Annotated in this window: 108 protein-coding genes and 1 pseudogene (1 of these 109 running past the window's edge); 37 read left to right on the top strand and 72 right to left on the bottom strand. The window is 68.8% G+C overall.

Annotation, left to right across the window (positions count from 1 at the left end; translation table 11 throughout):
• Together OG306_RS29730 and OG306_RS29735 are read left to right on the top strand one after the other, a co-directional pair.
• Positions 1-445 carry the 3' portion of a DUF317 domain-containing protein gene (locus tag OG306_RS29730; protein WP_371666283.1) on the top strand. Its footprint begins 242 nt before the window's first position, so 445 of the gene's 687 nt are visible here — the last part of the coding sequence; the start codon falls outside the window, past its left edge; the stop codon is at positions 443-445.
• A 175-nt stretch (positions 446-620) separates the two neighbouring features.
• Positions 621-1694: a hypothetical protein gene (locus OG306_RS29735; RefSeq protein WP_371665787.1), complete on the top strand. Its 1074-nt coding sequence runs from the start codon at positions 621-623 to the stop codon at positions 1692-1694.
• Between the two features lie 82 nt (positions 1695-1776).
• Here the strand turns inward: OG306_RS29735 and OG306_RS29740 are convergent, their stop codons facing one another.
• On the bottom strand, positions 1777-2472 hold the full coding sequence (locus OG306_RS29740; RefSeq protein WP_371665788.1) for a hypothetical protein: 696 nt from the start codon (positions 2470-2472) through the stop codon (positions 1777-1779).
• 94 nt (positions 2473-2566) lie between these two features.
• The gene (locus OG306_RS29745; RefSeq protein WP_371665789.1) at positions 2567-3010 is read right to left on the bottom strand and encodes a hypothetical protein; all 444 of its coding nucleotides are present in this window, start codon (positions 3008-3010) and stop codon (positions 2567-2569) included.
• A 579-nt stretch (positions 3011-3589) separates the two neighbouring features.
• On the opposite strand from OG306_RS29745, the gene OG306_RS29750 reads away from it, so the two are divergent.
• Positions 3590-4081: an NUDIX hydrolase gene (locus tag OG306_RS29750; RefSeq protein WP_371665790.1), complete on the top strand. Its 492-nt coding sequence runs from the start codon at positions 3590-3592 to the stop codon at positions 4079-4081.
• Positions 4082-4125: 44 nt separating this feature from the next.
• On the top strand, positions 4126-4275 hold the full coding sequence (locus OG306_RS40950) for a hypothetical protein (RefSeq protein WP_266621925.1): 150 nt from the start codon (positions 4126-4128) through the stop codon (positions 4273-4275).
• Positions 4276-4684: 409 nt separating this feature from the next.
• Here OG306_RS40950 and OG306_RS29755 read toward each other — a convergent pair whose 3' ends face one another.
• From OG306_RS29755 to OG306_RS29790, 8 genes are all read right to left on the bottom strand, one after another.
• On the bottom strand, positions 4685-6433 hold the full coding sequence (locus OG306_RS29755; RefSeq protein WP_371665791.1) for a relaxase/mobilization nuclease domain-containing protein: 1749 nt from the start codon (positions 6431-6433) through the stop codon (positions 4685-4687).
• Positions 6430-6975 (bottom strand): plasmid mobilization protein, encoded by a 546-nt coding sequence (locus OG306_RS29760; protein WP_371665792.1) that lies wholly within the window; start codon positions 6973-6975, stop codon positions 6430-6432. The genes OG306_RS29755 and OG306_RS29760 overlap by 4 nt, the downstream gene beginning before the upstream one ends.
• Positions 6976-7103: 128 nt before the next feature.
• Positions 7104-7277 (bottom strand): hypothetical protein, encoded by a 174-nt coding sequence (locus OG306_RS29765; protein WP_371665793.1) that lies wholly within the window; start codon positions 7275-7277, stop codon positions 7104-7106.
• A 159-nt stretch (positions 7278-7436) separates the two neighbouring features.
• Complete coding sequence (locus OG306_RS29770; RefSeq protein ID WP_371665794.1) at positions 7437-7628, bottom strand: hypothetical protein; 192 nt, start codon at positions 7626-7628, stop codon at positions 7437-7439.
• Positions 7625-9529: a hypothetical protein gene (locus OG306_RS29775; RefSeq protein WP_371665795.1), complete on the bottom strand. Its 1905-nt coding sequence runs from the start codon at positions 9527-9529 to the stop codon at positions 7625-7627. The genes OG306_RS29770 and OG306_RS29775 overlap by 4 nt, the downstream gene beginning before the upstream one ends.
• A gap of 14 nt (positions 9530-9543) precedes the next feature.
• Positions 9544-10170, bottom strand: coding sequence for a WhiB family transcriptional regulator (locus OG306_RS29780; RefSeq protein WP_371665796.1), 627 nt, complete (start codon positions 10168-10170; stop codon positions 9544-9546).
• Between the two features lie 145 nt (positions 10171-10315).
• Positions 10316-11005, bottom strand: a complete 690-nt coding sequence (locus OG306_RS29785; protein WP_371665797.1) for a zinc finger domain-containing protein — start codon at positions 11003-11005, stop codon at positions 10316-10318.
• 5 nt (positions 11006-11010) lie between these two features.
• The gene (locus OG306_RS29790) at positions 11011-11937 is read right to left on the bottom strand and encodes a helix-turn-helix domain-containing protein (protein ID WP_371665798.1); all 927 of its coding nucleotides are present in this window, start codon (positions 11935-11937) and stop codon (positions 11011-11013) included.
• 1153 nt (positions 11938-13090) lie between these two features.
• Here OG306_RS29790 and OG306_RS29795 point away from each other — a divergent pair.
• From OG306_RS29795 to OG306_RS29810, 4 genes are read left to right on the top strand one after another with little or no spacing between them, the layout of a single operon-like run.
• A complete protein-coding gene (locus OG306_RS29795; RefSeq protein WP_311659085.1) occupies positions 13091-13561 on the top strand; it encodes an XRE family transcriptional regulator in 471 nt (156 codons plus the stop codon).
• A 36-nt stretch (positions 13562-13597) separates the two neighbouring features.
• On the top strand, positions 13598-14110 hold the full coding sequence (locus OG306_RS29800) for a hypothetical protein (RefSeq protein ID WP_371665799.1): 513 nt from the start codon (positions 13598-13600) through the stop codon (positions 14108-14110).
• Positions 14107-15315: an MAB_1171c family putative transporter gene (locus OG306_RS29805; protein WP_371665800.1), complete on the top strand. Its 1209-nt coding sequence runs from the start codon at positions 14107-14109 to the stop codon at positions 15313-15315. Before OG306_RS29800 ends, OG306_RS29805 begins: the two co-directional genes overlap by 4 nt.
• Complete coding sequence (locus OG306_RS29810) at positions 15312-16721, top strand: amidase family protein (RefSeq protein WP_371665801.1); 1410 nt, start codon at positions 15312-15314, stop codon at positions 16719-16721. Before OG306_RS29805 ends, OG306_RS29810 begins: the two co-directional genes overlap by 4 nt.
• Positions 16722-17575: 854 nt before the next feature.
• Here OG306_RS29810 and OG306_RS29815 read toward each other — a convergent pair.
• From OG306_RS29815 to OG306_RS29825, 3 genes are all read right to left on the bottom strand, one after another.
• Positions 17576-17899, bottom strand: coding sequence for a peptide deformylase (locus OG306_RS29815; protein ID WP_371665802.1), 324 nt, complete (start codon positions 17897-17899; stop codon positions 17576-17578).
• Between the two features lie 63 nt (positions 17900-17962).
• Entirely contained in the window at positions 17963-18190 is a 228-nt protein-coding gene (locus tag OG306_RS29820; protein WP_371665803.1) for a hypothetical protein, read from the bottom strand.
• Positions 18191-18405: 215 nt separating this feature from the next.
• A complete protein-coding gene (locus tag OG306_RS29825) occupies positions 18406-19548 on the bottom strand; it encodes a hypothetical protein (RefSeq protein WP_371665804.1) in 1143 nt (380 codons plus the stop codon).
• A 349-nt stretch (positions 19549-19897) separates the two neighbouring features.
• On the opposite strand from OG306_RS29825, the gene OG306_RS29830 reads away from it, so the two are divergent.
• The 7 genes from OG306_RS29830 to OG306_RS29860 all read left to right on the top strand — a co-directional run bounded on the left by OG306_RS29830 (position 19898) and on the right by OG306_RS29860 (position 29092).
• Complete coding sequence (locus OG306_RS29830; protein ID WP_371665805.1) at positions 19898-22519, top strand: DEAD/DEAH box helicase; 2622 nt, start codon at positions 19898-19900, stop codon at positions 22517-22519.
• Positions 22516-23145, top strand: a complete 630-nt coding sequence (locus OG306_RS29835) for a 2'-5' RNA ligase family protein (RefSeq protein WP_371665806.1) — start codon at positions 22516-22518, stop codon at positions 23143-23145. Before OG306_RS29830 ends, OG306_RS29835 begins: the two co-directional genes overlap by 4 nt.
• A gap of 128 nt (positions 23146-23273) precedes the next feature.
• Positions 23274-24011 carry a coenzyme F420-0:L-glutamate ligase gene (locus tag OG306_RS29840; protein WP_371665807.1) on the top strand — a complete coding sequence of 246 codons (738 nt, stop codon included), beginning with the start codon at positions 23274-23276 and terminating at the stop codon, positions 24009-24011.
• Positions 24008-25099, top strand: coding sequence for a shikimate dehydrogenase (locus OG306_RS29845; protein WP_371665808.1), 1092 nt, complete (start codon positions 24008-24010; stop codon positions 25097-25099). The genes OG306_RS29840 and OG306_RS29845 overlap by 4 nt, the downstream gene beginning before the upstream one ends.
• Positions 25100-25124: 25 nt before the next feature.
• Positions 25125-26228: a tyrosine-type recombinase/integrase gene (locus OG306_RS29850; protein WP_371665809.1), complete on the top strand. Its 1104-nt coding sequence runs from the start codon at positions 25125-25127 to the stop codon at positions 26226-26228.
• A gap of 18 nt (positions 26229-26246) precedes the next feature.
• Complete coding sequence (locus tag OG306_RS29855) at positions 26247-26603, top strand: helix-turn-helix domain-containing protein (RefSeq protein ID WP_371665810.1); 357 nt, start codon at positions 26247-26249, stop codon at positions 26601-26603.
• Positions 26600-29092, top strand: a complete 2493-nt coding sequence (locus OG306_RS29860; protein WP_371665811.1) for a site-specific integrase — start codon at positions 26600-26602, stop codon at positions 29090-29092. The genes OG306_RS29855 and OG306_RS29860 overlap by 4 nt, the downstream gene beginning before the upstream one ends.
• Here the strand turns inward: OG306_RS29860 and OG306_RS29865 are convergent.
• The gene (locus OG306_RS29865; RefSeq protein ID WP_371665812.1) at positions 29053-29664 is read right to left on the bottom strand and encodes a 2'-5' RNA ligase family protein; all 612 of its coding nucleotides are present in this window, start codon (positions 29662-29664) and stop codon (positions 29053-29055) included. The two genes, OG306_RS29860 and OG306_RS29865, sit on opposite strands and share 40 nt — an antisense overlap.
• Positions 29665-29881: 217 nt before the next feature.
• On the opposite strand from OG306_RS29865, the gene OG306_RS29870 reads away from it, so the two are divergent.
• The 3 genes from OG306_RS29870 (at position 29882) to OG306_RS29880 (ending at position 36740) form a co-directional block, all read left to right on the top strand.
• Positions 29882-31408, top strand: a complete 1527-nt coding sequence (locus OG306_RS29870) for an esterase/lipase family protein (protein ID WP_371665813.1) — start codon at positions 29882-29884, stop codon at positions 31406-31408.
• Between the two features lie 16 nt (positions 31409-31424).
• On the top strand, positions 31425-35783 hold the full coding sequence (locus tag OG306_RS29875) for a hypothetical protein (RefSeq protein ID WP_371665814.1): 4359 nt from the start codon (positions 31425-31427) through the stop codon (positions 35781-35783).
• A 387-nt stretch (positions 35784-36170) separates the two neighbouring features.
• On the top strand, positions 36171-36740 hold the full coding sequence (locus OG306_RS29880) for a hypothetical protein (RefSeq protein WP_371665815.1): 570 nt from the start codon (positions 36171-36173) through the stop codon (positions 36738-36740).
• A gap of 209 nt (positions 36741-36949) precedes the next feature.
• Here the strand turns inward: OG306_RS29880 and OG306_RS29885 are convergent, their stop codons facing one another.
• Positions 36950-38329 carry an IS1380 family transposase gene (locus tag OG306_RS29885; RefSeq protein WP_371665816.1) on the bottom strand — a complete coding sequence of 460 codons (1380 nt, stop codon included), beginning with the start codon at positions 38327-38329 and terminating at the stop codon, positions 36950-36952.
• A gap of 165 nt (positions 38330-38494) precedes the next feature.
• On the bottom strand, positions 38495-39010 hold the full coding sequence (locus tag OG306_RS29890) for a GNAT family N-acetyltransferase (protein ID WP_371665817.1): 516 nt from the start codon (positions 39008-39010) through the stop codon (positions 38495-38497).
• A gap of 363 nt (positions 39011-39373) precedes the next feature.
• On the opposite strand from OG306_RS29890, the gene OG306_RS29895 reads away from it, so the two are divergent.
• The 4 genes from OG306_RS29895 (at position 39374) to OG306_RS29910 (ending at position 43168) form a co-directional block, all read left to right on the top strand.
• A complete protein-coding gene (locus OG306_RS29895) occupies positions 39374-39889 on the top strand; it encodes a hypothetical protein (protein ID WP_371665818.1) in 516 nt (171 codons plus the stop codon).
• 209 nt (positions 39890-40098) lie between these two features.
• A complete protein-coding gene (locus tag OG306_RS29900; RefSeq protein WP_371665819.1) occupies positions 40099-41274 on the top strand; it encodes a tyrosine-type recombinase/integrase in 1176 nt (391 codons plus the stop codon).
• The gene (locus OG306_RS29905) at positions 41271-41609 is read left to right on the top strand and encodes a helix-turn-helix domain-containing protein (protein WP_371665820.1); all 339 of its coding nucleotides are present in this window, start codon (positions 41271-41273) and stop codon (positions 41607-41609) included. The genes OG306_RS29900 and OG306_RS29905 overlap by 4 nt, the downstream gene beginning before the upstream one ends.
• Before the next feature lie 125 nt (positions 41610-41734).
• Positions 41735-43168: a hypothetical protein gene (locus OG306_RS29910; RefSeq protein ID WP_371665821.1), complete on the top strand. Its 1434-nt coding sequence runs from the start codon at positions 41735-41737 to the stop codon at positions 43166-43168.
• Positions 43169-43421: 253 nt separating this feature from the next.
• Here OG306_RS29910 and OG306_RS29915 read toward each other — a convergent pair whose 3' ends face one another.
• Both OG306_RS29915 and OG306_RS29920 read right to left on the bottom strand, forming a co-directional pair.
• Complete coding sequence (locus tag OG306_RS29915) at positions 43422-43892, bottom strand: hypothetical protein (protein WP_371665822.1); 471 nt, start codon at positions 43890-43892, stop codon at positions 43422-43424.
• Positions 43889-46054, bottom strand: a complete 2166-nt coding sequence (locus OG306_RS29920; protein ID WP_371665823.1) for a hypothetical protein — start codon at positions 46052-46054, stop codon at positions 43889-43891. The genes OG306_RS29915 and OG306_RS29920 overlap by 4 nt, the downstream gene beginning before the upstream one ends.
• 568 nt (positions 46055-46622) lie before the next feature.
• Here OG306_RS29920 and OG306_RS29925 point away from each other — a divergent pair.
• A complete protein-coding gene (locus OG306_RS29925) occupies positions 46623-47162 on the top strand; it encodes an NUDIX domain-containing protein (RefSeq protein WP_371665824.1) in 540 nt (179 codons plus the stop codon).
• Positions 47163-47355: 193 nt separating this feature from the next.
• On the opposite strand, the gene OG306_RS29930 is transcribed toward OG306_RS29925, so the two are convergent.
• On the bottom strand, positions 47356-48477 hold the full coding sequence (locus tag OG306_RS29930; protein ID WP_371665825.1) for a hypothetical protein: 1122 nt from the start codon (positions 48475-48477) through the stop codon (positions 47356-47358).
• Positions 48478-48865: 388 nt separating this feature from the next.
• On the opposite strand from OG306_RS29930, the gene OG306_RS29935 reads away from it, so the two are divergent.
• Positions 48866-49273, top strand: a complete 408-nt coding sequence (locus tag OG306_RS29935; RefSeq protein ID WP_371665826.1) for a nucleoside 2-deoxyribosyltransferase domain-containing protein — start codon at positions 48866-48868, stop codon at positions 49271-49273.
• On the top strand, positions 49270-49695 hold the full coding sequence (locus OG306_RS29940; RefSeq protein ID WP_371665827.1) for a hypothetical protein: 426 nt from the start codon (positions 49270-49272) through the stop codon (positions 49693-49695). The genes OG306_RS29935 and OG306_RS29940 overlap by 4 nt, the downstream gene beginning before the upstream one ends.
• 207 nt (positions 49696-49902) lie before the next feature.
• Here OG306_RS29940 and OG306_RS29945 read toward each other — a convergent pair whose 3' ends face one another.
• The 20 genes and pseudogenes from OG306_RS29945 to OG306_RS30040 all read right to left on the bottom strand — a co-directional run bounded on the left by OG306_RS29945 (position 49903) and on the right by OG306_RS30040 (position 70620).
• The gene (locus OG306_RS29945) at positions 49903-50418 is read right to left on the bottom strand and encodes an AAA family ATPase (protein ID WP_371665828.1); all 516 of its coding nucleotides are present in this window, start codon (positions 50416-50418) and stop codon (positions 49903-49905) included.
• Positions 50419-50452: 34 nt separating this feature from the next.
• Positions 50453-50710 (bottom strand): annotated as a pseudogene (locus tag OG306_RS29950) (class I SAM-dependent methyltransferase); the annotation flags it as partial.
• A 50-nt stretch (positions 50711-50760) separates the two neighbouring features.
• Positions 50761-51723 (bottom strand): phytanoyl-CoA dioxygenase family protein, encoded by a 963-nt coding sequence (locus OG306_RS29955; RefSeq protein ID WP_371665829.1) that lies wholly within the window; start codon positions 51721-51723, stop codon positions 50761-50763.
• Positions 51720-53837 (bottom strand): phosphoketolase, encoded by a 2118-nt coding sequence (locus OG306_RS29960; RefSeq protein WP_371665830.1) that lies wholly within the window; start codon positions 53835-53837, stop codon positions 51720-51722. Before OG306_RS29960 ends, OG306_RS29955 begins: the two co-directional genes overlap by 4 nt.
• On the bottom strand, positions 53827-54480 hold the full coding sequence (locus OG306_RS29965; RefSeq protein ID WP_371665831.1) for an L-threonylcarbamoyladenylate synthase: 654 nt from the start codon (positions 54478-54480) through the stop codon (positions 53827-53829). The genes OG306_RS29960 and OG306_RS29965 overlap by 11 nt, the downstream gene beginning before the upstream one ends.
• A 13-nt stretch (positions 54481-54493) precedes the next feature.
• The gene (locus OG306_RS29970) at positions 54494-55252 is read right to left on the bottom strand and encodes a phytanoyl-CoA dioxygenase family protein (RefSeq protein WP_371665832.1); all 759 of its coding nucleotides are present in this window, start codon (positions 55250-55252) and stop codon (positions 54494-54496) included.
• 87 nt (positions 55253-55339) lie between these two features.
• Positions 55340-56119, bottom strand: coding sequence for a class I SAM-dependent methyltransferase (locus OG306_RS29975; protein ID WP_371665833.1), 780 nt, complete (start codon positions 56117-56119; stop codon positions 55340-55342).
• Positions 56116-56748, bottom strand: a complete 633-nt coding sequence (locus tag OG306_RS29980; protein ID WP_371665834.1) for an HAD family hydrolase — start codon at positions 56746-56748, stop codon at positions 56116-56118. The genes OG306_RS29975 and OG306_RS29980 overlap by 4 nt, the downstream gene beginning before the upstream one ends.
• A 62-nt stretch (positions 56749-56810) precedes the next feature.
• Positions 56811-57260, bottom strand: coding sequence for a hypothetical protein (locus OG306_RS29985; protein ID WP_371665835.1), 450 nt, complete (start codon positions 57258-57260; stop codon positions 56811-56813).
• Positions 57260-58312, bottom strand: coding sequence for an enolase C-terminal domain-like protein (locus OG306_RS29990; protein ID WP_371665836.1), 1053 nt, complete (start codon positions 58310-58312; stop codon positions 57260-57262). Before OG306_RS29990 ends, OG306_RS29985 begins: the two co-directional genes overlap by 1 nt.
• The gene (locus OG306_RS29995; protein ID WP_371665837.1) at positions 58299-59417 is read right to left on the bottom strand and encodes a hypothetical protein; all 1119 of its coding nucleotides are present in this window, start codon (positions 59415-59417) and stop codon (positions 58299-58301) included. Before OG306_RS29995 ends, OG306_RS29990 begins: the two co-directional genes overlap by 14 nt.
• Positions 59418-59522: 105 nt before the next feature.
• Positions 59523-60698 (bottom strand): bifunctional class I SAM-dependent methyltransferase/NUDIX hydrolase, encoded by a 1176-nt coding sequence (locus tag OG306_RS30000; protein WP_371665838.1) that lies wholly within the window; start codon positions 60696-60698, stop codon positions 59523-59525.
• A 30-nt stretch (positions 60699-60728) separates the two neighbouring features.
• Positions 60729-61637 carry an NUDIX domain-containing protein gene (locus OG306_RS30005; RefSeq protein WP_371665839.1) on the bottom strand — a complete coding sequence of 303 codons (909 nt, stop codon included), beginning with the start codon at positions 61635-61637 and terminating at the stop codon, positions 60729-60731.
• A 126-nt stretch (positions 61638-61763) separates the two neighbouring features.
• Entirely contained in the window at positions 61764-62906 is a 1143-nt protein-coding gene (locus OG306_RS30010) for a M15 family metallopeptidase (protein ID WP_371665840.1), read from the bottom strand.
• Between the two features lie 122 nt (positions 62907-63028).
• Positions 63029-64510: an NUDIX domain-containing protein gene (locus tag OG306_RS30015; protein WP_371665841.1), complete on the bottom strand. Its 1482-nt coding sequence runs from the start codon at positions 64508-64510 to the stop codon at positions 63029-63031.
• Between the two features lie 54 nt (positions 64511-64564).
• Positions 64565-65704, bottom strand: coding sequence for an NUDIX hydrolase (locus tag OG306_RS30020; protein WP_371665842.1), 1140 nt, complete (start codon positions 65702-65704; stop codon positions 64565-64567).
• 25 nt (positions 65705-65729) lie between these two features.
• Positions 65730-67718: an ABC transporter ATP-binding protein gene (locus OG306_RS30025; protein ID WP_371665843.1), complete on the bottom strand. Its 1989-nt coding sequence runs from the start codon at positions 67716-67718 to the stop codon at positions 65730-65732.
• Positions 67715-68185 carry an NUDIX domain-containing protein gene (locus tag OG306_RS30030; protein WP_371665844.1) on the bottom strand — a complete coding sequence of 157 codons (471 nt, stop codon included), beginning with the start codon at positions 68183-68185 and terminating at the stop codon, positions 67715-67717. Before OG306_RS30030 ends, OG306_RS30025 begins: the two co-directional genes overlap by 4 nt.
• Positions 68182-69057 carry a phosphotransferase enzyme family protein gene (locus OG306_RS30035; protein WP_371665845.1) on the bottom strand — a complete coding sequence of 292 codons (876 nt, stop codon included), beginning with the start codon at positions 69055-69057 and terminating at the stop codon, positions 68182-68184. Before OG306_RS30035 ends, OG306_RS30030 begins: the two co-directional genes overlap by 4 nt.
• Before the next feature lie 354 nt (positions 69058-69411).
• Entirely contained in the window at positions 69412-70620 is a 1209-nt protein-coding gene (locus OG306_RS30040; RefSeq protein ID WP_371665846.1) for a hypothetical protein, read from the bottom strand.
• A 139-nt stretch (positions 70621-70759) separates the two neighbouring features.
• On the opposite strand from OG306_RS30040, the gene OG306_RS30045 reads away from it, so the two are divergent.
• Complete coding sequence (locus OG306_RS30045; RefSeq protein WP_371665847.1) at positions 70760-71290, top strand: NUDIX domain-containing protein; 531 nt, start codon at positions 70760-70762, stop codon at positions 71288-71290.
• A 20-nt stretch (positions 71291-71310) separates the two neighbouring features.
• Here the strand turns inward: OG306_RS30045 and OG306_RS30050 are convergent, their stop codons facing one another.
• From OG306_RS30050 to OG306_RS30150, 21 genes are all read right to left on the bottom strand, one after another.
• Positions 71311-71847, bottom strand: a complete 537-nt coding sequence (locus OG306_RS30050) for an NUDIX domain-containing protein (RefSeq protein ID WP_371665848.1) — start codon at positions 71845-71847, stop codon at positions 71311-71313.
• Entirely contained in the window at positions 71844-72689 is an 846-nt protein-coding gene (locus tag OG306_RS30055; RefSeq protein WP_371665849.1) for a class I SAM-dependent methyltransferase, read from the bottom strand. Before OG306_RS30055 ends, OG306_RS30050 begins: the two co-directional genes overlap by 4 nt.
• Positions 72690-72748: 59 nt before the next feature.
• Positions 72749-73678, bottom strand: coding sequence for a DUF2797 domain-containing protein (locus tag OG306_RS30060; protein WP_371665850.1), 930 nt, complete (start codon positions 73676-73678; stop codon positions 72749-72751).
• A 36-nt stretch (positions 73679-73714) separates the two neighbouring features.
• Positions 73715-74407 (bottom strand): dTMP kinase, encoded by a 693-nt coding sequence (locus tag OG306_RS30065; protein WP_371665851.1) that lies wholly within the window; start codon positions 74405-74407, stop codon positions 73715-73717.
• Complete coding sequence (locus tag OG306_RS30070) at positions 74404-75483, bottom strand: hypothetical protein (protein ID WP_371665852.1); 1080 nt, start codon at positions 75481-75483, stop codon at positions 74404-74406. The genes OG306_RS30065 and OG306_RS30070 overlap by 4 nt, the downstream gene beginning before the upstream one ends.
• Complete coding sequence (locus OG306_RS30075; RefSeq protein WP_371665853.1) at positions 75480-76307, bottom strand: hypothetical protein; 828 nt, start codon at positions 76305-76307, stop codon at positions 75480-75482. Before OG306_RS30075 ends, OG306_RS30070 begins: the two co-directional genes overlap by 4 nt.
• A complete protein-coding gene (gene folE / locus OG306_RS30080; protein ID WP_371665854.1) occupies positions 76304-76936 on the bottom strand; it encodes a GTP cyclohydrolase I in 633 nt (210 codons plus the stop codon). The genes OG306_RS30075 and folE overlap by 4 nt, the downstream gene beginning before the upstream one ends.
• Before the next feature lie 61 nt (positions 76937-76997).
• On the bottom strand, positions 76998-77744 hold the full coding sequence (locus OG306_RS30085) for a 7-carboxy-7-deazaguanine synthase QueE (protein WP_371665855.1): 747 nt from the start codon (positions 77742-77744) through the stop codon (positions 76998-77000).
• The gene (locus OG306_RS30090; protein ID WP_371665856.1) at positions 77741-78151 is read right to left on the bottom strand and encodes a 6-pyruvoyl trahydropterin synthase family protein; all 411 of its coding nucleotides are present in this window, start codon (positions 78149-78151) and stop codon (positions 77741-77743) included. Before OG306_RS30090 ends, OG306_RS30085 begins: the two co-directional genes overlap by 4 nt.
• Before the next feature lie 59 nt (positions 78152-78210).
• Entirely contained in the window at positions 78211-78678 is a 468-nt protein-coding gene (locus tag OG306_RS30095) for a DUF6082 family protein (RefSeq protein ID WP_371665857.1), read from the bottom strand.
• A 71-nt stretch (positions 78679-78749) separates the two neighbouring features.
• Complete coding sequence (locus OG306_RS30100) at positions 78750-79325, bottom strand: DUF6624 domain-containing protein (protein WP_371665859.1); 576 nt, start codon at positions 79323-79325, stop codon at positions 78750-78752.
• Entirely contained in the window at positions 79322-79894 is a 573-nt protein-coding gene (locus OG306_RS30105) for a hypothetical protein (protein ID WP_371666284.1), read from the bottom strand. The genes OG306_RS30100 and OG306_RS30105 overlap by 4 nt, the downstream gene beginning before the upstream one ends.
• 68 nt (positions 79895-79962) lie before the next feature.
• Entirely contained in the window at positions 79963-80487 is a 525-nt protein-coding gene (locus tag OG306_RS30110) for a helix-turn-helix transcriptional regulator (protein WP_371665860.1), read from the bottom strand.
• 95 nt (positions 80488-80582) lie between these two features.
• Positions 80583-81836, bottom strand: a complete 1254-nt coding sequence (locus OG306_RS30115; RefSeq protein ID WP_371665861.1) for an acyl-CoA dehydrogenase family protein — start codon at positions 81834-81836, stop codon at positions 80583-80585.
• 86 nt (positions 81837-81922) lie between these two features.
• Complete coding sequence (locus OG306_RS30120) at positions 81923-82564, bottom strand: GAF domain-containing protein (protein ID WP_371665862.1); 642 nt, start codon at positions 82562-82564, stop codon at positions 81923-81925.
• A complete protein-coding gene (locus OG306_RS30125; RefSeq protein WP_266978679.1) occupies positions 82564-83193 on the bottom strand; it encodes a GTP-binding protein in 630 nt (209 codons plus the stop codon). Before OG306_RS30125 ends, OG306_RS30120 begins: the two co-directional genes overlap by 1 nt.
• A 52-nt stretch (positions 83194-83245) precedes the next feature.
• Positions 83246-83659 carry a DUF742 domain-containing protein gene (locus OG306_RS30130; protein WP_371665863.1) on the bottom strand — a complete coding sequence of 138 codons (414 nt, stop codon included), beginning with the start codon at positions 83657-83659 and terminating at the stop codon, positions 83246-83248.
• Complete coding sequence (locus OG306_RS30135) at positions 83656-84174, bottom strand: roadblock/LC7 domain-containing protein (protein WP_371665864.1); 519 nt, start codon at positions 84172-84174, stop codon at positions 83656-83658. The genes OG306_RS30130 and OG306_RS30135 overlap by 4 nt, the downstream gene beginning before the upstream one ends.
• A gap of 74 nt (positions 84175-84248) precedes the next feature.
• Complete coding sequence (locus OG306_RS30140; protein ID WP_371665865.1) at positions 84249-85769, bottom strand: sensor histidine kinase; 1521 nt, start codon at positions 85767-85769, stop codon at positions 84249-84251.
• Between the two features lie 28 nt (positions 85770-85797).
• Positions 85798-87699 (bottom strand): glycoside hydrolase family 15 protein, encoded by a 1902-nt coding sequence (locus tag OG306_RS30145; RefSeq protein WP_371665866.1) that lies wholly within the window; start codon positions 87697-87699, stop codon positions 85798-85800.
• Between the two features lie 233 nt (positions 87700-87932).
• The gene (locus tag OG306_RS30150) at positions 87933-88430 is read right to left on the bottom strand and encodes a DUF6415 family natural product biosynthesis protein (RefSeq protein ID WP_371665867.1); all 498 of its coding nucleotides are present in this window, start codon (positions 88428-88430) and stop codon (positions 87933-87935) included.
• Positions 88431-88619: 189 nt separating this feature from the next.
• Here OG306_RS30150 and OG306_RS30155 point away from each other — a divergent pair, with 189 nt between their 5' ends.
• The 4 genes from OG306_RS30155 (at position 88620) to OG306_RS30170 (ending at position 93699) form a co-directional block, all read left to right on the top strand.
• Positions 88620-90008 carry a Tat pathway signal protein gene (locus OG306_RS30155; RefSeq protein WP_371665868.1) on the top strand — a complete coding sequence of 463 codons (1389 nt, stop codon included), beginning with the start codon at positions 88620-88622 and terminating at the stop codon, positions 90006-90008.
• Between the two features lie 72 nt (positions 90009-90080).
• Entirely contained in the window at positions 90081-90563 is a 483-nt protein-coding gene (locus tag OG306_RS30160; RefSeq protein WP_371665869.1) for an SAM-dependent methyltransferase, read from the top strand.
• 1008 nt (positions 90564-91571) lie between these two features.
• On the top strand, positions 91572-92966 hold the full coding sequence (locus OG306_RS30165; RefSeq protein ID WP_371665870.1) for a B12-binding domain-containing radical SAM protein: 1395 nt from the start codon (positions 91572-91574) through the stop codon (positions 92964-92966).
• Between the two features lie 205 nt (positions 92967-93171).
• Positions 93172-93699, top strand: a complete 528-nt coding sequence (locus tag OG306_RS30170; RefSeq protein ID WP_250993278.1) for a ribonucleoside-diphosphate reductase — start codon at positions 93172-93174, stop codon at positions 93697-93699.
• Positions 93700-93778: 79 nt separating this feature from the next.
• On the opposite strand, the gene OG306_RS30175 is transcribed toward OG306_RS30170, so the two are convergent.
• Genes OG306_RS30175 through OG306_RS30195 form a run of 5 tightly spaced genes read right to left on the bottom strand, consistent with a single transcriptional unit; the run spans position 93779 to position 101042 of the window.
• Positions 93779-96529: an AMP-binding protein gene (locus OG306_RS30175; protein WP_371665871.1), complete on the bottom strand. Its 2751-nt coding sequence runs from the start codon at positions 96527-96529 to the stop codon at positions 93779-93781.
• Complete coding sequence (locus OG306_RS30180; protein ID WP_371665872.1) at positions 96526-97206, bottom strand: HIT family protein; 681 nt, start codon at positions 97204-97206, stop codon at positions 96526-96528. Before OG306_RS30180 ends, OG306_RS30175 begins: the two co-directional genes overlap by 4 nt.
• Positions 97193-98521 carry a class I adenylate-forming enzyme family protein gene (locus OG306_RS30185; protein ID WP_371665873.1) on the bottom strand — a complete coding sequence of 443 codons (1329 nt, stop codon included), beginning with the start codon at positions 98519-98521 and terminating at the stop codon, positions 97193-97195. The genes OG306_RS30180 and OG306_RS30185 overlap by 14 nt, the downstream gene beginning before the upstream one ends.
• Positions 98518-99606, bottom strand: coding sequence for a TauD/TfdA family dioxygenase (locus tag OG306_RS30190; protein WP_371665874.1), 1089 nt, complete (start codon positions 99604-99606; stop codon positions 98518-98520). Before OG306_RS30190 ends, OG306_RS30185 begins: the two co-directional genes overlap by 4 nt.
• Positions 99600-101042 carry an FAD-dependent protein gene (locus OG306_RS30195; protein ID WP_371665875.1) on the bottom strand — a complete coding sequence of 481 codons (1443 nt, stop codon included), beginning with the start codon at positions 101040-101042 and terminating at the stop codon, positions 99600-99602. Before OG306_RS30195 ends, OG306_RS30190 begins: the two co-directional genes overlap by 7 nt.
• Positions 101043-101457: 415 nt before the next feature.
• Between OG306_RS30195 and OG306_RS30200 the strand changes: the two genes are divergently transcribed.
• From OG306_RS30200 to OG306_RS30220, 5 genes are read left to right on the top strand one after another with little or no spacing between them, the layout of a single operon-like run.
• Complete coding sequence (locus OG306_RS30200) at positions 101458-101913, top strand: ATP-binding protein (protein WP_371665876.1); 456 nt, start codon at positions 101458-101460, stop codon at positions 101911-101913.
• Positions 101910-102992, top strand: a complete 1083-nt coding sequence (locus tag OG306_RS30205; RefSeq protein ID WP_250993271.1) for an aldo/keto reductase — start codon at positions 101910-101912, stop codon at positions 102990-102992. The genes OG306_RS30200 and OG306_RS30205 overlap by 4 nt, the downstream gene beginning before the upstream one ends.
• A complete protein-coding gene (locus OG306_RS30210) occupies positions 102989-103627 on the top strand; it encodes a nucleoside monophosphate kinase (RefSeq protein WP_371665877.1) in 639 nt (212 codons plus the stop codon). The genes OG306_RS30205 and OG306_RS30210 overlap by 4 nt, the downstream gene beginning before the upstream one ends.
• A gap of 40 nt (positions 103628-103667) precedes the next feature.
• A complete protein-coding gene (locus OG306_RS30215; RefSeq protein ID WP_371665878.1) occupies positions 103668-104504 on the top strand; it encodes a hypothetical protein in 837 nt (278 codons plus the stop codon).
• Entirely contained in the window at positions 104494-105705 is a 1212-nt protein-coding gene (locus OG306_RS30220; RefSeq protein WP_371665879.1) for a chorismate-binding protein, read from the top strand. The genes OG306_RS30215 and OG306_RS30220 overlap by 11 nt, the downstream gene beginning before the upstream one ends.
• A 66-nt stretch (positions 105706-105771) precedes the next feature.
• Here the strand turns inward: OG306_RS30220 and OG306_RS30225 are convergent, their stop codons facing one another.
• The 7 genes from OG306_RS30225 to OG306_RS30255 all read right to left on the bottom strand — a co-directional run bounded on the left by OG306_RS30225 (position 105772) and on the right by OG306_RS30255 (position 112578).
• Entirely contained in the window at positions 105772-106494 is a 723-nt protein-coding gene (locus OG306_RS30225; protein ID WP_371665880.1) for a 2'-5' RNA ligase family protein, read from the bottom strand.
• A gap of 34 nt (positions 106495-106528) precedes the next feature.
• A complete protein-coding gene (locus OG306_RS30230) occupies positions 106529-107854 on the bottom strand; it encodes a hypothetical protein (RefSeq protein WP_371665881.1) in 1326 nt (441 codons plus the stop codon).
• A gap of 117 nt (positions 107855-107971) precedes the next feature.
• On the bottom strand, positions 107972-108448 hold the full coding sequence (locus tag OG306_RS30235) for a GNAT family N-acetyltransferase (protein WP_371665882.1): 477 nt from the start codon (positions 108446-108448) through the stop codon (positions 107972-107974).
• Complete coding sequence (locus OG306_RS30240) at positions 108445-109740, bottom strand: XRE family transcriptional regulator (protein ID WP_371665883.1); 1296 nt, start codon at positions 109738-109740, stop codon at positions 108445-108447. The genes OG306_RS30235 and OG306_RS30240 overlap by 4 nt, the downstream gene beginning before the upstream one ends.
• A gap of 13 nt (positions 109741-109753) precedes the next feature.
• Positions 109754-110236: a PPC domain-containing DNA-binding protein gene (locus OG306_RS30245; RefSeq protein WP_371665884.1), complete on the bottom strand. Its 483-nt coding sequence runs from the start codon at positions 110234-110236 to the stop codon at positions 109754-109756.
• Positions 110237-110263: 27 nt separating this feature from the next.
• Positions 110264-111247, bottom strand: a complete 984-nt coding sequence (locus tag OG306_RS30250) for an asparaginase (RefSeq protein WP_371665885.1) — start codon at positions 111245-111247, stop codon at positions 110264-110266.
• Between the two features lie 32 nt (positions 111248-111279).
• On the bottom strand, positions 111280-112578 hold the full coding sequence (locus OG306_RS30255; RefSeq protein ID WP_371665886.1) for a transcriptional regulator, XRE family protein: 1299 nt from the start codon (positions 112576-112578) through the stop codon (positions 111280-111282).
• Positions 112579-113041: 463 nt separating this feature from the next.
• Here OG306_RS30255 and OG306_RS30260 point away from each other — a divergent pair, with 463 nt between their 5' ends.
• Both OG306_RS30260 and OG306_RS30265 read left to right on the top strand, forming a co-directional pair.
• Complete coding sequence (locus OG306_RS30260) at positions 113042-113920, top strand: helix-turn-helix domain-containing protein (RefSeq protein ID WP_371665887.1); 879 nt, start codon at positions 113042-113044, stop codon at positions 113918-113920.
• Positions 113917-114177, top strand: a complete 261-nt coding sequence (locus OG306_RS30265) for a DUF397 domain-containing protein (protein ID WP_371665888.1) — start codon at positions 113917-113919, stop codon at positions 114175-114177. Before OG306_RS30260 ends, OG306_RS30265 begins: the two co-directional genes overlap by 4 nt.
• The last annotated feature ends 1166 nt before the right edge of the window (positions 114178-115343 follow it).

Raw genomic sequence — 115343 nt, forward strand, 5'->3', positions numbered from 1 at the left:
CGAGTGGAACGCCTACTTCACTGCCGGCGTCCCGCACGAGGCCCTCGCCGACCTCCTGCTCGCACTCGACGCCTGCGCCACACCCGATGCCGGGTTCGAGGGCGCCGAGTCGGTGCTCACCGCGCTCGGCGCGCGGGGCTGGCTGCGCGACATGGACCGCCCCCGCACGACCGCGACGGACCCCGGCTTCTCCGCCAGCGTCTCGCTCGAGATGCTTCCGCCGCTCATCCACGACGCCGACCCCCGGGACGACCTTCTGGGGTGGCAGGCATGGGCGGAACCCGTGCTGGGAGCGCCGTACCTGTGGTGTGCGAGCTTCAGTGCGAGCGCCCCGCACGAGCTGGTCGCAGCCTTCGCCTCCTCGCTCGCGGCACCCGGCCCGGTGCCGCGCCGGAGGCTGCCCGAAGGCGCGGAGGACCGCCTCACGGTCGTCCACCGCAGCTGACGACGATCGCGGGCGGTCGAAGAACGTTGGTTACACGGGGTGATGCCCGCCCCTCCAGGCCCGGTGGTTCCACTCTCCCCTCGGGGGGTGGAACCACCGGGCCTTCGCCGTACCCGTGTCGGGGAGGCGGCAGCGCCGTGAATCCAGGGTCCGGGCCCTGAATAGGATCGCTCCCGTGGCAGTCAAACTGATAGGCAAAGGACCACTGCGCGGCTACCTCCTGGAGGAGGTGCTGGCCTGGTTGCTGCGATCCAGCGGCTTCGAGGTGCTCACGGCCGACGACGATAAGGACAAAGAGCCTTGGAAGGTCCTTAAAGAGGACAAGAATGGCTTGCTGGTCCGTGGGCGTGGGGCGTGGCATCAGGTCGACGCGCTCGGGCAGTTCCGGTACGTCCCGCCGTTCTCGCTGCCTGTCCGCCTGTTCGTCGAGGCGAAGTATCTGACCTCGACGCGCGTAGGTCTGCCGACCGTGCGCAACGGTCACGGCGTGATTCACGACGTGAACGAAGGCGAGACCACTACGCTCACCGCTGCGGGTACGGGCCGGCCGAGGACGCGGTACCGCTACAACTACGCGATCTTCTCCACGTCGGGCTTCAGCAAGGAAGCCCAGGACTACGCGCTGGCCCATCAGATATCCCTGATCGACCTCTCCGCTCCGGACTTCGCCGTACTGCGGGACCTTGTCCGGATCGCGGCCGACACGATTCATGCAGCGCTCGAAGCCGCGCCCGCGGGCGAGAGGCCGAAGGTGCACCAGATACGCGCGTACCTTCGTGGCCCACTGCTGGATATGTACGCCGAGGACGCATACCTGCCCGATCAATTCCGCGAGCCGCTCGATGAACTCGCCCAGGCGCTGCACAGCCGGTCCACGTTGGGTCTTGTGCTGGCCTTTCCCGCAGCACCGTTCGTTCTGGGGCTGGCGTCGAATGACCTGTACGGGTTCGTGAATTACGCGAGAGAACACCCCACGCACGCCGTGCGCGTGCGGCGACTGCCTCAGTCGGCTTCGCATCCCGTCTGGGAACTGCGCTCGGCCGAGCACCCGGACGTATACGCGTTGAGGTTCAGCCTGCCGGAACGGGTGGAATCCTGGATCGTCGAACAGGACGAAGGAATGCCCTCACGAACCCGGTATGTGAAAAGAAGCATGCTCTCGACCATGACCCTGTACTGGATGGACGGGGAGCACGCGCAGACATTCCAACTGCGCTACGAGCCCGGCGAACTGCGCCTGGCGGGCTGATCGGCTCATAAGCCGAAACCCCGGTGTCCGGGCCTGTCGGACGGACAGGCCCGGACACCGGGGTTTCGGACGGTGGAGCGGGTCAGTGTGCGGTGCGGGCCTTGGCGAGGGCCTTGTCCAGGTGGGCGTCCACGAGGCCCGGCGAGCCGGAGACGATCACCAGGACGTTGCCGGAGCGGATCGCCGTCTGCTTGACGACGCTGCGCTGCCCGCCGGCGGAGTAGGTGAGCAGCTGGCTCCACTGCTCGTCGCCGAGGTCCGGCGCGGCCGTCTTCTGCGTGCCCATGTCGATGACGGTGCTGCCCGACGCCACCTGGTAGGACGGGCAGGAGACCATCGCGTTGAAGACCTTCCCGATCCCGTTGGACAGCTTCGTCGCGCTGTCGCTGTACAGCTCCTCGCTCACCTCGGAGTTGGTGCTGCCGGCGTAGGTGAAGGACGCCTTCGCCGTGCGGGTGAAGTCGAGGGTGGCCCCGGTGGCCGCGTCGCTGCCGAGCTTCTCCAGCGCCGGGCAGCCGATGACGGTGACGTCGTCGTGCTGGTCAGCGGCCTGGGGCTTGCGGGTGTAGCCCTCGCCCAGGTCGCTCTCGTTCAGCAGCCGCTCGTTCAGCTTGGCCGACGAGAGCGGCGCGGACGCGGAGGCGCTGTTACCACCCCGATGTGCGGGTGCAGAGGACGCTGCCGAGGTGTCGGCGGGCTCGGTACTGCGGGAGCAGCCCGTCAGGGCGAGGACGGTGAGGGCGCTCAGAGCGAGGGCGGTCGTGGTGGAACGGCGCATGCGAAAACCCCTTGTGATGCGAGATGGACGGTCTGACCAGGTCGGCCCTCCGGGTGCCGACGAACGCAGGGGTGGGGGAAGGGGTTTCGCGACTTCAGTGGCCGAGGTGGCGCAGACCTTCGTCGAGGGTGGGGTGGAAGTGGTCGACCGGACCGGAGTTGCGGTTGTACCAGGCGGTGTCCAGGCGGGACTCCTCGGCCTCGTGGCCGGCCTCGCAGCGCAGCCACACCGAGTCGTCACGCATGTTGAAGACGATCCAGTTCCGGTACGCGCCGCAGTAGCACTGGTGGACTTCGCCGTCGATGACGAGTGGCAGGTCCCAGCGCATCATGAACCCCGAGACGTCCTGGCGGGACGGCGCCCGGAAGTCCGCCGGCAGGAAGTCGGGCACCACCGTGGACTCCGGCGCGGCAGGTGCCGGCGCTGCGTGGGGGCCGGGGCAGTCCGGCAGCGGCAGCTCGGTGTGCATCGCCAGCACTGCCTGGCCGGCCCGCTGGGCTTCACGGAATTCTCGGTCCGCACGGTTGCGTCGGAACATGCCGTCTCCATCTCTCTCGTCTCGCCTGCACGAGGAGAGTGCCGCAATCCACTGACCTGCTGCAACTCTAGAAATATTGAATGCGGATGACTTGCCGGAGGGCTTCGGAACGGCACCTGCGGGCGGTGCGTGGGTGTCCCGTCCTTCGTCATCTTGTCGCTGTCCCGGGTGAAGTTGTTCAGTTCGCTGGTCGTCCCGGGGCAGGTTGTTCCTCGCCGCGTACGCACCGGGGCAAGTGTCCCATGGTGTCTTGTCGCTCGCTGTTGTCTGTCCCGTTTCGTATTCGCTCTCAGGGGCGGTTTGAACGCTGATCCGGTGCTGGCTGACGGGCTGTGTGGCTCTCTGGTGATCAGGGTTAGTACGTTCGCTCTGGTGAGGGGGTCGGGTGACTGCCGATGCGTTCGCCGATGTCGGGCACGGCGCAACCGGAGGGCGAACTGAACACGGCAGCCGCAGCTCGTGATCATCCGGCTGCGGTGACCTCGTCTCAGCGGGAGTGAGGGAGCGTTCGGGAACCTCGTGGTCAAGAAGCTCAGGGGTGGGCGACATGCCTGATCAGCGGGTCCATATCATGGCGTGATGGCAACACCAGATTTCATCCTCGCGCTGCGCAAGAAGATCGGAAGCGATCCGCTGTGGCTGTCGGGCGTGACCGCGGTCGTCATGAGTGAGGATCGGGTCCTTTTGGCGAAGCGCGCAGACAACGGCACGTGGACGCCGGTGACTGGGATCATCGATCCGGGGGAGCAGCCGGCGGATGCCGCAGCCCGGGAGGTGCTTGAGGAGACCGGCATTGTGGCAGTTCCGGAGCGGCTGGCGATGGTTCACGTCACGGATCCTGTCGTCTATGACAACGGGGATCAGACGCAGTATCTCGACCTGGTGTTCCGCTTTGCCTGGCAGTCCGGCCTTCCGCGTCCCGCCGACGGTGAGAACACAGCTGTCGATTGGTTCCCGCTGGACGACTTGCCTCCGATGTCAGATGACATGTGCAAGCGGATCGCGGCTGCCGTGTCCAGTGAGCAGGCAGCCCAGTACGTTGTCTCCCCGCGGTTGGCTGGCGATGCCTGAGTAGTTGCCCGAGGCTGTGTTTGGGCGCATTTAGGCTTTGGGCCATGAGTTCGGATGCTGCGGAGAAGCTGCTTGCTGATGTGTGCGGGACGCTGGCTCGTGCCGGCTTCGATGTGGCGTCGGTTGGCGTTGAGCGCAGCACTGGCCTGCGGGACACAACGGAGTCCGCCGATAACGAATGCTGGGACGGCTGATCGCACATCGCCCTCGGCGACAACGCCGTATGGGATTCAGCGAGCTGACGCGATCACCACATTTTATCTATCCCCTGTTCGCCGAGGTGCGTAGCGAGAAGGTCGAATGGGACGGGACAGTGGGCCGCCTGTTTTCATTCCAGATCGATTGCGGCACGTGCCGTTTTTGGTTGACGGGCGTTGCCCAGCGCATGCGAAGTACAGGTTCTTCAACGTTCCCGACGCAGCTGAACGGCGCGTACTGGCTGGCCGGTGATGGAGCGCGACCGGCTGCCGGTGCTCCGGCACCCGCGAGCCGCAGCCTGAACTGCGGGATCGCCGGGTGCCGGAGGCGCGCACCATCATGCTGTGCATCGCAGGCGCCACCGTGGTCATCGCGGTGTGTGCCTCGGTGCTGTAAGCGTGGCCCTCAGCGCCGGGGTTCTCTCGTGCCGCTCCGCTTGGCCGAAGCGTTCTGTGACGGCGGCGTCGACTTCCTCCGCGTCTGTCCCTTCGATGCGGCCTTTGCCGTACCGCTCTCCGGCACAGCCGAGGCGTCCGCAGGCAGATCCGCCATCCGCCGTAGCCGCCATACCAGCACGTCACTGATCGATTCTGCGGTCTCCAGCTCGCGCCGCTCCACTGCTTCCGCCAGGAGCGCGGTGGGGTCGTGGCCGGCGTTCTCGACGTCGACGAGGGTGGCGGCCAGGGCGTACCAGCCGGGCTCGGCGAGGACCTGCCCGGCCAGGTCGGGCACCGCCTGTCGGAGATAGGCGGCCTGCTTGCGCTGGAGAGGCTGGGACAGGCGACGACCGCGCTGGTGCATCACGCCGAGGTGCAGCGGCGCGGCGGCCTGGTAGGCGGCACGCAGGTGGTCGGCGGCCTGACGGGCAGCAGCGGCCTGCTGGGCGTGCTCCTTCTTCCCGTGCCAGTGGGCAGCGGCGCTGACCAGGAAGAACGCCATGTCGATGAGCATGGCGGTGGTGGCACCGTCCTCCCCGCGGCCGAGGGCGGGACCGCCGTAGACGAGATCGCGGGCAGCCTGACGAAGGGCACGGTCGTGGCCTCGCTCGGCCTGGACGTGGGAGCGGGTCGCCCGCTCGAACGCCCAGGCGGCATCCCGCAGTTCACGGCGGGTGTGCGCGGCCGAGGTCTTGGCGAGCGCGTCGAGGACCTCGCCGGCTGCAGCGAGGTGCGCGGCGATCTGCCCGTCGTCGCCCTGGTCGAGGATCAGCACGGCCTGCCAGACCGCTGTCGTCGCCTGCCGCCGAGCGGCCGACGGGCTGATACGGGGCGAGCCGGAGGAGCGGTCAGTGGTGGCGTCGCTGCGGTGACCGGAGGCGTCGGCAGCCCACCGCTTGCGGATACGGGGCAGGGAGAGGTCGGGCGCGAGGGTGGAGCCGGAATAGTAGATCGGCTCCTGGTCCTCGTTGCGGTCGTCCGGCAACGCGACCTTGTAGCCGAGCAGGTCGCCGGAGGGTGCGGTGCGCTGGCGGATCAGGAGGCCGGCGGCTGCCAGGCGGTCGAAGAACTCCTCCTCGCTGGCGACTCCGGCTGCGGCGCGGCGCACGGTCTCGCGCAGCTCCTCGCGTGGGGTGCGTTCCTTGCCCTGGCGGTCCGCCTTGTGGCGTTCGGCGCTGGTGGGGCGCTTGGCGGCGGTTCCGTCGCCGACGTTCAACCGGCGTAGCCCGTAGTCGATTTCGACCTTTCGGGCTTCGGTCTGGGAGCGGGCACCGTCCTGGCGGATGCGGGCCTGGCGGCCGTCCTCGCGTACGACGGTGGCGACGATGTGGATGTGATCGTCGGCGTGGCGGACGGCCGCCCAGCGGCAGGCGGCGTCGTCGCCCTCGGGGGCGATGCCGGTGGCGGCGACCATGCGGCGGGCGATGTCGGCCCACTGCTCGTCGGTGAGGATCGGATCCTCGGGCGCGGCGCGTACGGACAGGTGCCATACGTACTCGGCGGGCCTGGCACTCTCGGGCAGCGCCATGACGGGCTGGTCGAGCAGGCGCTGCAGGTCGCCGTACGTGGCCTTCGGATCGCGGCCGGGGTCGGGTGCCTGGCTGTCCCACGCGGCGACGAGGTGCGGATCGATGTGCTCCTCGGCCCTGCCGGGACCGTACAGGTAGGCCACCAGGCCACGGGTGTCATCGCCCATGTCGTGAACTTTGGGAATCATGCAGCCGGGCGCTCGCTGTCCAGGTAGTGCTGGGTGAAGGTGTCCACGCGTCGAGCGGCACGGTGTACGGCGGAGAGGACCGCTTCGGCGTGCGGGGCGTCACCGCCTGAATTGAGCGTTTTGGCAACCTGGTTGACGTTGTTGCCGATCTGCCCGAGGTGGCGCCGGAGGCTGAACAGCTCGGCGAGCATTTCGCGTTCGCCGGCGATCTCGGCTGCCGTGCGCGTCAGATCGCGCGCGGCGCTGAGGGCTGCGTGGGCGAGGAAGCCGGACGGCGTCATGGCGCACGCGGCTGCGGCGTCGAGGACGGACTGCTTCTCGTCGTCGTTGAAGCGGCTGGTGATCAGGTGCTTGCGCTTGCTCGACTTGGTCTTCGGCGTGCGGTTGCGCGCGGGCGGCTGGCTCGACGGCGCGCTCGCGTGGTACGTGCAGTGCGGGTTGTGGCACGGGTGGGTGGCTGTCTGCTCCTCCTGGGGATGCCGGCCGCCCTCGGTCGCATCCCCTCGGTCCGGCGCCCCCCGGCGCTGGACCGCCTCCGCCACCCCCGGGGCGGAGGACGCGAGAGTAGTACTCCCAACGGGAGTACTACTCTCGCACCAACTTGCTCGCGGTGAGGTCGAGTTGCTTTCCGGCTCACCGTGCGCGTGAGTGGGGGGTGTCGTCGGGTTCGTCATCGGGTGCGGTTCCTCGTGGTGCGGATGCGGTGCTGGATCTCGGCGGCGAGTTCGACCATGGCGGCCGGGCCGTCGAGGAGGCGGACAGGGGACTCGGGGTGGTCCTGGGTGAGCCACTGGCCGTTGGGGGCCAGCACGGCTGCGTGCAGGAGCTGGTGCCGTACGAGCACTTCCGCCCAGGCGCCGGCCTCGGCGGTCGACGGGGTGCGCGTACGCGGATTGCGGGCAGGAATGGCGGTCCCTCCATCACAGGGGGCGGGTGGCCCGACCGAGGCCGGGTCACCCGGCGGAATACGGAGGCAGGCGCGTGACCTGCTTCTTTGCAGGTGTCAGCCGCACTCGGGACAGCGGTCGAGGTGCCGGTTCAAGACCCGCGCCATGTTCCGCTTCACCGAGAAGGCGTTCTTCGCGCTCGTCTTCGCCGACGTCGATCCCTGGTGACGCTCGGAGTGACCGCGCAGGAACCGGATGTCCTGCTCAAAGCCGGACTTGATGGTGGCGAACCGATGGCAGGTCTTCATCGGGCCGTGCTCCTTGTCGTGGTGGTGGCCGCCTCGTCCCGCAGCCGCTGCAGGACTGGCGTCAGGCGGTCGTTCCGGCCGCCCTGGATGTTCTGGGCGCGGAGGATCTCCCGCAGCTGGGGACGGGTGACCGACGCGTTGCCGTCCCGTTCCAGCAGCGCGGGCACGTGCGGGCGAACCCGCTCGACCATCTGCTCGACGGTCAGCCGGGGCCCGTTCCGCGGGCGCTTGGCCTTCCCAGCTCCCGGACGGTTTCGGGAGCCCTTCTGCGGCTGTTTGCGCCGCAGGGGGACGGTGTGGGGACGGTCCCCGTCGGGCTCGGTCCCCGTTTCGGTGTCGGGGTGTTCCCGGTCCCCGGTGTCGTTGGGGACGGTGTGGGGACGGTCCCCGTTAGGCTCGGTCCCCGTTTCGGTGTCGGGGTGTTCCCGGTCCCCGGTGTCGTTGGGGACGGTGTGGGGACGGTCCCCGTTAGGCTCGGTCCCCGTTTCGGTGTCGGGGTGTTCCCGGTCCCCGGTGTCGTTGGGGACGGTGTGGGGACGGTCCCCGTTAGGCTCGGTCCCCGTTTCGGTGTCGGGGTGCTTCCGGCCCTCGTCGTCATTGGGGACGGCCGCCGGGGACGGGCCACCGCCCCTCTGCGCTGCGACTTCGTGGACGTTTCCGCCCGCGCCATGGTCACCCTCACCGGTCCCCGGGATCACGACGGGGCCCTCCGCCTTCGCCTCTTCACCCTGGCCGGGCAGACGCGAGTCGCGCTCACCGATGCGGTCCCCGTTGTCGTTGGGGACGGTGTGGGGACGGTCCCCGTTGGGCTCGGTCCCCGTTTCGGTGTTGGGGTGTTCCCGGTCCCCGTTGTGGTTGGGGACGGTGTGGGGACCGTCCCCCACGGGCTCGGCCGCTGTCCCCGTCTCGGCCGCGTCCCCGACAGTGCGGTCCCCGATCGAGGCCGCGATTCGGGGACCGGCCTCGGGGACCGTCCCCGTCGGGCTCACGTGTTCCTCGGCGGGCATCCGAGTCCCCGGGGCCGCAGCGAGAGGGGGCCGGTCCCCAGGGTGGTCGTCCTGCTCCCACGAGGGCTGAGTCCAAGGGGACGGCAGGGCGACAGAGGCGAGGGCCGCGGCATGCCGGCGAGCGGCCAGCTGCTCCAGAAGCGCACGACGCTGGTCAGGATCGGTGCCGACCCCGGATCGTGAGAGGGCCGTTTCGAGCCGCCGTTCGATCCGGCGCCCGTGACGATTCGTGCGATCCTTCTCCGGCATCTTGGCCAGCCGGGACGCGAGGGCTCCTGCCCGCTTCGTAGCGCGCTCCCTGGTGATCTGGGCGGCATCGCGGTTCCGCGTGGCGACACCCAGGCGGGAGAGGAGACGTTCCCGCACTTCGCGCCCAAGCGTCGCCAGCAGCCCCTGCGAGGAGGCGTCCGGCTTGTGCAGTCGCAGCTCGATACCCATGGCCAGATGCCAGAGCATGGCAGCCATGACCGGACCGACGATCGCTCGCACGGTGCCGCCGACCGGCCCTGATTCGGCGTACGCCGGGATGATCTGCACCCCGGTGAGCACCCAGACCAGGATGCCCGGAACGCCAGGTGCGCCTTGATTGCGCAGGTTCTGGCGGGCCAGCAGAGCGTTCGCGAACAGGGCCAGCTCGGCCGTGGAGAAGAAGGCAGCCCGTTGCACCGTGTCGGTCATGCCGAGGTAGTCAGCGGCGAAGAACCAGCTGGTCTCCGCGCTGTATGCCGTGCAGCCCAGCGCCGCGAGGGCAGCGACCCAGACCGTGGGGGTGCCGGCGCGTGGGGCGCCTGACTGTGTCCGGTTGCGTCGGATCGACCATCCGGCCAGCACCAGGGTGAGCAACCCGACAGCCGCGACCGCGTAGACGGGATCAATACCGAGGGGCAGAGACATGGCGACGGGGTGAGTCATGCGGCCTTTCGGAGAGCAGCGATCAGGGAGTGGGTCTGAACCTGGCGGGGCACCTGCACCGGCGAGGTGGCGTCCTCGTCCTCGGCCGTTTCGTCGTCGGCCGGTTCTGTCTCGTCGTCCTGGTCCCAGTAGCGGTCACGGTCGGCGACAGCGTGGGCGGCGTTGCGCATCAGGTCACGCGCCCAGTCCAGGTCGAGCCGCAGTGTGAAGGCGAGGCGCTCGGGGTTCCAGCCGCGGGCGTACGCGTGGCGGGTGACGGCCTCGCGTTCGGCGTCGCTGAGGTGGATGTCGCGCCCTTCGAAGGCCGCCTTGACGCGGCTGTAGTCCAGGCGCTTGTTGACCTTGGCGTGCCAGGGGCGGCGCTCGTCCTCGGTGAGGCCGCCCCACATGCCGTGCCTGATCTCGTTGTCGAGGGCGTAGTCGAAGCACGCCTTCTTCACGGGGCACTGGCCGCAGATCGACTTGGCCTCGCCGATGGCCGTGCGGTCGCGGGCCGCGTGGAAGAACAGCGCGTCGATGACCTTGGGCGGCATGTTGTGGCACAGGCCCCGGGCCTGCCAGCTGTGGTCGGCGATGCCACGGATGGTCGGGGCCGGGGAGTCGTTGGTGGTGATGTGGCGCAAGGCAGTCTCCGGAAGTCGCCTCGGGGGGTGCGGGTCGTCGGCACCGAAGGTGGGTGGGGTGCGGCGGGGCGCTGCGAGGCGGGCGCGGGGTACGGCGTGGTGCCGTACCGGAGGCGGAACGTTTCTTTGGAGCAGCGGGCTGCGGTCAGGCGGCAGTCGCCGGGGCCTGGGCAGCCAGGGCGCGATCGACGCGACTGGGGTGGGCGGTGGCGAGCGGTGCATTGCCCCGGGCAGCGCCGTCGAGGGTGATGCGCCGGCGGCGGCAGGGCTCACCCTCGACGGCGTGGCACCACTCGCACGGCACGCTGAGCACGTCGGGGCCTCCGGCGGCGATGGCGGCTTCACGGGCGGCGCGGGCCGGGCGATAGGGGGCCAGTTCGGCGCGGACGGCGGCCGGGATGTAGGAGCCGACGGCGGCCAGCTGGTCCTTCAGCCCCGGCCGGTGCCGCCCGGCGATGAGTTCGCGGTGCGCCGAGGGGGCGGCCTGCCCCGTAGCCACGGCATCCCGCGCCGCCAGCAGCTCCGCCCGCCAGGCGTGCGGATTGTCCGGGTCGGCCAACGGGGTCGGGTCGGTGTGCCGGGCCAGACGTTCGCGGCGGTGTGCCTGCCATTCGCGGGCTACATCGGCCGGCAGGATCGGATACGGCGAGCTGACAATTCGCTTGCGGACGGCCTCGCGGATGTCCCAGCCCTGAGCGGTGGTCATCGGGACGTCGCCAAGCAGCTCGTGCCACATGCCGAGCTGGTCGCGGGCCTCGCCCGCGTCGGTGCGGATCGTGCGCGGGTCCAGGCGGCCGACGTAGGTGAGTACGGCAGCAACTTCACGTTGATTCAAGGCAGTTACTCCGTTCCAGTCGGTTCGTCGACGGCGGCGAGCAGGGCGGCCATGTGCGCCTCGGCGCGGGTCATGCCGGCCTGCGGCGCGGAAGAGCCGCCGGGCAGGGCGTAGAGGTTCGGGCGCTGGGGTGTGGGGCTGTGCTCGCGGGCGACCCAGGACTGCCAGTCGGAAGCCCAGGCGACGGCGGAGCGAGCGCTCCAGGCGGCTCGGTGGTGTCGCCACTTCGCGTCGGCGGCCTGGAGGCCCTGCTCGCCAAGGCGTGCGAGGTGTCCCTGCTGCTGGGCCCAGGACAGGCTTGCGTCGTCGACCTGCCAGTCCGCGGCGGAGGTGAGACCGGCAGCACTGCTGCTGCTGTACCTACGGTTCACCTTCGGTTCACTACTACAGTTCTGGGGGTCAGTTTCTGACCCGGAGGGGGGTCGTTTTCTGACCCGGGGAGGGGTCAGATTCTGACGAGGGGGTGCAGATTTCGACCCGGTCAGATTCTGACGAGGGGGGCCCGATTCAGACCCTGCCTTGCGGCAGATGCGGTGCTTGCGCAGCCGCTCCTCGTCCAGGTCGTCCAGGTCGGGAGCGGGGTCGGTGTCCGCCAGCGGTTCGACGTCCTCGACGCGCAGCTCAGCGTCGACCTCCTGGGCAGCCGCCACCTTCGCGAGCCAGGCAGCGGGGCGCGGCATGCGGTACACCGTGCTGTGCTGGGGGCCCTCGAAGTCGGCACATATCTCCAGGTCGCCGCCCGCGATCAGTGAGGTCAGGGCGCCGCGCACGGCGTTACGGCTGGCGTGCGTCCGCTCCATCAGCTCGGTGAGGCCCGCATAGGCGACGCACTGCTCGTCGGGGATCCGGTCGGCGATCGACAGGAGGACCAAGCGGGCCGTGCCACGGCTGGCACTGCTCTCCCAGGCCCACTTACGTGCCTGCCCGCTCATCGGGACACCGCCTTCACGAGGCGCGTGAGCATGGGTGTCGACGACGCGGGAGACAGGTGAGCGGGGGCGGCTGCCGCGCAGGCCGGGAGCACCGGCCTTTTGCGCAGGGCAGGCGGCATGTAAGACTCTCCTCCGTAGTGAAAGCCGCGCCGGGGTGCCCGTAGGAAAGGTCCGGTGCGGTAAAGGTGGGTAATCTCCGCCCTTGCCGGGGCGGGAGTGCCGTCAGGCGGCCGGCGTCCGGGAGTTAGTGGCTCCATGGGCGCCGTCGCTGTTTTCGGGGCTATGCAGCCCTGCTGGATCGCGCGTTCCGCATATGGCTCCTTATGCCGTCTTCTGCTGGGCGGGGTGCCCGGCGGGGGACGACGAACATATGCAGGCTGTGGCGCAAGATCCAGACCTTGCTAAAGGACTCTCTACAAGTCGTGTGGGAGGGCGTCGGCACCTGCGCCTGCGGGTGGGCCGGCCGGCCGGGACGCGGACAGCGCCATGATTGCCGCGACGGACTCGGAGATGAGCATCGCAGCGCCCCGTCGCGTCTCATGCGACCACGGTTTGTTGGACCAACCAGCCAAGGCTCACCGGGGCGTCATCGGTGATCCTTTGCCCGATTCGCCGGGATAGATCGCTCCGGCGGCCGGAGGCTCAGGAGATGCGCTGGTGGCTGCCCGGGCACATGCGCACGAACCCGCGACACGGGCCAGGCTCGGCCCTTAACCCCTGTACTGGTAGCGGAGAGTCACCGTGTGATCGGTGGTCGATGTCGCGCGTAGGGCTCGGTACGGGCCGCCCCCTGGCGTCGAGGAGCACCGTTGCCGCGGTTGCCCCGAACGTCGAGAGCGCGCCATTGTGTCCGAATTGCGGCGGGCGCCTGATACCTTCCGCGACAGAAAGACGATGTGGGTGAGGCGTTTCCACGGTCACCTCCGCGCTTTCCGGTCGAAGATCAAATCCTGGTGTGCCAGACGTGACGTATGTCGCTAGGGAAATGTGGCTCGCGCCACGTCGCCCGGAGCATTCCTGCCGGTAGAAACGGACAGGCCGACCCGAAATGGGCGGTGCGTGCCACGCGGAAACGTGCTGGTGAGGAAGAACTTTCCATACGCGGGATCGCGCCGTCAACTGGTGTTTATGGCGAGGTAGTGTGGTGGGTGAAGTGACGACGAAGTCCACCCAGAAAAGGATCATGGAAGAGTCGACCGAAGGCCAGGTGACCCCCCAGGGGCTCATGGACCGCCTAAACCGCCTGTTCGATACGGTGCACCCGCCCGATCGCGGCCCCTTCAGCAACGCCGAAGTGGCCGAGCTGATGGAAAAGCGAGGGCTGGGCAAGCTGTCCGCGCAGTACCTGTGGCTCCTGCGGACCGGGCAGCGCGATAACCCGACGAAGCGTCATCTCGAAGCGCTCGCAGGGTTTTTCGGGGTGGATCCCGCTTATTGGTTCGATGATGCCGTCGCCGAAAAGACAGTGCAGGAGCTGGAGTTGCTCGCACTGCTTCGTGACGCGAAGATCAAGAACGTTCTTCTTCGCCTATCCGACGTCTCCGCGGACGGAAAGGACGCCGTCCTGGGGATCGTCGAGAGCGTACGAAAATCCGAGGGGTTGCCACCCTCAACTGGCGCGTGAATCGGCCTTAGTTCAGTAAGTGATCAAGGAAAATCAATGTGGTCTGTACGCAGGCTGCGCCGGCCTGACCTCTTGGCCGAGCTGCGGCTCCCGCACGTCACCAATATCCGCGATCTCAGCGACGAGGTCTCACGCCGCACGGGACGGAATGTGGTCCTAGAGCCCCGTGAGCAGGCACCCTCCGTGTGCGGAGCATGCGCCGTCACGGAGAGTGCCTTCTACGTGTACTACGACCCGCGGACCAGCTGTCTGCACCAGGACCACATCATCGCCCACGAGTTCAGCCACCTGCTGCTCGGCCATCACAGAAACCGCCCGGCGTCCGCGCTCTCCTCGACGATCTTCACCAGCGTCGGTTCGGCCACCGTGGAGATGATGTTGGGGCGCACGAAGTACGACGAGGACGAGGAGCGGGACACCGAGCTTCTCGCCTCGCTGCTCCAGCGCCGGATCATCGACCGGTGGCTGCGCAGCGACGAGTCCTCCGGGGACGAAGTCCAGGACCGGGTCACGCACACGCTCCTGCGCCGACGGGAGGCCCGGCCGTGAAGGACTTGCTCCATCCGATCAGCCTCGTTGTCGCCACGCTCGGCTTCCTCTGCCTCCTGAGGGACGTGCCGACCCGCCGCCGTGATCCCGCCTCCACCGCGCTGGCCGCCGTCTTCCTGCTGTCAGGGCTGTCGTTCCTGTTCTCCATCACACCGATGTGGAACTACCTCGACCGCGTGCTCGGCACCGTCAACCTTTCCGTACCCCTCGCGCAGGGGTGCGTAGTCGCGCTCCTCGCCTGTCAGCAGGTGGTTCTCACCTACTGGGGGTCTCCGCCCGAAGTCGCCCGCCGGCGCAGTCGCCGGTGGCTCGGGGCCGGCTTCGCTGTGATCGCCGGGCTGCTGGTGCTGTTCGCTCTGCTGACGCCCAGCGCGCCGCGTCCGATCGACTTCACGCTGTACTACGCGCACGACGACTGGTACGCCGCGTACCTCACCCTGTACGTCACGGCCTACACCATCGGAGAACTGTTCCTCGCCCGCGCCTGCTGGCGCCTGGCCCGCCGAAGCACCCGCGGGTCCGTCCGCTATGGCCTGCGCATCGTCGCCCTCGGCGCTACCGTCACCCTCGGATACAGCGCGGTCCGCATCGGCAACGTGATCGCCGGCGCCTTCGACGCCTCCCTCGCAGATTGGGAGGGCTTCGCATGGACCTGTGGCGATGTCGGCGCCATGCTCACGCTCATCGGCTGGATCGTGCCCACCATCAGCGACCAGGCCCAGAGCGTCCAGTACCGGATCAAGCAGTACCGCAGCTACTACGGCCTGCGCCCCCTTTGGCTGGCGTTCTACAGCGAAGCGCCCGAGATCGAGCTGCCGATCGACCGAGTCGGCCCAGCCCAGAGGCGTCGCTTCCGCCGCATCGCGATCCGGCTCTACCGCCGAGCAGTCGAAATTCATGACGGCCGGTTCGTGATCCGCCAGTACCTCGATGCCACGGTCCGCGAGACCAGCGAAGCCCACCACCAGGCCCGAGGGCTTCACGGCCAGGAGCTATCTGCAGCTGTCACAGCTGACCAGATCATCGCCGGAATCGCCGCCCGGGCCGAAGGCGCCCGCCCGGCGCCCGACCAGCTCACCGAATTCGCCGACTCGGAACGCGAAACCAGCCGACCCATGGACGACATCGAGGCCCTCCTCGACGTCGCTCGCCACCTGCCCCGCCAGCCCGCACGAGCCCCCCACCTTGAGCGAGTCTCCGCATGACGACCGACCTCACCCACCAGCCCGCCCACATCCAGCTCCAGGCCCTGGACCGCCGCGAGATCTCCAGCCGCGAGCTGCTCGACCTCCACCTCGCCCGGATCGACGCCAGCCACGTGAACGCGGTCGTCACCCGTGACGACGGCGCGGCCCGGACCGCCGCACGAGCAGCGGACGAACGCCGCGCCCGCAACGAAAGTAGGGGAACCTTCGACGGCCTTCCCCTCACGATCAAGGACAGTTTCGAGACGGCCGGCCTGCGCACCACCAGCGGCGCCGAGGACCTGGCGGGTCACGTACCCGCACGGGACGCCGATGCGGTCGCCCGACTACGCCATCAAGGCGCCGTGATCATGGGTAAGACGAATACGCCGGCGTACTGCCAGGACCTGCACACCGACAACAGCCTGTTCGGCCGAACGCTCAACCCCCACGATCCTGAACGCACCGCCGGCGGCTCCTCCGGCGGCCCCGCCGCCGCAGTCGCCGCCCACCTGACTCCCGCCGACCTCGGCAGCGACCTCGCCGGCTCACTTAGGCTTCCGGCCCACTACTGCGGCGTCTACGGCCTGCGCCCCACGCATGGACTCGTCCCGGCTCGCGGCCACATCCCCCGCCCGCCGGGATGGATCACCAGCAGCGACATGGTCACCCCGGGCCCCCTGGCACGCCACCCCCGCGACCTCGGCCTGCTCCTCGACGCGCTGACGACACCGTCACCCGCCGAGAACAGCCCCTGGCTCGTGAAGCTGCCCACGGCGCGCCGAGATGTCGGCCAGCTCCGTGTAGCGGTGTGGGCCGAGGACGCGAGCTGCCCCGTCGACCGTGAAACTGCCGATGCTCTCGCCGCCGTCGAGCAGGCACTGGCCGCCTCGGGCATGAACGTCGGCCGCACCGCAGGACCGGTCGGCTTCGCTGGCTCTCTCCGCCTTTTCGAGCAGCTCCTCCACGCCACCGCGACGGCCGCCACCGACGATGAGACTGGCGCGGCTGAACTCGCGGCGGCGCGTGACCTGCAGGAAGATGACGCGAGCCCACGGGCCATCTTCCTCCGCCACCGGACACAGCCACATCGCTCCTGGCTCCGCGCTAACGAGGAGCGCCTCCGGCTTCGAGAAACGTGGCAGCGGTTCTTCGCCGACACCGAGCACGATGTACTCATCACCCCCGCTGCTCCCACTGCGGCGATCCCGGCCGGCACTCGCGCTCTCACGGTCGACGGTGTCGAGCGGAGCTTCTTCGACCAGACCGGCTGGGCCAACCTCACCAGCCACGTTGGTCTGCCCAGTCTGGTCATGCCTGTTGCGCGAAACGCGGACGGCCTCCCGATCGGCGTGCAGCTCGTGGGACCGACCTACTCGGACCGGAGCTTGCTCGCTATGGCCGAATTCCTGGCGTCGCTTCTCTGAGGGATGGCCGAGGGAATCAGTCTTTGACGCCGTTGGCCAGCGGTACGCGGATCGGCCAACGGAGGTGCAGCACGAGTTGCGCGCACACCGCTGCGACGACTGACGCTTCCCCATCGAAGCAGGTGTGCTCGGGGTAGTCGACCGCCCGGAGGTTCCACGGTCAGGGCTCGGCGTCTCACCGCAAACGACTCGTTAGCTAGGCCGCTGTCTGCTGAACGAATAGCCCCGGCACGTTGACGTAGTCGCTGGGTTCGCGTACATCGATCGGCATCGTGAGCCCGAGCAGCGGCGCCAAGTCTGCGAGGCGGGCATACGTGATCCCAGGGCGTGCACGTAGATCAGTTGAACCGTCCCCTCCTTGGCGACTGAGCTTCGACGACCGATGTCGATCGGAGCTCGATCGACGGGGATGCCCTTTGCCGGTGTCCGAGCTGCTGAACCGACCCCCGACTTCGGATCGGGCGGCTTTACCGGCAGGACGAACGTGCGGTGGGGGATCCGTGCCAAAGGGGTAATGAGATGATCTTGCTCGATGAGTGATGAGCAGAATTCTGGTGTGCGGTGGGGCAGGGTGGCCCGGCTGCTTGAGCGTCGGCGGGAAGTTCGGCTCCAGCGGGGATCCAGCCTGTTGTCGCGGGACAGGGCAGCGGATCGAACCACTGAAGATCTACGCGGCGTGGGCCGGCGAGAACAGCCGTCGGCCCGCCGGAGGCTGTCCCTGGATGAGGCTGCCGAACGCGCCGCCGACTACTTGGAAGGCCGGTAGGACACCCCCCTTGTTCTTCGCAGGACGGGGGATGAACGGTCCCCTGCTCAAGCAGAGGACTTTGCGGAAGCGGTCAGGAGTCGTAAGGCTAGGCACGGCCACTTTGTGGGTAATCCCCGACAGGAATGGGCTCGACACCCGGACGCATCCGCGACGTGTAGAGCAGACCGTCGAGGTGGTCGACCTCATGAGCGACGAGGCGCGCGAGACCGCGCTCGTAAGCGGTGGTGACCGTGGTGTCGTCGAGAGTGGTGGTCTGAACCGTGAACACCAGCGGGCGGGGGGCCATGTCGCGGACATCGAAGAGGGACAGGCACCCTCGTACCCGGGGGCGCCGTACTGGACGACGCCGATCTCGCGCATCCGCTGGCTGGGCTGTACCACGCTCACCTGGCTTCTTCTTGGTTCGCATCTTATTGGGTCCTGGCGGCGCGCAGCGTCATTCGCGACGGTAGCGGCGTGCGGGGTAGTCGGGTCAGCCTCCGAGCGGGATTTCAGCGATGGTCTCCCAGGACATACGCCAGCCGCCGGTATCAGCCGCGGTGTCGTAACGGACATTGAGCAGGTGGAGGGTGTCGACGTGCAGGGGTGCCCGGCGCGGGGTGAGGGCGCGCAGCGCACTGTTGAGCCGGTCGGAGTTCGCCGTGTCGTATAACGGTAGCGTCGGATATTGGATCTCTCGGAATGCCCGAAGGTTTGCCATAGTTCGTCCTTCCAGTCATCCGTGCTTGCCGAGTGTCGGCAGTCCGCCCGAGACCGTTCGGATACTGCGGCCGCGCCGACTCGCCCGCTTGCCCAGCAGCAGTTGACGGGCCATCGCGCTCCACTGCGCTGCCTCGTCTTGGTTCCCTACGGCTCTCTGTTCCCGGCCGGCCGCGAGCATGGCCGCACGTGCAGGGCCGGGCCTCCGGGGCGGGGTCAGAAGAACGTCATCAGTTCGACGCGCTTGTCCTTCGGGTTGAATCGGAGTCCGATCGTGAAGGTCCGGTACCTACCGTCCTCCATCTCGACGTCGACCAGCGCTGTGTAGAGCAGGTTCCCGTACGTGTCGAGGCGCAGGTTGTACAGATGCCCCTGTGCCACCAGCTTGCTGACCGCGACATCCAACGCGGGCTGCTTCAGGTGGAGCAGGCCGGCCTGCTCCATGGAGTCCCGGTGCTTGCCGTCCTGGAGGTACCCGTACCGGCCTGGGGTCATCCAGATGTCGGGGGACTCCAGGTGCGCGGCGTCAGGGCTGAGCGTGGCGAGCGCCGAGCGGTTGTCCTCGCGGTTCTGGCCGGTGAGGTGGCTGTTGATGCGGTAGCCGAGGAATGGCAGGAACAGCGTGTCGATCACTGCTGTGGGCGTGAAGCCGAGTGCTTCAAACGGCAGCCCCGCGCCGTTTGGCTCGGCACCACTTTCGCACACACCTTCCAGGATCATGTCGCCCACGCGAAGGCCCGAGTTCATCAGGGACAGACCCAGGTGCTCCTTAAGGGCGCTGCGGTCGGTGCAGTCGGCGTGCCCGATATAAGCGGGGTGCTCAGCAGCGCTGGCGGTGAGCGTGTTGGCCTGCTCTTCGGAGAGGTTCGTGACGTATACGCAGTACACCTGAGAGGGGTGGATGACTGTGAACGGCTGGTGGTAGACGACGCTCTCATCCATGGCCGCCTGTACCTCGTCGGCGCAGTCGTGGAGGATGTCGCCGCGCAGGATCGAATTGACCGGGACGCCCTTCCTCGGCCGTGGCAGACCGGCTATCCACGCCTCCGCCACGTCTATGCCGTAGAAGCCGTTGGAGCTCAGGGAGGCCACCGCGGAGTCGAAGAGGAGAGCGATCTCCCTGCGGCGGTGGTCCGGCATCAGCGCCTTGGCGAGGCTGCTGTAGGCAATGTCCAACTCGGCGAGGGTCCGGGTGACCCGGAGGTGATCGGCGCGCATCATCCGGTGGAACGCCTCGTCGGTCAGGTTAAAGGTGTCCCGCATCGCAGCGAGGAGGAGGTTGTTGTGGGTCGTGACCAAGTGGATGTTGAACGGTCCGGCCAGCAGCTCTTCCCACGTCGTCGGGCTGTCGGCGGCCATGCCTGCCTCCTAGTATCGGGGTCACCGCATGATGGGCGAATCACGAGGCTATGCGGCCCGGTACACGCGCAGCTCCTGATTTTCGGCGGGCTTCGTGTATAGCCAGCCAAACCCCCGGCCGCCGGATCCCACCAGCCGTAGCGGGCGATGGTCTTGGTCGTAGTTCCGGCAGCGCGAACACTCGTGCCCTCTGCACGGCCCCATTCGCCAGCACCTCGCCGGTACTGGCCTCAATTTGGCTCATGTTGGACTGAAGAGGGTGCACCTGCCCGTGTGCCGCGAGACAATCGAACTCCCCTGGCCGCAGGCGTGGTCTGCCGTTCAGGCCCACTTACCAAGCGGAGATTTCGTGGCATTTCAGCGCCGGAGCGGCAGCGGCCCAATCAACCAAGCTGATGACCCCGAGCAGTTGTATCGGCTGCTAGCCCGGTCGAACAACGGACCGGATTCGGTCTGGGGCCACCAGTCGAAGGTCCTGGAGAGGTGGCACGCCGAGCACTACTCCGATGCTGATGTGGCAATTGAGCTTCCAACAGGCGCGGGGAAGACCCTGGTCGGAGGGTTGATCGGCGAGTTCCTCCGGCGCAGCGAGGGAAGCCGGGTCGCCTACCTTTGCCCCACCAAGCAACTTGCCCGGCAGACAGCCAGCAGGCTCGCTGACTACGGGATCCCGCAGGTTCTGCTCACCGGCCGGGTTCCGACTTGGAATCAGGCCGACCGGGCCCAGTTCGACTCCGGTCGTGCTGTCGCGGTCAGCGTCTACAGCCACGTCTTCAACTCCAACCCAGCGTTGGCGGGTGCCGACTTGTTGGTCCTGGATGATGCCCATGCTGCGGAGGGTTACGTTGCTGGGCCGTGGAGTCTGGAGATCTCCCGTTCGCATCACGAGAGCGCCTACAACGACGTGCTGTCGGCACTCTCGTCAGCGCTGGACCCTTTGGTCTACAAGCGGCTGGTTACCCCCACCCCGGATGGCCAGTACCTGTCCAGCGTCTACCTTGCCTCGCCGCTCGGCGTTGCCGCCCAGTCCGCCGAACTCGAAACGGCGTTGAGCAACGCCGTCGCAATGGGAAAGGTCAGCGAGGACGCCACTCATGCATGGCGGTTCATCGAGGGCAGGGCGGCCAGGTGCATGGTCTACATCTCGTACAACCACATCCTGATCCGACCATTGATTTCGCCCACCTTCCAGCACCCCGCGTTCAGCGAACCCAGCCGAAGGCTCTACATGAGCGCGACTCTGGGCGCCGGCGGTGAGCTGGAGCGCAGCTTCGGCCGACGGAAGATCAAGCGGATTCCCGTCCCGGCAGGGTGGGACAAGGAAGGTACTGGCCGTCGGTTCTTCGCCTTCCCTGAACTGGCCGAAGACCTTGCCGCAGACAACCAGAAGCTCGCCCCCTTCGTCGCTGGCGTCATCGCCAAAGCTGGCCGGGCCGTCGTCTTGACGCCGGACAGCCGCACCGCCAACACCTTCCGGAGCCACTTCCTACCAGCCGGCTACCCCACCCTCACCGCCAAAGAGGTCGAGGACGACCTCAGCCGGTTCACCTCCCAACCGGCCGCCGCCCTCGTACTGAACAACCGCTACGACGGCATTGACCTCCCCGATGGTCAATGCCGTCTGGTGGTCCTGGTCGGGTTGCCCGCGAAGGGAGATCTCCAAGAGCGTTTTCTCCATGGCTCTTTGGGTGCCGTGGAAGTCCTTCAAGAACGAATGCGAGCCCGGATCCAGCAGGGCAGCGGTCGAGCAACGCGGAACCTTCGTGACCACGCCGCCGTGCTGGTACTGGGCAGGGATCTGACCTCGTACCTGACACGCCGTGAGACTCAGGCGGTCATGCACCCCGAGATCCATGCAGAACTCGAATTCGGCGTCGATACCAGTCTGGGCTTCTCCTCGACCGCAATGCTGGAGAATCTCGATGTTTTCACCGAGCATGCGGAAGCGTGGGCAGCCGTGGACGACGACATCGTCGCTGCTCGCGAAACTTACAGTCGCGCCGAAGCTCCCGGTGTAGCTGACCTGCAGCGGGCTGTGCGACACGAGGTCGTTGCCGCCGAAGCCATCTGGTCCGGCGATCAGCACTTCGCACTCGATGCCATCAGGAGCGTCCTGGACAAGCTCCGCGGCGACCGCACGCCCAAGCGGTACGGGGCCCTGTGGAGCTACCTGGGGTTCAGCATCGCTCGTCAGCTCGCGGACAAGACCGGCGATCCCAGCCTCCGGGAAACGGCGGACATCTACTATCGGGAGACCTGGAAGAACAGCCAGGGCACTACCTGGCTGTCACACCTTGCGGCCCCGGCCGAGCGCGATGCCGCACCCCAGCCACCCGAACTCGCCCTCACCGATGAAGTCGCAATGCGTAATATCCTTGCGGCCACGGATCTGGCTCGCGTCGAAGCCTTCGAGGCCCTTCTCAGTGCGCGGGCCGGGCTGGAAGGCGCCGAATACACAGCGTACGAAGCAGGACTTGTTCACCTCGGCAGGCTCGCCGGCGCGCAGCCCAGCTACGGAAACGAAGGCGATGAAGGCGACGCCCTCCCGGATGCTGTGTGGATCTTCAACGAAGCCCAGTGGGTTGTATGGGAGGCGAAGAGCCAGGCGAAGGACACTGGGCAGATTGGTGCCGATCAGGTCCGGCAAACCGGTGCGCATCTGCGGACAGCAGAGAAAGACCAGGAGCAGGCTGCCCCAGGCGACTCGGTGTGTCTACTCGCATCGCCCAAGAGCAAGGTGCATTCGAGCGCCCACGCGGTCGCCGAGGAGAACGTCTACTGGGTTCGCCCGCCCGAAGTCCTTGACCTTTTCGACCGCCTATCTCGTGCCTGGCAGACAGCCCGAGCACGAGGACTGGCGACGCTATCAGTTCCCGAGCTGGCATCAATTTTCAAGGCGGAGCAGGCCCTACCTTCCCAGTGGCTGTCTGCGCTGAGAAGTCGCCCGCTTTGGAAGGACCCCGCGTCATGAAACCGTTCGTGTTGCAGCATGCACAGGATGTGTGGCCCGAGGGTGAGACCTTGCTCCACGTCTACATCTGCCCTCGGGAAGAAGACCGTGAGCTGACTGCGCTCGTCACACGCGCGCACGACGCGCTGAAGGACTTCCCGATCACACCGGTTGCGCCGCCCTGGCTGCACATCACCGTCGACCAGATAACCGACCGTGTGGGAGCAGCGATCACTCCGGCCGAACGCGACGCCCTCGTAGCGGAGCTGGGCAAGCGCCTCGCGGACGTCGAGCCGTTCGACATCATGATCGGATCGCTTGAGTCGTACGAGACCGGAGTGATCGCCGACGTCCATCCCGACGAGCCCCTCAACGACCTCCACACCACCGTCCGCGCCGCGATCCAGACGGTCCGCGGGCCCGACGCGACGGGCTACCCCGCCAAGGTCCCGCACCTCACTCTCGGATACGCGGCCGAGGAATGCGACTCCGACCAGGTCCAGAGGAAGCTGCGCAACGGAGTACGCCCGGGGCACGCCCCGATGGGGGTGGACGCCGTTCACCTCGTGGACGTCACCGCGGACGCACAGGCCAAGACGATCACGTGGGACCACGTCGCGACGATCCCGCTCGGTGCGGGCAGCTGAGGATCGCCGCTCAGTCCGCCGAGCGCGAGCGAACGGACCGGGCGGCGACGTCGGCCGCGTACGCTAGCCGCCGCCCACACCCGGCTGTTCGGTGTCCTGACCGCCCACTCCACCCGGAGCCGCATCTCATGAGCACCACCGGCGCCTTCCGCGCGTTCGCCCTGGAGCCTTTCCCCACCGTCACCCGCGGCGATGATCTTTCTGGCCTGATTACGGATGTCCTGTCCGCTCAGGCCACGGATTTGCAGGACGGCGATGTGATCGTTGTCGCCTCGAAGGTCGTCTCGATCGCCGAGGGGCGGTTTGTCGATCTCGCGGGTGTGACGCCCAGCCCGGCTGCCCTCGACCTGTCCGCGCGCACCGGTAAACCGGCCGAGATCGTGGAACTGATCCTCGGAGAATCCAGCGCCCACTTCGTGGCCGGCGAGCGCGGGCCGATCATCGCCCGGCACCACCTCGGATATCAGCTGACGTCGGCCGGCATCGACCGCGCCGGGCCCGACGGCGCGTGGTTGCTGCCCAAGGACCCCGACGCATCTGCCCGCGCGCTGCGCGACGCAATCACCGCATTCAGCGGCGCCACCGTCGCCGTGGTGATCGCCGACTCCGACGGACGCGCAGACCGGCGGGGCGCCACCGTCATCAGCATCGGGGCCGCGGGCATCGCACCGCTGCGTGTCACCGAGCACGCCGAGCCCGGCGGGAAGACGAAGCGGCAGGAGGAGACCCTGACTGACCTGGTGGCCGCGGCAGCCGGCCTGATCCTCGGACAGCGAGGCCGCGGCGCCCCCGTCGCCGTGCTGCGGGGCATCGCCTACGAGCACAGCGACGAAGGAGTGGCCGCGATGCTCCACCAAGCGCCGTGACACGGCTCGCCCTACTCGGGTCCCCCGTCGACGGCGCGCTGTCGCCTGTTCTGCACCGGGCGGCCTACGCGGCGATCGGCTTGCCCTGGACGTACCACGCGATCGAATGCCAACCACAGGATCTGCCGCACTTCCTGGGCACCTTCGACGGCAGTTGGCGCGGCTTCTCGCTGACCATGCCGCTCAAGCAGACCGTTGTCCCGCTCCTGGACGAGGTGTCGGACACGGTCACGCGGATCGGCGCGGCGAACACCATCGTCGTGACACCCAGCGGCCGACTCCTCGGGGAAAATACCGACCTCTACGGCGTGATGCAGGCCCTGCGCGAGGCAGACGTGACCACCGCCACCACCGTCACCGTGCTCGGTGCGGGGGCGACGGCCAGCACAGCGCTCGCTGCCGGACGCGAACTGGGCTGCGATCAGGCAGTCGTGATCGCCCGTGACACAGGCAGGGCCAGTTTCCTGCTCCGGCCGACGGCCGAACGAATCGGCATCAGGATCAGCATCAAGCCGTGGACAGCCGTCGACCATCACCTGGCCGTCGACCTCGTCGTATCCGCTCTGCCACCCCATGCTGCGGATGCCCTCGCCTCGCTGTGGACACCAGGCACCGGCACCCTCATGGACGTCGTATACCGTCCCTGGCCCAGCCGTTTCGCGCACGCCGCCCAAGAAGCCGGGCGGCGCGTAGTGGGAGGGCTGCCGATGCTCGTACACCAAGCCGCACGACAAGTCGTCCTCCCAGACGGGATACTCCCCAGCGCCGGTCACCGAGATGCTGCTGGCTGGTCAGTCCGAGATCCGCCAAGTCGCGTGAGGACTGGCCACGCCATCCCCAAAGAAGAGCCAAGCGTGCCGGCTCGGCCCATGACGGTTCGTTCGGACTCAACAAGTGGGCGCCGTGCTATCCGAGCTATTCGGGAAGTTCCGATCCCCGACTGCACCATTAAAGCCTCGGGAATTGCATCAGATGGGCGCGTTCGCGCTGGTCGCCTGATCGGCGAGCCTTTCGATCCTACCCACAGAGGCGTCGCAACACGCTGCTCTACCTGCCTACTTGGCGAGCCGATCCCTTCTGATGCATGATTTATGCGTCAGAAGGGATCGGTTCATGGTGCGTCAGCCGAGGGTGGAGTTGGCGGGATCGGCCAACTTGGAACTCGTCTCGGGCGTGGTTCATCTCCGTCCCGAGGACGCGGTGTGGGAGGCGATGCTAAGCGGCTGGAGGTCGCAGCAACAGGCCCGCAATCTGAGGAGGGGAACGTACGGGCCTCGCGAGATGCAGGTCCGCGCCTTCCACGTCTACACGAACGAGTACCCGTGGCTCTGGACCCCGGCCCACATGGACGAGTGGTCGGCAACCCTGACCACAGAGAAGGGGCTCGCTCCTTCGACGGTCCGCGGCTACCAGGGCACGTTGCGGCTGTTCTCCGAGTACATCATCGACCCGCGGTACAGCTGGGCGCTGGTCTGCGAGGAGAGGTTCGGGACTCACCCCGTGGCGATCTGCCACGAGTGGAACACCATCCCCCACCTCCAGGGCTACGAGGGCGATCCCGAGGCCCGGCCGTTCACCCGGACCGAGCTCCAGCGGTTCCTCAACTTCACGGACGACCAGGTCGAACGGGCGCTCCGCAGCGGACGTAAGGGCGCGCTGGCCGCCTACCGGGACGCCACGCTGTTCAAGGTCATCTACGGGTGGGGGCTGCGCCGGACCGAGGCGTCGAAGCTGGATACGGTGGACTTCGGCAGGAACCCCAAGGCCCCGCAGTTCGGCCGATACGGGACGCTCAACGTCCGCTACGGCAAGGCCAAGAAGGGCCAGCCCCCGCGGCGGCGGAACGTCCTGACGGTGATGGCCTGGGCCGCCGAGGCAGTCCAGGACTACGCCGAGAACGTCCGGCCGCTGTTCGGATTCCCCGACCACCCGGCCCTGTGGATCACCGAGCGCGGGGGCCGGCTGCGGCCCGGCTCGATCAACGACCGGTTCGAGGAGTACCGCGATGCACTGAAGCTCCCGAAGGAGCTCACTCCCCACTCCCTGCGGCACTCGTACGTCACGCACCTGACGGAGGACGGGGTCGACCGGCGCTTCATCCAGCAGCAGGTGGGCCACGAGTGCGACAGTTCCCTGGCGATCTACACCCACGTCAGCGACGACTTCATGAACACTTCCCTGCAGAAGGCACTGGCTCCGGCGTTCGCCGGGGTGTGACGAGGAGAGGGAAACGACGTGGCGACCGCCAAGCTCGACTACCAGTGGCACCTGCGCAAGGTCATGGCCGACCGCGGGATGTTCTCGACCACCGACCTCATGGAGCCGTTGGAGGAACGCGGGATCAAACTCTCCTCCAGCCAGGTCTACCGCCTGGTCGTGGAGCGGCCCGAGCGGCTGAGCCTGAAGATCCTCATGGCCCTGCTCGACCTCTTGGACTGCCGCATGGAAGACCTGATCGAACCCGTCAGCGTCGCGGGCGCCAAGAGCCGGCCGAAGAAGGCCGCGGCCAGCGGCGGTTCGACCGAGTCCCTGTCATCCGGACTGGGCAGCCTGCGGCCCAAGCGGGCCAGGATCGCCGGAGGGGACACGTGAGCACCGCCGCCGCGCACGACCAGGACGCGGAAGCACCGCCCGAACCGCTCGACGAACTCGTCGACGTCCTGTGCCGGGTGGAGACCTCACTCCCGCGCACCGTCGTCCGCGCGGTGACGGCCGCAGTCGTCCAGCAACGTGCCCGGCAACGACGGCTCGCCGCCGAACTGGCCGCGGCTCCTGATGTGCTGAGTACCGGGAAGTCGCCTGCCCCGATCATCGTCGGCAAACTGCTGCTCGCCCTGAAAGAAGCCGGCGCCCAGCAGCTCGCCGCACCGGTGTGCCGACGGTGCGGGCGCCCATGCCTTGCTCTCGCCTTCGCCAGGCGCGAGTGGGGGTGCCGCGCGTGCGTGGGCACCCAGACCGCGCACGCGGCGTGCACCGGATGCGGCCAGGAACACCAGGTCCGCGGGCGTGACCTCCTGACCCGCCCGTACTGCGGCCGCTGCTACGCCCCGGACGACGTGACGACGCCGCTAGTGGAGGCTGTCGCAGGGATCGACCCGTCGGTGGATCCCGAGACGGTCGCCGCCGCGCTGGAGCGGGCCGACAAGCGCACCTCCGGACGCCGCCAGATCGCCGCCGCCGTCATCGCGCGCCCCGAACTGCTCACCGGCGAAGGCGCCTCGGCGCCAGTACCGGGAGTCCTGCGCTTCATCGAGGAACTGCACGCGGCGGGCGTCCGGGCCGTGGTGGTGCCCCCGTGCCCCGCCTGTGGCCGGCACAATCCGCTGAGGAGACCCCTCGGCGCCGTACGGGTGTGCGGCCACTGCGCCGCGAAGGCCCACAGCTCCCTCTGCTCGCGCTGCGGGAGGACGAAGCCGATCAGCCATCGCGACGAGCACGGTGCGGCGCTCTGCGAGCCGTGCTGGTCGAGCGACCCGCGCAACCGGCAGGTCTGCACCGGGTGCGGCAACCTGCGCCGCGTGTACGGGCGCACCGAGGCCGGCCCGGTCTGCCTGCAGTGCCGCCCCCGGCTTGAACGCACCTGCTCCATCTGCGGGCGCACCGGCCGGGGGACCGTCTCCCGGGCCACCGGAAAACACCTGTGCGACCTGTGCAAAGGCCACTGGATCGTCTGCTCGGGATGCGGCGGCAGCGGCCTCGTCCGCGGCGGGACGCTCCAGGACCCGCTGTGCGCCCGCTGCGTCAACCCCGACCCGGCCTTCTGGAAACGCTGCAGGGTCTGCGACACCACGTGGCAGCTCACCACCGCGCCCTGCACCCGGTGCAGCCTCGACGCCCGCCTGCGCGAGGTCTTCACGGCCGCCGACGGCAGCACGGCACCCGAGCTGGACCGCCTTCGCGAACGGCTCGTCCAGGTCGACCATCCGAACTACGCGATCACCTGGCTGCGCAAGGCGAACGTCCAGTCCACCATCACCGCGTTGGTGCGCGAGCACCCGAAGATCACCCATGCCGCGCTCGACGCCATGCCGCCGAGCAAGACGCTCGACCACTTCCGCTCCATGCTGATCTCCACCGGAGCCCTGGAGTTCCGCGACGAAGGCTTGGTGCGGCTCGAACGGGAAGTGGACGAGACGATCACCCGGTACTCTCCGGGCGAGCACCAGCGCGCCCTGCGCGGCTTCATCGACTGGCATCTGCTGCGGCGGCTGCGCGGACGGCTGGAGGACAAGCCCGCCAGCCCCCAGCAGCTGCGCAACGTCAAGAGCCACCTGGTGGCAGCCGTCGCCTTCCTGCGCTGGTTGGAAGGCTGCGGCACGACGCTGAGCCGATGCGCGCAGGCCGACGTCGAGAAGTACCTGAACACCAAGCCCGCGTACGCGAAGCAGTGCTCTGCCTTCGTCCGGTGGGCCGTGCGGCACCGGTACGCCAAGAGCAGCATCAAAGCGCCGGCAACCCGGTGGACGGGCCCGGCCGGACCGCACGACGAGGACGGACGCTGGGCCCTCGCCCGCCGTCTCCTGCACGATGAGACGCTCCCCACCGCTGACCGCGTCGCCGGGCTCCTCGTGCTGCTGTACGCCCAGAGCGCCAGCAGCATCCACCGGCTGACTACCGATCACGTCACCCAGGACGGCGACCGCGTCCTGCTGCACCTCGGCCCCCGGCCCATCCAACTGCCCGCGCCCCTGGACGCCCTCGTGCGCGACCTCGTCGCCTCCCGCAGCGCCAGCACCCTGATCCGGACCGAGAGCCACTGGCTCTTCCCCGGCCGCAGCGCGGGCCAGCCCCTCCACGAGAGCCTGCTGCAGCGGCGGATGAACGCGATCGGCGTCAAGGCCCGGCAGGGCCGGAGCACCGCGCTGTTCGCCCTCACCCAGCAGGTGCCCGCCGGCCTCCTGTCCAAGATGCTCGGGGTGCACATCAGCGTGGCCGTGGCCTGGCAGCGCGCGAGCGGCGGCGACTGGATGGGGTACGCCGCCGATGTCGCCGCCCGAACCGCCATCCGCGCCGGCTCCCAGGCACCAGACCCCTCGGACGCTCAGCCGAGCCGGACTTCGTCGACGACGTCCCAGGTGTAGTAGCCCAGGTCAGGGTGCTGGTACTGGTTGACGAGGTGCACCCGGTCGATCGTGACGTCCACGCGCGGCGGCCGCAGCGCCCGCAGCGCACGGTTCAGGTCCCGGTCGGGGAAGTCCGCACGGGCGTACGCCAGGGAAGCGTGCGCCCTGTACTTGGCTTCCTTCCTCCGCAGGGAGATGCCCGGCGCCCTCTCGGCCGCGGCCCGGACCCGGTCGTTGAGCGCGGCCATCCCGTCTTCCGGGTAGACCGCGACCGTCACCGCGGTGACACCGGGCCACACCGGCCCGAGCTGGACCCGGAAGGGCTGCATGCCGACCAGTTCGTCACGCAGAGCGCCGCGGAGCTGATCCAACTGCCCGGCGTCGAGGGCGTGGTGGATGCCCTGGACGGTGGAGTGCAGCCACCGCTCCGGGATCACCCCGAGCTGCTCGCCGTACTGGGAGAGCAGTTCGGCGTGGGCCCGTGCGTAGGCGCGGAACTCCTCGTACTCGCTCAGCAGGACGAGGACATGCGGAAACGGACCGCCACCCTTCCAGACCTTGCTGGGAACGAAGAAGTTCTCCAACGCCATCCTCCCGAACTCAACTCCCACTGGCCGTAGTTCGGCAGACTACCGGCCGAAGCCGGCAACCACCGGCGGTTCCCGGACGCACCCCGGTCGTACGAACCTGGTCCGGTCGACAGGCCGGAGAGGGCGCCGCCACTGGAAGCGTGGTCGGCCCGCAGTCCTCGGTTTTCTCGGTGAAGTCCGTGTGAGCGGCAGGTACGCTCCCCTATCGTCGGGTGGCATGAGAACTGTAGGTGAGAACGGGTTCGGGTATGCGGCGCCGTACACAGGTGTAGGGACACCGCCGGTACGCGATGACCGGACATCGGACGCCTGCATCGTGGTTCCCGGCATCATGGGCAGCGTTCTGAACGACGCCGCCACGAGCCGCCCGCTGTGGGGGGTGGACCGGGCCATGCTCACCAACCCGAGAGCCGGTTACGGGCTTTTCCGCAGCCTGCACGCGGACGAGTCGGAGCAGGCCGCCGACGCCGACACCTTCCGGCGGGCGCCGCTGACCCGGATCCGCGCGACCGCGCTGGTGTCCAAGCCGTGGTGGCTGCCTATCCTCGAAGGTCTTGAGCCCTACACCGACCTGGTCAAGGCCCTGCGGAGGGTCACCCCAGCGAAGGACGCGGTGGAGGCGTTCCCGTACGACTGGCGGCTGTCCGTCGACTACAACGGTGCGGCGCTGGCCTCCTATGCCCGTGCACACCTGTCCAAGTGGCGGGAGCGGGCGGCGGCGCTGCCCGGGGCGGATGGCCGGCAGCCGCGGTTGCTGTTCGTCGCGCACTCGATGGGCGGGCTGGTGGTGCAGGCCGCGCTGGAGCAGGACCCCGAACTCGCCGCCGACACCCGGACGGTGATCACGGTCGGGACGCCGTTCCTCGGCTCGGCAAGCGCCGTCCTCACGCTCAACCTCCTGCACGCCGAGGCCAGGCCGAAGTGGCTCCAGCAGCGAGTGCAGGCAATGGCGGCAACGCTGCCGGGCGTCCACGACCTGCTGCCCGGCTACCGGTGCCTGGACCGCGGTCTGGAAGCCGACCGCCTCACCCCCGCCGATGTCGCCCGGTTCGGCGGCGACGCCCACCTGGCCGCGCGCTCCCTCGACGCGCACACCCGCCGCTGGGAACGCCAGTTCGTGATGCCGGGGCACCGGGCGATCGTCGGCGAGGCCCAGGCGACCGTGCAGACCCTGCAGGAGCAGCGCGCCGACCGCTCCCTCGTCGCAGCCCGCTACTACTCCTTCGACGTCGACGAGGATGGCGAACTCGCCCGGGACCCGGCCACCGGAATCCCCACGCGTCGTGACAAGCGCGGCGACGGCACCGTTCACCTTCCCTCCGCCCAGGTCGGCACCGAGGCGATCACCTACATCTTCGGTCAGCACGGAACGCTGACGTGCCACGACGACGTCCTGCGGCAGGTGGTCAACATCGCCCTGGAACGCCGCCCCGGTCCCCGTCTGGCCGGTGAGAGCAAGGGCCCGGGCCTCGAAGTCCCACGCCTCGGTGGGGTGTTCGGCGAACCGCTCGCCCTCCACGCCACCGGCCTCGACAGCCCAGCGGGCGTGACGCTGAACATCACCAGCGCCACCACCGGCCGCCCGGGACACCCCCTCACCCTGCGCCGCGACCCCGACCGCACGGACGGAGCCCTCACCGCCCGGTTCACCGCCGACGCACCCGACCTGTACCGGGTGGTCCTGGATACCGGCGGCCACGTGCCGATCTCCCAATTCGTCCTCGTCACCGAGCCCGACGCCTGAACCTGGCAGCCCGCCCATGACCACAACCGGCACGCCGCACACCCCCGCCCACCACCCGGAACCCGCCGGCACCGGCCTGGCCGCGGACGGGCCGCCCTCGTCCAACGACCTGCTCGAAGAGTTCTCGACTACGGGAGGCACGGTCGAGCTGTTCCCGGTGAACTTCACCGCCTACCGGCACAACCCCGACCTGGAGACCGACGAGCACGTCCGGAAGATTGCGCACCTGCTCGCCCCCTACGGCCTCCACGTCAACCGGTGGACCACACCCGGGGACCAACGCGACCGGCAGGCGGTCGAGGAGCGCCTCGGCACCTGGAAGCGGCCCGATGGCGAATACGGCAATACGGTCCTCTACTGGGTCGGCCACGGGAGCGCCGAGAACCTCGCCCACCACCGCACCCCCGCACCCATCGACGACGGCATCACCCCGTACGAAGTCGCCCGTGCGATCGCCAGCCGCCAGCTCCACCCCGACGCCGAGGACAGCTGGGCGATCGTCGTCCTCGACGCCTGCTTCTCCCATCGCTTCGCCCAGAAAGTCCAACGCGAACTCCTCGACGAATACGGCGATGCCAAGCGCTACCTATTGCTGTCCACCGCCGCCAGAGGCCACGCCGAACTCGGCACCTTCGCGCAGGCTCTCGACCGGGTCCTGAACATCACCTTCCGCGGGCGGTCCACCATCCATCTCGCCGAGCTCGGTTTCGAGCTGGGCGAAGACCTCGGCGGCTTTCGCAATGACACCGCCGAACGCCGCAACCAACTTACCCGCACTCTTCCCGACGTCGCCTCTGCCGTCTCTGCGCCGCTCGACCAACTCGCTGAAATCCAGTCCGTTATCGACCAGTTGTCCGTCGACGAGCGGCGCCACTTCGTGCCCAAGGCTTCCGGCGCCGAGTTCGGCGAGCTCGCATGGTACTTCCACGGCCGCACCGCGCAGCGCGACCGCATCCTGAACTGGCTCACCACCACCACTCAGGGAGCCCTGGTGGTCACCGGCCCCGCTGGCGCCGGCAAGTCCGCACTTCTCGGGCACATCCTGCTGCACACCCGCACCGAGCTGCGCGACATCCTCGTCCGCTACGGCCACCTGAGCCCACTCCCACCCAGCACACCGCGTCCGGACAACCCTTTCGACCTTGTCGCCCACCTATCGGGCGTTACCCTCAACCGCTCCCTCCAGCTAGTCGCTGAGGCCGCCGACCTGTCCGACCTCGCCCACGAGGCCACCCAGGGACGGCCTTCATCCGGCCTCGCCGACCGACTGATCACCGAACTGCGTACTCGGCAGACCCGGTTGACGCTGCTATTCGATGCCCTCGACGAAGCCGAACAACCCCTCGTCATTGCCGATACCCTCCTACGCCCCCTGGCCTCGCTGCCGACCGTTCGCCTCGTCATCGGGACCCGGCGCTCCACCCGGGAGAGACCAGACCAGCCTGCACTCGCCCACACCGACCTCCTCGACACCCTCCAGCCCCGACGCCAACCCACAGGAGGTAAACCGACTTTCCGCCTGGAATTGGTCGAGGTGGACCATGACCAGGAAGCCCTCGCCGGATACCTGCAGGCCAAGCTGACCTCCGCGAAGGACCGGGGTGCCCTGAACGCCGACGACACCGACATCACCGCCCTCATCCGACGTCTGGTCACCGACTACCCACAGAGTGGCGTCGCGCCTCAGCAGTTCCTCTACGCCCGCCTCGCCGCCCACGAACTTCTCAATGACCCCCATCTGGTCACTGACCCCTCGCCGTTGATCGGCCGTACTCATCGCCAGCTCTTCACCCGCGCCCTCGAACGCCTCCACCGCACCAACCCCCACTACACCCCTCTCCTTCAAGCCCTCGGCCTTGCACAGGGCAGGGGCCTACCAGATCAGGGCGGCATCTGGGCCACTGTCGCAGACGCCCTCGAATCCGCCCACACGGGAACCAGGGACAGCATCCCTAACCTGTTGCATGACGCAGCCCCCTATCTCGCCCTAGACCAGGAGCACGGGCAGAGCGTCTACCGACTAGCCCACCGCACCTTCACCGAACACTTCATTAGCGCCTCCGACACCATCCCAGCGCACGCTGCCATCACCACCGCACTGATCCACCGCGCCACCCTGGTCCTGGAGCCGCCGAACACCCATGACAGCTCCACTACCCGAGGAGCCCCACCAACCGTCAATCCCTATATCCGCCACCATCTCGCTGCCCACGCCCGCCTCGGCCACAGCGCTGGAGCCTTCGATGTCCTAGGCGAGAACCCCAGCGTCCTAGACGCCCTCGATCTCGGCAGCATCACCACTGCGGTCCTCGGGTACGGCCTGCCCTCAGACCTACCAGCAGCCATCGCTGGGGTTGTTCTCCTTCAGCACCACGCCCGAGACACCACACTCGATCAGCAGGATGACGCTGCCGTCACCGCTTGGCGCCGATGGTTCCGAAGGCTCGGAACCACCTACGTCCAAGGCACCCCACCCCCGACCGAGCCGCAACCCCACGGGCCCGGAACAGCACCCCCCGACCTAATCGCAGGATTCGTCCGGCGACACCCGCTCCACCTTCAACTGGCTGGTCACACGGGTCGGGTGCGGGCGGTGGCAGCCTTCACCACACCCGATGAAATTCTTTGCCTGGCCACCGCTGGCGACGACGGGACAGTGCGAATCTGGAACCCCATCACCGGAAGCCAACTCGGCGAACCACTCACCGGTCACACGGGTCGAGTGCGGGCGGTGGCAGCCTTCACCACACCCGATGGCACTCCTCACCTGGCCACCGCTGGCGACGACGGGACAGTGCGAATCTGGAACCCCATCACCGGAAGCCAACTCGGCGAACCACTCACCGGTCACACGGGTCGAGTGCGGGCGGTGGCAGCCTTCACCACACCCGATGAAATTCTTTGCCTGGCCACCGCTGGCGACGACGGGACAGTGCGAATCTGGAACCCCATCACCGGAAGCCAACTCGGCGAACCACTCACCGGTCACACGGGTCGAGTGCGGGCGGTGGCAGCCTTCACCACACCCGATGGCACTCCTCACCTGGCCACCGCTGGCGACGACGGAAGGACCCGGATCTGGAACCCCATCACCAGAAGTCAGACGGCTCAGCTCATCGGGCACACAGGCCGGGTGAACGCGGTGGCGGCCTTCACCGCGCCTGACGGCTCTCCCCGCCTGGCCACCGCCAGCAATGACAGGACGATTCGGATCTGGAACCCCATCGCCGGAACCCGGCTCGGCGAACCTCTCACTGGTCACACCGGCCGAGTGAGCGCGATGACGATCTTCACCGCGCCTGATGAAACTCCTCGCCTGATCACCGCCAGCCACAACGGGGAGGTGCGGCTCTGGCGCCCGGCCGCTGGAAGCCGACGCGGTGAGCCTCTCACCAGCCACCCCGGCCGGGTGAACGCGGTGGCGGTCTTCACTGCGCCTGACGGCACTCCTCGCCTGGCCACCGCTGGCGACAACGGGACGGTGCGAATCTGGGATCCGGCGGCTGGAAGCCAACTTGGCGAGCCTCTCACCGGTCACCTCGGTTGGGTGGACGAGGTGGTGGTCTTCGCCGCACCCGACGGTACTCCTCGCGTGGCCACCACTGACCGCAACGGGGAGGTTTGGATCTGGGATCCGGCCGCTGGAAGCCAACTTGGCGAGCCTCTCACCGGTCACCCCGGCCGGGTAGACAAGGTGGTGGGCTTCACCGCACCCGACGGCACCCACCGCCTGGTCACCACTGACCGCAATGGGGGGGTTTGGATCCGGGATCCGGCCGCTGGGGGCCAGCCGACTCAGCTCATCGGTCACACGGGCTGGGTGGAAGAGGTGGTGGTCTTCGCCGCATCCGACGGTACTCCCCGTCTGGTCACCGCTGACTGGTACGGGAGTATTCGGATCTGGGATCCGGCCACTGGGGGTCAGACGGCCCAGCTCACCGGTCACACGGGCCGGGTGAGCGTGATGGCGGTCTTTGCCGCGCCCGACGGTACTCCCCGTCTGGTCACTGCCAGCGGCAATGGGGAGGTTTGGATCTGGGATCCGGCCACTGGGGGCCAGACGGCCCAGCTCACCGGTCACACGGGCCGGGTGAGGGCAATGGCGGTCTTCGCCGCACCTGACGGTACCCACCGCCTTGCCATTGCTAGCGACGACGGGACAGTGCGGATCTGGAACCCCGCCAACGGCGCAGAGACCGTACTGCCTTTGGCTGCACCGGCTCACTCACTAGCAGGGGGCTACGGCCTGTTCGTCGCGGGCACCGCAGGGGGCTTCCTCTGCTTCGATCTTTCCACTGTGTGCTCCCGGCCGACGGATATCGGCTCCCCGGGCACTTCAATGGTCAGCCCCTCATCGGGCACGCCGGCGCGGTGAACGTGTTGGCGGTGTTCGCCGCACTGAACGGCTCCCCTGCCTCGCCATCGCCGGCGACGACCGGATTGTGCGGATCTGGAATCCCGCCATGGGGAGCACTCACACGCTGCCTGTGGCAGACCAGGTCTACGGGCTGGCGGAGCGCAGTGGGCTGCTTTTCGGTCGTGTCGAGCGATGAACCTTCACGATCGAACTTCGGTTCAATCCGGAGGACCTACCCCCATCCTCGCGGGCTTGCCAGACAGAACCGCTCGCGCAAAGCCTTCACCGCGCTGCGGCTACCGCCAACTTAGCGAGGCTCATGTACAGCTCCAACAACAGGAACATCTGCTACCCGAGCTATTCAGCGGGTTTCGATACCCGACTGCGCCATTACGGTCCCCGTCCGTGCACGACGCCGAATTCAACCGCCAGTTGCGGAAGATCAGACCGGAGCGCGTTGAGATCACCATCAGCCGTCTCCTGGCTGTCTACATGTACCAGGACCTCGACCTCGGCTATTACACGTGGACGCCGATCGCTGAAATCCCGCTCGGTGTCGCCGAGGCCGATGCTGCGGCGCCTGAGGTGGTGTGCGGGAAGGCGCGGACCACGGCGACGTACGGTGCCACGCCCCCGTGGGGAGACTCCGACGCGGAATGTGAGATCGCGGTCGGACGGCTGATTGCGCAACCGCCCGTGTCCGAGTCGCAGATCCGGCACGAGTCGTTCGTGAGTGCCGCGCTCGACGACAGCACCTTCTTCGAAGACGGCGAGCCTCCCATGCCTGTGTGGCCAGATCCGGTCACGGTTGCCTGCGAGCGCCCTTCCGGCGGCGGCGTGTGCGGCTCCACCAGGCTCCGGGTGCGTGGCTCGTGGAACAGTCCGGCCGTGATCATCTGCGAGCGCGGGCATAGCTGGCTGGACACGGTCGAGATGATGCGCGAAGTGATCGTCGCCGCCGAACCGGCGCAGTGACCGGTACGGCGGCGACGCCCAGATATCGAGGTCTAGCCTCGATCGTTCATGAGTCCTCGTCGGTTCGCTGACGGGGACTCTGTGCTTGCGAGGTGCGGAATTTCGTGGGCTGGGGCAGGTTGGCGGCCCGGCTATCGCGTCGGGTGGGCGCCGGGGTTCCACGGCTCCGGGATGTTGCTGTGGCTCGTCGGGACGGTCGGAGTTGCTGGTCAGCCTGGGTTCGGCAGGGCTGCAAGTCGCTGGATCGCGCGGGTGATCACATCCGTCCAGGGCCATCGGGCGGTGAAGCGGAGCCAGCGGCGGCGGCCGGTGGTGACCAGCTGGGCGGCGGCAGAGAACAGCCGCAGGCGAAGCCGTTTGGGCTCCCAGCGGCGGGTTTCTGCAGTCAGGGCGAGCATCGGCATCCAGGCGAGGAGGTCGAGTGCGATCTGGACGATCTCCAGCCAGATCCGGTTCTGTGCGGTGTCGTGCAGGGGCAGGTTGCGCAGGCCGGTGTCGCGGGCGTTTCGGATGCGGTCCTCGCAGCGGGCCCGGCGGCGGTGACGTAGTTCCAGGTTGGCGAGCTGGCCGCCTTGGGTATTGGTCGCGAAACAGGTGAGCCGTAGTCCATCGAGGTCGGTGAATCGCAACTGGGCTCCGGGGTGCGGTCGTTCTTTGCGGACGATTAGCCGCATGCCCTTGGGCCACATGCTCAGGTCGGGGATGTCGGTGATCTCTGCGAGCCAGGCGCCGGGCCGCTCGGTGCCGTCGGCGTCGTAGGCCGGCGTCCATGCCTTCTTCGGAATCTTCAGGACGGCCTGGTGGATGGCGTCGGTGATGGTCATTCCGACGGAATACGACAGCCACCGGCCCCGGCGGGAGAGCCAGTCGAGGAAGGCATGGGTCCCGCCGGCGGAGTCGGTGCGGATCAGCGTCTTCCGGCCCCGCCGCAGGTGCTTGGGGACTTGGGCCAGGGCGAGTTGGGCTGTTTCGATGTGATCGCTCGCGGTGTTGGAGCCGGCGTTGCCGGGCCGCAGCAGCGCGGCCACCGGCTCTCCGGAACCGGCCTGGCCGTGGTCAACAAACGCGACGAGCGGATGATGGCCGAAGGTCTTCTTCCAGGTCGCGGTGGCATCCTGCTTCTCGGAGTGCGCAAGGACGAGCACGCCGTCGATGTCCACGATCACGTGACCGTCGGCGGCCGGACTTCTCACCCCGGCCAGTTCCCAGACCTGCGACCGTACTTCGGCCCGCGCCGACCGGATCGCGGTGAGTGCCTTCGGTCCGGCTGCGGCGAGGGAGCCGATGAGCCGGGAGACCGTGGGGTCGGATGCCACCGGGCCGAACACGTCGGGCTCGGTCCGCAGCATGGCGACATCGGCGAGGCAATCCCCGCCCAGAGCCGTCGCGAGCGCGACATCCAGCAGGACTTTGCCAGGGTCGTGCACCGTCCGCGGCTTGCGCCACGGCGCCAGTGCCGTCGATATCGCGGTGTCCAGGCCGCACTTGCGGACCGTCTCGACCAGCAGCACCGCCCCGGCCTGCGAAACCGTCCCGCTGCCACCGCCCTCGACGCGGACACGCGGGTACAACCCGATACGCTTGCTCACCTGGAGAGTGCTTCTTTCCGTGCAGCCAACAGGACCCTAGACAAGTCCCATCGTTGCAGGTCAGGAGCACTCTCCGCTTATTTGATCAAGCATCGGACAACCCACGTCGTGAAAGCCCGAGGCTAGACAAGCGCTATCGCCCCAGGTCAGAGGCACTCTCCTGAGTCAAGGAATGCTCAGTGTTGTGGGGCAGGTCCGGACGTTCAGAACCATTGTGTCCGAGTTGCCGTTGCGCCCGACCCGGGTGAAGCCGAGGGCAGTGTAGAGGTGCATAGCAGGGTTGCCGTCCTCGACGCTGAGGCTGAGCCGAGCGACCGGGGCCAGTCCCCCTGCGGCGGCCTGGATCAGCGCCTCCATCAGGGCCCGACCGTGCCCGCGGCCGCGGTGTTCGGGCAATAGGCCGAGGGTCAGCTCAGGGACGTCCGGTGCAACGAAGCCGTATCCGGGCTCACTCTCGGGGAGGCGCCGCGCCCAGACCGCGCCCATCGGTTCGCCGGCGTCGGTCTCTGCGATGACCCCGAAGTCGTCCCTGCGGGGCCAGCCGACGAGGTAGCGCGCGGCGTGCGGCTCAGCGGCGAGCTGCTCGGCAGTGAACCGCTGCTCGCCGCTCCAGTTGTATGCCTCGAGCAGGATGCGCCAGAGGAAGTCGGCGTCGCGGGCGATGGCAGGGCGGACAGACATCAACGGCCTTCGGGTCGGGAGCGGTGCGGGCCGACGATAGGTCGCCATCTGTAGATCGGCAAGGAGATTCGTCGCGGGACGCCTGTCCCACCGGTCGGCCCCCCGGAGGGTTACCGGGAATCTCCGGGGCTGACGTCCAGCCGACGATCACCCGCTACTTGTCTTCACCTCGGGAGTGAAGTCCTCTTACTGACCATCAGAACCCCGGAATGCCCTATCGCCCCAGGTCAAAAGCACTCCTGGACATGTTGGTCACGCTCAGGTGCTCTGGCTCATGAAAGCGCGAGGCTAGGACCAGGCTTGTGGCGCGCTGAGGCGTCAGGTAGACAGGCGGTCAGGCCGTGAAGAACAAAGGGGGGGGAAATGTCGGATTGGTTCGGCTTGGAGGCGCGGCAGACTCTGAAGGAGCGGCGGCAGAAGGAGGAGCGCCTGGCGTGGTCTGCGCTGTGGGATGTGGCCACTCGCACGCCGTTTCTCCGCAAGGTTGACGTGGTCGACGAGGACTCCTACTGCTACACCGCGGAGGTGCTGGTCGACAGCGGCCCGATCATCAATTCCCTCGATGCACTGGCCTACGCCGTCGTCGACCCGAACGCGGCCTTCTTCCTCCCACTGGTCGAAGCGGCAAGGGAGGTCAGGGTCCTCGCGGACATGTTCCCGGCCTGGACCGACCACTGCGACGCGCGCTTTCCCGCACCCGCAGGGCAGTCCGACGACACGCCCATGAAGTACATCAACGGCCGAGCCATGCGTGCGTGGTCCCGGGCCGACGAAGCCGAAGCCGCGGTGGAACGAGCGCAACAAGCATTGGACCGGCTGTACCCCGCCCTCATCGACTTCTACGGCTACGACGTCGTCAACGGGCGATGGGCCGCCTGATGCGCTACGTCGAAGCACCTGATGAGTACGAGGGGCACGGCGGCCCGTGCGTGTTCCTTACTAGAGTACGCGTGGGTTCCTGATGGGGGCCGTACGCCTACCACAACTGTCTGAGCTGGTCGGGGCTTTGCGCCCCGCGTCACCCGCTCGTGGGGGATTCTGTCGCTAACTCCTGGAATCCAGGAGTTAGCCGCGTAACTTGCTTGTTCGTGGCCGATTCCCGAACTCCCACGCTCCACCCAGTCCCCGCGCCCGCCGTCCGCGAGCCGGGGCTCGCGGACGTGGTGACGCTGCAGCGCCGGCGCCAGGCTGAGGCGCACCTGGAGGATGAGGAGGGCTTCTTCCTCGACACGCTCGCCGAGTACCGGTGGGCGCGGGACGCGGCAGGGCTGGCCCCGAGCACCCTCGACCAGCTGATCAAGCCGGTTATTGAGCTGTGCGACTACTACTCGCTGGCGCCGTGGCGGATCACGCCACGCCACTTGGACAGCTACTTCGCCGGCCCTGGGAAGCGAGCCCGGGGCACCATACGGCAGAAGATCACGCGGATCGACGCGTACTTCGCCTTCCTGGAGCAGCGGTACGCGGGCGAGATCTCCCGCGCTTTCGGGGCGACGGTAGAGTCGCCGGTCGATCCGTTCAATCGCCCCAGGCACCGTGGCGACTTCGGGCTACGCATCCCTCCCTCGGCACAGGCCATGACGGACTTCTTCCGGCGGTGGCGGACGTCGTTGCCCGAGGCCCGGAAGTACGCGGTCGCCGCCCGCGACTACGTCATGAGCAAGATTGCCTACCTGTCTGGGGCGCGGGCGTCCGAACTGTGCCCGGTCCGGCTCAACGAGGTCTTCTGGCACCACGGTCAGTGGGGCCGGTTCCTCGTCCACGGAAAGGGTGCCCACGGCTCGGGCCCCCGGGACCGGGAGGCGTACCTCTTCGCCGAGGGCCGCGAATTGCTGTGGTGGTACGTCGAGGAGATCCGGGGCCTGTTCCTCGACGATCCGGAACATCCGCAGGCCCCGTTGTGGCCATCGGAGCGGCTCCCCGTGGCAGCAGTGAAGCTGGGCGTGGATGCCCCGTGCAACCCGGTCACGCCATCCACGCTCCGGGCGGTACTGAAGACCGCGAGCGGGCTCTACCTCCAAGGCCCGGTCACGCACCTCTTTCCACACCTCGTACGGCACGCGTGCGCCACGCACAACTACGAGCGCGGAATGACGTTGTGGGAGGTACAGCGATTACTCGGACACGAGTGGAGCAGCACCACGGTCCGGTACATCGGCACCGCGCATTCCGATCCCGAAATCGCGGGCCCAGAGCGAATCTACACCGCGGCTGCCACCCGGGCCGCCCAGCGTTTGACCACCAGCACGGGGAGTCTTCGATGAAATGGAACCTGCGGTGGGTTGCGGCTCAACGGGACATCTGGCGGCCGGTCCAGCTCCAGCGGGCCTTCGCCGAGGTCGGCTTCACGCCTTCGCTGAGTAAGGTCGCCGCGCTGTGGGGAGGTACCCCGGTCAGTGTTCGGCTCGATGATCTCGACAAGATCTGCGCCGCGCTGAACTGCACCGTGGACGAGCTCCTCCAGCCGGAGCCGATTGCCGCCGCCGTGCCCGAGCAGCAAGCCCTTCGCGCGGTCGGTGACGATGCGCCGGTTGCAGAAGCGCCGCGGCCCATGCCCCGGTCGACACGCTCCTCCGGCCGGCTGCTTCCACCCAACTGATGGCCGTGGGCGAGCCACAGAGCTGCCGTGGATGCGGTACATGGTGGGGCAACACCGTCTGTCCGGCATGTATCCGATGGGAGGCCAAGTACCCCCTCGGACTGTGCACGAAGTGCCGCCGCGTCGTGCCTGTTCAGCAGGGCCTTTGCCGGGGCTGTCGGGTCCACATTCATCACCACGGACCCGACGCGCCGATCCAGCTGTGGTTCGGCGGTGTCCTCGCCCTGGGCGTCGGCGGCGCATCCCGCGCGCTCGGTTACACCCCGCAGGGCCGGCCGGGCCGGAGGCGGGCCCAGCAGGCCGCCCGCCCGAAACCTCAGCCGGTCTCTGAGCACCTCGCCTTCCCAGGCCAGCTTCCGCTGTTCGACGTCGAGCGTGACTGGAGCCGCATCTCGATTGACGGGCCCGAGCTGCCTTCGCTGACACCGGAGGCCGCCAGCGTCCTGGAACAGCTGACGCAGTACGCCAGAAGGCACTCGTGGATCGAGTCGACCGAGAAGCAAGTCGGCCGAACCTTACGGGTGTTGGTGTCCTGGCTCGGGGCCGCAGCCCCGATCGACGAGCGCGATGTTGGCGCTCTCACCCGAGATACGTCGTGTTCCTGCGGCCCACGCACCGCCGCCTTCCTCGACTCGTGCGGCCTGCTCGTTCCGCTTCCTGCCCCTGTCGTTGGTCCGCACGAGGCCGCCGTCCGGCGCCTGGTCAGCGAGGCTCCGGACGACTTCCGCAGCGACGTCGACCGCTGGGTGGCCGTCCTCAGAGGTGAAGGACGATTGGAGCACCGGGCCTTGAACTGGTCCACGATCCGCAAGTATGTCGGCTACCTCGCCCCCGTACTGACCCGGTGGACAGGCGATTACACGAGTCTGCGCGAGGTGACGAAGGCCACGATCACGACTGCCTTGAAGGACGTGACCGGCACCACGGCACAGGACCGGCACGTCGCCCTGCGCAGCCTGTTCAGCGCACTCCTCCAGGAACGGCTCATCTTCCGTGATCCAACCCGCGGCATCAGCATGCCCGGACATCAGCGCCCGCCGGCCTCACTTCCTACCGGTCTGCTGTCCCGGATCTTTGAGCGGGCCGAGGATCGCCTCACGCGCGTGATCATCGTGCTGATCTCCGTACATGCGATGACGCCCACAGCAGTTCGGATGCTGGAGCTGAACCGCGTGGACATGTCGAAGGCCCGCATCGACCGAGGCGGCTTCCCTCGCAGCTACATCTATATGGATGAACTGACCCACCGCGTGCTCAGCGACTGGTTGAGCGAGCGGCACGAACGGTGGCCGCGGACCCAGAATCCGTACCTCATGGTCAGCAACCGCTCTGCGGCTGACTACCGGAGGCCACCGATCACGGAGACGCACCTGCATCGCCTCCTCCAGCGGCTTGGCGGAGTACACGCCACCCAGCTCCGCATCGACCGGGTCCTCGACGAAGCCCACGAGTCCGCCGACCCGGTGCGGATCATGAGACTGTTCGGCCTGTCCTCCACCACGGCCATGAACTACGTCGCCACCGCGCATCCGGCGGAAGGCGCAAGTATCCGGAAGTAGGCAGTCGTCAGGACCGTGGGTGCGCGGCCAAGAGCAGCCTGGCGATCGAGCCGGCCTCAGTGATGCGACCCGAACGAACTGCGTCCAGGGCCTCGCTCAGCTTCCACCAGTGCACCGTCATGTCGATCTCGGTGTCGTCCCGGAGAGCAGCCGTGCCGGACCGCAGATCGGTGGCGAGGAAGGGATGCGGCCAGGTACGACCAGGCGCCCCGGACCTGGGATGTGCCAGGCCCGGGGCGCAGCCCGTCGACGCTCAGGTCGCGCCGTCCCACAGCGCTGACGGATCCACTCCGATGTCGACGCCGGGGTGGGCGTGGCCGTCCAACGGGCTGAGGATCCGGGCCGTCCAGCCTTCGGCACTGCGAGCTGGCTCTACGGTCGCATCTGCCCGCAGTGGCAGCACCGTCAACAGCGCCCATGACTGTGCCCGGGCCCGGCCCTCGCGCGGGTGGCGGTAGTGCTCAGCCAGCCGGTCGGCCACCGCCGTAGTTCCGGCGCGGTGGACGCTGCCCACGTAGCGGCACGCGATGCGGGCGTCCCAGGCGACGTAGACGGCTGACCGTGCGGTGATCCGGTTGCGGACGACTTCGGGACGGGCACGGCACGTGAGCGCGCTCAGCGCCCGCCGGTCCCCTTCGCCAACACTGAGGATGGGCCTCAGGAGCCGAAGGGCCGGCAGCAGGCTCACGAACGCGGCCTTCGGGATTATCGGCCCGCCGCTCATGCCTCGTCGTCCTCGTCCTCGTCGAGATCGGTGATCAGGCCGTCCGTGCGGATCGGGCCGTAGCGTGCCAGGAAGGTGTCGACCTTCTGCAGCCGCTCGCGCAGCGCATCGACAGTCTCTGGACTGCCGAGGACTTCGCGGCCGCGGTGCTGTGTCATACGGACCAGGCCCCGAATGGCTTTGAGGGCGTCTGTGACCGCGGCGTCCAGGCGGCGGCGCAGCCGGACATCCTCCGCCAGCTCACTGTCGTCTGCCCCTCCGGTGCCGCCCTGGGCGCCGCGCAGGCGGGCCTTGTTCTCCTCGATGGCCGCTTCGGCGGCCGCGGGGTCGCCGGCGTAGACGAGATCCCACTCGTATTCGATGGTCTCCTGGGCGCCAGCTTTGTCGATGACCGGGTCGCCCTCGGTGACCTGGCGGCCGTTGTACTCGCGAGCTTGGGTGTGGAACTGCTTCGGCCGTACGGTGTCATCGGCGGCGACGTGCGCGCGGGCGATGGAGTGCAGCATCCGCAGCCCGCCCTGAGTCTTCGACAGCAGGGTCAGCAGCTGCACCGGACCGACGCGGTACGGGGTGGAACTGCTAGCGCGGGTGATGCCCTCCTTGGAGCCGCGCTCGCGGGTGCTGTAGCCGTCGAGGATGGCCGCGGTGCCGCCGAGTACCGTGAGTTCGGCGATGGCGAGTTCGTCGCCGTCCAGGGCACGGTGCAGGACCTCGTCGAGGACGTCGTGTGCGCTGTCGCCCTGGGTGAGCTGCCAGGGGGCCTTCCACACCCAGTCGGTGATGGTGCCACCGTCGCTGAAGGTCCGCATGGCCTGCTCGATGGTCTCGGAGCTGCGGTAGGCGGACAGGGCCAGGGGAGCGAGGTGGCCGCCGATGCGCTTACGGTCGGCCTTGCCCATACCGAATTCCTGCTTGATTAGGTCGTTCAGCCTCCACGCGTGCGGTGCTGCCAGCACGGTGTGCTGGTGCACCGCCGAGGACCACAGGCGGTGGGCGGGCAGCTTCAGGTGGTCTTGCAGGGCCTGGACTCCGAGAGAACTGCCCAGGATGCGCCTGGTCTGCTGCGTCACCCATCCCTCGCGGGCAGCGTGGCGATATACGCGATGCATGCCCTGGGCGCTCTGTGCGCCGCCGGCCCACGCCCGCACGTGCACGTGGAGGTTGGCGAGGATTTCGTCGCGGGCCGCGACCAGGTCCTCCAGCGGCTTGCCGTCCTCGCTCCAGGCACCGACGATGACGGTGGCGGGGAAGGTGAGACTGTGACCCTCGCGTTGAGTCGCCTCCGTGATGTGCGGCTCGGCGAGGCCGCGGCGGACGCGGTTGGCCATCTCACTCACGGTGCGGCGAGCCGCTCGGTCGTCCGCGGTGCGGTGGCCGCCGGGCCGGTTGAGCGGCCCGATCACGGTGGCGACGCACGCGGCGGCGGCCGCGTCGAGGTCGCCGCCGGTACGGGCGAGCCAGAGGCTCACCAGGCGGCTGTTGCCGTCACCGGTGACGAGGAAGGTGTCTATGCTGTCGTCGGCATAGCAAACCCGGACGATGAACAGCGTCATCGGCTCCTTGACGCCCTGCTGCAGGACGCTGTCGGTGTAGTCGTTCTCGCCGCCTTCCGCTTCGAAGGTCTGGCGCATGCTCTCCTTGACCGCATCGGCCAGCGCGTGGCGGTCTTTCAGCCGTACGCTCAGGATCGGCAGCGGCTGGCCGCTGCCCTCGTCGATGAGCGTCTCGTACTCGGTCGGCGGGGATTCGGGCTGGGCGATGTCCATGGCGGTGCGCTGCAGGTGGCCCCAGCGCTGGTTGAGCACAAAGTCGGGCAGGACACCCATGTCGAGGTAGCGCCGGTGGATGGGGACGGCGGTCAGTTCACCGCCGGCAACGGGCTTGCTGGCCAGAAGGTTGACGATGTCGTCGCCCGCCTTTTGCTCCTCGGCGAACGCCCGCAGGTGCGGTGGATCGACGGAGCCGGAGGTGACGACACTGGCCGCGTCGTTGTCCAGCAGCCTGCTCTTCGGGTTGGCGACCAGCGCCCTGCGTACGGGCGGCAGGCTTTTGAGCGGCAGCGGGTCCGGGACCGGGTTGGGGCGGCGCAGCAGTGGCGGTAGGTTCTCGTTGTCGGTGTCCTCCGGCTCCATGGCGGGGACGGCGACGTCGGGCGTACTCATCAGATCAACTCGCCTCTCTCGGTGGAGCGGCGCGCTACGGACCGATCGGGCCCGGTCCCTGACATCGTGCCGGGGATCCACTGCGCGCCGCCGGAGAGGCGGCGAGCGCCGTCACAGTCCCTCACCGGCTCTGGGGTCCGGGCTGTCCTGTGCCGACCGGCGTTCCACGGTTCCAGGCGGGCTGCTGGTCGGTCGGATCTGTTTCATCCGAGGGTCCCGTTGTCGGGTGCCAGCCGCCCTTCACCCCCCACTTCTGCTGCTGGGGAATGCGGTTGCGTGTAGCCGAAGCGGTGCGCGGTCTACAGGGCATCGCACCCATAGACACTCTCAGAGTAACTCACGTCACTGACAGTGGAGTTCGACTCTGCTTAGGCACAACGCAGGCGTAGCACCTGACTGTTCGGCCCCTTACGTTTGTAGAGGAGGCGGACCACTTCTGCGACCCATTGAGCGACGGCATCGAGGTGTCCGCCTGCGGGTAGAAGGCCGAGCCGCGCTACCTCTTGACAGGGAAACTCGTCCACCTGAATCCAAGGGGGTGGGCCGCAGCCACGACCGAGGAGTAGCCATGGCCGATTGGGTACAGCTTTCGAGCGAGGTGGTCCATGAGGGCCCGTTCCTGACACTCCACCGTGACAAGGTGGTCAAACCGGACGGGGTCGGCACTGGCTTTTACGAGCACATCTGCGTTGACGACACGGTCCGCGTCGTCGCGCTCGACGACCACGGGCAGGTCGCGATCGTTGAGGACGACTTCTACCTCCAGCGCCGCAGAGTCCAGCACCTGCCGGGCGGCGGCAGCGCAGGCGAGGAGCCGCAGCAGGCAGCCCGCCGGGAGCTGGAGGAGGAGGCCGGCATCCTCGCAGGTAGCCTGCACCCGCTGGGTGTAATCGACCCCCTGCCAGCCACCACGAGCGCCCGGACACACCTCTTCCTCGCCACTGACCTGCGCCCTGGGCAACTGCACCGAGACGCCACCGAGATCGGGATGACGGTGGCGTGGATCCCCCTGGCCGACGCCGTGGACGCCGTACGATCCGGGCGAATAACCGAGGCCGGTAGCGTGACCGCACTCCTCCTTGCCCATGCCCTGAACACCCAGCGGTGAACTGCTCCAGGGCGAACCACTGCCGCCCGGAGTAGTCAGTCCGCGTCCAGCACCGCCCAGTACGGGCCCCTGAAGGGAGGTCGACAGGGAATGCTTGCACGTGACCGGCTCCATGTCCTGGTTCTCGTACGCGACAACTGCTACGTGAACCACCAGACACGGAGTTTGCACTAAGAACTCCTAACGGAATGCGTCAAAAATCGAAGTCTGGAGAGGAAGCAACACGGCTGGCCCTGAGTACCTGGGCAAGGGTCGAAAGCGCTTCGAATATCCCAAGGACCTCGCTGAGGAATTCGAGATACGTCATCCCGGAGGGGCTCTCATCGCTGACGATGCGGCCTGTCTGGAGGTCGTGATGTGCTGTCGCGTGGCCAATCGTGTTTCGGCGGCGATTATTGAGCAAGCTCTCGAATGACTCCCATCCCGGCACTTGTGCCACATATGCAATCTTGTAGGCATTGGATAGTTTGTCGAACTTATCGAGGTTCTTAGGGCGCTGCTTCTCGGGTACGCGGTCGGGGTGGACGTTGCCGAAGTCTTCAGGGTTGCCGCGCTTCACCGAGTTCTGGGCTGCGACGAGCGGCCACAGACACTTGCAGGCGAGCTCAAATCCGTGCTGGTAGAGGTCCCTCACCAGCGAGAACTCGTCGCGGTACAGCACTAGTTCGTCGAAGGAACCCTTGTCGCCCGGCCCGAAGAATCTTCCGAGGAGCCCCATCTCCCAGGACTCGTGATGCTCTACGAAACGGTTCAGCTCGGTGAAGACATCTCGCTCCAGACTCGCCGAGGACTGTCCTCGACGCCGAAAGGTCAGGAGGTGATCCCTGTGTCGTTCGATCGCTGCCGAGTGCTTCCGCGAGAATCGGCCGATCACGTTCGCGCTGGTGGTCCCCGTGGTCCCCGTGATCACCGTCGTCGCTGTTCCCATGACCTGGTAAGCGATAGTCGTTCGCTCGTGGCTCGTGCTCGGTTGCCGTTTAAGCTCAAGCTGCTGCTGTGCGATGCGAGCGAACATATCGGTATTGCCCTGGAGGTAGTACTGAAACAGCATGCGGACCGTGGGCCACATGACTTGGCCCGCCTCGAGCGCCGCACGCCGTTCGGACTCGAACTCCATAAAGGCGTCGTCGCCGAGGGCCTGGAGGAGCGTCATCGTTGGGAAGGACCCGTTCGGGGTGAACGAGTCGGCGTCGTAGCGCGACGGCACAAACGGATTGATAGTCACGACGCGTGTATCAGGAGGTTCTGACGCGGAGCCGCTCAGCACCTCGCACTCGATGTCGACACGGTGGTTCTGGAGCTCAGTGCCCGACATCGAGCCTCGGATCGACAGTCCGCAATGCGGGCACGGCAGATAGAAGCGCGTTCTGCGGGTCGCTTCCACGCCCAGCCGGGTAACGAATGCTTCGCCACATCCGTGGCACTTGAGGTGGTAGCGGGAGATCACGGGACCAAGCTACTCCGTATCGATCGAGGCGATGTGGATCATGGCTTCGGAGCTGGCGGTGAGGGTCTTGTAGTGCAGCACCTCGGTCGCCCTTCGTGTCCACCCCATCGTCCACCCTTCCCCAGTACCTGGCGCTGATCGCGGAGATCCACGCTAAGCACGTTCGGCCGAACTCGCATGCCCTTACCCTGAATCCATGCCGCCGACATGCGAGTTCCCACCTCTACAAGTCTCGGATTCTCGGAACCTACGCGCTTTGGCCGGCGGCATCTCCGACTGCCCCGACTGGCAGAAGACCGCGACAGCCGCACTCGACGACCTCGACGTCACGGTGTTCAACCCACGCCGCAGCAACTTCCCGCTGCACGACCCGAACGCGGAAGCGGCCCAAGTTGCCTGGGAGTACCGGCATCTGCGCCGCGCCGACCTCGTCATGTTCTGGTTCCCTGACTCGCCCACCAACCACCAGCCGATCGCCCTGTACGAGCTGGGAACGTTTGTCGGCCAGCGCAGGGCGTCATTGGTCGTCGGGACTGACCCCGGCTACGTCCGCCGCACGAATGTGGTGACGCAGCTCTCCCTTGCCTGCCCGGAGCTTCAGGTCCACACCACCTTGGCGGACACGATCGAAGCGAGCCGCACGACCATACGGGCTTCACGATGATCGCGGGCTGGGCCCTTCTCGGGTTCCTCGTCGCCGCAGTCATCGCGGCCGTCGGACGGGGCTTCGTACGCGCGGCTCGGGTATCGATCAGGCAGGACCTGGTGTCGCTGGGCGAGATGCAACAGCTCGCCGGCGCGCTAGCGAAGTTGACCACTGCTGCCTACGCCTTCGCGTCGCCACTCCTCAAGGAGCGGACATCTTGGATCGGCTGGCTGTGGTGGCGCACCCGGATCGGGCCGGACGGGAAGACCGAGCGGGACATGGGCTGGGCCTTGACGTATCGACGGGCAAGGAAAGCTGCTGGGGCAACTCTCGACTGGCGACTGCTCAGCGGAAGCGAGCTTGTTGTCGTCCCCCGGGACGCCCGGCTGCCGGCAACGGCCGAGCAAGAGCCGAACGACACCCCCACACAGACGCGTTGAATCATCGGACGCCGGGCGCCCTCAGCTGGCCCACAGCGTTGCGGAGCCCGGCACTCACCTCCCGGCCGGCCGAGTACCAGAGAAGGGGAAGCGGCCAGCATCAACAGCCCTCGGTGGTCCAGCGTGGTGCCCTGGGTGCACCTGCCCGCTTGCATGAGTGCAGGTAAAGCGCGAGGGTAAGGTCCTGGGCTACCCGAATTGTGGCCGTCATTGGACCATGGAGCGGATGCTCTCTGTGTCACCGTTGTAAGTGATGGCGCCTTCGTCGTCGGCAGGCGGTTCGAACCGAGCGAAAAAGTCATCCAAGGCTTCGGGCGTCACGGTCAAGGCATTTGCGTCCTCGCGCTGGTTGCGTGCGGCGAGGCGACGCAGTAGCTCCTCCTTGAACGCAGGAAGGTAGACCAGCAGCGGACGTCCGCCAGCTGCCCGGACCGTGTTCTTCCATTCGTCGCGATCCGAACGACGCCACAGGCCATGGTCGAGGACGATGGACTGGCCGGCCTGGAGGTGTTCCACGAGCTGCGCGCGCACGGCGTCGACGGCGGGCACTTCCCGCTCGAAGTATTCGTGCTCGGGGTAGTCGATGCCGTAGCGACCGTGGAGGCGGTGGACCTCCTCGTCCACGCTGATGCGGACCAAGCCGCGGGCGGCCAGGGCCTGGGCGAGGTTCGTCTTGCCGGAGCCAGTGATCCCGATGAGCAGGATGGCGGTCGGCTCGTTCACGGTGTTGTGCTCCCTCGTGGTGCTCACGCTTGGGTTATTTTTTGGCGACCACGTACACGCTGCCCCACTGTCGCTTCGGATTGGCCATCGTGGCGTCGAAGTCCCACGGTTCTACAGTCCGGAACCCGGCCTCGGTGAATAGCTGTATCAGCTTCTCTTCGTCGTAAGCCCACAGGTGGGACGTGTAGTTGGGGGCGTCGTCCTGGTCGCGGAAGGCGTAGTTGATCAGATCGAGGAAGGTGTTGATGTCGCCGAGGCAGTCCCGCTTGGAGTACCACCGTTCCACCATCTCGGTGGCCAGCTCGGGGTTGGCGCCGAGGCCGGCGCTTGGTCCTTTGCGGCTCAAGGTCTGGGAACGGGTACTCCGGTGAGGTGTTGGACGTGGTGCTGGAGCGAGGTCGCCAGTTCCGGGTGGCCGCCACGGTGGACGACTTGCAGGAGCTGGCCCACGGCAATGAGTTCGCCGACTCGACCCTCGGCGGTCTCCCACCAGGAGCGGATGGGGGCTGCTCCGCTGCCTTTGGCGAGGGATCCGTCCGGGTGGCGGTCGGGCAGGCCGAGGAGCTGCTGCTCGATGGGGGTGAGGGCGGGGTCCTTCTGGAGATGGGTGGCGGGGTCGTCGACGGGGTGGAGCCAGCGGTATCCGTACTGGAGCATGAGGGCGATGCGGGGGCGGCCGGAGAGGTTGATGCCTCCGGTGTGCCAGGTCCGGTTCTCGAAGAGGACTGCGTCGGTTCCGGTGATGTCGGGGGTGACGGCGCCGGCTGGGTCGATGGCGTCGGCGGGGACGACGGGTTCTTCGGTGAGGCGGTGGCTGCCGGGGAGGAACATGGTCAGCCCGCAGTCGGGGGTGACGGGGGTGAGGTAGTGGGCGGCCTTGATCGCCATCCGGGGGGTGTTCTGGAAGCCGAGGTCGGCGGTGACGCCGTACATGTCGCGGTGCCAGCCGTGGCGTTCGGGGATGCGGATGGTGCGGGGCGGGCCGCTGGGCAGGGCTATGAGGTGGGCGGAGAGCAGGTGGATGTTCGGGCTGAGAAGCCCGACGACGGTGGGCAGGACGGACGGGTTGGCGAGGAGCGGGAGGAAGGTGCGGTCGAGGTTGAGGCATCCGCGGAATCCATCCTTGCCGTCGCCTCCTCGGTCGCGGCCCTGGGTGATGTCGCTGGCCAGAAGCTTCTCGGCGGCGGTCAGGAGCCGGTCGCGCAGGTCCGGGGTGATCGCGTCACGGATGATCGCGTACCCGTCGTGTTCGAAGGCGTCGATGGTGCCGGCGTCGGGGGCGGCGGGCGGGAGCGGGGCGCTCATGCGGGTATCTCCTTCGGGGTGTCGGTGAGGGTGGTGGCGAGCTTCCACAGGTCGGCGTCGTTGAGGCCGCAGAGTCGGCGGAGGTGTTCCTGGGAGACAGGGCGGCCGGCGTCGCGGTAGCCGAGGACGGTGAGCCGGGGTCCGGGGTGGCGGCGGCCGAGGAGGGCATGGATGTCGGCCGGGTGCCCGCTGGTGGCAAGGACGATCGGCGCCCGGGTGCCGAAGTGGCGGGCGAACGCGTCCGGGGCGAGGGCGAGGGGGCGGGTGCCGTCCTCGGCGAGGGCCGTGAGGTCGTGGACGTGGACGTACCGCAGGCGCAGGCCGGGGTGTTCGGCGCGCAGCCGCCGGGCGAGGGTGGTCAGGGCTTCGGCGGGCAGGTCGCTGGCGGAGCCGAGGATCAGGTCGGGTTCGCCGGGGCCGGGGTGGGTCAGATGGGGCCAGATCGCGATGCCGTGCCGCAGTTCCTCGTCGAGGGTCTCCAGTGGGTGCTGGACGGCCGTGTGCTTGCCGGCGACGACGATCGTGCATCGGTCGAGTTTGCGCAGGGCGAAGGTGAGGGCGGCGGCGGTGCGCGCGGGGTCGGCGGGGGTGAGGACGTGGAGCGTGGGGTCGCCGCTGGCCAGAAGTGCGGAGGTGAGGCTGGGGTTTTGGTGGGTGAAGGTGTTGTGCCAGCCCAGGCTGGTCAGGAGGTAGACCAGGCTGGGCAGCGGGGCGAGCCCGGCGTGCCGACGTACCGCCCTGTGCTTGAGCTGCTGCTGGATGAGGCTTAGGGTGATCGGCGCGAACGCCTCGTAGGTGGCGACGAGCGCGTGCCGGCCGGTCTCCGTGTAGCCCTGGGCCCAGGCGTGGCACAGTTCCTCGCTGAGCACTTCCACCGCCCACGGCGCCGGGCGTCCGTGCTCGTCGGTGAGGTCGAGGCGGTTGGAGGCCAGCTCGTCGGGGCTGAACACGCGGAACGGTCCTTGCTCGGCGCGAGCCCGCAGGACCTCGGGGACCACCTGCGCGAACGGGCGCCCGGCGGCGTGGTTGGCGACCTGGGCGGAGACGGCGACGCAGCCGCGCGGCGCGGGGAGGCCGTCGGGCTCAGGCCGGGGCAGCGGGAGCGCGGGCAGCAGGTGCGGCCGGGGCCGGCCGCTGGAGGTGAGGAGCTGGGCGGGTTGGTAGGAGGCCAGCCAGTCGGCGAGCGCGTCGAACTCGGCGGGCACACCGGCCGGGTCGCGCAGCGGCGTTTTGTGGACCGCCGGGGTGCTGGCGAGGCAGGCGGGGGCGCCATGGCCTTTGTCCAGGGTGAGCACTAGGACGCTGGAGGGCCCTGGAATGCCCAGGGGCTGGGCGGCGCCGAGCGCTTCGGCCACCGCCTGGCGGAGTTGGCCGATGTCGAGTCCGTTGCTGTACACGGGCCGGTGGCCAAGGCCGGTGAAGTACGCGGTGAGTTCGGTGCGGCTCAGGGTGGACAGCACGCTCGGCCCGCCCATGCGCATTCCGTTGAGCAGGACAACGGGAAAGACGGTGCCGTGGTCGCCCGTGCCATGCAGGGCGCGGGTGGCGAGCCAGGAGGCGGCGGTCGTCCCGGTCTCGCACTCGCCGTCGCCGATCAGGACCACGGTCAGCCGGTGGGGCGCGTCGAGGACGGTGCCCTGTCCGATCGCGAGGGCGGGGCCGAGCTGGCCTCCGGTGTGCAGGTGGCCGGGGATCATCGGGGTGATCTCCCCGCCGATGTCGGCCCGGGGGAAGTCGGCGACGAGTTTGCGCAGTCCGGTCGCGTCTTGGCGCAGGGCGGGGTGAGCTTGGCCGAGTCGGCCGGTGAGGTAGGCGTGGGCGAGGGCGGAGGGGCCGGCGTGACCGGCGCCGTGCAGGACGTGCAGCTCGTACCCGTCGGGCACGGCCGCCTGGAGCGGGCCCAGGGCGGCGAGCATCCGGTTGACGGGCGGGCACACCCCCCAGTGGCCGGCCGGTCGCTTCTTGACGTCGGCCGGGAGCAGGGGGCGGGCCAGGAGCGGGTTGTCTCGCAGGTAGAGCTGGGCGAGACAGAGGTAGTCGAGCGCGTCGGCGACGGCGGCCACCGAGACGTCGGGCACCAGGCGGTTCGTGCGGCGGGCGAGGTCAGCCCACATGCGGTCCTCCTGCTGGGGCGAGGGCGGCTTCGACGGCGCGGGCGTGGACGGTGCCCTCTCGCTCGAGGCGTGCGGCGGCGCCTGCGGGGCAGTCGACGATGGTCATGTGCCGGCCGTGCGGGCAGATCCCGCCGTCGACGACCGCGGCGATACCGGCCCCCGTGGTCCGGTCGAAGTCGACGACCTGGTCGGCGGTGAGGGCCGGGTGGTCCGTGTCACCGGCGGCGGGGGTGGAGATGCTGCACACGGCGGCGGCCAGCGGCTCGCCGGCCAGGGCGACCAGATGTCCCAGGATCCCGTCGGGGCATCCGACGAGCGCCGGGGAGCCGACAGCCGCGACGGGCTGTACTCCCGGCTTCCACGGAAGGCGCAGCGCGAGGTCCCCCGGCCATAGGCCGCCGGTCAGCAGGCGGGCGTCGTTGCTCAGGTCGAACAGGGCCTCGGACGAGGCCGGGGAGTCGAGCAGGAACAGCAGCGGCTTGGTGCCAGGGCGCTGCTTGGACCGGGAGACCGCGCTCGTTGCCGCAGGGTCGGCGGCGCGGACGCACAGCATGTACCAGCGGGGGGTGGGTACGGCGACCATGTGCCCGGCGGCCAGGAGCCGGGCTGCATTGGGGAGCTGGGCGGGGGTGAGGACGTCCACGGTGCTCTCCTTCTCACGCGGTGCCGGGGCGGTCGAGGGCGGCGAGCGCCGGGTATTCCAGCCACGGGTCCGACAGGGCGCGCAGGGCGAGGTCGGGGTGCTGAGCGTGGCTGACGCGGAAGTACACCATCACCCTGGGCGTGCTGCTGGTGTTGATACCGACCCGGTGCGGGACGAGGTGGTGCATCACGATCACGTCGCCGGGCTCGGCGGTGAGGGCGGTGCCGTCCTGGGCGTCGATGTCGTCGGGGGTCTGGGCCGACTGTCCCAGGGTCCAGTCCGTGGCGAAGTAACGGGCCATCCGGTGGTGACCTCCGGGCACGTAGTGCAGAGCGCCGGCGTCCGCAGTGACGCTGCCGTCCAGGACGACGCCGACGATGAAGGTGAACGTGCGCAGGTCGCGGGGATCCAGGTGGGGGCAGGAGACGCCGTCGACGTGCATTGTCTTTACCGGTTGCTGTGCGCCGTCCGGCAGTCGGATCTGAATCTGCGCCCGGGTGACCGGGGCGGGTGTCGCGGGGCGCAGCAGATCTACGGCCAGCTCGGCGAGGCCGCTTCGCTGGTAGAGGGCGAGGAGGTCGGGGTGTTCTTCCAGATCAGGGGCGAAGCTGCGTTCGGTGTAGGCGGTGAGTCGTGCGGGGTCGTACGCCTCGGTCAGCCAGCCGCCGACGAGGTCACGGGCTCGGGACAGCACGGCGCCGTCAACCAGGCCGCGGCGTATGAGGACGGCGTCGTCGACGAACCGGCGCCGCTCGTCATCGGTCCATGTCATGGATCGGGGCACGGTGATTCTCCTTCCGGAAGGACGGGGCAGGGCCGGGGCGGGAAGGGGTCCGCCCCGGTGGTGACGGAGATGGGATCAGCCGCGTCGGCCGAGGACGATCTGGAAGGAGGCGTGCTCGACCAGGCCGCCGGCGGCGGTGTGCTCGTCGAGCAGGGCGCGGGCGCGGTGCTCGAAGTCGTCGACCCGCTCGCCGAACAGCGGCCTGGCGGCGAAGGACGTCGAGTACAGGTAGCCGATCACCGTCTCGGTGGTCCACTCCCGCTCGACGGCGATGGTGTGCTCCTCCACCTGGCCGAACGCGGACTCGGCGATGATCTCGCGGTAGGGCCGGTTGTGCGCCGCGTACTTCTTGCCCACCCCGGCCCGCCGCTCCTCTCCCAGGTACTTCTGGATCAGGGCCCGCAGGGCATTGGTCCACTCGGTGTGCGCGGTCCACAGGCTGCCGTCGCCCATGACCGCGACGGTCGCGTCCGGCGCGGTCATGTTCTCCAGACGCGTCAGCACCACGTCCTGCTGCATCCAGTGGAAGGCGCGGCAGACCGTGACGAGATCGGCTCGGTAGGAGGCGGGCGGGGTGAATTCCTCGGCCGATGAGTTGTGCATGCGGGCGGTGACCGGCAGCGCGGCCAGCGCCTTGTCGGCCTCGGCGAGCATGCCGGCGTCCTGCTCGACGACGTCGATCTCCGTCATCCTCTCGGCCAGGGCCAGGGGGACCTGCCCGGTGCCGGACCCGAGGTCGAGCAGGGCCCGGTGCTCCTTGCCGGCCACCCGCTGTGCGAGCAGCTCGACGGCTTCCTGCGGGATGCCGGGCCGGTAGGCGGCGTAGAACGGGGCGGTGGTGTCGAACTGGCTCACGGGATGGTGCTCCTGATCGTGTGGGTTGACGGAAGGGCGGTCTGCTCGATGTGCTCGACCGCACGGTTGAGGTCCGGGACGACCGTGACCCGGCCGGGGTGCTCGGCCAGCAGCCGGAGTGCCTCGGCCGACGGAGCGCGAGGCGTGATCCACAGGGCGTGGGCTCCAGCGGCGAGGGCGCCGCGTACGTCGTAGTCGAGGCTGTCGCCGACGTGCAGCATCTCCGCGGGCTCTCGGCCGTGCAGCCGGGCGACAGTCTCCACGGCCCGAGCGTCGGGTTTGGCGAACCCCAGCTGCCACGAGGGGTGATGAGCCCGAAGGTAGGGGGCGAGGAGGGCGGCGACGTCGGTCTCCTGCTCGTCCCAGTGGCTCACGTTCGACAGGGTGACCACCGGCACGACCCTCGCGATCCGGGCCACCGCCTCCACTGCGCCGGACCACAGCGCGAAGCCGGGGGGACGGTGGTCGTGGGGGAATGCGGACGGCGCGATCCCCAGCGCGGCACACACCGCCTGCGGAGTTGTCGCATCATGGCGCGGGTCCAGGGTGTGCAGGAGCTGCTGAGCGATCTGCTTCGCCTGTCGGGCCGGGAGCGGGGACAGCTCCACCAGCTGCTGTGTCAGCGTCATCCCGGATGGCTCTCCCAGCGTGTATCCGACATCGAGGCTCACCATCCGCACCGCAGCCGCGTTCACGACGGACCTGCCAGAGCCGCGATGATCATGCTGATCCGTTCGGTGCGCACGGGACCGGGGCCGGCTTCGCTGAGGAAGGTCAGCAGGTGTCGGGCTTCGGCCGGCGACCAGCCGCTGGTGTCGACACCAGCCTCGGTGGCGGCTTGGGCGAGGTCGTCGGGGATCGTCGGCGGGCGGGCGCCGTGCGGAATCAGCAGGGTGCCGCTCCACTCCTCGCCGGCCTGCACCTGGGGCAGGACGGATACGAGGGGCGCGAGGACGGTGACGTCGTCGAACGTGAGGATCCGGACCGGGAGTTCGGGCAGGTGTACTGGCCGATCGAGGCGAAGGGTCGTGGACAAGAAGGTGTCGTGCCCGGTCAGCGGCTCGCCCACGACGAACAGCACGGTCCCTTCGCGGCGCTGCAGGCGGCCGTGGACCGCTAATTCGCCCGTGTGCCTGGGCATTACCGACGCACCCCCATCCCGAGACCGGGCCGATCGGGAAGCGCGACATGCCCGCCGTCCGGCCGGAGCGTGCCGCGCAGCGCCCGTTGCCTGCGGGGCTCCCACACCACCTGGTACTCCACCGCGCTCGCCACGTCCGGGAAGGCGGCGGCCAGATGGACGGCAGGCAGGAACGCCCGGCCGTGCAGGTGGACCGGGACGTTCGCTTCCTGGGCGGCGTTCAGCCAGGTGCGCGCTTCGGTGATCCCTCCGCACCACACCGCGTCGAACGTGAACGCCTCCGGCCGGCAGTGCTCCAACAGGGCCCTGACGTCCTCCGCATGGGACAGCCGCTCGCCGAACGCGACCCGGAGACCTCGCGTGTGCCGGCGCAGCTGTCGGTACGCGGTCTGGTCGGTTCGCGGGAGCGGGTCTTCCACCCAGCGCACCGTCTGCGGAGTGAGGAGCGGCGCGACCTCCATGGTCCGCAGGTGGCCCCAGGTGCCCAGGGCGTCCACCGCCACTCTGTGCCCCGCCCACGTCGCCGCACGTTCGGCCAGCAGCACCATCTCGGCAGTCTCGGCACCGCCGCGTAAGGCCCACTTGGTGAAGGCGAACCCCTCGCCGGCAGTCGCCTTGACGGACTCGGCGGCCGAGTTGGCGGCCAGGTCCAAGGAGAGCCACGAGGCGTAGACCGGCACCCGTGGTGTGGGCCTGTCGCTTAACAGGGCCGCGACCGGGACGTCGGCGAGGCGGCCGTGCAGATCCCACACCGCGCAGTCCAGCGCCCCGACCGCCCACCGGCCGAGTCCTGCCGCGTGCGGGCCGAGTTCGGCCAGCAGTCTGCGCAGCAGTCCCGTGTGGTCGGTCACCGGGTGCCCCAGCGCGCTCTGGCCGAGCCGGGTGGCGACGAGCGCGGCGGGCAACTCGTCGACCGGGGCGAACACCCCGTTCACTCCGCCGGCCTCGACCACGACCGCGAACCGGCTGTCGCCCGCCTCCCACGGACCGGCAACGCCCTCGTCCAGGCGCTCGACCCGCACCCGGTCGATGACCGCGTCAGCGGGGTCCATCGACGAGGTCCTCTCCCGCGAAGGTGAAGTACCACAGCGGCCGGTAGCACTCCCAGCCCACCGGCCGCAGCCCGGTCGGCGCCATGGCCCGCTCGATCACCGTGCGCGCCTGCAGGTAGTACTCCAGGCTCTCCGCGCCCGGCGTCCGCATCCCTTGCATGATCAGGTTGTGTGCCTGGAAGACCTGGATGTTCGGGAACGCGGTGACCTCGTCCACCAGCTCGTTCACACCGCGCGCGAGGTCGCCCATCGGGTCTAGGCCCACGATGTACGTGTACGAGGTGTCCAGCCCTGCATTACGCGCCCGTGCCAGCAGGTCCGGCATCTGCTCCGGCCGAAGGTCGGCCTTGGTGGCCTTCATGAGGGCCTCGCGCCGGGTGAAGTGCTCGGCCGTCAGCCTGAGCACGAACGGCGACACCTGCGACGCAACGGTCTCGAACGCCTCGTCGGTGCGCAGCACGGAGGTGAGGAAGCCGATCCGGGCCGTGACGCCGGCACGCTCCAGGGCGGGGCGCAGGGCGGTCAGGTGCGCGACGGCAGCGCCCTCGCGCTCGAAACAGCCGGTGGAGACGGTGACTTCCTCCAACTCGGCCAGGTTGCGGCGGGGGTGCTGCTCGCCGAGGGCCCGCAGCAGAGCATCGAGCCCCTGGTCCTCCTGCATCCTCGGATCGGCGGCGGCCTCCAGGGTGTTCGGGCACCAGCCGCACCCGACGCACCGGCTGCGGGCATTGGGGTTGAGGGTCGCGGCCCGGCCATCGTTGCGGAAGTACCCTCCGACGGACTCGTCGGCGTCGATGCGCTCGACGTGCGCGACCACCGAGCCGTTCAGCGACAGCTCGTCGCCACGGAGCCGGAACGGGCTGGCCGGCTGGTTCAGCGGGACGATGATCTGCCAGGCAGTGTCGGGACGGCGAACGAGGCGGAGGTTGACCCGGGCCCGGTGACGGTCGTGGTCGGAAGTGATCCCGTACAGATTGACGGCGATCAGCAGCACGTCCTCGACAGGGACTCCGTGGCGTAGGGCGACCTGCTCCAGATCATGCAGTCGCTCGGTGCCGACAGCGCCGTCTGAGGTTATGGACCGGCGCATGGAGAGATGCGGCATGAAGAACTCCAGCTTGGTGAGGAGCGGTGTGTGTTACTACCGGGGGTGCGGCACCTACGTCGTGTCGCGGGAGGGCATCGGTGGCGGCTGTCGTGCCAGCGCGGTCTACGTGGCTGGGGCGAAGGCAGTGAAGTGCGCCGGCGGGTGGTCGACGGGCAGGTCGGGCCGCCAGGATGTGAGGATCTGGGCGCTGCATACGAACAGGCCGTCGGGGAGCTGATCGAGCGGGTACCACGCCCAGTCGCCGACGCTCTCGTCTGGCTGCGTGGTCGGCTCCCCTTGCCAGGCATGGACGAGCGCGCCGACGGTGACCCGCAGGACACCTTCGACGTGATCAACGAGCGTGCCCAGCAGTTCCACGTCGTCGGTCCGAGCGACCAGACCGGTCTCCTCGGCGAGTTCTCGGACGACCGCGTCCTCGAAGGATTCCCCGACGGCCTCCACGCTGCCACCGGGCAGTTCGAGGGTGCCGCGGCGGTGTCGGCCCAGCAGGATGCCCTGCTCGCTGAGCAGGATCGCGCCGACGCCGACTGCCGCGTGGGCGGCCGGGGCTCGGGTGCTGCGTGGCCGGCTGGAGACGCGCGCCGACCGGTCGGGAAGGCGCCGGGCGCGGATGAGCTGCTGGATGACCGTGGCGTTCTCGTCGGGGTGCGGGAACAGATCGATGGCTTCGACGCGGAATCCGTACTCGGTGAGCAGGTCCTCCCACAGCTGCGGTGCCAGAACCCACATCTGCGTCGGCAGCGGCGAGTCGTCGCGCAGCAGGATCATCTGCTCGCGCGGCGCCACTGCCGTGGACGGACCGCGGCCGTGCAGGTCGGTGTGCAGGAGCGAGAGGATCAGCGGGGCGCCGGGACGCAGGCCATCGCGCAATGCAGGCAGAGAGCGGTGCGGGTCGATGAAGGCGAGCGTCCCGATCGCGTACGCGGCGTCGAACGGCTCGGCTCCGGCCAGGTACTCGGTCACGTCTACCTGGACGAACTCCACGCCGTCCACGTCCGCGTGGGTGCTGATGGCGCGTTCGTGCTGGGTCGGGGACAGGTCGATGCCGGTGACGCGCGCTCCGCGTGTCTGGGCGAGGTGGACGGCGTGGTGGCCAGCCCCGGAGCCGATGTCCAGGACGCGGCGGCCGGTGACGTCGCCGAGGACTTCTGCTCCCGGTCCGATCCCTTCCCAGGGCGTCCAGCCGAGCCGCTCGGGGACGGGCGGGGTGTAGGCGCGAGCGAGTTGGCGCTGGCCGTAGATCTGCCAGGCCCGGGTGTTGGTGTCCTCGGCGGGCACGGTTGCCTCCTGGTGGGCGCGTGTTCAGGGTCAGGTGTGGGTGATCAGGTAGGCGGGGCCCTCGCCGCGTCGGGCTCGCTCGATGGCGTCGAGGCGGGCGAAGGCTCCCGGTGCCATGAGCTCCTGCCAGGTTGCGAGGTCGTGGACGGCCCACATGTCGTGTTCCGCGGGGTCGAGGCGGATCCGGCCGAGCTGGTCGGCGGTCAGCTGGCCTCCGTCGAAGATGAGCCCCACCTTGTTCAGCGGCTGGCGCGGTCCGGCGTGGAGGAAGTGCGTCAGGAGCAGAGTCGGCGGGTTGAGGCCGAGGTCGAGGCCGGTCTCCTCGACCGCCTCCCTCTGGGCGGTCTGCAGCGGGTCCTCGCCCGGGGCGTCCAAGTTGCCGCCCGGAAACTGCCAGAGTCTCGAACCGTAGACCGAGCGGAGCTGGACCGGCCGGTCGTGCTCGTCGCGGATGTACAGGCAGCCGTACACCGTGTGGTGGGGGACGGTCTGCGCGTACTGCATGGGCGTCATGGGCATGGGGCGTCCGGGTCGGGCTGGGCGGTGGTCGAACGCGAGGGCGAGAACGCCGAGCACCTCCTTGGCCGGCGGGTAGATGCTGCGGATGTCGGCGAGCAGCTCGCCGGGCGGTGCGTCTGGATCGATGCGCGCGGTGTCCTCCGAACTGAGCAGGTCCTCGAAGGAGGGGTACGGGGTGATCCGCTGCACGATGACGTCGAGTTCCCGCCCGGTCTCCCGGTCGTGGAAGACAATCGTGTCGCCGGCGGCGACGACGCGCTTCTGCGGGGTGGCCATTCTCATTTCGATCGTCATCGTCTTGCGCCCTGCTTCCACTTGGCGGTAGTACCGCCCGAGCAGGTGCATGTGGTGTTCGTGCGGTTTGTCTCCGGCCGCCGGGCTCGGGACGGCTGGGATCGCCTGCTGGGTGTCGTCAGGCATACGTGCCTCCGTTCGATGCGTTCCGACCGTTGCGGCCCGGGAGCGCAACCGGGTCAGGGTGCGGTGACCGTGCTCCTGTGTTGCCAGATCGGTGTGGCCGCGAGGAAGTGGCCGAAGATGCCGGCGTTAGGACAGTTCGATCGGTCCGTAGCGGGCGTGCGGCTCCTGCCGCATCAGTGCGTCGTATCGGTCCGCCGCCGAGAAGTGCCAGAACTCCGTTCCATAGTTGGTGAAACCCGCGTTCTCCATGGCGCTGAGCAGCAGCGTTCGGTGGTGGCGCGCGTGATCGCTGAGGTTCAGGGCGTGCGTGAAGCAGGCCCCGTCGCTCTCCTCGGGGGAGGCATTGACGCGGGTGCCGAGGTCGAGTTCGTGGCCGTCCTGGTCGACGAGGGTGACGTCCACGGCCGCGCCCGCGGAGTGCGGCGCGATCTCCGGTGGTGACACATACCGGCTGGCAGCCTGGTACAGCTGCTCGGCCGTCCACCCGGGGTGAGCGGCGGCCAGCCCGTCCCGGTACTCGGTGAAGTAGCGCTGCTGCAGGGCCAACGGCCGGTAGCCCTCGACGAACAACAGATCGGTGCCGGCGGGCAGAAGCGAACGGGCGTGTTCCATCTGGGCCAGGACACCCTCGCGGACGTGGGCGAACGCGCCCAGCGGATCTTGCTTGCGGGGATCGACGCGGAAGCTGTGGTCACGCACGTCCACGAGCGGCTCCCCGCACTCGCGCACCGGGATCGCGGCGACCCGCGGATCGGACATCAACACCAGAGGGTTCATCGAGTCTCCCTGTGACGGCTTGCCCTGCGGTGGCGGGATGGGGGAGGCAGAGGCCAGATCGATTTCGTCCAGGATTCGCGCGATGGTGTCCTGCAGCGTGCTGTCGGCCGGGATCCCGGTCTCCAGGCCACCAGGCAGCAGATCCAGCTCGCGGAACCACGAGGTGAGGTGGCTGTCGGTGACTTGCTCCAGGTACACGGCATCCGCCTTCGACGCGTGCCGGACAAGCGTCGTTTCCAGAGGTACGTCCAGGTAGTAGCAGCTGGAGACGCCGCGATGGTCCCGTACCAAAGACGTGATCATGTGGCCATAGCGCTCGGAGTGCAGGATCCCTTCGAGCACCACGTGGAACCCGGCGTTCAGCGCTTCGCGTGCGATCCTGCCCAGCAGGGCGATGTTTGCGCCGCGCGCGGTGTCGTGTTCCCTGAGCACGTTGCGGCGGATCACGTCCTGGCCCACGATCGCGATTCCGCGGCCGTGGTGATCTCGCACGCCCTGGGCCACGCTTGACTTGCCTGACGCTGAGTTGCCGCGAATCACCACGAGGCGGGTGTCCTCGCGGCCAGCCGCAGTCGCGGTGGACAGACGACGGTGTGCGCCGCTCGGTACGCTGGTCATACGGGCCAGCCCGTCTCGCTGTACAGCTCCCCGTTCTGAATCTTCTCGATGGCCGCCCGGGTGTAGGGGACGAGGTCGTCGGGGAGCGCGGACGGATCCCAGAATTTCCACTGGGTGCACTTGTCCGGCTCGCGCAGTTCCGGCTCGCCGCTCCAGACGCGGGCGCGGAAGAACAGGCCCATGCGAGGCCGGTCCCCGGCATGGTCTATGTGGTGGACGACGTGGACGAGTTCGACGTCCTGGCGCTCGATGTGAAGGCTGGCCTCCTCCCGCGCCTCCCTGATCAGGCAGGTGATGGCGTTCTCCTGCTCGCAGTGGCCGGCCAAGGCGTGCCAGGTGGAGGGCGCGAACGCGGAGTCGGGGTGGCGCAGCCCGAGCAGCACCGTCCCGTCGGGCCGCTCCAGATAGAGGTGGACCCCGATGACGTTGAGGACCGTGCCGTGCGGAGAAGCTCGGCGCTCCTCCTGCGGTGCGAGCCGGCTCCGGGGCGCGGTGTTGGCCGGGAGACTGGCGGCGTGGCGCCGTACGAGGTCGCTGGTGGTGTCTGCGATATGTAGTCGGTGGAGGTCGTCGGGGGTGAACCAGGCCAGCATCACCCCTTCCGTCAGGTGGAGTTCGCGGGGATCGCCGTTCCAGCGGCCGGCATGGATGGCGATGGGCACGGTCGCGCCGTCATCGTTGGAGGCGTACTCGGTGGCGAACGGAGTCAGGCCGTCGATGTCCAGGCCGGCTTCCTCGGCCAGTTCGCGCCGCACGGTGTCCTCCAGCGTGGCGTCCTGGGGCTCTCGGCCGCCGCCCAGCAGGGACCACATGCCCGGCTCCCAGATCAGGCCGGGGAAGTAGTCGCGTAGGTGGAGCAGGTACTCGCCGCGATCGTTGTAGATCAGGGCCGAGGCATTGGCCGCCTCCGGTTCAACCTGGAGCGGGAGCTTGAGCAGCTTCTCGCGCAGGGTCGGGGAGGACACCCGGTCCGCGGAACGCCACTCGATGCCGCCCACCTCTTCCTCCTGCAGCACCACCGGCACTTCGTCCGCGGTGTGCAGACGGAAGAGGAACCGCAGGTCGAAGTGGACGTGTCCGGGTTCGCCTTTGCTCGGGCGGGCGTCCATGTCGTGGATGTCGATGTCCAGCGGCACAGTTTCGTAGCCGGGCCACGGCGTGACGGTCTGGGGTGGGATCCCGGTCTCCTCGTGCAGCTCCCGCAGCGCCGCTGCTGGCAGGGACTCGTCGGAGGGCTCCGCGTGTCCGCCCGGGGGGAGGACCTTCCCGCTCGCCAGGTGCAGTACGTGCAGGACGTGGCCGAGCGGGTCGACGACGATCGCGGCGCAGGTGACGTGGCCGGTGAAGGTGGAACGGCTGGCGATGTCGGTGGGGTCGTCGAGGGCGCCGAGGAGGGCGCCGAGCTGATCGCGCTCGTAAGGGTGGCGAGCGAGGTAGGTATCGACGGTGGTGCGGATGTGGTCGTGCGACAACGGCATGGGCTACCTCAGAGGTACGTGGCGCGGGACGAGTCGAGGCGGGTGGTCGTTTGGTCAGCTCAGCCGCATCCCCTCCGAGGGGATCTCCTCGATGGCAGCGGCGCGAGCAGCGGGCAGGCCCCACCGCTCGCGTGCCGTCTCCACCGCGAGCTGTGCTTGTCGCGCTCCGGGCGGGCCCCAGCCGAGCAGGGCGGCTGCCTGGGAGGGGGTGGCGAGCAGCCGGGCGAAGGGGCGGCCGGTGGCGGGGTCGACGGCCGCCGGCCCGATGGCGGTTACCCGGGCGGCGAGGCGGAGGCGGGCGTTGGGCCCCACCCCGCCGTAGACCTCGCCGGTCTCGTCCAGCACCCACCCCAGTCGCACCGGTTCGGTCAGTGTGAGTTGGGCTTCCTCGGCGGCTTCCCGATGGAGGGTGTCCTCGGGGGTGGCGTCGGCCTTCTCGACGGTGCCGCCGGGCAGCATGGGCAGTGAGCCCCGCGGACCGGGGTCGGCAACGAGCACTACCCTGCCGTCAGGGACGAAGCACCACGCCCAGGCTTGCTGCACGGGGAGCTGACCGGGCACGGGGGTCCGGTTCAGAGGGCTGTCCCACATGGGGCGGTAGCGGACGTGGACGTCATGGCTGTCGAGCGCTGGTACGTCGAGGATGTGCTGCCCGTCGGCGAGGTGGGCGGTGGCGGTGTTTCCGAGCCGGGACCGGTAGGCGGCGAGCATGATCTGGCCGTCTACGGGGAGTAGACGTTGCACCGCATCCCTGGTCTCCAAGAAGGCGAACTCGGAAAGTTCCTTGGGGGGCAGACGAATCGCCTGGACCTCGTCGGGAGTGAGGGTGCCGCCGTCGAAGATGTAGCGGATCTCTCCGGGACAGGGCATGCCGGGCTTGATGTCGGGGTGGTGCGGTGAAAGGGAGTGGATGGCGAGAACGTCCTGCAGGGCCAGGTCCCGGAGGCCCAGTTCCTCGGCGATCTCGCGCCGGCAGGCGTTCAAGGGGTGCTCGCCGGGTTCGGCGGCGCCACCGGGCAGCAGCCACCGGTCGTCCTCGCGGTAGGTGGGTTTCACCAGCAGGACTCGGCCGACCTGGTCGGTGACGATCGCGGCGGCGCTGAGCCACACCGCGTGGCGGGACGCGGCGTACTGCGCGTCCGAGAGGGCAGCCTTCGGCGGGACGTGATCAGAAGGGGAGACGGGAGATGTCACGGGCTCTGCCTTTCGGTGGGGCGGGTCATGCCTGGTCTGTGACGCTGGGTGAAGCAGGCATAGGGATGTGCGGGGTCGGGGCGTACTGGGCGGCCTGTGTGTCGAACATGGCTGCATATCGGCCACGTGCGGCGATGAGGTCGTCGTGTGTGCCGTGTTCGGCGAGGCGCCCTTGGTTGAGGACGTAGATGTGGTCGGCGTGGCGGACGCCGGACATCCGGTGGGTGACCAGGACGACGGCCCGGTGCGGGGCGGCGAGGCGGCGGATGCGGTCGAAGGCAGCGATCTCGGCTTCGGGGTCCAGGGCGGAGGTTGGCTCGTCAACGATGAGGACGCTGTCCGCCTGCGATGTTGAGCTGCGCCAGTGGGTGCGGGCCAGGCCGACCTTCTGCCATTCGCCGCCGGAGAGTTCGATGGCTCCGCGGAACATGCGGCCGAGCATGCTTTCCAGGCCGTTGGGGAGTTTGGCGGTGACGGATCCGGCGCCGGCGTAGTCGACCGACGTCTGCAGGTCATGCATGGAGGCGACGTGCCCGGGGCGGCCGATGCGGATGTTCATCGCGGCGGTCACGGGCCACCGTTGGAAGTCCTGAGTGAGAAGCGAGACGCGGTCGAAGACCTGGGAGCGTTCCAGCCCGGAGACGTCGAAGTCGCCCCACCTCACCGATCCGGCGTGAGGGAGGAGCAGACCGGAGAGGATCTTCATCAAGGTGCTCTTGCCGGAGCCGTTTTCGCCCACCACGGCGATGACCGACCCCATGGGGAAGGTGAGCGTCACGTCGTCCAGGGCCGGTGCGTCGCGGTCGGGATACTGGTAGGTGACGTGCTCCAGGGAGACCTGCTTGACTTGGGCGGGGACGGGACTGCCGGTCTGCGGGATGGCGCGTTGAGCGGCCTCGATCAGGAACTGTCCGTGATCGCGGACGTAGAGGGACTCCTCGTGCAGCTGGTTGATATTCATCACCAGTGCGCCCAGGCTCGCCGAGCCGGTCCGTACCGCGAACACGGCGGTGCCGGCGACGGCAAGGCTCATGTGTCCGGCCATGATCAGCCAGATCATGGTGCTGTAGGTGGCGGCCATCGCCAGCCCGGACAGCGCTGAGGCCACCCATTCGGTGACGGCTTTGCTGGAGGCCAGCCGCTCCTGCTCCGATTCCGCGCTCGCGGCCATGCGCCGGTACCGCTCCAGGAGGAAGGGGCCGACGGCGTGGATTCGCACTTCTTGCGCGGCGGTGCGCTCGGTGAGGAGGTTGCCGATGAGGCGGCTGGCCCGCAGGTGCTCGATCCAGCTCATCACGGAGACGTAGCGTTCCTGTGCCACTCGCATGGCGCCCCACCCGCGGGGGGCTGCGATAACTAGCAGCATCGGCAGCAGGGTGGGGTTCAGGACGGTGAGGACGCCCGCTGTGGCGATCAGTGAGATGGTGCTGTTCAGCGCGGAGACGCAGGCGCCGATCATGCGGCGGGCAGAGGCGGGCCCGTACTGGGCGATGTCGATCAGGCGGCGGAAGTCCGGATCGTCGATGGCTTCGAGTTCGACCGAGGTTGCGGCGGCCAGGTACTGCGTCGTGGCGATCCGCTCCACAACCGGTTCGAGGCGTCCCGCTCGGGATGTCGACCAGCCGGCCAGAGCGGAGTTCACGACGGCGACGCCGGCGGCGGCAAGCAGCCCCGGCAGGAGGGCGTGCAGCCGGTCGACCGTGTCACCGGCCCCCAGCAGCGCGTGCATGACCGCGTTGATGGCGAGCAGGCCGACCGCGGCGGCGATGCCCTGGCCGAGTTCGCTGACCGCCACGGCCACGAGCGCCCGGCGATCCGCACTCCAGGCCATCCGCAGGGTGGCGCTGACGAGTCCGGGCATCTGGCGCAGCGCCGAGCGCATGGTCAAGTCCAAGCGAGCATGCTCGTGTTGGGACCAGCCCATGTCGTAGCGCAGGGGCCCGCCGAAGAGTTCTCGCTCTGCGTCGGAGACCTGTGGCTCCGCCACGCGGACCTTGCCGAAGAATCGCTTCACTCGCTGTCTCCCTGTGTCGGCCAGTTCAGAGCCCGGTAGGAGGGGCCGTGGGTGAGCATGTGGAAGATGGCGGTGGTGTACGGGTGGCAGTCCGGCGGGGGCTTCTCCAACGACACCCAGAACAAGCCCTCGTGCTTGTGCGGCTCGGCGTTGTGCGGTTCGCCCGCCCACGACTGGGCGACGAAGACCGCGGTGATCCGGTCCGGGCCGTCGCCGGGGTCGTGGTGGTGAATGAGGCCGCAGAACTCCTGTTGCTCGGCGCTGACGCGGACCCCCGTTTCTTCTTCTGCTTCGCGCCGCGCGGCGTGGTCGAGGGTTTCGCCCGCTTGCAGGTGGCCACCCACGACGCTGAGTTGACCCGGTGCGAGGACCGCGTCAGGTCTGCGACGTACGCACAGGGCGGCGCCGTGCGTGCGGAGCAGGATCTGGGCCACGTCGGCGATCAGCAGGTGAGGAGCGTCGCTCACAGAGTGCCCCCCTGTACCAGGCGCTCGACGGTGCGCCGGCCGCGCGCGGTCACGAGCGGGTCGCCGTGCCGAGGGCCGTAGGCGAGAGCGCTGGCGGCGTCAGCTGCTGCGAACGCTGTCAGCGCGTATCTCTCTGCCTCGGACAGAGGCCGGCTGTATCCCTCGAACAGGGCGGTCCGCAGTTCGGGATGATCTGGCCACAGCGAGGTGGCGAGTTTGACGAAGTCGGTGACGCGGGGGCCCGGTTCGCTGCGCTCGAAGTCGATCAATACGCAGCGCCGGCCGTTCCAGAGCAGGTTGCGTTCCCAGAAGTCCCCGTGTCGCCACCCGGCCGGTAGCGGTCCGCACCCGGGCAGCCCTGTCACCAGGCGCCGCAGAACGTCGTCTTCCGTAGCGGACAGGTGTTCGCGGGCCTCGGCGAGGTGCTTGTCCAGGCCGGTCACCGTGTTCTCGATGACTGCGCTGGCTTCCGGCTGGCTGAGGGGGCCGGTCATCGCGTCGTGGAAGCGGCGCAAGAGCTGGCCGGCTTGCCGGTGGGCCGTGCGGCGGCGCGCGGGTGACGCCTCTTCCTTCAGCGGCTCGCCGTCCACGGCGGTCAGGATCAGGGCGAGCAGCTGTGCGGAGCTGTCGCGCAGTACTGGGGCGTTGCCGTAACCGAGGTGAGGAACGGCCTCCCGGTAGGCGCGGGTCTCGCGCGTGTAGAGGATCGGCTTGGGCGCCACCTTCACATAGTGGGCGCCCGCGGGGCCGGTCACCCTCCACACCTGGGAGTTGTCGCGGTCGTGCGAGGAGTCCCGCACATCGTCCAGCGGGCCCAGCACGCTCTCCACCCAGGCGTGGAGGGGCGAGGGAAGGCGAGTGGAGTCCGTCATGCCTGGTACCTCGTATCCGGTCGTGAACCGTCTGCGAGCAGGGCGCCTCGGCCGGAGGTGAGGTGAAGGCTGGCACCCGAGGAGGCGGCGGTGTTTTCGAACGCAGGATGAACGAGCGCAGGGTGGCGTACGGGATGCATAGGGGCTCCTCGGGGTGAGATGCGGACAGGTGATCGGGTAACGGTGGGTGTGCTGTCGCCGTAACGGGTGGAGGCGGGCGAAATCTAGAACCTGATTTCGAATACCGGGCCCTCTCCTTGTGTGGTCGGGTGGGGCGGGTTGTGATGCTGTGTTCGATCACTCATGTGGGTCGGGGTACTTCCTGCGGGGGATTGCCGGAGGCCGCCTGGTCGGTCATGGCGTGGCGAGGTCCGGGCGGAGGGTGATGGCGTCGCGAAGGAAGCTGCGCTTGGAGTAGAAGGTGTGCTCGGCCGCCCAGCCGTGACTTGCGAGGTACTCGCAGAGCCAGCTGTCGATTCGCTGCATCTCGGTGAGGACCTCGTCCGTGTCGTGGTGGAGGATGCTGCGCGAGCGGAGGTACTCCAGCTCGCATTGGGAGAGCACGACGTCGGGGGCTGCCAGGAGGGCGCAGCGGTCGAGGAAGATGCCGTAGACGTGTCCGGTGCGCATTGACTCGCACTGGATGTCGTAGCGGATGCGCTGGAAGGGCGGCATGGCCCGGACCTGGAGGCCCAGGTCTTCGCGCAGGAACGTCTCGAAGCGGTCGGGCGTGATGTCGAGGCCGGGGGTGAGTTCTTCGCGGCGGGCGAAGGTGTCCTCGGTGAACCACTTGCGCTTGAGCACGTGCCCGGCGGTGACGGTGGGGATGAAGGAGGCGTAGCCGATCTCGGGCTCGGGGCCGGTGACGTCGAACAGGTGGTTCTCGGTGTGGTGGATCTGGAACTCTTCCCGGTACTCAGGGCGGCAGCCGTCCAGCTTGCCGTCGCGCAGCGCCTTGAGTAGTTCCATGGACGTGGCCCAGATGTCCGGTGCAGGGTCGAGGGTGTACTTGAACTCCAGCTCGGTGCCGGCGAAATGCTTGTGGAAGTACCGCAGGTGGTTGTTGAGCGCCATGCTCGACTTGGTGTGCGCCGTCAGCACGGGCTCGAGCCAGTGCAGTTCCCCGACCGGGCCGTGGCCGACTGGTTCGGGGGTGGTGCGGACGAAGCAGGCGTCCTCGGGGTGGAAGCGGATCTGCGCGTAGGCGTGGTAGCCGCCGCCGGGGTGTTCGGCCAGGTAGCACAGCGGCACCAGGCCGGGTGCGGCCTCGGTGCCGACCAGGGCGCGCAGGGCGGGGCCGGCGATGGCGTCGGGGAACAGGTCGCCGCCGTCGATACTGGCCGCCCCGAGGTGGATGCCGCCGGCGTGCAGTGCTTCGGCCGGGCAGGTCCCCAAGGCGTCCCAGCGGACGATCACGGTAGTGGCCGGTCGGCACTTCTCCTGTGGTGGCACCCGTACGAGCACGATCGGCTCGTCCGGTCGCCGTGGAGCGGTGCGGTTGAGGAGGTGGATGCCGCCGAGGACGACCCAGGCTCGCCGGTCCGATGGCTGGTCATCGTGCACGCTGGTCTCCTTCGTGTGAAGCGGGCGCCACGGTTGATCGCCCTGCAGCCGAAGGGCCACCGGGCCGGCCGGTCATCGCTGGATGGCTGCCTTCTCGTCGCTGCGACGTCCGGCCGGTTCGTCGGCCTAAGGTGTGCGGGTGAGTCAAGGTGAAGTCGGTCAGGTGATCTTGGACGAGGCTGTTGCGGATGCCCGCCTCGCGGCTTGGGAGTTCGACGGTGCGCGGGCCTGGCTGGAGGAAGCCCGCCGGGATCCGATGGAGCCGCTGGCGGCCGAGGTGTGGGTCACCGACCCTGCTTTCGAGCACGTCCTGCTGGTCAAGCACCGCGTGCGCGGATGGGTGCCGCCCGGCGGCAAGGTGGAGCCGGGGGAGACGCCGCGTGCGGCGGCGGTACGAGAGCTGCTGGAGGAAACCGGCCTGCGCAGCGAACTGCTGCCCGAGCCCGCAGCCGTGGCGGTGCGTTCCTACCGGGCCGACTGGTCTGCGACTCTGGGCCTGTCCTATGCCGCAGTCGCCGGGCGCGACGTACCGCTCGCCGGGGAGCAGAACCAGCCGGCGGCATGGTTCCGTCTGGATGCAGACTGGGACAGCGTCTTCCCCGAGGACCGCGAGCGGATCCGTGCGCACGCTCGCCGCCTTGCGGCCGGCAGGGCGGTCGGCTCCCGCTGAAGTAGGCCCCTGGTCGCCGTTCACAGGACGGCCTCGATCCGGTTGAGGTCGGCCGAGGGCAGAGTGACGAGCTCCAGGTCGTGCAGGAAGCGGCACCAGACCGGCTCCAGCCCGGGTTCGCGCTCGAACTCTCCATGGCTCAACGCACCGTTGGCATACGCGGCGGTGCGCAACGCGTGCTGCTGCAACTGGTTGGGGTGGATCCACCGAGGCGCGCGGACCTCCCGTGCCGAGGGGCGCAGCGGTCCGGAAACCTTGGCCTCGAAGATCCACCATTGGTGGCCGACCGGGCCGCTGGGCGTGCGTCGGCAGCTGTTGGGCCGCCACCGTTCCAGCAGCAGGTGCAGGTGGGTGACGGTGAGACCGACCTCCTCGGTGACCTCGTCGCGGGCTGCTTGCTCGGGGCCGCCATGCTGGTCGACGTGGCCGGCGACCGGGGCGATTCCGGCCGGAGGAGTCGCCCGCTCGAACACCAGCAGGCCGCTCGGCGAAGAGATCAGTACCCCGACGCTTGCGTGGTCACAGAGGCGGACCCTGTTGCCGGGCGCCGGGGTCATGCAACGGCCTTTGGCCTTTGGGCGACGACGACGAGCCAGCTCGTCACGGTCGGGGCGTCGGGGGTGGTCATGGCGTAGGCGGCATCGAGTATCTGCATCCGTTGGGCGTGCGTGAAGCCGCCCTCGGGCCGTGCGAAAAGGGGGATGGACAGCCACGCCTTCTTCTCGGCCATGGTGCTGCGCTGGGCGGTGACCTCGGTGCCGACGACCGTCAGACCCGCCGCGGTCAGCTGCTCGGTGACTGTCTCCAGCGGCAGTTTCGGTGGCCTGTCCGCGTCGCGTGGCGGTGGGATGTATCCGTCGGTTTCGGCGGCGACTTGGCGGATGAGGGTGTTGAGGGAGGGCCCGGTGCGGGTGGAGAGTTCGTCGGGGTGCCGGACGCCGGCGAAGCCGCCGCCGATGTTGAAGACGAAGTGCCCGCCTGGGCGCAGGATGCGGGCCACGGCCGCGAACACCGCGGCGGTGTCGGTCTTCCAGATCGCGGAGTTGCACACCACGGCGTCGGCGCTGCTGGCGTGGAGGTGGTCGGCGAGCTGTTCGGCTGGGGAAGTGACCCAGGTCAGGCGGGCGTCGGTCAGGATACGGCGGCCGACACGCTGCATCGCGGCGGCGTTGTCGACGGAGACGACCCGGGCACGGGCCGGGATCAGGTCGAGCATCGCGCGGGCGGTCGCGCCGGCGCCGCCGCAGAGGTCGACCACCAGGCTGGCGTCGGCCAGATGGCCTCGGCGGGCGAGGTCGCGACTGGTCACGTCGTACATGGGGTGGTCGCGGGTGAAGGCATTGTATGCCTCGGCGTTGGTGTCCTCGTCCCAGCCGAGGATGGCGTCCTGGGGTGCCATGTTGCTGTGGCCTCGCTTCTCAGGGCGGCCCGGCAGTGCAGGCCGGGGATTCGGGCAGGTCAGAAGAGCGTGGACTGTACGGCGGTGGGCGGTGAGGAGAACTGGGCGCCGAGGACGATGCGCCGGCCCTTGAGGGTGCCGAGGTCGAGCAGGTAGGGCAGTTGTTCACCGTCGCCGTCGAGGGTGGCGAGGATTTGGGAGCCGAGGCAGGAGAGCACCGTCAGCCCGTGCTCACCGGAGCGCGGATCGTGCGGGTACAAGGCGCGCCCGGTCTCCGGCGTCCGCAGCAGGTCGCCTTCGCCGGGCGGTGTCCACGGCTCCGGCACAGCCGGGACGTTCAGGCCGTTCAGGGCCTCGGTGGCGCGGTCGAGATGGTGCTGATGGGCGGCGCGGGCCGGGGCGAGGTCGCGCATCTCGGCCAGGGCCGTCAGCTTGGCCGCGGCGCGCACGCTCTGCGTCAAACTGAGGTGGCGGGTGAGGGCATCCTCCAGGAACCGCACGGCGCGGCCGTCAGCACTCCGGCCGAGATAGGTGGCGATCAGGGCACCCTGCTCGTCGAGGCGGGAGCGCTTACGGGGTTCGGCCGCGGTGCCGATCTTGGTGGTGCCGTCGGCGAACGTCGCCAGGTACAGCCAGTGCGGCTGGGCCATGTACGCCGCCAGGGAGTCGGGAACGTGCCCGCCGGAGTGGAACCGGTGGGCGAATCGGAAGTCGTCCCGGCCGGTGCAGGCCGCGCACTGTCCGCCGGTCTCGGCCGGGGCCCGGTCAGGGCAGGCGACGGCCTCGACGCGGACGCGGTCGGCGAACCGGTACCGGCCGGTGCACCACCGGCCGGTGCCGCTCACCTGGTAACCCAGGCGCCTGCCCGTGACCGGGGCATAGACAAGCGGTCCGCCGGTCACGGGGACGAGCAGAAGACGGGGGCCTCCACTCGCCCAGGTGACGCCGTGGCAGACGTATGTCCCGCTGGCGGGCAGGGCCTGGTCCATAGTGCGTTCCTTGTCGATCGGGAAGGGAGGGCCGGGTCAGACGGTCAGGTGCAGACGGTCGGCCAGGGCAGCGGCGGCGGCCTTGAAGACTTGGTCGCGGTCCAACGGAGCGACGTCCAACATCAACCAGGCACCCTCCGTCGCCTGATCGCGCATCTGGTCCAGGACGGTGTCCTGGTAGCGGACGAAGTCCTCGTCACCGCCGCCGGCGTGGCCGGCCTCCAGGGATGTGAACGAGCCCTTGCGGACGAGAGCCTCGCGGGCACCGATGTTCAGGAAGAACACCAGGCCCGGCTTCGACAGATGCGCGAAGACCTGCTCGCACAGGCGGGAGGAGACCTCGGGGTTGACCGCGTACCGGGCGAGGATCTTGTGGTGCGCGTTGTCGAGGATCACGTGGGTGCCCGCGGCGAGGGCCGGCTGGATGACGAGGCGGTCCTGCAGGGTGTACCAGGAGGCCAGGGCCAGCAGCCAGTAGTGGTCGCCGCATGCTTGGGCGACGCGTGCGTCGCGCCGGTAGACCAGCTCGTTGAGGCGGTCGAGGTAGGCGGACAGCTCCGGGTCCTGGGGGACGACGACGCTGTGCTTGCCGATGAGAACTGCCGTGTGGCCAGCGTCGTTCAGGGCCTGGTGCAGGCGGGCGGCGAGGGTGGATTTCCCGGCCCCGTCACCGCCGACGAAGGTGATCAGCTTCCCGGCTTCGGTAGTGGTCGGCGCGCTCGCCGTCATCGGGACACTCCCAGGGTGTGGGCCGCGCCGGCGGTAAGGCGGCCGGTGATGATGGTGCGGATGCGGTCCACCAGCACGGCCCGCTGGCGCAGGACGTCGCCGTGCCGCTCATTGGACAGGTCAGCGGGATAGTGGGTGGCGAGGTTGTTGGAAATGACGTGGAGGTAGCCGAATCTGATCCCCGCCTGGCGCGCCGCCGCCCCCATGGGACCGATCTCCGGGTCGACGAAGGCGTACGAGGCGGTGTGCTGGTTAAGCCAGTCGCGGTTCTCCAGCAGGATCGACGGGGAGGAAACGTGCAGGCCGCTGCGCACCCCGTCGTGGGCGGCGGCGTAGTCGCCGAAGAAGTCGTCCCAGGTCACCATCTCCCCGCGTACCAGGCTGGTGTTGCCGGTCGCCAGCCAGGCGTTCGGTTCGACGCCGGGGGCCAGCGATCCGACCTTGCCGACGTAGACGACGTCGCCTGCGCCGAGTTCGGCCAGGCGCGCGACGACGCGTCCCGCTACGTCTCCCCAGATGCTGTGGAGGAACCCGAGGTAGACCACGCGACGGCCCGCGACCTCGGTGCGCTGCCAGGCGTAGCCGGGCCCGCGGGTCCACACTCCGTTCGCCGGAGCGAGGTACTGAAGGCCCCAGCCGACGATCACCAGGTCGCCGTCCAGCTCCAGGTCGAGCGCGTTGAGCGCCGTTCGGCACTCCTCCTGCTCGGGCGGCTGATAGGTGACGGTGCCGGCCGGGCGGCCGGTCATGGCCAGGTACGTGGCGATGATCAGGGCGTAGTGCTGGACGTAGTCGGCACCGGGGAACGCCTTGACGACGAGGTCACGGCCGTGGACCTCTGCGGTGGGCCGCTCGATGTTGAACAGCTTCCCGGTCTTCTCGTACCGGGAGACCACCGCCGCGCGGTCATAGCCGCCGACGACGCGGATGCTGTCCCAGCCCTGGTCCTGGATGAGGTGGTGGACCTTGATCTCCAGGTAGCGCAGCAGCCTCGCCTGGGTCATGGTGTGCCCGGCCGGGTCGATCGGGGCGGCGCGCAGGAGCCCAGGGGCGGGGTCGGCCAGTAACGGGGTCATCGGTGCTCCTCGGCGATCGTGACGGTGCTGCCGGCCGCCGAGCGGACGACGCAGATGTTCTTCCGGATGAGGTCGAACCGGTCCACGGGGATCGGACCGAGCTTCTCGATCCGGGGAGTGGAGGGCTTCTCGTACGGCCCTTCGGGCCGCAGGGCGAAGCCCATCGCGCCGAGGATGACCGGGGCCGCGCCGTCCACGGAGGAGATCCACTCGTGCTCGCGCTGCTCGATCAGCTCCAGGTGCCCGGTCCGGCCCAGACCGAGCAGCCGGTAGACGAGAAGATCGTCAACCAGGCCGTGCTCCTGCAGGTAGGCGGTGGCCAACCAGCGGGTGCGGCACAACTGCTCGTCGGGATCCGGTCGACGCGAGGCCGGCAGGGCAATGGCACCGGCCCAGTCGCTGGTCACGAAGGCGTCGTAGGTGCGCAGCCACTCGTCATCGTCCGCGGCATGCAGCACCGCGCACAGCCGGAATGCGTCACCGGACAGCTCCCGGATCTCTCTCGCGGCCTTCTCGCTCGCCTTCAGGGTCGCGGCCCCGTCCCGCATGACGTCCGGCAGGATGATCTCCCTCGCGGACACCGCCAGCGCGGCTTCGACAAGGCTTTCCGCCGGCAGGGCGTAGCCGAGGTCGAAGAGCCCGTTGTCGACGATGATCTCGGCTCCGCGCTCGGCCTCGCGAGCGAAGAAGGCCCGGTAGGTCTCGTCGGACAGCACGTGCTGGGCACCCACGTGATGGACGCGGGCCGGCTCCTGGGCGACGAAGTGCTCCAGGTAGGGAGGTGGAGCGATGACGGAGAAGTCGATGCCCTCGGTGGTGATCACGGCGCACCCCACAGCCCGGTGGTGAGGGTGAGGAACTGCTGGGAAAGGACGGGGTCGGTGCCGAAGCGCCCGCCCGAGTACACCGTGGTGGTGCGGGCCTCCTCCATCCGGACGCCCCGCATGCTCATGCACAAGTGCACACCGCGCACCGCGACGGCGACGTTCTCGTGTCCGATCACGCCGCCCAGGTATTCGGCGACCTGGCGGGTGAAGCGTTCCTGAACCTGCAGTCGGCCGGCGAAGTGCTGGGCGATCCGCCCGAACTTCGACAGGCCCACCACCTCGCCGTCCGGCACGTATCCAGCCGTGACCTGCAAGTTCATGGGCAGCATGTGGTGCTCGCAGAGCGACCACACACTCATGCCGCCCACGATGACCAGCTGACCACCCAGCTTGGACTCGGTGAAGCAGGTGGCCGTTGCGGCGCTGTCCGAGGACAGGAAGGCGTTCCACCATGCCGCGACGCGGTCCGGGGTTCCGGCCAGTCCCTCGCGGGCGGGGTCCTCGCCCAGCTCGACCAGGAGCTGGTGGATCAGACCGGCGACCCGGCCGGTGTCGATGACCGCAGCGGGCTGCCCGGGGATGGCGGCGGTCGGCGCCGCTGCCGGGCTGGCGATAGAGGTCGTCATGGGCGTCTCTCGTTTCCGGGGACTGGGGAACGAACGGATGGTGGCGTGGCCGCGCGTGCGGTCAGCGGCCCCGGGTGTCCGCGAAGGCCAACACGTGGAGCCGGGTGGTGAAGTGCCAGTGCCGGGCCGCGACCGCGTCGGCGAGGACCCGGGTGGTCGCGGTGATCGCCTCGGGGGTGGTGCCCTCCGGCATCACCCACACCGGCGCGAGCCGGTGGGCGTCGGCCAGCTCGGCGATCCGGTCGAGGTCGGCCATCGTGGAAGCGACGAACTTGAACGCCGCCCGTCTGGAGGCCACGAACGCCTCCAGCGCGGCTGGCACGATGCTCTTGGCCTCGGTCACACCGAAGCTGGCGAGCTTGGGCGAGACGTTGAACCGAACTCCGTCGGCAACCAGTTCAAGAGCGGGCGCGAGGGTGCCGTTCGTCTCGAACTCGATCCGCTTGCCCGCGGCTATCAGCCCCAGGACGAGAGGCACCAGCCGCGTCTGCTGAATCAGCGGCTCGCCGCCGGTGATCACGACCAGCTCGACCGGCGACGACGCGGTCCAGGCCACCAGGTCCGCAACGGTCCTCTTCGTTGACTCTTTGCGCGGATCGAACTGCGACCAGTCCCAGGTGTACTTCGTGTCGCATTTCGTGCAGGTGAGGTTGCACCGGGACAGGCGGATGAACAGCGCCGGGTGCCCGCAACTCGGGCCCTCGCCTTGGAAGGTCGGCACCTCGACGCCGAAACATTCCGCGACGATCAGGCGGGATCCGCCTTTGTCAGCCGTCGGTTCGAGGCTGATCGGCTCGGATGCGGTCATTGCCCCTCCACGTCGAAGCGGGCCCAGCTGCCCTGGGTCTCTCTGACCAAAACGGCGACCAGGCGGCCAGGGATGGCGGGCTGAAGGTTCTGGATGAAGAAGCCAGCCAGGAACTGGGCCAGGCGCTCCGAGGTCGGCTCGAACGGAAGAATCTCGTGGAGGTTGCGATGATCGAGTTCGTTGTTCAGGAATTCCTTGAACGGGCCGAGTGCCCCGAAGTCCGTGACGAAGCCGGGCCCCTCCAGCGAGGGGGCGGTGACGATGACCTCGACCTCGTAGCTGTGCCCGTGCTGGCGGGAGCACTTGTGCTCGTCCGGCAGCCCGGGAAGCCGGTGGCCAGCCTCGAAGCCGAACCTCTTACCGATGGTGAAATCGCCAGACGGTAGCGGAACAGAACTGAAGTCCATCAGATTCCTTTGCGAGTTGAGGGCGAGACTGCCTCGGGCTCGATGAGGGAGCCTCTTCTTCAAGCAGCTGCCGGGTGTTCGTGCAAGTGGGCTTGCGCGGCCTGGTCCAACATCCGGGTGAAGTGTTCGGCCCGCTTGTCTCCTTCGGCCTCCTGGGCGCGGAGGTCGCCGAAGTGCTTCCAGTACCGGCGGCTGACTTCGCTTTTCATGATCCACGCGGCGAAGAAGGGCAGGCGCCCCTTCGGGACGAAGCCGAGGCGGTCGCGCAGGCTGAACATGCAGAGGAGCCGGTTGGTCGACATGAGCCGCATGTACTCCTCGGTCTCCATGCCCTCGGGCTTCCAGATCTCGGCAAGGTCAGGACTGGTGGACATCTGCGACAGCCAGTCGATCTGGTTGCCCGCGAGGAGTGCCTCGTTCCGTTCGGCCTGGTGCCGCGCGTCCTGCCGGAGCCGGGCAGTTCCGACCACGGCGATCGCGAGGGAGACTGCGGCGCCGGCAGCGAGAACGGCGGTGGTGAGCTTCATACCTCAACGGTCCTTTTCAGGTAGGGATCGGTGGGTTGGTCGGATCGGTGGAGTGGGCGGGGCTTGCTGGGTCATGCGACCTCCGCGAGCACGATGGTCGAGGGGTCGCCGGCCTGGTGATCCTGGGCGAGCCGGCGACGCACCGTCTCCAGGGCCCCGGCGAGCGGTGACAGTCCGACGGAGCCTCTTCGCTGGTCCAAGGAGTCGGGCGCGCGCACCGGACACAGCTCAACTCCTGTTGGGGTGAGGAGCTGTTGAGTTCCGAACTCCTGGAGGCGACCGCTGTTAACCAGGGTCCGGTCGTAGAGGTGAGCCCAGTGCTGGACGGGCGCGTCGCCGTTCTGGACTGCGCGTTCCAGCAGGGTGGTGGCCGCCCGCTGGAAGTCGGCGTCGCCGTCGGCGTGAAGAGCCAGGCTCCATGCGGCGCGCGCCGCGTCGGGACCGACGAGGCGGTGGCCGGGCCAGTCGTGCTCGGCCAAGACGCGGCGCAGCACCTTGGTGTCGGCGTGGTCGGCGTGACGGTCCTGGCCGAGCTGCACTGCGTCGAGCTGATTGCGCACGCGCTTGGCCCGGCGCGCTGCAGACTGCGCTGCGCGGGCGATGAGTTCGCGGGCGAGGTCCGGTCGCAGCGTTTCGGCGGCCGTCACGCGATGCTCCGGCTGTCTGTGGACGACTGCGGTTCGTGGACCCAGCAGGCGATGAGAGCGCCCAGTCCAGAACGCTGCTCGGCGATGAGTTCGAGGCGGGCGACGCGCTCCTCATGCTGTCCAGAACCCGATCCTCGGACGTCCCAGCCCATGTCTGTGAGCCGGCGAAGGAAGGGGGCTATCGGATCAACGTCGAGGGGATGGCGGGCCAGGGCCTCGGCGCGCACCAGCGGCAGGTCGAGGCGGGCGGCGAAGTCGGAGGCCCACAGGGTGATCAGCTGGATGGTGTCGTCGGACCGGTCGGGCAGGGTGTGGACGCAGCTCAGGAAGAGGCATGCCCCCTGCCCCCATCCGAGGCCGGGGGCGCGCTGCGGGATCATGCAGGCCAGCAGCAGCCCGTCCTCGAAGAGTCCGGCCGGCTGCGCCTGCGAGTCACGGAACAGGGCGGGGATATCGGCTCGGGCGGGTACCGGCAGGCCGCGCATGGTGAGCCAGCGCTGACGGTCCTGGACGAGCGCGACGGCCTCGTCTCGCTCGGCGTCCGTGCCCAGAGTCTGCATCTCGTACACGGTTGCTGGCGCCCGCTCGTGCGGGGGCGCGGGAGAGGGCTCGGTGACCGGCGCGGCGGGCGATGTATTCACTGAGCCGCTCCGTTCTCCACCGTGCCGGCCGGCCTGGTGCCCAGCAGGCCCCACGCGTGGGCCAGGACGACGAGCTGGGTGACGTCGGCGGCCTCGGTCCCGTCGAGCAGCGCGTCGAGTGCGGATCCGAGATCGGCCGGGGCGATCTTGGCGGCGAGAGCGGCGTCGCGGGGGGTGTTGTGCTCAGCGACCGCCTTCAGCAGCAGCTGCTCCTCTGCGTCGAGCTCCGGCGCCGGCCGCTCCGTCGTGGGCGGGGCGACCTGCTCAGCAGCAAGCAGCAAATGTACGAGCACCTGCGGCTTGCAGCGGGGCGGGCAATGGACGCTCACCCGGATGTCGCGGAGGTACTGACGGACCGTGTGGGGTGACAGCCCGGTCCTCGTGACGATGTCTTGGGAGGTGAGGCCCTCCACGAGATGCTGGGCGACGATCTGGTGGGTCGGCTTCAGCGGTGTGATCGGTGCGCTGGGCGTCATGGACGGGAACACGGCTATCTCTTTCTCGGCTGGCTTGGCGGTCACCGGAAGGGGTGTCGCCGGTCCCCGCGGGGGACGGGGGCCGGCGACACGGACCCGTGCGAGGCGGTCGGGATTCACGGGGTGCCGCGCACGGGGGTTCATGCGGCGGTGGGGTCGGGCTGCGCCCAGGCGGTTTCGGCGGCGAGGCGTTCGGACCACTGGATGGGGTCGTCGTCGAAGGCGGCGTCGGCGAGGCGTATTCGCTGGACTTCGCCGGTCCCGGCCGGTGGGTAGGTGTGCTGGATGTCGCGCCACAGGCGCTGGAGGACGTAGTCGCGGTCGAGGGCCTGGGCGCCGTGCAGTTCCATGGCGTCCTGGGCTGAGGTCATGGCCCACTGGTGGCCCAGGTACTTGGCGTTGATCAGGTCGCCGTCGCAGGACAGGCCCTGGTCGAGGAGGTGCACGGACTGGTAGGCCAGGATTCGTCCGGCGCGCAGGCGGGCTTCCATGTCACCGACGCGGTCCCGCAGAACCGGCAGATCGGACAGGGCGCCCCGGTAGCGGGTGCGTGCCTGGAGGCGAGCGGTCGTGGTGGCGACGATTGCCTCGTGGATCCCGAGGCTGACCGCGGCCAGGTTGGGGCGGCCGTACAGGATGCTGCTGCTCTGCGCCACGCTGAGCCCCTGGCCGATCTCTCCGATCACGTTTTCTGCGGGGACACGGACGTGGTCGAGGTCGAGTCGGCCGGCGGAGAAGCCGTGCAGGCCGAGACCGGAGCGGTGGTCGGCGATGGAGAGCCCGTGGCGGTCGGACTCGACCATGAACGCGGTCAGCGCCTGCGAGGTACGAGCGCCCGCCTCGGCGGTGCGGGCGAGCACGAGGTGGGCTCCCGCGAGGTGACTGTTGCCGATGTGGGCCTTGCTGCCGGTGATCACCCACTGGTTGCCGGCGCGTTCGGCGGTGGTCTCGATCCCGCCGATGTGCCCGCCGGCGGTCGGTTCGGTCACCGCGATCGACAAGAGAAGCGAACCGTCCGCCACCTGCGGCAGCCAGCGGCCCTTCTGCTCGTAGGTGGCGAAGTGCAGCAGGGCGCCGACGGGGATCTGGGTGGCTTGCAGGATGGCCGCGGCGGCGGCCGAGACGCGGGCGATGCGGTGGATGAGGACCGTCTTGGCGACATGGCCGGCGCCCAGACCGCCGAAGGCGGCCGGGACGGTGACGGCGAACCAGCCCCGCGCGGCCATCAGGTCGGCGACCTTGCGCTCCACCCTGCCCGGGGCGGCTTCCATCCGCGCGACGCGCGGCGCGACGTGCTCGGCCGCGAAGGCGTCCGCCTCGTTCCACAGCAGGTCGTGGCGGGCGGTGAGATAGGGCCGCAGCGCCGGAGGCGGTGTGGCGGGTGTGGCTGGCATGCTCGTCTCCCTCTCCCTGGTTGAAGTTCGCGCGGTGGAGCGGCCGGGGAGCGCTAGCGGCTCCGGGGCGGGGCGGTGGAGCGGGCCTAGCGGACGGGCGCGGAGGTGATGCTGCCCATCACCTCCGCGCCAGAGTTGATGGTGATGTCCCTGATCCGTTCGGCTTCGCTCAGGGGCCGCTTCTCGGGGTCAATGACGCAGACCGTGCCCAGGACCACGCCGCTCTCGTGGATGAGCGGGGCGCCGAAGTAGGAGCGGATCCCGACCGCGTCGACCACGTGGTTGCCGCTGAAGCGGGGGCTGGCGTGCACGTCATGCAGCGGGAGGGCCTTTTTGCGCTTCACGACCTCCGGGCACCAGCCGTGGTCGTGACTCATGGTGCGGCCGACGATGACGTACCCGCTGTCCGCCGGCGGCTGGTGCAGTCCGACGAAGGTCTGCTCTACCAGGAACAGATTGACGAACCCGTACAGAAACCCGGCCTTCTCAGCCATGTCGCGGGCCAGCTCGTCGAAGTCCTCGCTGGCAGCGGGGGACACGCCCAGGCGCTCCAGCAGCGCGTACCGCTGCGCCAGTTCGGTCGTCTGCTGGGTGTGCGGGCCGGTGACGGCGGCGCCTGCCGGGATGGAAAGCCCGTGGGCGCCGTCGCGCATGCCGCGTTGCGGTAAGGCCAGCGCGGGTGGGGTGGCCTGCGGCACGAAGTGGGAGTTGTTGGGCTGATATGACATCAGGCGTCCTGGAGAGTTGTGGTGGATGCGGGGTGAACGGGGCCTTCCGATGCGTGCTCCACGGCGTAGCCGACGAGGGTCAGCAGGACGCCGGCGACGTGGTTCGGATTGCGGGCGTCCCACGAGGTCGCCCGTGCTCCCGCTGCCCAGCCGGTCGGGACGTCGGTGACCACCGGTACAGAGGCGGGCAGGTCCAGGGCGGCGCGGACCTGGTCGGGGTGGTAGAGGTGTGCTCCGTCGAAGTGGTTCACGGCTACGACGAAGGGCAGACCGATGTCTTCGAAGAAGCTGACCGGGGTGAAGCTGTTTTCCAGGCGGCGGGTGTCGACCAGGACGACCGCGCCGACGGCTCCGCGGGAGAGGTCGTACCAGAGGTCGACGAACCGGTCCTGGCCGGGCGTGCCGAACAGGAACAGTTCCAGAGGTTTGGGCGCGTCGGGGAGGCTGAGGCGCCCGAAGTCGAAGGCGACCGTGGTGGTCTGCTTGGCCTCGACACCCTCCAGGCTGTCCACGTCCGCGCTCGCCTCGGTCAGGTACTCCTCCGTGCTCAACGGCGTGATCTCGCTGACCGCGCCCACGGCGGTGGTCTTGCCGGCGCCGAAGCCGCCGGCGATCACGATCTTCAGCACGGTCGGTGCACCAGCATGCGAGTGCGACGAAGTCCGCAGTCCCACAGCCGGGTCACCCGGCCTGGCGGTAGGGGATGGCATCGGGAAACTTTCTTTTCAGGGCCACCGAGAGGGCGGCCAACAGGTGGGTGGTGGGGCGTTCGTCCGCGTCGGTGTCGGCGGCGGCATAGGCATCTGTGACGGAAACGACCAGGGCGTGGGCATCCAGGAGGTCTGAGACGAGGATCTTGGCGGCGGTGATGGGGCGGCCGAGCCGTCCCGCAAGCTCGGTCACCGAACGCCGGTGCTCCCGGCACAGCGCGAGGATCTCTTCGCATTCCTCGGCCTGGCCCGGGCCAGGCCGTCCGGGGCCGAGGTCCAGCACGGTGTCCAGCCCGAGCAGGTGCCGGGGCTTGGTGCGCCCGCGCGTCAGCGTGTAGGTCCGCACGAACGTCGAATCCTCGGCCGCGTCGCCGTGGGTGCTCACCGGACCTCATCACCCGTGCCGACTCGTACGGGGATCTGCATGTAAGGGGCGAACTTCTGGATCAGGCGTCCCGTTTCGAATCCGATGGGGCCGGCGTCGGCGTCCGGGGCGGCGATGACGGTGAGGACGGTGTCCACCACGCCGCGGTCGTTGCTGGGATGGTCTTCGAAGGCCGCGCTGCGACCGGCGCTCTGGACGAAGAACAGGCAGTCGTCGCGCTCGATGATGACCTGCCTGGCCGGCCGCTTCTGGTGGCTGGGGCCGGTGGTGTTCGACGCGAGGGAGGCCACCCCGCTGAGCGCGGCCGACAGTTCGTCCGCCCAGTCCTTGTCGACTTCGCTGTCCAGCAGCCGCAGCCCGTCCCGCGACAGCAGGACGGCGTGCAAGACGCCCGGAACATCGGCGACGAACTGCCGTAGCAGCCAGGCCATGTCGTCACGCTGATGGCTCGCCGTCGCCTCGGAGGCGGGCGTCACGCCGCTCGTCACGTCATTCATCTCAGGGTGGGTGCTCATGGGGATCGCTCCAGAAGGGGGAAGGGCCGGTGGATTCGTCCGGGCGGCCGGGAACGCGGAGGGGCGGGCGCTGGTCAGGGTCTGGGCTGCTCTGCCGAAGCGGGAAGAGAACCGGCGGCCCCACCGGCCTTGACGCCGGTGCGGAAGGCGGATGCGAGCCCAGGCGTCGCTGCCGCCGCAGGGGCTTGCTCCCGCTCACGCGGTGGAGGGAACGAACCGGCCTGCCGCGTACGCCGGGGAAGGTCGGGTGCGGGTGCAGCGTGTCCCGCCTCGTCGGCTCCTGGCGTGCCCCCGGCGATCGGGTGGCTGACCTGGCCTGCCGAGGGGTCGGCCGTCGCTGCGGCAGCTTGCCGTTGTGGGGGTGTGGCAGGGCGTGCTTCCCGGCGGCGAGTGCCCACGCCACCGACAGGGGGAATCGTCACGAGGAGCCGTGCTGGAATGACGACCAGGGCCGTGGTGCCGCCCGTTACGTTCTCCTGCAGGAGAACGGACAGGCCGTGCGACTGAGCGATCTTCGCGGCGACCAGCAAGCCGAGCTGCCCGGCTCGTACCTGGCCGCTGACGTCGACCTCGTCGGGAGCCTTCAGCAGACGGTTCATCTGGGCTCGGATCTGCGGATGCATGGAGATGGCACGGTCCTCGACCTCGACCGCCAGCCCGTTAGGCACCCGCTGCGCCCGCACTGTCACTTTCGTCGCCGGGTCGGAGCACTCGCACGCGTTCTCGATTAGCTCGGCCAGCAGGTGGGTCAGGTCCGGACCCACGTGTCCGGGAAGACCCAGCTCACCGCCCACGGAACCGGCCGCCACCACCACGCGCGGGTACTGCACCACCTCGGACATCGCACCGCGCAGCGTGGTCGTGACAGGGACCGGCTGGCGCGCACTGCGCAGGGACTGCCCGCCCAGCACCGCCGTGCTCTCCACCTGACGGCGCATTCGCGTCACCAGGTGATCGATCTCGAAGATCTTCGTCAGCAGCTCCGGGTCGTCGGTCAGCATTTCCAGCTGGCTGAGTGCCGCCAGCGCTTTCCCGACCAGGGCATGTTCCCGCCTGGCCAGGCGGCGCAGCACTTCCAGTAGGACGACGGACTGGGACTCGTCGTGCACGCGTATCAGCGAGGCGACGGCCTGCACCTGGAGTGCACTCAACGCCTTGTCGATCTCCGCGGTCGCACTGGCCGGCTGCGGCATCTGCATGTCCGGCAGCGGCGGCCGTGCCCCTCGGCACAGCTCGTCCGCCGACCACTGCACCGACTTCTCGACGGCCGCGGCAACCCCTACGACCGCGGTCAGTTCCGCTGTCCGACGTTCCTCTGCGGCTGCCTGCACGGTGCCCGCGGCCGTTCGCACGCCTCGGGCCGCCACCAGCGCGACGCCGGTCAGTCCGCAGACCAGGCCGGCCAGGAGCCAGCCGAGAGCAACCGCGGCCGTCGACCAGGCGGTGAAGACGGCGCCCAGCAGAGCTGCGAGAAGCAGCAGGGGCGGCACCACGGCACGACGAACGCAGTGCACAGTGAAGGCATCGGTCCGTGGGGGCCGCCGTCGGCGGTGGCCGGTCGCGGCCGGCCGTGTCGGGTACGCGCTGTCAAGCATGGGATTCCTCGTCAGTGGGGTGGGGCGGCTAGGCGTGCTGCGACGTCAGGTCCTTGCAGGTCTGTCGCGGCCTGCGCTTCTGTGACCCGGGCGCAGGAACGCAGGCCGCGCCTCGGTGGGGGGAGGACCGCGTGGACAGCTGATGAAGGAGCCGGGCGCTCTGGATCAGGCCCATGTGGCTGAATGCCTGCGGGAAGTTCCCGAGCTGACGCTGCTGGACGGGGTCGTACTCCTCGGCGAGGAGGCCCAGGTCGTTGCGCAGCGCGAGCAGGCGCTCGAACAGGGTGTGGGCCTCATCCAGGCGGCCGGTCAAGGCCAGGGCATCCACGAGCCAGAAGGAGCAGAGGATGAACGTGCCCTCATCGCCCTTCAGACCATCCACCCCGGCGTGGTCGCCGACCGTCGGGTACCGGCGCACGAGCCCGTCCGGCGTGGCCAGCTCCCGGCGCACCGCGTCCACGGTGCCGATGACGCGCGGGTCGTCGGGCGGAAGGAAGCCGACGCGGGGGATCAGCAGCGTGGCGGCGTCCAGTTCCGTCGAGCCGTAGGACTGGGTGAAGGTGTTGCGTACCGGGTCGAACCCCTGAGTGCAGACTTCACGGTGGATCGTCTCGCGCAGCTCGACAAGGGAGTCCAAATTCATGTCGAGGGCGCCGGCCTCTACCAGGCGGATGGTGCGGTCGATAGCCACCCAGGCCATCACCTTGGAGTGCACGAAGTGCCGACGTACCCCGCGGATCTCCCAGATCCCCTCGTCGGGCTCCTGCCAGCGCTCGACCAGGTGCTCGATGAGCCGCCGGTGCAGAACCGCGGTGTCGGCGCAGTGCGCGACACCGCTCTGATGCGCGAGATACAGGGTCTCGATCACCTCGCCGTACACATCGAGCTGCAGTTGGTCCGCCGCCCCGTTCCCGACCCGCACCGGGGTTGATTCCTCGTAGCCCGGAAGCCAAGGCAGCTCCCGCTCCCGCAGATCACGCTCCCCGGTGATCCCGTACATGATCTGCAGGTTCTCCGGATCGCCGGCCACCGCCCGCAACAGCCATCGCCGCCATGCCTGCGCCTCCTGCCGGTACCCGGTCCCCAGCAGCGCCGCCAGGGTTGTGGAGGCGTCACGCAGCCAGGTGAAGCGGTAGTCCCAGTTCCGTCCGCCACCGATCTCCTCGGGCAGCGACGTGGTGGGCGCCGCGACGACCCCTCCGCTCGGCCCGTAGGTCATCGCCTTCAGCGCGATCAGGGACCGAACCACGGGCTCGCGGTAGGGCCCGTCGTAGGTGCATTCCTGCATCCAGCCCTGCCAGAAGGTGAGCGTCTCGGCGAGCGCGGCCTCCGGGTCGGGAATCTCAGGCGCGGCTGCGTGGGACGGGCACCAACTGAGCACGAAAGCCGCGCTCTGCCCGGCGGCGACGGTGAAGGCACTGACGATGACGCCGTCCTTCTCCACCTGCTGGACGCAGGTGTCGAGCCACAGAGCGTCCGCGCCGGCCTCCGCGACCATGCGGCCCCCGACCTCGTGGATCCACGGGCTGACGCTGCCGTATCCCGGCCGAGGCCGCATGGCCGAGACCATCGGCACCTCGCCGGCCAGACCCTCAACGATCCGGACCACCTGCGGTGCCTCGTCGCGCGGCGGCATGAAGTCGAGTACGCGGACCGAGCCGGTCGGGGTGCGCCACACCGATTCGAGGACGAGCGAGTCGCCGCAGTACCGGCGTTCGGCGACTGCTCCGGAGCCGGATCGGCCAGCAGGCGAGGCCGGACGGATCTGCCAGGTGCCGTGTTTCTGGGTGCCGAGCAGGCCGGCGAAGACGGCCGGCGAATCGAAGCGGGGCAGGCACAGCCAGTCGATCGAGCCGTCGTCGCAGACGTGGGCACTGGTCTGCATGTCGCCGATCAGGCCGTACTGCTCGATACGCGGAAGGCGCTTCATCGTGTGGGTCTCCGTTGGCCCCGCGAATCCGGGGATGGCTTTGGGGCCGCCGAAACGGCCGGGAAATGTAGGTGAGGAGGGACTCAGTGGTTACCGGTGCGAGGGAAATGCGTTCTGTCCCGGTGCGGAGTCCTCGTCCTGTGGAGCTGCGCGGCCGGTTGCTCGTCCACCGCGGAGAAGCAGCCACGCCATCGGGCCGAGAATCAGCGCGATCAGAACTGCCCCGGTGACGGTCATGCCCGGGGCACCGACGCGGCCAGAACCAAGCAGGCGAAGGCAACGGCGAAGACCGAGCCGCGCAGCACGTTGATCTGCGGCTTCCACCAACGCCATCTCCGCGTCGGCTTCGCGGGGGCAACACCGTGAGCTTGCACGGTCGCGACAAATGCCTGAGTTGCCTCGGCCAGCTTGACCAGATGCACCCTGCTGGGCATGTAGCCGTCGGGGACGCCCGCCGCAGCGAGCTGCTGCGCGCCGCGCAGCGCGGGCGCTCCTGGCGGTACCACGACCGCAAGTTGGCTGATGTGACCGCGAAGGCGCCGCGCGAGTTCCTCCACGTCGCCCGCGCTCCCCGGCAGCGGCGACTCCTCGTCCAGCACGAGCGCCACCGTCTCCGCCGCGGCCACCGCTTGATCGCGCTGCACATCGGCCGACTCCATGGTGATGCGGCCCAGCCTGCCTCGGCCAGCGCGGTGCCAGGGTTTCCGATGTAGGACCAGCGAGGGACGCATGACGCAACTCCTGTTTGGATCAGGCCAAGTTGAGTGAGGTTCGCCGTGGAAAGCCGACGACTGTCGTGCAAAGTGAGTGATCCGGCCGCTACGTTGAGCGAACCGTGAATCCCCACCGAGGGGTATGCCTGCACGGCCGTCAAGGCCGTCAAAGGCGTCAAAGATCATTTTGGAACCGAGGGGCAGTCCATGGGCCGTGAGCGAAACGTCGCCCTCGCCGCACTCCTGCGGGAAGCAGGCTGGTCCCAGCCCCAAGCAGCCGCCGCGGTCGCCCGAGTGGCCGCGGAGAGCGGCGTACGGGAGCTGGAGGCCATCTCCCGTTCGCACATCGCCATGTGGGTCCAGGGCACGAAGCCCAGCAAAAAAGCGCGGCATATCCTGCGCGAGACGCTGTCCCGCAGGCTCCGCCGCCCCCTCACCCTGGCAGACCTCGGGCTGGAAGAAGAGCCGACAGGCACGACCGACAGCGGTTCCGACTGGAGCGTCGACCCTCTGACCGTGCTGGCCGAGCTGGGAAGCGACGATTTGGACATGCACCGACGCAAGCTGCTGGCGACCGCCGCGTACTCCGCCGCCGGCCTCGCCCTGCCCACCGCCTCGTGGTGGGCAGCCGCCCCTGCCGCAGCAGCCAGGCGCACGGCCGTCTCCCCCCGGCTGGCGGCCCAGGCCGACATCGACGACGTCCGCGACCTCACAAACTTCTACTCCGCGCGCGACCAGCAGCGCGGCGGAGCCTCCGGGCGCTCGGCCCTGGCCGGCCACCTTCGCGACGAAGCTGTCCCCCTGCTCGGCAGCCGATTTCGCACGGAACGGCACCGCCGGGACACCTACTCCGCCGTCGCGGAGATGACCTACCTCGCTGGCTGGATGGCCTTCGACGCCTCCGAGCACCGCACGGCCCAGCGATACCTCACTCTTGCCACCCGCATCGCGGCAGAAGCCGGGGACGGACCACTCGCTGGCCACATCCTGCGCGCCCTCGCACACCAAGCAGTGGACCTCGGGCACCTCCCCAGAGCACGCGCTCTGGCCGACGCCTCCATGTCCCGCGACCGCTACGGCCAGGCCAGCCACCGCGAGAAGGCCCTGCTTGCGATCGTTCACGCCAGAGCGCTCGCGGCCGACGGAGACCGGCCCGGTACCCTCGCGGCCATCAGCCGCGCGGAGCGGGACCTCGCCCGCGCCGACGACGACGATGCGCCGGGCCGCGTGGACTTCTTCCAGGAAGCCTCCCTCGCCCACGAGACTGCCTGTGCCCTGCGCGACATGGGCCAGCCGCTCGACGCGGAGATCCACTTCCAGCGCAGTGTTGCCACCCGCCGCCGGCAGCAATACGCCCGCACCCACAGCGTGACCCTTGGCTACCTCGGCGCCGTCCAGGTCCAGCAAGGACGCCTCGATGAGGCGTGCGCTACCTGGGGCCAGGCGCTCGATGCGATGGCCGGCGTCCAGTCTGGCCGCGCCCGTGATGTCATCGTGCGGATGCAGAGCGACCTCTCGCCCGTCCGGCAACGCGGAGGACGTCACGTGGCCGAATTGGACCGCCGGGCACGGGAGATGCTGCGCGCCATAGGCTGACTGCAGAGCAGGCCCGTCGCTTCGCGTGACGGCTACCGAATACGCAACTTTGAGGGAGAGGAACGAGCCCCGATGGCGACGTACGAGGTCGAATCGATCGCAACGGTGGTCGGGGGCCACACCCGCGTTCAGGACGACTACCAGGGCGGGGTCGAATCTGTCATCCGGCTCAACGACGCGTACCCCCTCGAAACGTTGCAGGGCATCGAGGAGTTCTCCCACTTGACGGTGACGTGGCGCTTCCACCTGGCGCGGCCGGAAGACGTCCAGCTGCACGCGCGTAGCCCCCGAGGGAACCCGAGGTGGCCGGCGACCGGTACGTTCGTCCACCGCAACCATCGGCGGCCCAACCAACTGGCGACCAGCTACCCGCGGTTGCTGAAAGTGGAGGGCCGGGATCTTCTGGTGACGGATCTTGACGCCGTCGACGGGACGCCCATCATCGACCTGGCGCCGTACTTCGAGGAGATGGGGCCTCGAAGCGACGTCCGTCAGCCAGCTTGGCCGGTCGAGATGCTTGCTACGTACTGGCTGGACGCTTCGGGGCGTCCGTAGCTCGGCTTCCCGTAATTCCTCGACGGCGCTGCTCGCAGCGGCAGTCATCAGGGCCTGCCCGCGGGGATTCGGAACGTGTACCACGTTGTCCGGCCGTCCTTGCTGGCGCCCCAGTCTTCTGAGAGGGCCTTTACGAGACCCAGGCCCAGCCCCGACGTGGCGTCCGCACTGGCCGAACGCATTGGTCGCCGGCACTGAGCTGCCGTCGATCACCTCGACGCGAATCTCGGTTTCGCGGCACCGGACGCGCAGTGAGACGTCTCCCGCGCCGTGAGTAACACCGTTAGTGACCAGCTCTGAAATGCAGAGCACCACGCTTTCCGTCAAAGGATCGGCGACCTCACATAGCCGTAGGAAGATGCTGCTGGTGTGACGGGAGCGGCCGACGCTGATCGGTTCCGGGGTGAAGCACGACTCGAAGGCGGCGTACGCGGGGCGCGGTACCGATCTCGTCGTGACGGATGCGACGGCTGTTGCGACGGTCACCGTGTTCCAGCCGTCGTGGCCGCCCAGCCCCTTCGCCGGGGCGTTCGGGTGCAGAGTGGGCGGGAGCCGCCAGAGCGCGTCGGGGCCATGCAGCACAGGGAGTCGGCCCTGCTCAGCGACGGTGCCGGTGATGCGCGGGAGCGTCTGTGTCGTCATGGCCAACAGGTCCGGATCTCTCATTGGTCGGGGCGTCGTAGTGATGCAGCAGCGGCGACGGATTACGCGTTGTCGCCGTCATCAGCGTTTCGCCTGGCGCGTGGCGTCGGTACGCCATTCGTCTGCCACTTCACTGCCACTTGCGGCGGGCCGTAGTCGCTTTGGGTCGGTCTCGAATGGATTGAGCAGTCGGGGTGCTGAAGCCCGAAAGCACTCGCTCCGGTCTCGGTCTCCGGTCCGGCGGGGAAGTGGCAGTGGAGTGGCAAGCCCGTGGCGTACCGACGCCATCGCGGCGGCGCGAGGCTGGGCCGTGGCCGCTGTCGTGCGGCTGCGACTGCTATCTACGGCCTGGGAGTGTGACCTTCAGTGGGGAAGATCGTCTTGTTCGCCGGCGTGGACCCGCTAGCCACCGGCGAGTCCGACTACCCTTGGCATCCGCTATCCGTGCTGACGGTCGGCACCGCCTTGCGGGCCGCGGGGCACGAACCGGCAATCATCGACTGCCAGATCGAACCGGACTGGCGCAAGAAGCTGGCGGACGAGGCCAAGGACGCCCTCTACGTCGGGGTTTCGTGCATGACGGGCCCGAGCATCGGCAACGTGCTGGACGCGATTGGCACTGTGCGCGAGCACGCGCCGGGCGTACCTGTGGTGTGGGGCGGCTACCACGCCTCGCTCGCCTACCGGGGGATCCTGCGGGAACGGTGGGTGGACGTGGTCGTCCTCGGACCGGGCGAAGCCGCGGCCGTGGCGCTGGCCGAGCTGGCCGAGCGGGAAGGCGGTCTCGCCAATTCCGATTCGCTCGCGGCCATCCCGAATCTGGCCTACCGGGACGGAAGGCGCGAGATCTCACTGCGCGGTGCGGTGGCGGACCGGATCCTGGAAACCCCGTACGGCGCGCTGGCGGACATGAGCAGCGTTCCGCCCCTGGACTACACCCTGATCCCTGTCACCGCGTACTACACCGACAGGGTCCGGGATCTGAGCTACCTCACGTCCTGGGGCTGTCCGCATCCCTGCGGGTTCTGCAGCGAGCCGAAGACCAGCCTGCGCCGCTGGAAAGGGCTGCCACCGAAGCGAGTCGTCGACGAGGTCGAGGCGCTGTGGAGGACCTACGCGCCGGACCAGATCAGCCTGATGGACCCGAACTTCTCGACCAACACCCAGCGGGTGATCGGCATCGTCGAGGAGATGGAGCGGCGCGGCCTGTGCATCCAGTTACGGGCAAACATGCGGGCCAAGGACATCGTGAATCTCGCCGGGCACATCGACCTCGAACGGCTCCGGAAGGTCGGCTTCAGTGCGATCTTCGTCGGCTGCGAATCAGGGTCCGACCGGATGCTGGAGTTGATGACGAAGAACGCGACGGTCCAGCACACGATCGACGGCTGCCGGATGCTGTCGGCGGCCGGCATCGTCCAGCTCACCAGCTGGATCCACGACCTTCCACAGGAGACCGACGAGGACAGCGACCTCACGTTCGGTCTCGTCAAGGACCTTGCCCAGCTCCCGCACAACGAGCAGAAGCATCACTTCTTCACGCCGTTCCCGGCCACCGACATGTACGAGGCGCTCTTCGGCGCCAGCGAGGACGACGGGCGCAGCCAGCGCGACTGGGCCCGCAGTGACACCTACTCCGGGAGCGCGATCTGGTCGGGCCGGCCCGACTTCCGCCGCCGGGTGCTGGGGCGGCTCCTGGAGCTCCGGGAGCAACACCCCGACGTCCTCGTCCGGTCCCTTCCCCGCCTCATGGAGGTCTGAGCAGCCCGGCAGCGGAACAACCGTGCTGGGGGCGCGCGTTCGGCGCGCCGCGATTGGTGCCGACCGCTCCTCACCTCTACGGTAGGAATCCCACATCTTGTGGTCATCGAACGTCAGATGCCCATAGGTTGTGGGCGTCAGCCCTGTTATGCCCTTTTCGACCACCCAGAGGACACATTCGATGGCGGACCGAACCGTTGACGGCATGGCGCGTACGCAGAGGAGCGGGGAGCACCCCCTTGGACAGGTACCCCCGCGGTCCCCGAGGCGTCTGAAGTCGACGACACGGTCGTTCAACGTCGGCGAGGGGAAGGGCTACCTCACGGTCGCCTGCACCGAGGACGGCCGGCCTGCCGCGGTCACGATCTTCATGGCCAAGCAGGGTTCGACCATGGCGGGTCTGATGGACGGCTTCAGCACGACCATCACCCAGGGCCTGCGGCACCAGGTCCCGCTGGAGGTGTTCGTCCGCGAGTACGTCAGCATGCGCTTCGAGCCCGCGGGCCTGACCAACGACCCCGAGATCAAGCAGGCCACGTCCGTCCTGGACTACGTCGGCCGGCGCCTGGCGCTCGACTACCTGCCCTACGACACCCGGGTGGAGTTCGGCGTGCTGACGGCCGACGAACGCGCGGCAAAGGAACTCCAGGACAGCGTGGGCGACGCGGCGTGGACCGACATGATCGGCCTGGCGATGTCCGCGCCGACCGTCACGAGCCCCCGCCGAGGCTGAGGACGCGACAAGGAGGGGCCGACCCGCGATGCGTTCGCGGGTCGGCCCCTTCGCCTGTGCCAGGCCGTGTGGACCGCGATCAGTCGCCCGTCCACGTGAGCGCGGTCTCGATCGCGGCGTCCACGTCGGGCACGAGGGTGACTTCGGGGAGCATGTCGAAGGAACAGCTCGGCTCCCCCACGTAGATGACCGGGATGCCGGCGGCCAGCGCGCATCCGATTTCCACGCTCAGCCCCGCGCTGCGTCTGCTGAACCCCATGGCGATCAGCACCTTGGAGCGGCGGACGTCGTCCAGGCACAACCGGGCGGCGAGCCGGTTGAGCGCTATCCCCGCATCGAACTGGCAGCTGGGCCGGGTGAGCGGGTCGAGGTCGAGCCACCGCGAGGTGGAGTGCAGCGGCGCGGGCAGGCTGTCGCGGAGCCGGCGGATCTGGTTGCGGTGGCGGAGCGTGGCCGCGAGGTACACCGGGACGGCCTCGGGCGGGACGGGCTCGCTGTGCAGGATCCGGTTCGGGTCCGCGGTGCGCAGGCGGGCTGGACCCGGCCGGGGTGAGAAGCGGTTGCCCGCGGTGGTCCGTCCGGCCCCATAGGGCGTGATCGGACTGTAGGCGTGGCCGAGGTCCTCGTGCAGCAGGGGCATCCCGATGAGTCTGCGCCGTTCGTCGACCTTCCCGTAGATGCCGTCGAGCGGGTAGAGGAAGCGGGGTTTCTCGTCGCGGACGAGCACGAAGGTGCCGTAGCGCTGGGGTTGTCCGTGCAAGGACTGGACACGGTCGTCCAGCAGCGCCAGGTGTCGGCCGTCGATGAGCCGTGTGGTGACGTTGCGGGTCGCTTCGTAGAGGAGTTCGTCTCTGCGGTCGCCCGCGAGATCCGCGTGCTGCATCAGCAGCCAGACCGCGTCCACGGCGGCGGGATCGTTCCGGTCGAGCCTCGGCCAGTGATGCTGGGCGACCGCGTCGATCACTTCTGCGGTGGCGTCGGCGGACGCCTCCAGGTAGAGCGCCAGGTCCTCGGTGGCGTTGGCCAGCTCGGGGGCCAGGGCCGGCAGGAGGGTGAGCGGCTGGGGCCACTCGGGGTAACCGAGGGCTTTTCCGATCTTGTCGTCCAGGGCCGGGTCGACGAACAGGGAGGCCAGAGCACTCTCCAGGAGGAGTTGCTCTCGCTCGGCGACCTGGGTGAGGTGCTGCCAGATACCGGGACTGGTGGCAGGGGCTCGGGGGGCGATGACGAGTTCCTCGCTGACAGGAGCGGCAGCACGTCGTGCCTGCTCAAGGTGGGTACGGGCGGCGGTGGTGTCCAGCTTGCCCGCCTCGGTGCGCGGGATGGCGGCGACCCGCACGATCGTGCGCGGAACCTTGAAGTCCGCGAGCTGGCCGCGGGCGTAGCGGCGTACGCCTTCCACCTCGCCACCGACCGCCAGGTGGAGGAGCGCGCCCAGGGTGTGGCCGCGTACAGGGTGAACCAGCGGTATGACGGCGGCGTCCTGGACGTCGGAGTGGGCTAGCAGCACGCGGGTGATCTCGGGAAGGTAGACCTTCTCCCCGCCGAGGTTGACGCACTCGCTGTCCCTGCCGAGCAGGACGATTCGGCGTTCCGCGACCAGACGGGCGTGGTCTCCGGAGAGCAGGTACGTCGTGCGGTCGCTGACGCGAAAGCGCTTCGCCGGAAGGCCGCCGGTGGGGTGGATGCCGAGGGGGTGGGGCGCGGCGACGGCCAGGAGGCCGTCTTGGCCGACGGACGCGGGAGTCCCGTCGGTCCGCAGTACGACGGCATGGGCGCCGAGATCGAAGGTCCCGGTGGCCGGCACGAAGTCGGCTGTGGCAATGGAGAAGCCGATGCCGGTGGCTTCGGTGGCGCCGAGCGTCTCGATGAGCCGTGCGTGGGGCAGGGCGTCGAGGAGACTGCGCTTGACCTGCTGGCTCCACGCGGCACCGGATGAGGTGATGGTGGTCAGGTGCGAGAGGTCCCAGCGGCCGGGCCGGCGGTGCAGGGCGGTGGCGAGGGGGCGGGCGAGGGGGTCGCCCACGATGGCGAGGGTGTCGGCGCGGTGCTGGGCGACGGTGTCCCAGATGGCGGAGGGGCCGGGCTCGGGGACGGTGATCACCGTGCCTCCGGCGCACAGCGCGCCCAGGGCGCGAGTCTGCCCTGAGCCGTGCATGAGCGGGCTCGCCACGACCAGTCGGGCATCCGCGACGGCGATCGGGCCCGCGGTCTCCATGCTGCTGCGGCGCAGCCACGGATTGTGGGCGTTGAGATGACGGGCAAGATCACCCACCCGCCAGCAGATCGCGGCGGGTCCGCCGGTGGTGCCGCCGGTGCACTTGATGAAGATGTCGTCCGGGGAGGACGCCCAGGGATCGTCCGAGCCGGCGGACCCCTGGGCGCTCAGGATCCGATCCAGCGATTGCGTCCAGGCGGGCAGGTCCTGCGGGCCCGTGGCGATCCACGTCCGGCATCCGGGTAGTCCGGCGCGGGCGGCAGACATCTCGGTGAGCTGTTCGGGTGCCAGGAAGACGGCGCTCGGCGTGAGCAAGGTGAAAATGCCGTCGAGTTCGCGGGCCCGGTAGCGGTAGTTGATGTTGGCGGGTACGACGCCGATGCGCAGGCAGGCGGCGAGGCAGACAAGATGCTCCGGCCGGTTGGGCAGTGCCAGAGCGGCGATGTCCCCGCGGCCGAGGCCCCGGCTGCGGAGATGCGCGGCCAACGTGGCGGCCTGGGCGTCAAACTGCTGCCAGGTCACCGTGCTGCCGCCGTGGATGAGGGCGGGGCGCTCCGGATGGTCTGCGGCGATACGCCGCCACAGACTCGCGAAGTCGAGACCGGCGCTCACCTGGGTGTCCCGGCCCGGGACGCTGTTGCCCGGCGGGCCGCCGGCCTGACGGTGGTGAGGTCGTCGACGGTGGCGCGCATCAGTTCGGGGAACGGGTGGGCCTGCCAGTCCCATGCCGCGTCCTCGATCTGCGGATCGAGCCGGGCCACGACCTCCCGCAGCCGGATCCGGGGAAAGGCATCGTTGGGAACGGGGTGGCACGTCAGGGCGCCGGTCTGGTCCCGCACGGTGATGTAGGAGGTGTCCGGGCCGCGGGGGACCTGGGCGTAGCTGGCGATCTCGTATCCCGGGGCCCGCGCGGCGAGCCATTCGCCGAGGTCGGCGGTGCTGGGCAGCATGTGCAGATGGCCATGGCAGATGCGCCGCCCGGCGGGGAGGTTGAGGCCGTACTCGAAGGTGAGGATCGGGCGCCGGTAGACCTGGTGCAGCTGGTCGGCGAGGTCGTGGGCCATGCCCTCCACCCCCGCCAGTTCGTCGTCGTTCAGCTGTCCGAGCGAGAGGACGTGGGTGGTGGGCACCACGAGCAGGTAGCCGGGGACGAAGGCGCCGATGGTCGGCACCGCCGCGGCGTACTCGCTCGCTGCGACGACGCGTTGCTGACCGGCATGGAGATGGCGTTGCAGAGTGCAGTCGTCGACGTCCGGGTTGATGGCCTGGCACAGGTCACAGTCGGGCATGTCCTTCTCGCAGGGTCGTGTGATCGGGAGCTGTGGTCCGGCGCAGCTCGATGGCGTGGGGCCGCTGAGGCGGTGTCAGCCGCTGGGCACACCAGGTGCGCAGGACCGATGGGGTGAGGGCCGGGTCCTCGGTGTGGACGACGGCGGACAGCACGGATCCGAACCGGGTGTGAGGGCTGATGCGGATTTCGCAAGCCTGTACGGCGGGGTGGGCGGACAGGGTGTCGTGGGTCTCGGCCACGGCGACCTTGACGCCCGCCACGATGGCGCGGCCGGGGACGGCCACGTCGGTGACCTCGATGCGGTCGGTGTCGCCGATGCGCCTGCCGAGGTCGCCGACGCTCTGCCATTGCGGCCGGCCGGCGCACAGCTGGTCGGTGCGGTGGGAGATGAGTGCGGCCCGGCTGCGGCCCTCGATGGTTCCCTGGGTGCCGGCCGCTACGGGCCAGCGGCTGGGGTCGACGATCCGTAGCTCGGTATCGGGCAGCGGAGTTCCGCCGGGGCCGCGAGAGGTGTAGGGGTTGAAGGTCCCGTCGTACAGGGTGGTCCCGTAGTACTCCGCGAGGCGCTCGGGCCCCAGGACATCGGCCAGTTGCTGGCGCAGCGGGGGCGGGCACGGGGCCGAGGAATGCAGGAGCAGGCGCAGCGAGGAGCAGGCGCTGCGGAGTTCTCGGCGCGGGCGTGCGTCCCAGACCTGCTGGATCTGCGTCGGCACCAGGAACGCCCAGTCCGGCTTGTGGCCGTGGACGCTCTCCAGCCACTGTTCGGCCTCGAAGCGGGGGGCGAGGATGATGCAGCCGCCGAGGAGGAGCTGGCGCAGTGCGAACTCGAACGGCCCGTTCAGGTGCATGGGGGCGGCGAAGAGAGCGCGTCCGCCGGGCCGCATGCCCAGAGCGCGGGCCTTGCGTGGGGCGGCAGGTGACTCGCCGTGCGTCAGGACCGGAACCTGCTGGTGGCTCGATACGGCCAGGACCGCCTTCCACGGGCGGCAGCCAGCTCTCCTTGCCGCCTGCACGTCGCGCAGTGCCTCTCTTTCGGGGATGCGGGCGGGCAGTACCAACGGTGTGCGGCCCACCATGAGGGCGGCGCACACCTGGATGAAGAACGCGGCACTGGGTGCGGCGCGCAGTACCGCGACGCCCGCGTCGTGATCGGGATGGGCTTCCAGGTCCTGGGCCTGACGGGCGGCGGCCAGGTAGAGGGAGCGGAAGCTCGTCGTGCCGTGGCGGTCGATCACGGCGGGGTGGTCGGGCCGCTGGCGGGCGGTGCGGTGGAGTTTGCCGACGATGTCCGCGTGCCACGGTTGCACGGTCATGCGGCGGGGGCCGGCTCGGGAGCGGTCGGCGGCTTCCAGGAGGTGGCGAGCTGCTGTTGCTGGTCGTCGGTGAGCCATCCGAAGCGGAGGTACTCGTCGGCCTCTGCGGCCCGGCGGCCGCGGTAGTGGGGGAAGGTGACCCACGACCGGAGAAGGTGACGGGGCTCGGCGGGGGGCTGCGGGTCGCGGTAGGCGGTGCGGGAGTGGAGCACGGTGTGGTTGTTGACCAGTTGGAGGTCTCCCGCGCGCAGTTCCATGTCGACGCTGTTCTCGTCGGCGATCTCTTCCAGCAGGTCGAAGGCGGCCATCGCATCCCTCGGGAGCGGGACCTCCGTGACGGCGGGGGTCTCCAGCAGCGTGTGCCGGACGTAGCGGGTGGAGAAGCGGCCTCGGTGGAGGGAGAAGACCGGCGATATGAAGGTGGGGGGCAGGCCGGGCACGTTGCCGCCGGCCATGTGGAAGTGGAACGGCTGGTACAGTTCGGCGGTCCACGTCGGGGAAGCGTTCAGCATCTGGTTGTGGACCGTGGCGGCCGAGGCGAGACGGGAGAGCCCTCCGGTCTCGGACGCGGTCAGGCACAGCAGGGCTGCGGCATCGGCACCGTCGGTGTGGAACCACAGGCGGTCGGCGGTCTGATGGCCGCGCACGGTTGCGTCGCCCAGCACGCGACCGGTCGCGCGGACGTGCCGGATGAGCTGTCCGTCCCGGCTCTGGGTGGCGATGGGGCCCAGGTAGGTGGCTAGTCCGCGCAGGAGCAGCGCGTTCTGGTGTTCGTCGAGCCGGTCGACGGGCAGCCCGCGCAGCACGGCGAAGCCGCGGCCGTCGGACACCTCGCTGGAGATCGCTTCCAGGATCGAGCCGACGTGGCCCAGCGGGAAGTCCCCGCGGTTGATGTAGCGGCCGGTGAACATGTCCTGGCCGGTGAGCCGGTTCTGCGCGACGGTGAGCGCGTCGATGATCTCGATGGTCTCCTCGCGCGCGAGCGTGTATGTCCAGGCTTCGGGCGAGAAGGTACTTCGGTCCCACAGCGGGGCCTCGTCGGAGGTCAGCCACTTCGGGCAGGGTGTGCGGGCGGAGGTCAGCATGCTGGAGTCCTTGGGAGGCGGGGCCGGGGGAGCCAGGCGTTGACGCTGCGGCGGGCGGTGATCGCGTCACCAGCGAGCCAGCCGGAGTCGGCGGCGCCGATGATCCCGCCGGTGAGCCCGGGGCCGTCACCGACCAGGTAGAGACCGGGATGGCCGGGGGCCTGCATGTCGTCGCCGACCTCGAAGCGGTCGGCCCAGCGCTCGACGGCCGGCCCGTACAGCATGTTGCGGGGGTTCAGGACCTGCGGGCACAGCCGGGCAAGGCGATGAAGGTAGTCGCGCAGCAGGACGACGATCGGCTGGGGGAAGAGCGCGGCGAGGTTCCCGGGGACGGCATCGGGGATGCTGGGGACGAACCCGTACGCAGCGTCGGGGACGGTTCCGGTGGTGGGGACGCCGGCCAGGAAGTCGCCGAGTGTCTGGGCCATTACCCGGCCTCCGTTGGCGCGGTTCATCCGGGTGACGAGGTCGCGCACGAACTCCGCGCTCAACGGGAACGCGTCTCCGGCGGTGGCCAGCACCGCGGTGTTGCTGCGGTTGTGCCCATGGTCGCTGGTGGAGTGTCCGCCGACCAGGGTGAGGTCTTGGTACTGAGCCGGGACGACGTCCCCGCCGAAGCAGACGCAGTGCGTGCGGACTTCGGCCCCGGCGCCGGGCTTCCAGATGACCTTGGGGTCGGTGGCGACCTTCAGCAGCAGATCCAGGAACTCGCGCGGTCCTTCCAGACGGAAGCCGAGTTTGGGCTGGGCGCTCTTCCGGGGCAGTCCCAGTGTGGTCCCGAGCGCGCGCAGCCAGGCCGCACCGATCTTCCCCGGTGCGAGCACCACGTTGTCCGCGTACAGCGGCATCGGCTCTGTCCAGCCGTTGCCGGTGACCCAGACCTCCCAGCGGTGGCTGGCGGCGGGTGAGGGCCGAACCTCGGTGCAGCGGATTCCGCAGAGCACGGGAGCGACAGCTTCGACCTGCCGGCGCAGGGCGGACGTCATGCGCATGAGCTGGTCGCTGCCGATGTGGCGGACGGGGTAGTGCAAGTACTCGAGGTCCTCGGCTGCGGCCAGTTCGGCCAGTTCGGCGGCCTTGGCGTCGTCGGCACCGTGCAGCGGGGCGTCCTCGCCGGCGCGGAAGAGCTCGTCGATGGCGTACTGCCGTGCTTCGACCTCGTGAGGGGGGAAGCGGTGGGAGATGGTGGAGCCGATGCGGTGCGACAGGCACAGTTTGCCGTCGCTGAACATTCCGGCGCCGCCGAACCCCGAGGTGATGGTGCGCTTCTCGTCCTCGCCCAGCTCGCGGGCCCGGATGCGCCCGTCGATGTCGTCGCCCTGGTCCAGGACGACGACGCCACCAGCCGTGGCTCCCGCGCGGATCGCGGCGAGCAGCCCCGCCGGGCCGGCACCGATGACAAGGGTGCCGCACTGGGTGGGGGGCCTCCGCGACACGGGCGTGGAAGGTAAGGACACGGCAGCCTCCGGCTGAGGAACGGATCGGTGCGCGGTCCGTCCGGCCGGACGCCCGCTGAATGCCGCCCTCGAGAACTGCTCGTACGTCAGCTCCCCGAGGGCCGCTGGCATCTACGTTCGCCCGATCTGTATGGCGTCGGTACGCCATTCGTCTGCCACTTCTCTGCCACTTGGCGGCGAGCACAGCACTCCCACCCATCCCGGCAAAGCACATGATTCTTCTCAAATGAGCCGCATCCACTGCTCTTGTCACGGAACGAAATGGCAGTGGAGTGGCAACCCAATGGCGTACCGACGCCATTGGGATTCCCGCACCGTGGAAGTGGGCCTTCACCGGGCCCTCCGCTGACGGGCTCTGCCCTCCGGCGGTCACCGCACGTGCACGAGGGAGACGATGGTGCCACCCCTGCCGGCTGCACTGAAACCGTCCGGTCGTCTCGACCACGTACCCGAAGAGCACCGTCTCGACCTGAGCGCCAGTGAATGGCCGACCAAGGCCGCGCGCACCCAGATCCTCACGGTATTGGGGGGTAGGGCGGACCCGGCGACGGTCGACGACATGGTCCTGGTCGTGGACGAGCTGGTTACCAACGCCCTCCGGCACACCCCGGGCATCGGGGTCCTCCTGCTGGAAGTGGACCGGGACCGTGCCACGGTGCGGGTGTTCGACGCGGGTGGGAACTGCGCTGCGGTGGCCGTCAAGTCTGCGAATAAGTCCGACGAGAACGGCCGCGGGCTCAGCATCGTCGCGCGACTGACCGAGGAGTGGTTCGCCGAACCGACCACGGCCGGCGGCAAGGCGGTGGTCGCGGTGTTCACCATTGCGCCCCAGGAGAACAGCTCACGATGACCGCCCTCGATCTCAAGCCGCGACACATCGCGCCCGGACTGACCGTCAATCCGCTCGGAGTCGGCTGCTGGGCGATTGGAGGGCCCACGGTCAACGCGGGCAACCCGGTCGGCTGGGGCTCTGTCGACGACGCGCAGTCACTTGATGGTCTGCGGACCGCGGTGGAGCACGGCGCCAACTTCTTCGACACGGCGGACGTGTTCGGGCACGGACACTCCGAACGGCTGCTGGGACGGCTCCTCAAAGAGGTCGACCGGGAATCTGTGCATATCGCCAGCAAGATCGGATGGGTACGGGGCACGGCACCTCACCCCTACGCGGGCCCCAAACTCCGCCACCAGTTCGAGCAGAGCATGGAGAACCTGGGCGTCGAGTATCTGGACGCCTACTTCCTCCATACCCTCGACTTCGGGGACGACGACGACTACCTGCACGTCGCCATCAACCAGATGCACGCCCTGCGGGAAGCCGAGTACATCAAGGCCATCGGCATGCGTGGACCCCACCCGCTCGCCTCCGACCGTAGGGACGCGGCGGACGTACGCGGCGCCCGCTTCGCCAAGATCTTCCGTCTGCTGCGCCCCGATGTGCTCTGGACCCGCTGCAACCCGCTGAGCCCGCCGACCCTGGTCGACGGCGAGGACCTCTTCAGCTTCACCGCGCGCCACGGTGTCTCGCTGATGCTCACCGAGCCCCTCGCCCAGGGGCTGCTGACCGGCAAGTACCACCCGGGCGCTCCCGCCGTGTTCGGCCCCGGCGACCACCGACGGCACAAGCGGTGGTTCTCGAATCCTGGCCTCGAAATCATCGACCGCGGCCTGGAGACGCTGCGCGAGCGCTTCGGCCACCACCCGCAGGCCCTGGTCCGCGTCGCCCTGCGATACAGCCTCCAACAGGCTGACCACACAGCGGTGATCGTCGGCTTCACCACTCCCGAGCAAATCCGCGAGAACTACTCATGCCTCGGAGAGCCGCTGACGCACGAAGAGCTCGCCTTCGTCGACGACACCTATGGCCGGATACGCAACGAACTCCATGCCACCGGCGATGCCTACCGCCGTGTGGAGGTGACGGTGTGACCGCGCAGCCCGGAGATCGCCGGCCGGCCACCGTCCTAGCGGTCATCGGGCCGCCCGGACCAGAGGTGAGCAGCGTCGCCGGGGCCCTCGCCCGCCGCTATGACGGACAGGTTCTCGCGCTGGCGGACCTCACCGAGCAGCGAGGATCCACGAGCCCGGCGATAGCCGCGGCCGTGCGGGACACCAGCGACCCGCTCGGCCACATACCGGGACCGCTGGCGTGCCGGCTGATGCGCTCGGCCGTCCTGAGCCGGTCGGCCGACACCCTCGTCCTCGACGGCTACCCGGCCACCGCGGTGCAGGCCGAGCACCTGCTGAACGTGCTGAGGAAGCTACCCGGTCACACCCTCGCCGTACTCGAACTGGTCCCGGACAAGAGCGCCCTACGCCGCGCGCTGCTCCCGACGACCCCCGGGCCCATCGTGCCCGGCTGGCGGAACCCCGCCGGCCCCACGCCCGGCTTGCCCGCCCGCTACCGGCAGCGGGCTCCGATGCTGCGCTTCGTCCTGGAGCGCCACGGCGTACCCCGGCACGTCGCCGAGTCGCACCTGTCCCTCGGGGAGCTGCTCGATGCCGCCGACCACGCCTTCGGCCATCTCCTGCCCGAGCGCATCCCCGAACGTGCCGCCTCATAGCCGGGCGGCGCGTCCCCTCGCACACAACCACGGAGGTCCCATGGGAACGATCCAGCAGGCGCTGCGCATGAGCGCCCCGTACTGGGCTGCGGAGCACGAGATCGCCCTGCGTTACTTCGGTTCCAGCGCCAGGAACACCGGCTCCGACAAGGTCTGGGTCGGGCACCAGATGTTCAAGGAGTGGACCGGCAGCGGGGTCTACGGTCCCCGGCACACGACCGTGGCCAGCATGATCGCCGAAGTGGCCGAAGAGGTCGCACCGCTGGGCCACGGGGCGGTCGCACCCTCCCCGCTGAGGAGCACCTACACCAAGTTGAGCTTCGCCTCCGACGAGCTCCGGCACTACGCCCAGCTGCACGATCTGTTCCTTCTCATCGAGTCCTCCACGCCCCCGCCGGCGATCGCCGAACTCGGGAAGCTGAGGGAGGGGTCCGCGCTCACCGAGCTGCGCCTGGGCTACCGCGACGACAAGCTCGGCGCCATCGCGGTCGACCTGTCCGAGGGCGGCGGTCTGGGGCTTTACTTCGGGATCCGCTCCGCGGAGAACCTGCTGGACCTCTCCCGTGAGGTGGACTGCGAGGTGCTCGCGGTCGCTGATCGGACGATCGACGACGAGACCCGGCACCTGCTCGGCCGCTTCCAGGCCGCCCGCGACGCGGGGCTGGACGAGGAGCAGTGGGGCCGTGTCTCCGAGATCCTGGAAGAGATCTCACGGCAAAAGCTCCTGGAGCGCAACGAGCAGTTCGGCGGCATGCTGACGGTCCAGGAGGTGGCGGCTGTCTGCGCGAGCGAGAACCACCCCCGGACGGTTGCCTTCCTCACGGGCCACCTCAGCTTCCTCCTGGACTACATGGGAATGAGCCCAGTTGATCTCTGATGCCCGCAGGCACGCCCGGCCAGCGCTCGCCGGGCATCGCGTCGAAGACCCCTCGAACACGGTCTTCAGCTACGGCTCGCGCCGACGCGTCGTCATCGGTGTGGGCAGCGAGGGGCAGTTGGAAGTCACCCGCGGAGTGTGCTCGTTGTCGCTTCCCGGCCGGGAAGCGACAACGCCGGAGTCCCTGCTCGCCGGACTTCGGTCCTTCTTCGAAGCCGCTGACGGCCGGTGGGTCATGGGGTACATCGGGTTCGGGGCACACCACAGCCGCTGCAGCACGCTGGCCGTCGGATCCGATCCGGAAGTGATGCTGTTCACCCCGGATTCCGTCCTGATGATCAGGGATGACGGCAGTGCCACGTCCGCGTCCGGTTTGCTGCAACTGCCGCGAGGAAGGCAGCGTGCCACTAGCTCAGGCTCTCCGCCCCCGCTCACCGACGACACCGTTGATCGCTTCCGCATCATGGTCGCCGACGCCCTGGGGTGGGTGGGGCAGGTGCCGGGCCGCCGGCTGACGGTCGCGACGCGGCACGGCTGGAATGGACCGGTGGACCTGATCTCCACCATGGCTGCGGGACAGGCCGACGCTCATGGAGTGTCCCGCTCGTTCTACTGCCACCACGGCGGCCTGGAGTTCGCGGGAACCAGTCCGGAACTCCTTGTCGACGGCTCGCTGGAACACTTCACCTGCCACAAGTTGTCCGGTACGTCCGGACACAGTCCTGCCAGTCGACGACCGCTGGACTGGGATCTTCGCCTCATCGAAGAGCACCGGTCGTCCATCGACTCGCTGCTGAGTTCCTACAGCCAATTCGCCGCAGTCAGCGCGGGGCCCCCGAAGTTCCTGAGACTCGAGGAACTGGTCCACGGGATGACCCGGCTGACGGTGGAGCCCAAGCCCGGAAGCGATCCGTCCAGCGTCCTACTGGGCGTGTTGCCCACCGGGGCCTCGTCCGCCGAAGGGCTGTCCGAGATCGCGCGGCTGGAGGAGTTCCCGCGCGGGCCGTACTACGGCCTGGTCGGGTGTGCGGCACCCAACGGCAGACTCCAGTGGTCGCAGCTCCTGCGCAGCGTCTTCCAGCGGGACGACCGGGCCTGGCTGCCGGTCGGGGCGGCGGTCACGGCAAGGTCCAGCCCGGACGTGGAAGCAGCCGAGATCGCGCTCAAGGCCCGGAGCGTTCGCGTGGCAAGGCGCAGCTGAGTCGGGAATTGGGGGCGCCGGTACCTACCGGCGCCCCCAATTCCCGTACGAGCTGCGCCGCTGAAGTCAGCGGGTGGGCGGCCGGCCCGGCAGGGCCAGGCTGTGCAGGACGCGCCATCGGTACGTACGTCCTTCCCGGCGCAGTTCGACCAGGTCGACCCGCTCAACCGGGAGCGCGATGGAGGGGCGGTTCCTCAGAAGGGCCACGGCGTCGATCACGGGTGCGGCATGGCGGACCCGGTTGTTGTAGAGAATTCCGAGGTGGGGGCGGAAGAGACTGCTCGGCTTTCCGCCTGGGACGCCGGCGCGCTGTCCCGCGCGGTGCAGGGCGGCGTGCAACTCCACCAATGGTGTCCACGGCGTGACGCTGAACCGGATGGCTCCCGTGGACCCGGCCATAGGCTCGGCGCGGATCTCGAAGCCGCCACCGAGCGTGCCGTCTGCCAGTTGGGCGAGGGCGTCCACCGCGCCGGGTTCGATGTCCGCGCAGCTCCCGATCTTGTTCAGAGTGATGTGCAGTCCGTCGGAGGGTACCTCGTCCATGTCCAGGCCCTTCAGGGCCTGCTGGCACGAGCGTGCCTGGGCGATCAGCTCCGGCTCCTCGGGGAAGGCCAGCATCCAGTAGTAGGCCCGGTGTCCTGGGGCCCACCCGGGTCGCTCCCAGTGATTGGTCATCCTCTCCACGGCCCGGAAGGCATCCCAGTCGTTCGAAGCGATCTTCTGGGGATCGTCCAGGTCAGGAGGCGGCGCCGCGGGGAAGGCCCTGCTGTCGTCGATCAGCGGGGTCATCACCAGAGATCTCCTTGGAGGCTCGGGCCGTCGGTCACGGCCGCGCGTCGGGTTCCGCCTGGACGGCCGGCTGGTAGTTCAGGGCCGCCAGTTCACTGGCATAGTCGCGCACGACGGGCTCGGCCTGCCACTTGCCGGTGTGCCGGAGGAGTTCGGTAGCGCGCTGCCACACCGAATGGATGGGCGCGCTGCCGCTGGTATGCAGAGCCTGGGTGCCCAGAGACAACGCCTGCTCCAGATCGGGCCGACCCTGCCGCAGCAACGCGGTAGCGACGTCCAGGGACACCAGCGTCCGGGTCCACTGCGAGGGTGACTGCTCAACCAGCTCTTCGATCTGCCCAGCGCACTCAAGGACCTTAGCGATGTCGCCGGTCGACAGGTGGGCCGTAACGGCGTTGGCGAGCGTACGCGCGGGGCTGTACGCCTCGAAGGAGATGCAGGAGGTGACACCGCCGGGGAGCTGCTGCTGCTGGTCGCTCAGGTCGAGTGCTCGCCCGATTGCTCGCACAGTTCCGCGGGGGTCACCCTGCCGGGCCAGGGCCCGGGCGCGGCCGTTCACCCAGAGTCTGATCGCCTGGGGACTCTGCGGTGACAGCGCGATCCCTTGGGCAGCCGCAGCGTCGGAGGCGGCGTAGTCGCCGACGTAATAGAGGTTCAGGGCCCGGGTGCCCAAAATCCACATCTTCGCTCCCACGTCGCCGACTTGGTCGGCGAACGCCTCGGCTTCTATGCAGTACGCCTCGGCCACGTCGGCGTGTCCGGCGTTGACCGCCATGTAAGCCAGCAGGCCGGTCGACCGGGCAGCCAGGCCGAAGAGCTGCTGTCGCTGCTCAGAGGTCTGCCGTCCCAGTAGGAGGGTGCGCACCAGGTTCCGGAGCAGCCGGGCTTCGCCCGCGAGTTGCTGGGGGCCTTGGTCCTCGTACCGCTGGACGATGCTCTCGATAGACTCCGACGCCAGAGTGAGCAGGGCGGGATCAGTGTTGCTGGTGGTCAGCTCCTGCGCTTGGAGAATGATTTCGCCGGGGCTTCCCCAACCGCCACTGGTAACAACGGGCGCGGAGACCGCAGTCTGCTGTTGGGCGGTGGTGCGGTCCGGGGGCGGGCCGAAGAGGACCGCGGTGGTCATGCCGAAGAGATGTTCCAAAACGCGGGCGGAGTCGGGACGGGGGCCCCGCTCGCTGAGCTCGCCCTTCATCCACCGGTCGAAGGTCCGGCGGGGAAGGTCGACACTGGCCAGGCGCGGGTCACCGTCCTTCTCCGCCAGCTCCTCGCGCGCCCTCTTCCACTGGATACACAGAGCTTCATAGGTCCAGCGCCGCTCCTGGACGAGTACACGGAAGTAGTTGTTGCGTACGGTCACCTGTCGATTCCCTCCTGGTCCTGGTCGGTGGAGCGGAGCGCACCCGGTCCTCTACCTGTTGTCCGGCCTCACGGCGTGGTCGGCAGCGGCGTCGCAGGCGACGCCCGGCGGGGCCGCCTATGCGGTATCGGGGGTGACGGCCTGCCGGTAGAAGATCTTGGTGTCCTGCGGGGCCGCGCCGAGTGCCTCGTAGAACTTCTGGGCAGCGGGGTTGTCGCGGTCGGTGGTCCACTCGATCCGGCTGCATCCAAGCTGGGCGGCGACCTCGTGAAGCTGTGCCATCAGGGCCCTCGCCACCCCGTTGCGGCGGTTGGCCTCCCGTACGAACAGCTCCTTGAGGTAGAGCGAGTGGCCGTCACCGGCGGCCGGCCAGAGCAGCGAGAAGGAGGCCATCCCGACCACGTCGGCGCCGATCCGTGCCAGAAGGATGGAGGCGGCCGGGTGATCTCCGAAGAGCATGTCCCGCAGCCGCCCGACGCGGTCGGGCAGCTCGCCTTCGACTGCGCCGCCGTAGTACTGCTCGATGTCCGCTACGAGTTCCGCGATGCACGGCACGTCGGCTGATCCGGCACGGGTCACGGTGAGTTCGCTCATGGCGCCATTCCTTCGTGTTCGGAGGCTGTGCCCTGCTGGAGCGGGGCGAGCATGTCGCGGAGTTCCCGGACGGGCCGGGGTCCGCTAGGGACGGTAGGGAGTAGTCCTTCGAGTTGGCAGGCCCTGGTCAAGATAATCCCGGAACGGTGCTGCTCCGGGAGGTTTCGGAGGATCTCCGCCGTACTCTCGGCAGCCGCGGTCGGCTCGCCATCCAGGAGTAGACACATGGCGGCGTCCAGCTCGATCAGGGCCCGGTCGAGGTGCTCATCCGCCGGATAGAGCTGGAGAGCTCGCTTCTGCGCTTCCCGGGCACGGTCCGTCTGGCCGAGGTGGGTGAGTGCGTTGCCTTGGTGGAAGCGCAGCTGGGCCTCGTTGTAGCCGAACGCCGACTCCGCGGTGTCATCTCCGTGCAGGTGCGCCAGCGCGTCCTCCGCCCGGCTGAGAGCGACCTCGGCTTCCCTGCGGTCTCCCATGACGGCGTGGGCCCGAGCTTCCAGCGGAGCGGCCAGAGCGGCGCCGACGGTGGGCTGGACGCTGGAGACTTGAGCACGGCGCGCGGCACGGGCCGCTCCGGTGAGATCGCCGCAGTAGAACAGGGCGTACGCGTCTTCGGCGAGGATCCAGGCTCGGACGTCGCTGTCGCCGGCTTCCTCCGCTGCGATCCTGGCGACGCGGAGCCAGGCGTTCGCGTTGTGATCATCGCCCTGGCGGACCAGGATCAAGCTCATGAGGCCGGCCATCTGGGCGGAGAACCTCGTCAGGCGGCGCATGGCGCCGAGCGACTGCCGCTGGTCGAGCGCCCTGCTGAGCGCGCCGACATCGCGTCGTAAGTCCCGCAGGAGGTCGACCTCGGGACGGAACCGGGTGGCCCGGCCGTGCCACGCCAGGGTCTCTTCCCATGAAGCGAGCCCGGCTTCGCTTATATGACCGCTGGTCAGGACTCCTTCGAGCCTTCGGCGGATGGCCTCGGCCTGGTCTGGCTCCTCGACGGGGAGCTGGCCGGCCGGAAGTCCGGCGGGGCCCTCAACGGATTCGGCGAAGATCTGGCCCACGGGCATGCCGAAGAGATATTCAAGGACTCGCGCGGTGTCCGGGCGCGGGCCCCGCTCGGTGAGGTCGCCCTTCATCCATCGGTCGAAGGTTCGGCGCGACATCGGGATGGTGGCGAGCCGGGGATCTCTGTCTCGTTCTGCCAGCTCCTCGCAGGCACGCTTCCACTGGATGCAGAACGCCTCGTACGTCCAGCGTCGCTCTTGCACGGTGGTGCGGAAGGTGGTGGTGCGCGCCGACATCGCAGGCCCTTCATTACTGGATCGCGGCTGAGCCCGAGGACTGGCTGAACTGCAAGGTGGGCACTTTGTGGTGTCCGAGCTTGGGCCTGGTCATGAGCGGGTCGGCGACTTCGACAACGAACAGCTCCGAGATGAACTGCACACGGCCCCCGAGGAGATGGCTCGTCCTCCCCTCCGCAGCCTGGCCCTTGAGCCCGACCGCGACGTGGATATGAGGGGCCAGGTCGTTACCCTCTTCGTCCCAGGCGATCGTTCCGCTACCGAGGGCCTCCAGCGTCGTGTACTCCGTGGCGGCCCAGACAGGCGCGCTGAGGTCGTCGATCGGATCGCAGGTGCCGACGAGCTGCACGGTGTGGAAGCCGCCGAGGAACATGGGGATGTAGGCGGAGCGGATCCCGTACTCGGCGCAGAACGCGCCGAGCTGCGGAATGAAGTCGTCCCCGTCGTCGAACGCGACGCCGAAGGTCCGGCCGATGGTCAGTGGGGTGGCACGCATGAGGTCGTTTTCTCCCGGAAGCCGGTATCAGGCGAAGGCGGCGGCGATGCCGTTGCGGTCGGTGCCGGCGCGAAGGTGGGCGAGGAGAAGAAGCCGCGCCTTGTACGGGTCGAGGTCACCGGCGGCGATCAGCCCGCGGCGCAGCAGATCGCGTTCCGAGCCGGCGAACCCATAGGTGTTGCGGGCGGTGCTCCCTGCTCCGGTACGCGAGGCGAAGACGACGGGGATTTGCTCGGCAGTCTTCTCCAACGGTTCGGCCCAGGTCTCCGGAACGTGTCCTGCGCCGAACGCCGCGATGACCGCGCCATCGAAGCGGTCGCCGAGATGTTGCAGCAGTTCTCCCTCGTCCCCGAGGGCTGCGGTGATCAGGGCGACGCGCGCGGGCCTGAGAAGGGGCAGCGGCACGTGCTGTTGCGGGGCGGGCGCCAGGATGAGGCGAGGGACGCCTTCGGTGATGTACCCGATGGGCCCGGCATGGGGTGAAGCGAATGCTCCCGGGGCGGTTGCGTGCTCCTTGCGTACGAACCTGGCTGCGTGGATCCGGTCCGAGAACACGACGAGGCATCCCATTCCCCGGCTGGCGCTGCTGGCCGCAGTCTGGACGGCGGCCAGCAGATTCGCCGGGCCGTCCGCGCCGGGAATGGAGGGGTGTCGCATCGCTCCGGTGACGAGCACGGGTGCCTGGCCGGCATGGAGGAGGTCGAGCAGGTATGCCGTCTCCTCAATGGTGTCGGTGCCCTGCGTCACGACGAATCCCGAAGCGCCTTCTTGCTCGCGCTGGGCGATCATCTGGGCGAGTGCCGCGATATCGTCCACCGACAGCGACGCCCCTGGCTTCTTCGTGACGTCGGTGAAGCGGAGGGTCACATCCAGGCCGGAAAGCCCTGGAACCGCAGCCAGAAGATCCGCCGCGCCGAGCTCGGGCTTCACGCCCTGCGTCTCGCCGTCGGCCGGCGCCATGGCGATGGTGCCACCGAGGGTGAACAGGTGGATTTCCGGACGGTGGGACACGAGACGGCGCCTTTCGAGAGGGAGGGGAGGAGCTAGTTCGGCAGGTCTCCGACGAAGCGAAGCGTCGATTCGAGTTCGTCAAGTGCGATCAGCCGACTCCGGGGGCGGATCATCCCGGCAATGCCCCGCTCGCCCAGCTCGCGGCAGCGGCGCGTCAGCCAGACCCAGTCGAGCTTGAGATACGAAGCCAGGGCCTGAAGTCGCTCGGGCGAGGTCGCGCCGGGCGCCACGCTGTGGTGTGCCGCGTGTGCAGCAGCCTCCGCGTAGTCGCGCATCGCGGCGTGGCTGCCGGTTGTAGCGGCCTGCCAGATGCCCTCCGCGCGTACCCAGTTGGCGATCACGGCGCGCTGCCCTGGGACGAGTACGAACCCGTCAACGGCCGTCATTTCTGGCACGTCGCTGACGTGGACGTTGACGCGATGCATCTCCATCAGAGCGATTGACAGGAACAGGAGAATGAGTTCGTACGGCTCGCTGTCCTTGACCACCGCTTCAGGCAGGCAGAACGCGCGGGCGGCCCCCCGGCCCGGCTGGGTGGCGAAGCGGTTTTCGATCTCACGCAGGTACCGGTGCTTGTGGGTCCAGAGGAGCCACCCCACTGAGGACTCGCCGTACTGCTCGCGTGTCCAGAAGACGGGAAGATCCGAGGCATCGGCAAGGTGGCGGGTGATGTGCCGGTAGCAGAAGTAGGAGCCGATCCAGGCGGCCCCGACTGAGGTCAGGCCCGGAATGGAGGCGCGACTTGGCGCTGTGCGAGGGAGTTCGAGGTAGGTGTTGAGCGCGTCGTGCTCGGCGTGAAGCAGCTGGTCGTCGGCGAGGAGGGCGTCGTCGATGTTCGCGATGGCCCAGATAATCCCGTACGTCAGGTCGTCGAGCTGCTGAGCGGCGGGTACGACGAGAGACACGCTTTCGGCATCGAGACCGACTCGGAGTTGGTTTCGGGCAGTTAAGGCGTCGAGCACGAACACCTGGTGGCCTGTGTCGGCAGTCCGGGTGCCTAAGACGAGCCCACGCCGCACTGGGCGAAGAAACTCCCTGAGCTGGTCGGGATCTGTGACTGGCAGCCGGACACCGCTGTCGAGAGAGTCCGCGGCCTGGAGCTGGATTGCCATCGAGGTGCCGTCGAAGACGCGTTGCCCGTCGAGTTCCCAAGTGTCCCAGCCACTGCCGCCGGCCGTGGTCAGCGACAGACGGGACGTGGCCCAGCGGGTCTCGATGCTCTGGGCCGCCCGGATCTGTTCGGGCCCCGCTGGCACCGCCGCAGGGCGCAGCACCACCGGTGCGGGCCGAAAGAGGTCCTCTGCCGGAAAGCCGTAGAGGCGCTCAAGCACGTAGCAAGTGTCGGGCCGCGGAAGGCCGCACCACGTTCCCGTGAACCAGCGGTCGAACGTACGTCGTGCGACGGTGACCGGCCTCGGTTTTCTCGACGGCTGGGCCTGCCCCACGGCAGCGGCAGCCTTGTCGAAATGGATCGCGAAGATCTCCCACGTGGTCCACCGTTGCTGCTGGGACAGGACACGAAACAAGGTAGGAGCAGCAGCCGTGCGTGACATGATTGCGGCCCCCATCCTTGGCTTGCAGCGTCGTTGAGACGCTGGGGCGATTCGCACGCTGGAGCAGTCCTGTATCGGAGCACCAGCATCCGAGCAGCGGCATATGCCACGAGTTGCTACCGAGGCAACACGCGTCGTGACGTAGTTAGGATGCCGGTTACGACCATCTCAGGCAATGTGTCTGGGCACATTGAACCCACAAAGGTTGTTCCTGGGCCGGGCAGGCGTCACACTGACGGCCATGGCGCCGACGAATGACGTGCCGGCTTCGGTCTTTCGTAGGGAACTCGGCGGCAGGCTGAAGGACTTACGCACCGAGTCCGGTCTCACCTTGGTAGAGGTAGGAAGGCTCGTCGATGTCCACCACGGACACCTGAGCCGGATCGAACATGCGAAGCGTGCCACCACCGAGAAGCTGGTCCAGAACCTTCTCGACAAGGCGTACCCCGACCTGGTGACGGCCGACACCCGGCTGCAGATTCTTGACCTGGTGAGGGCCGACCTTGTTGAGGAAGATCCCCATCCTCGGCACAGGGCGTTGCTGAACAGCACTCAGATCGGTGGTTACCTTCGGCTCGAACGGAGCGCACGAAAGCTCAAAGCTTACGAGCTCGCTCTAGTCACTGGCCTTCTGCAGACGGCCGAGTACGCCGAAGCCGTGATCCGCGCGATGCGCCCAGACCTCACCGCTGGCGAAGTTCGAGCCCTCGTCGGCGTACGGATGGAGCGCCAGAAGCGCCTCATCGGGACGGGCGGAGCCATCCTCGACGCCGTGATCGACGAGGCAGCTTTGCGGCGCCCGGTGGGTCCGCCCGAGCTCATGAAATGCCAGATGGAGCGACTGCTCGATATGGCAGAGCACGAGACGGTCTCGGTCCGGCTACTCCCCCTGGAGACCGGCTGCCACGCCGGCCTGTACGGATCGTTCATGATCATGGAGTTCCCGGTGCCCAATCCGAGCGTGGTGTGGGTCGAGAACCTGGCTCACTCCATGTACTTCGAGGATCGAAAGCACGTGGAACCCTACAACGAGGCATTCAACGGCCTCTGGCAGAAGACGCTTCCGCCTGCGGAAGCTGTCAGTCGCATCGAGAAAGTGATCAAGGAGCTACATCAGTGAGCAGCACGTCCACTGCCGGAACCAACGAGCCCTTCAAGCCCACCGCCGCCGACCTCGACCTCACCGCGGTCGTGTGGAAGACGACCTCCTTCACGGGAGGTAACGACAATTGCTTCGAATTCGGCCGCTGCGGCGACTGGATCCTGACCCGAGACACCTTCCGCCGCGACCAGGAACCGCAGGTGTACTCGAAGGCGGAAGTGAAGGCTCTCATCGACGGTGCGATCGCCGGTGACCTGGACTACTTGCTGGCCTAGGCGAAGGGCCACAGGGAGAGCAGCGGCTGGCCTCATGGTAACTGAGGCCAGCCGCTGCCGTCTGTATCCCCACCTTGCTTGCCCACTATGCGGGGCCCGGTGTCTAGCCGCAGGAGCTTCGCATGGAAGCCGGAAGCACTCACGCCGCCGTAGCCGACGGGGTGTGGACGCGCCATGGCCCGGCCCCGGTCTGCCATCCGCGCTGCGCTCCACCTGACGGGCCTTGGTGAAGGTGAACGCCAGTGAGGTGCTGACCCGCGGCGGTTCAGGTCAAGCGAGACGCGCACCGGCCCGTCGTCTCACTCGACCCGAAGCTACCCAATACCTGCTGCGCGTCGAGCGGGGCGTACTCGGAGAATTGTGGTGTGGCTGCCACGCACCTTGCTCGGTTCCTGCTGTACGCGGCGAGACCGGCTCCCACGCGCAGGTCGCGGCAGCGGGATTCGGGCCGGAACAGGGGCCACTGTGAAGGTGAGGGCTATTCGCCCCTTCGGGGATATGCCAGCTCTGGTCGACGAGGTGGCGCAGCTACTTCGCGAAGAAGACACCGGCTCGATCGTCCCCCCAGGGTAGACGGGCCTGACCGCGACAGACCGAGGACAGATTCGCCCACGGCAGACGAGAAAAAGCCCTGAAGGGCTGGAACCTCTCCCGGAGACCATGTCAACGTACAACCTCCCCGGAAAACACCGTGTCAGAGACGCTCCAAGCGGAGCGAATGCCAGCGTCCGGCGCCGGCGTCCGTCTCCCGTCTCGTGCCATGGTCCCTAGCAAGGAGGCCCGCCTGCTGAAAGCCGTACTTCGATCGGTCCGCGTCACTGCTCCGATCCTCCTGGCGCTCGGCGCCTTGAACGCATGGACCGCCCCCAGACGAAAGCTGACTACGCCACCCTGTCCACGGCCCTGTGCCTCTGCGCCTGCGCCGTCGGCCTTTTCGGCGAGGACCGGGTGCAGCGCGGGTATCGCCAAGACCTGGTGGTGCTCGCGCACGTCGCGGCCCACCCGGGTGCTGAGGCCCGTGGCGTCACCCGAGCCGTTGGTACCCCCGAACGCGTCGTGAACCCCAACCTTGGCCCTCCCACCGAGGGCGGCTGGTGGTCCTGGTCGAAGACGACACCCACCCCGCGCTCACGTCTTACAGGCTGACCTCTTAACCGTCGTGCGTG

This window comes from Streptomyces sp. NBC_01241 (assembly GCF_041435435.1).
Taxonomy (GTDB): Bacteria; Actinomycetota; Actinomycetes; order Streptomycetales; family Streptomycetaceae; genus Streptomyces.

Excerpts from the sequence above, each read along its gene's own strand:
- OG306_RS29740 (WP_371665788.1), bottom strand. The coding sequence starts at position 2,472 with ATGCGCCGTTCCACCACGACCGCCCTCGCTCTGAGCGCCCTCACCGTC.
- OG306_RS29745 (WP_371665789.1), bottom strand. The coding sequence starts at position 3,010 with ATGTTCCGACGCAACCGTGCGGACCGAGAATTCCGTGAAGCCCAGCGG.
- OG306_RS29750 (WP_371665790.1), top strand. The coding sequence starts at position 3,590 with ATGGCAACACCAGATTTCATCCTCGCGCTGCGCAAGAAGATCGGAAGC.
- OG306_RS40950 (WP_266621925.1), top strand. The coding sequence starts at position 4,126 with ATGAGTTCGGATGCTGCGGAGAAGCTGCTTGCTGATGTGTGCGGGACG.
- OG306_RS29755 (WP_371665791.1), bottom strand. The coding sequence starts at position 6,433 with ATGATTCCCAAAGTTCACGACATGGGCGATGACACCCGTGGCCTGGTG.
- OG306_RS29770 (WP_371665794.1), bottom strand. The coding sequence starts at position 7,628 with ATGAAGACCTGCCATCGGTTCGCCACCATCAAGTCCGGCTTTGAGCAG.
- OG306_RS29775 (WP_371665795.1), bottom strand. The coding sequence starts at position 9,529 with ATGTCTCTGCCCCTCGGTATTGATCCCGTCTACGCGGTCGCGGCTGTC.
- OG306_RS29790 (WP_371665798.1), bottom strand. The coding sequence starts at position 11,937 with ATGAGCGGGCAGGCACGTAAGTGGGCCTGGGAGAGCAGTGCCAGCCGT.
- OG306_RS29800 (WP_371665799.1), top strand. The coding sequence starts at position 13,598 with ATGTGGTCTGTACGCAGGCTGCGCCGGCCTGACCTCTTGGCCGAGCTG.
- OG306_RS29810 (WP_371665801.1), top strand. The coding sequence starts at position 15,312 with ATGACGACCGACCTCACCCACCAGCCCGCCCACATCCAGCTCCAGGCC.
- OG306_RS29815 (WP_371665802.1), bottom strand. The coding sequence starts at position 17,899 with ATGCGAACCAAGAAGAAGCCAGGTGAGCGTGGTACAGCCCAGCCAGCG.
- OG306_RS29820 (WP_371665803.1), bottom strand. The coding sequence starts at position 18,190 with ATGGCAAACCTTCGGGCATTCCGAGAGATCCAATATCCGACGCTACCG.
- OG306_RS29825 (WP_371665804.1), bottom strand. The coding sequence starts at position 19,548 with ATGGCCGCCGACAGCCCGACGACGTGGGAAGAGCTGCTGGCCGGACCG.
- OG306_RS29835 (WP_371665806.1), top strand. The coding sequence starts at position 22,516 with ATGAAACCGTTCGTGTTGCAGCATGCACAGGATGTGTGGCCCGAGGGT.
- OG306_RS29840 (WP_371665807.1), top strand. The coding sequence starts at position 23,274 with ATGAGCACCACCGGCGCCTTCCGCGCGTTCGCCCTGGAGCCTTTCCCC.
- OG306_RS29850 (WP_371665809.1), top strand. The coding sequence starts at position 25,125 with ATGGTGCGTCAGCCGAGGGTGGAGTTGGCGGGATCGGCCAACTTGGAA.
- OG306_RS29865 (WP_371665812.1), bottom strand. The coding sequence starts at position 29,664 with ATGGCGTTGGAGAACTTCTTCGTTCCCAGCAAGGTCTGGAAGGGTGGC.
- OG306_RS29870 (WP_371665813.1), top strand. The coding sequence starts at position 29,882 with ATGAGAACTGTAGGTGAGAACGGGTTCGGGTATGCGGCGCCGTACACA.
- OG306_RS29875 (WP_371665814.1), top strand. The coding sequence starts at position 31,425 with ATGACCACAACCGGCACGCCGCACACCCCCGCCCACCACCCGGAACCC.
- OG306_RS29890 (WP_371665817.1), bottom strand. The coding sequence starts at position 39,010 with ATGTCTGTCCGCCCTGCCATCGCCCGCGACGCCGACTTCCTCTGGCGC.
- OG306_RS29895 (WP_371665818.1), top strand. The coding sequence starts at position 39,374 with ATGTCGGATTGGTTCGGCTTGGAGGCGCGGCAGACTCTGAAGGAGCGG.
- OG306_RS29905 (WP_371665820.1), top strand. The coding sequence starts at position 41,271 with ATGAAATGGAACCTGCGGTGGGTTGCGGCTCAACGGGACATCTGGCGG.
- OG306_RS29915 (WP_371665822.1), bottom strand. The coding sequence starts at position 43,892 with ATGAGCGGCGGGCCGATAATCCCGAAGGCCGCGTTCGTGAGCCTGCTG.
- OG306_RS29920 (WP_371665823.1), bottom strand. The coding sequence starts at position 46,054 with ATGAGTACGCCCGACGTCGCCGTCCCCGCCATGGAGCCGGAGGACACC.
- OG306_RS29925 (WP_371665824.1), top strand. The coding sequence starts at position 46,623 with ATGGCCGATTGGGTACAGCTTTCGAGCGAGGTGGTCCATGAGGGCCCG.
- OG306_RS29930 (WP_371665825.1), bottom strand. The coding sequence starts at position 48,477 with ATGTCGGGCACTGAGCTCCAGAACCACCGTGTCGACATCGAGTGCGAG.
- OG306_RS29940 (WP_371665827.1), top strand. The coding sequence starts at position 49,270 with ATGATCGCGGGCTGGGCCCTTCTCGGGTTCCTCGTCGCCGCAGTCATC.
- OG306_RS29955 (WP_371665829.1), bottom strand. The coding sequence starts at position 51,723 with ATGAGCGCCCCGCTCCCGCCCGCCGCCCCCGACGCCGGCACCATCGAC.
- OG306_RS29960 (WP_371665830.1), bottom strand. The coding sequence starts at position 53,837 with ATGTGGGCTGACCTCGCCCGCCGCACGAACCGCCTGGTGCCCGACGTC.
- OG306_RS29970 (WP_371665832.1), bottom strand. The coding sequence starts at position 55,252 with ATGACATGGACCGATGACGAGCGGCGCCGGTTCGTCGACGACGCCGTC.
- OG306_RS29980 (WP_371665834.1), bottom strand. The coding sequence starts at position 56,748 with ATGACGCTGACACAGCAGCTGGTGGAGCTGTCCCCGCTCCCGGCCCGA.
- OG306_RS29985 (WP_371665835.1), bottom strand. The coding sequence starts at position 57,260 with ATGCCCAGGCACACGGGCGAATTAGCGGTCCACGGCCGCCTGCAGCGC.
- OG306_RS29990 (WP_371665836.1), bottom strand. The coding sequence starts at position 58,312 with ATGGACCCCGCTGACGCGGTCATCGACCGGGTGCGGGTCGAGCGCCTG.
- OG306_RS29995 (WP_371665837.1), bottom strand. The coding sequence starts at position 59,417 with ATGCCGCATCTCTCCATGCGCCGGTCCATAACCTCAGACGGCGCTGTC.
- OG306_RS30005 (WP_371665839.1), bottom strand. The coding sequence starts at position 61,637 with ATGCCTGACGACACCCAGCAGGCGATCCCAGCCGTCCCGAGCCCGGCG.
- OG306_RS30015 (WP_371665841.1), bottom strand. The coding sequence starts at position 64,510 with ATGCCGTTGTCGCACGACCACATCCGCACCACCGTCGATACCTACCTC.
- OG306_RS30035 (WP_371665845.1), bottom strand. The coding sequence starts at position 69,057 with ATGACGGACTCCACTCGCCTTCCCTCGCCCCTCCACGCCTGGGTGGAG.
- OG306_RS30050 (WP_371665848.1), bottom strand. The coding sequence starts at position 71,847 with ATGACCCCGGCGCCCGGCAACAGGGTCCGCCTCTGTGACCACGCAAGC.
- OG306_RS30055 (WP_371665849.1), bottom strand. The coding sequence starts at position 72,689 with ATGGCACCCCAGGACGCCATCCTCGGCTGGGACGAGGACACCAACGCC.
- OG306_RS30060 (WP_371665850.1), bottom strand. The coding sequence starts at position 73,678 with ATGGACCAGGCCCTGCCCGCCAGCGGGACATACGTCTGCCACGGCGTC.
- OG306_RS30065 (WP_371665851.1), bottom strand. The coding sequence starts at position 74,407 with ATGACGGCGAGCGCGCCGACCACTACCGAAGCCGGGAAGCTGATCACC.
- OG306_RS30070 (WP_371665852.1), bottom strand. The coding sequence starts at position 75,483 with ATGACCCCGTTACTGGCCGACCCCGCCCCTGGGCTCCTGCGCGCCGCC.
- folE (WP_371665854.1), bottom strand. The coding sequence starts at position 76,936 with ATGACGACCTCTATCGCCAGCCCGGCAGCGGCGCCGACCGCCGCCATC.
- OG306_RS30085 (WP_371665855.1), bottom strand. The coding sequence starts at position 77,744 with ATGACCGCATCCGAGCCGATCAGCCTCGAACCGACGGCTGACAAAGGC.
- OG306_RS30090 (WP_371665856.1), bottom strand. The coding sequence starts at position 78,151 with ATGGACTTCAGTTCTGTTCCGCTACCGTCTGGCGATTTCACCATCGGT.
- OG306_RS30095 (WP_371665857.1), bottom strand. The coding sequence starts at position 78,678 with ATGAAGCTCACCACCGCCGTTCTCGCTGCCGGCGCCGCAGTCTCCCTC.
- OG306_RS30115 (WP_371665861.1), bottom strand. The coding sequence starts at position 81,836 with ATGCCAGCCACACCCGCCACACCGCCTCCGGCGCTGCGGCCCTATCTC.
- OG306_RS30120 (WP_371665862.1), bottom strand. The coding sequence starts at position 82,564 with ATGTCATATCAGCCCAACAACTCCCACTTCGTGCCGCAGGCCACCCCA.
- OG306_RS30135 (WP_371665864.1), bottom strand. The coding sequence starts at position 84,174 with ATGAGCACCCACCCTGAGATGAATGACGTGACGAGCGGCGTGACGCCC.
- OG306_RS30140 (WP_371665865.1), bottom strand. The coding sequence starts at position 85,769 with ATGCTTGACAGCGCGTACCCGACACGGCCGGCCGCGACCGGCCACCGC.
- OG306_RS30145 (WP_371665866.1), bottom strand. The coding sequence starts at position 87,699 with ATGAAGCGCCTTCCGCGTATCGAGCAGTACGGCCTGATCGGCGACATG.
- OG306_RS30150 (WP_371665867.1), bottom strand. The coding sequence starts at position 88,430 with ATGCGTCCCTCGCTGGTCCTACATCGGAAACCCTGGCACCGCGCTGGC.
- OG306_RS30155 (WP_371665868.1), top strand. The coding sequence starts at position 88,620 with ATGGGCCGTGAGCGAAACGTCGCCCTCGCCGCACTCCTGCGGGAAGCA.
- OG306_RS30160 (WP_371665869.1), top strand. The coding sequence starts at position 90,081 with ATGGCGACGTACGAGGTCGAATCGATCGCAACGGTGGTCGGGGGCCAC.
- OG306_RS30170 (WP_250993278.1), top strand. The coding sequence starts at position 93,172 with ATGGCGCGTACGCAGAGGAGCGGGGAGCACCCCCTTGGACAGGTACCC.
- OG306_RS30180 (WP_371665872.1), bottom strand. The coding sequence starts at position 97,206 with ATGCCCGACTGTGACCTGTGCCAGGCCATCAACCCGGACGTCGACGAC.
- OG306_RS30185 (WP_371665873.1), bottom strand. The coding sequence starts at position 98,521 with ATGACCGTGCAACCGTGGCACGCGGACATCGTCGGCAAACTCCACCGC.
- OG306_RS30190 (WP_371665874.1), bottom strand. The coding sequence starts at position 99,606 with ATGCTGACCTCCGCCCGCACACCCTGCCCGAAGTGGCTGACCTCCGAC.
- OG306_RS30200 (WP_371665876.1), top strand. The coding sequence starts at position 101,458 with ATGGTGCCACCCCTGCCGGCTGCACTGAAACCGTCCGGTCGTCTCGAC.
- OG306_RS30205 (WP_250993271.1), top strand. The coding sequence starts at position 101,910 with ATGACCGCCCTCGATCTCAAGCCGCGACACATCGCGCCCGGACTGACC.
- OG306_RS30215 (WP_371665878.1), top strand. The coding sequence starts at position 103,668 with ATGGGAACGATCCAGCAGGCGCTGCGCATGAGCGCCCCGTACTGGGCT.
- OG306_RS30225 (WP_371665880.1), bottom strand. The coding sequence starts at position 106,494 with ATGACCCCGCTGATCGACGACAGCAGGGCCTTCCCCGCGGCGCCGCCT.
- OG306_RS30235 (WP_371665882.1), bottom strand. The coding sequence starts at position 108,448 with ATGAGCGAACTCACCGTGACCCGTGCCGGATCAGCCGACGTGCCGTGC.
- OG306_RS30240 (WP_371665883.1), bottom strand. The coding sequence starts at position 109,740 with ATGTCGGCGCGCACCACCACCTTCCGCACCACCGTGCAAGAGCGACGC.
- OG306_RS30245 (WP_371665884.1), bottom strand. The coding sequence starts at position 110,236 with ATGCGTGCCACCCCACTGACCATCGGCCGGACCTTCGGCGTCGCGTTC.
- OG306_RS30260 (WP_371665887.1), top strand. The coding sequence starts at position 113,042 with ATGGCGCCGACGAATGACGTGCCGGCTTCGGTCTTTCGTAGGGAACTC.